This is a genomic window from Microbacterium sp. WHRI 7836, assembly GCF_040223885.2.
In the GTDB taxonomy this organism is placed as follows: domain Bacteria; phylum Actinomycetota; class Actinomycetes; order Actinomycetales; family Microbacteriaceae; genus Microbacterium; species Microbacterium oxydans.
This window is the reverse complement of the sequence record NZ_CP168171.1, coordinates 1,634,063-1,746,547: the sequence shown is the minus strand read 5'-3', so window position 1 is coordinate 1,746,547 and position 112,485 is coordinate 1,634,063. Positions and strand designations below refer to the sequence as shown.

At 67.8% G+C, this 112,485-nt stretch carries 107 protein-coding genes, 1 tRNA gene and 1 other RNA gene (2 of these 109 only partly in view); 51 read left to right on the top strand and 58 right to left on the bottom strand.

Annotated elements, in window-relative coordinates; genetic code table 11:
* Nucleotides 1-751: the 5' portion of a PQQ-dependent sugar dehydrogenase gene (locus tag ABRP18_RS08330; protein WP_349884480.1), read on the bottom strand. The gene continues 347 nt to the left of window position 1, outside the view; only the first 751 of its 1,098 coding nucleotides appear in the window; the start codon lies at nt 749-751; its stop codon lies beyond the left edge, outside the window.
* Nucleotides 752-843: 92 nt separating this feature from the next.
* On the opposite strand from ABRP18_RS08330, the gene ABRP18_RS08325 reads away from it, so the two are divergent.
* Nucleotides 844-1,287, top strand: a complete 444-nt coding sequence (locus tag ABRP18_RS08325; RefSeq protein WP_082738598.1) for a GIY-YIG nuclease family protein — start codon at nt 844-846, stop codon at nt 1,285-1,287.
* Nucleotides 1,288-1,357: 70 nt separating this feature from the next.
* On the opposite strand, the gene ABRP18_RS08320 is transcribed toward ABRP18_RS08325, so the two are convergent.
* Nucleotides 1,358-1,744: an SPW repeat protein gene (locus ABRP18_RS08320; RefSeq protein WP_058631749.1), complete on the bottom strand. Its 387-nt coding sequence runs from the start codon at nt 1,742-1,744 to the stop codon at nt 1,358-1,360.
* 281 nt (nt 1,745-2,025) lie between these two features.
* On the opposite strand from ABRP18_RS08320, the gene ABRP18_RS08315 reads away from it, so the two are divergent.
* The gene (locus ABRP18_RS08315; RefSeq protein ID WP_349884479.1) at nt 2,026-3,183 is read left to right on the top strand and encodes a DUF1611 domain-containing protein; all 1,158 of its coding nucleotides are present in this window, start codon (nt 2,026-2,028) and stop codon (nt 3,181-3,183) included.
* Here ABRP18_RS08315 and ABRP18_RS08310 read toward each other — a convergent pair.
* From ABRP18_RS08310 to zapE, 3 genes are all read right to left on the bottom strand, one after another.
* Nucleotides 3,149-3,733, bottom strand: a complete 585-nt coding sequence (locus ABRP18_RS08310; protein ID WP_179516037.1) for a type II toxin-antitoxin system PemK/MazF family toxin — start codon at nt 3,731-3,733, stop codon at nt 3,149-3,151. The genes ABRP18_RS08315 and ABRP18_RS08310 overlap by 35 nt on opposite strands.
* A gap of 20 nt (nt 3,734-3,753) precedes the next feature.
* Nucleotides 3,754-4,992, bottom strand: coding sequence for an ammonium transporter (locus tag ABRP18_RS08305; protein ID WP_113681272.1), 1,239 nt, complete (start codon nt 4,990-4,992; stop codon nt 3,754-3,756).
* Between the two features lie 134 nt (nt 4,993-5,126).
* Nucleotides 5,127-6,164 carry a cell division protein ZapE gene (zapE, locus tag ABRP18_RS08300; RefSeq protein WP_046747196.1) on the bottom strand — a complete coding sequence of 346 codons (1,038 nt, stop codon included), beginning with the start codon at nt 6,162-6,164 and terminating at the stop codon, nt 5,127-5,129.
* Nucleotides 6,165-6,309: 145 nt separating this feature from the next.
* On the opposite strand from zapE, the gene ABRP18_RS08295 reads away from it, so the two are divergent.
* Nucleotides 6,310-7,203: a sulfurtransferase gene (locus ABRP18_RS08295; RefSeq protein WP_046747197.1), complete on the top strand. Its 894-nt coding sequence runs from the start codon at nt 6,310-6,312 to the stop codon at nt 7,201-7,203.
* 10 nt (nt 7,204-7,213) lie between these two features.
* Nucleotides 7,214-7,654 carry a SufE family protein gene (locus ABRP18_RS08290; RefSeq protein WP_374168972.1) on the top strand — a complete coding sequence of 147 codons (441 nt, stop codon included), beginning with the start codon at nt 7,214-7,216 and terminating at the stop codon, nt 7,652-7,654.
* Here the strand turns inward: ABRP18_RS08290 and ABRP18_RS08285 are convergent.
* The gene (locus ABRP18_RS08285) at nt 7,638-8,792 is read right to left on the bottom strand and encodes a S9 family peptidase (protein ID WP_058631751.1); all 1,155 of its coding nucleotides are present in this window, start codon (nt 8,790-8,792) and stop codon (nt 7,638-7,640) included. The two genes, ABRP18_RS08290 and ABRP18_RS08285, sit on opposite strands and share 17 nt — an antisense overlap.
* A gap of 25 nt (nt 8,793-8,817) precedes the next feature.
* Between ABRP18_RS08285 and ABRP18_RS08280 the strand changes: the two genes are divergently transcribed.
* The 5 genes from ABRP18_RS08280 (at nt 8,818) to ABRP18_RS08260 (ending at nt 14,664) form a co-directional block, all read left to right on the top strand.
* Entirely contained in the window at nt 8,818-9,399 is a 582-nt protein-coding gene (locus tag ABRP18_RS08280; protein ID WP_058631752.1) for a DUF3000 domain-containing protein, read from the top strand.
* Entirely contained in the window at nt 9,392-10,585 is a 1,194-nt protein-coding gene (locus ABRP18_RS08275) for an HRDC domain-containing protein (protein ID WP_061018750.1), read from the top strand. Before ABRP18_RS08280 ends, ABRP18_RS08275 begins: the two co-directional genes overlap by 8 nt.
* A gap of 72 nt (nt 10,586-10,657) precedes the next feature.
* Nucleotides 10,658-11,863, top strand: coding sequence for a thiolase family protein (locus tag ABRP18_RS08270; protein ID WP_046747202.1), 1,206 nt, complete (start codon nt 10,658-10,660; stop codon nt 11,861-11,863).
* A gap of 8 nt (nt 11,864-11,871) precedes the next feature.
* Nucleotides 11,872-14,016, top strand: a complete 2,145-nt coding sequence (locus ABRP18_RS08265; protein ID WP_058631785.1) for a 3-hydroxyacyl-CoA dehydrogenase NAD-binding domain-containing protein — start codon at nt 11,872-11,874, stop codon at nt 14,014-14,016.
* 96 nt (nt 14,017-14,112) lie between these two features.
* Entirely contained in the window at nt 14,113-14,664 is a 552-nt protein-coding gene (locus tag ABRP18_RS08260; RefSeq protein ID WP_141369483.1) for a hypothetical protein, read from the top strand.
* On the opposite strand, the gene ABRP18_RS08255 is transcribed toward ABRP18_RS08260, so the two are convergent.
* The 3 genes from ABRP18_RS08255 to ABRP18_RS08245 are packed head-to-tail and all read right to left on the bottom strand — an operon-like array spanning nt 14,649 to nt 18,802.
* Complete coding sequence (locus tag ABRP18_RS08255; protein WP_349884478.1) at nt 14,649-16,280, bottom strand: GMC family oxidoreductase; 1,632 nt, start codon at nt 16,278-16,280, stop codon at nt 14,649-14,651. The two genes, ABRP18_RS08260 and ABRP18_RS08255, sit on opposite strands and share 16 nt — an antisense overlap.
* Complete coding sequence (locus ABRP18_RS08250; protein WP_193761863.1) at nt 16,273-17,178, bottom strand: YegS/Rv2252/BmrU family lipid kinase; 906 nt, start codon at nt 17,176-17,178, stop codon at nt 16,273-16,275. The genes ABRP18_RS08255 and ABRP18_RS08250 overlap by 8 nt, the downstream gene beginning before the upstream one ends.
* Before the next feature lies 1 nt (nt 17,179).
* Entirely contained in the window at nt 17,180-18,802 is a 1,623-nt protein-coding gene (locus ABRP18_RS08245; protein WP_349884477.1) for an FAD-binding oxidoreductase, read from the bottom strand.
* A 20-nt stretch (nt 18,803-18,822) separates the two neighbouring features.
* On the opposite strand from ABRP18_RS08245, the gene ABRP18_RS08240 reads away from it, so the two are divergent.
* From ABRP18_RS08240 to ABRP18_RS08230, 3 genes are all read left to right on the top strand, one after another.
* Entirely contained in the window at nt 18,823-19,401 is a 579-nt protein-coding gene (locus ABRP18_RS08240) for a TetR/AcrR family transcriptional regulator (protein WP_058631757.1), read from the top strand.
* Nucleotides 19,398-20,852, top strand: coding sequence for a glycerol-3-phosphate dehydrogenase/oxidase (locus tag ABRP18_RS08235; protein ID WP_349884476.1), 1,455 nt, complete (start codon nt 19,398-19,400; stop codon nt 20,850-20,852). The genes ABRP18_RS08240 and ABRP18_RS08235 overlap by 4 nt, the downstream gene beginning before the upstream one ends.
* Nucleotides 20,853-20,993: 141 nt before the next feature.
* Complete coding sequence (locus tag ABRP18_RS08230) at nt 20,994-21,689, top strand: SPFH domain-containing protein (RefSeq protein WP_349884475.1); 696 nt, start codon at nt 20,994-20,996, stop codon at nt 21,687-21,689.
* A 63-nt stretch (nt 21,690-21,752) separates the two neighbouring features.
* Here the strand turns inward: ABRP18_RS08230 and dxs are convergent, their stop codons facing one another.
* From dxs to dut, 5 genes are all read right to left on the bottom strand, one after another.
* A complete protein-coding gene (dxs, locus tag ABRP18_RS08225) occupies nt 21,753-23,693 on the bottom strand; it encodes a 1-deoxy-D-xylulose-5-phosphate synthase (RefSeq protein WP_349884474.1) in 1,941 nt (646 codons plus the stop codon).
* A gap of 171 nt (nt 23,694-23,864) precedes the next feature.
* Nucleotides 23,865-26,702 (bottom strand): aconitate hydratase, encoded by a 2,838-nt coding sequence (locus ABRP18_RS08220; protein WP_046747210.1) that lies wholly within the window; start codon nt 26,700-26,702, stop codon nt 23,865-23,867.
* Nucleotides 26,703-26,855: 153 nt separating this feature from the next.
* Nucleotides 26,856-27,590 (bottom strand): DUF3159 domain-containing protein, encoded by a 735-nt coding sequence (locus ABRP18_RS08215; RefSeq protein WP_058631761.1) that lies wholly within the window; start codon nt 27,588-27,590, stop codon nt 26,856-26,858.
* A complete protein-coding gene (locus ABRP18_RS08210) occupies nt 27,587-28,174 on the bottom strand; it encodes a DUF3710 domain-containing protein (RefSeq protein ID WP_045264797.1) in 588 nt (195 codons plus the stop codon). Before ABRP18_RS08210 ends, ABRP18_RS08215 begins: the two co-directional genes overlap by 4 nt.
* The gene (gene dut, locus ABRP18_RS08205) at nt 28,167-28,640 is read right to left on the bottom strand and encodes a dUTP diphosphatase (RefSeq protein WP_046747212.1); all 474 of its coding nucleotides are present in this window, start codon (nt 28,638-28,640) and stop codon (nt 28,167-28,169) included. Before dut ends, ABRP18_RS08210 begins: the two co-directional genes overlap by 8 nt.
* A 12-nt stretch (nt 28,641-28,652) precedes the next feature.
* Between dut and ABRP18_RS08200 the strand changes: the two genes are divergently transcribed.
* Entirely contained in the window at nt 28,653-29,117 is a 465-nt protein-coding gene (locus ABRP18_RS08200; protein WP_058631762.1) for a DUF3093 domain-containing protein, read from the top strand.
* Between the two features lie 73 nt (nt 29,118-29,190).
* Here ABRP18_RS08200 and ABRP18_RS08195 read toward each other — a convergent pair whose 3' ends face one another.
* Nucleotides 29,191-29,484, bottom strand: a complete 294-nt coding sequence (locus ABRP18_RS08195; protein WP_046747247.1) for a DUF4193 domain-containing protein — start codon at nt 29,482-29,484, stop codon at nt 29,191-29,193.
* A 198-nt stretch (nt 29,485-29,682) separates the two neighbouring features.
* Here ABRP18_RS08195 and sepH point away from each other — a divergent pair, with 198 nt between their 5' ends.
* Nucleotides 29,683-30,729: a septation protein SepH gene (gene sepH, locus ABRP18_RS08190; RefSeq protein WP_349884473.1), complete on the top strand. Its 1,047-nt coding sequence runs from the start codon at nt 29,683-29,685 to the stop codon at nt 30,727-30,729.
* A gap of 47 nt (nt 30,730-30,776) precedes the next feature.
* Here the strand turns inward: sepH and ABRP18_RS08185 are convergent, their stop codons facing one another.
* Nucleotides 30,777-31,898, bottom strand: a complete 1,122-nt coding sequence (locus ABRP18_RS08185) for a nucleotide pyrophosphatase/phosphodiesterase family protein (protein ID WP_349884472.1) — start codon at nt 31,896-31,898, stop codon at nt 30,777-30,779.
* Nucleotides 31,899-31,942: 44 nt separating this feature from the next.
* Here ABRP18_RS08185 and ABRP18_RS08180 point away from each other — a divergent pair, with 44 nt between their 5' ends.
* Nucleotides 31,943-34,384, top strand: coding sequence for a DNA topoisomerase IV subunit A (locus ABRP18_RS08180; protein WP_349884471.1), 2,442 nt, complete (start codon nt 31,943-31,945; stop codon nt 34,382-34,384).
* Nucleotides 34,385-34,467: 83 nt separating this feature from the next.
* Here the strand turns inward: ABRP18_RS08180 and ABRP18_RS08175 are convergent, their stop codons facing one another.
* Entirely contained in the window at nt 34,468-36,594 is a 2,127-nt protein-coding gene (locus ABRP18_RS08175; protein ID WP_082682603.1) for a type IIA DNA topoisomerase subunit B, read from the bottom strand.
* 181 nt (nt 36,595-36,775) lie between these two features.
* On the opposite strand from ABRP18_RS08175, the gene ABRP18_RS08170 reads away from it, so the two are divergent.
* Nucleotides 36,776-36,994, top strand: a complete 219-nt coding sequence (locus tag ABRP18_RS08170; RefSeq protein ID WP_045264803.1) for a hypothetical protein — start codon at nt 36,776-36,778, stop codon at nt 36,992-36,994.
* A 74-nt stretch (nt 36,995-37,068) separates the two neighbouring features.
* On the opposite strand, the gene ABRP18_RS08165 is transcribed toward ABRP18_RS08170, so the two are convergent.
* Both ABRP18_RS08165 and ABRP18_RS08160 read right to left on the bottom strand, forming a co-directional pair.
* Entirely contained in the window at nt 37,069-38,109 is a 1,041-nt protein-coding gene (locus ABRP18_RS08165) for an alanine racemase (protein WP_349884470.1), read from the bottom strand.
* Nucleotides 38,106-38,810 (bottom strand): alanine racemase, encoded by a 705-nt coding sequence (locus ABRP18_RS08160; RefSeq protein ID WP_231728735.1) that lies wholly within the window; start codon nt 38,808-38,810, stop codon nt 38,106-38,108. The genes ABRP18_RS08165 and ABRP18_RS08160 overlap by 4 nt, the downstream gene beginning before the upstream one ends.
* An 80-nt stretch (nt 38,811-38,890) precedes the next feature.
* On the opposite strand from ABRP18_RS08160, the gene ABRP18_RS08155 reads away from it, so the two are divergent.
* On the top strand, nt 38,891-39,907 hold the full coding sequence (locus ABRP18_RS08155; RefSeq protein ID WP_058631767.1) for a sugar-transfer associated ATP-grasp domain-containing protein: 1,017 nt from the start codon (nt 38,891-38,893) through the stop codon (nt 39,905-39,907).
* Nucleotides 39,908-39,964: 57 nt separating this feature from the next.
* Here ABRP18_RS08155 and ABRP18_RS08150 read toward each other — a convergent pair whose 3' ends face one another.
* From ABRP18_RS08150 to ABRP18_RS08140, 3 genes are all read right to left on the bottom strand, one after another.
* Nucleotides 39,965-40,660 (bottom strand): coenzyme F420-0:L-glutamate ligase, encoded by a 696-nt coding sequence (locus ABRP18_RS08150; RefSeq protein WP_349884469.1) that lies wholly within the window; start codon nt 40,658-40,660, stop codon nt 39,965-39,967.
* Nucleotides 40,657-41,895, bottom strand: coding sequence for an RNA polymerase sigma factor (locus ABRP18_RS08145; protein ID WP_046747222.1), 1,239 nt, complete (start codon nt 41,893-41,895; stop codon nt 40,657-40,659). Before ABRP18_RS08145 ends, ABRP18_RS08150 begins: the two co-directional genes overlap by 4 nt.
* Before the next feature lie 179 nt (nt 41,896-42,074).
* Nucleotides 42,075-43,016: a proteasome assembly chaperone family protein gene (locus tag ABRP18_RS08140; RefSeq protein ID WP_046747223.1), complete on the bottom strand. Its 942-nt coding sequence runs from the start codon at nt 43,014-43,016 to the stop codon at nt 42,075-42,077.
* A 113-nt stretch (nt 43,017-43,129) separates the two neighbouring features.
* Between ABRP18_RS08140 and ABRP18_RS08135 the strand changes: the two genes are divergently transcribed.
* From ABRP18_RS08135 to sucB, 3 genes are all read left to right on the top strand, one after another.
* Nucleotides 43,130-44,602: a leucyl aminopeptidase gene (locus ABRP18_RS08135; protein ID WP_141369465.1), complete on the top strand. Its 1,473-nt coding sequence runs from the start codon at nt 43,130-43,132 to the stop codon at nt 44,600-44,602.
* A 3-nt stretch (nt 44,603-44,605) separates the two neighbouring features.
* The gene (gene lpdA / locus ABRP18_RS08130) at nt 44,606-45,979 is read left to right on the top strand and encodes a dihydrolipoyl dehydrogenase (protein ID WP_046747225.1); all 1,374 of its coding nucleotides are present in this window, start codon (nt 44,606-44,608) and stop codon (nt 45,977-45,979) included.
* Nucleotides 45,980-46,046: 67 nt separating this feature from the next.
* On the top strand, nt 46,047-47,807 hold the full coding sequence (gene sucB / locus ABRP18_RS08125; RefSeq protein ID WP_349884468.1) for a 2-oxoglutarate dehydrogenase, E2 component, dihydrolipoamide succinyltransferase: 1,761 nt from the start codon (nt 46,047-46,049) through the stop codon (nt 47,805-47,807).
* A gap of 10 nt (nt 47,808-47,817) precedes the next feature.
* Here the strand turns inward: sucB and ABRP18_RS08120 are convergent, their stop codons facing one another.
* On the bottom strand, nt 47,818-49,278 hold the full coding sequence (locus ABRP18_RS08120) for a hypothetical protein (RefSeq protein ID WP_349884467.1): 1,461 nt from the start codon (nt 49,276-49,278) through the stop codon (nt 47,818-47,820).
* Between the two features lie 162 nt (nt 49,279-49,440).
* Here ABRP18_RS08120 and ABRP18_RS08115 point away from each other — a divergent pair, with 162 nt between their 5' ends.
* Nucleotides 49,441-50,151 carry a DUF4191 domain-containing protein gene (locus tag ABRP18_RS08115; protein ID WP_046749091.1) on the top strand — a complete coding sequence of 237 codons (711 nt, stop codon included), beginning with the start codon at nt 49,441-49,443 and terminating at the stop codon, nt 50,149-50,151.
* A 64-nt stretch (nt 50,152-50,215) separates the two neighbouring features.
* On the opposite strand, the gene ABRP18_RS08110 is transcribed toward ABRP18_RS08115, so the two are convergent.
* The gene (locus ABRP18_RS08110; protein WP_045264814.1) at nt 50,216-51,403 is read right to left on the bottom strand and encodes a RimK family alpha-L-glutamate ligase; all 1,188 of its coding nucleotides are present in this window, start codon (nt 51,401-51,403) and stop codon (nt 50,216-50,218) included.
* A 20-nt stretch (nt 51,404-51,423) separates the two neighbouring features.
* Here ABRP18_RS08110 and ABRP18_RS08105 point away from each other — a divergent pair, with 20 nt between their 5' ends.
* Nucleotides 51,424-51,915 carry an ATP-dependent zinc protease gene (locus ABRP18_RS08105; RefSeq protein ID WP_171010949.1) on the top strand — a complete coding sequence of 164 codons (492 nt, stop codon included), beginning with the start codon at nt 51,424-51,426 and terminating at the stop codon, nt 51,913-51,915.
* A 31-nt stretch (nt 51,916-51,946) separates the two neighbouring features.
* On the opposite strand, the gene ABRP18_RS08100 is transcribed toward ABRP18_RS08105, so the two are convergent.
* Nucleotides 51,947-52,375 (bottom strand): RDD family protein, encoded by a 429-nt coding sequence (locus ABRP18_RS08100; protein WP_046749103.1) that lies wholly within the window; start codon nt 52,373-52,375, stop codon nt 51,947-51,949.
* A 147-nt stretch (nt 52,376-52,522) separates the two neighbouring features.
* Between ABRP18_RS08100 and glnA (ABRP18_RS08095) the strand changes: the two genes are divergently transcribed.
* On the top strand, nt 52,523-53,947 hold the full coding sequence (gene glnA, locus ABRP18_RS08095) for a type I glutamate--ammonia ligase (protein WP_046749104.1): 1,425 nt from the start codon (nt 52,523-52,525) through the stop codon (nt 53,945-53,947).
* 73 nt (nt 53,948-54,020) lie between these two features.
* Here the strand turns inward: glnA (ABRP18_RS08095) and ABRP18_RS08090 are convergent, their stop codons facing one another.
* Entirely contained in the window at nt 54,021-55,352 is a 1,332-nt protein-coding gene (locus ABRP18_RS08090) for a DUF1254 domain-containing protein (RefSeq protein WP_349884466.1), read from the bottom strand.
* A gap of 129 nt (nt 55,353-55,481) precedes the next feature.
* Between ABRP18_RS08090 and ABRP18_RS08085 the strand changes: the two genes are divergently transcribed.
* Nucleotides 55,482-56,606: an AI-2E family transporter gene (locus tag ABRP18_RS08085; RefSeq protein ID WP_349884465.1), complete on the top strand. Its 1,125-nt coding sequence runs from the start codon at nt 55,482-55,484 to the stop codon at nt 56,604-56,606.
* Between the two features lie 23 nt (nt 56,607-56,629).
* Here the strand turns inward: ABRP18_RS08085 and ABRP18_RS08080 are convergent, their stop codons facing one another.
* The 4 genes from ABRP18_RS08080 to ABRP18_RS08065 are packed head-to-tail and all read right to left on the bottom strand — an operon-like array spanning nt 56,630 to nt 62,164.
* Nucleotides 56,630-57,550 (bottom strand): diacylglycerol kinase family protein, encoded by a 921-nt coding sequence (locus tag ABRP18_RS08080; RefSeq protein ID WP_046749107.1) that lies wholly within the window; start codon nt 57,548-57,550, stop codon nt 56,630-56,632.
* A gap of 50 nt (nt 57,551-57,600) precedes the next feature.
* Nucleotides 57,601-60,576, bottom strand: coding sequence for a bifunctional [glutamine synthetase] adenylyltransferase/[glutamine synthetase]-adenylyl-L-tyrosine phosphorylase (locus ABRP18_RS08075; RefSeq protein WP_349884464.1), 2,976 nt, complete (start codon nt 60,574-60,576; stop codon nt 57,601-57,603).
* A gap of 8 nt (nt 60,577-60,584) precedes the next feature.
* Nucleotides 60,585-61,922: a type I glutamate--ammonia ligase gene (glnA, locus tag ABRP18_RS08070; RefSeq protein ID WP_046749109.1), complete on the bottom strand. Its 1,338-nt coding sequence runs from the start codon at nt 61,920-61,922 to the stop codon at nt 60,585-60,587.
* Nucleotides 61,923-61,924: 2 nt separating this feature from the next.
* Nucleotides 61,925-62,164 carry a hypothetical protein gene (locus ABRP18_RS08065; protein ID WP_058631777.1) on the bottom strand — a complete coding sequence of 80 codons (240 nt, stop codon included), beginning with the start codon at nt 62,162-62,164 and terminating at the stop codon, nt 61,925-61,927.
* 68 nt (nt 62,165-62,232) lie between these two features.
* On the opposite strand from ABRP18_RS08065, the gene ppgK reads away from it, so the two are divergent.
* Nucleotides 62,233-62,979 carry a polyphosphate--glucose phosphotransferase gene (gene ppgK, locus ABRP18_RS08060; RefSeq protein WP_046749111.1) on the top strand — a complete coding sequence of 249 codons (747 nt, stop codon included), beginning with the start codon at nt 62,233-62,235 and terminating at the stop codon, nt 62,977-62,979.
* A gap of 80 nt (nt 62,980-63,059) precedes the next feature.
* Here the strand turns inward: ppgK and rnpB are convergent.
* The 4 genes from rnpB to ABRP18_RS08040 form a co-directional block, all read right to left on the bottom strand.
* Nucleotides 63,060-63,416: RNase P RNA component class A (rnpB, locus tag ABRP18_RS08055), an RNA gene on the bottom strand.
* A gap of 43 nt (nt 63,417-63,459) precedes the next feature.
* Nucleotides 63,460-65,160, bottom strand: a complete 1,701-nt coding sequence (locus ABRP18_RS08050) for a bifunctional 3'-5' exonuclease/DNA polymerase (protein ID WP_349884463.1) — start codon at nt 65,158-65,160, stop codon at nt 63,460-63,462.
* Nucleotides 65,161-65,182: 22 nt separating this feature from the next.
* A complete protein-coding gene (locus ABRP18_RS08045; RefSeq protein WP_193761869.1) occupies nt 65,183-65,917 on the bottom strand; it encodes a zinc ribbon domain-containing protein in 735 nt (244 codons plus the stop codon).
* A gap of 36 nt (nt 65,918-65,953) precedes the next feature.
* A complete protein-coding gene (locus tag ABRP18_RS08040) occupies nt 65,954-66,376 on the bottom strand; it encodes a YchJ family protein (RefSeq protein WP_193761870.1) in 423 nt (140 codons plus the stop codon).
* Nucleotides 66,377-66,417: 41 nt separating this feature from the next.
* On the opposite strand from ABRP18_RS08040, the gene ABRP18_RS08035 reads away from it, so the two are divergent.
* Nucleotides 66,418-67,266 carry an aldo/keto reductase gene (locus ABRP18_RS08035; protein WP_308431908.1) on the top strand — a complete coding sequence of 283 codons (849 nt, stop codon included), beginning with the start codon at nt 66,418-66,420 and terminating at the stop codon, nt 67,264-67,266.
* Nucleotides 67,267-67,276: 10 nt separating this feature from the next.
* Here ABRP18_RS08035 and ABRP18_RS08030 read toward each other — a convergent pair whose 3' ends face one another.
* Nucleotides 67,277-68,113: a helix-turn-helix transcriptional regulator gene (locus tag ABRP18_RS08030; RefSeq protein ID WP_046749115.1), complete on the bottom strand. Its 837-nt coding sequence runs from the start codon at nt 68,111-68,113 to the stop codon at nt 67,277-67,279.
* 100 nt (nt 68,114-68,213) lie between these two features.
* On the opposite strand from ABRP18_RS08030, the gene ABRP18_RS08025 reads away from it, so the two are divergent.
* A complete protein-coding gene (locus ABRP18_RS08025) occupies nt 68,214-68,978 on the top strand; it encodes an SDR family NAD(P)-dependent oxidoreductase (RefSeq protein WP_349884462.1) in 765 nt (254 codons plus the stop codon).
* Between the two features lie 37 nt (nt 68,979-69,015).
* On the opposite strand, the gene ABRP18_RS08020 is transcribed toward ABRP18_RS08025, so the two are convergent.
* The 3 genes from ABRP18_RS08020 to ABRP18_RS08010 all read right to left on the bottom strand — a co-directional run bounded on the left by ABRP18_RS08020 (nt 69,016) and on the right by ABRP18_RS08010 (nt 71,603).
* Nucleotides 69,016-69,969 (bottom strand): L-lactate dehydrogenase, encoded by a 954-nt coding sequence (locus tag ABRP18_RS08020; RefSeq protein WP_058631885.1) that lies wholly within the window; start codon nt 69,967-69,969, stop codon nt 69,016-69,018.
* Between the two features lie 67 nt (nt 69,970-70,036).
* Entirely contained in the window at nt 70,037-70,924 is an 888-nt protein-coding gene (locus tag ABRP18_RS08015; RefSeq protein ID WP_193761874.1) for a TIGR01777 family oxidoreductase, read from the bottom strand.
* A gap of 121 nt (nt 70,925-71,045) precedes the next feature.
* A complete protein-coding gene (locus tag ABRP18_RS08010) occupies nt 71,046-71,603 on the bottom strand; it encodes a dihydrofolate reductase family protein (protein WP_058631883.1) in 558 nt (185 codons plus the stop codon).
* Nucleotides 71,604-71,698: 95 nt separating this feature from the next.
* On the opposite strand from ABRP18_RS08010, the gene ABRP18_RS08005 reads away from it, so the two are divergent.
* Nucleotides 71,699-72,142 carry a hypothetical protein gene (locus tag ABRP18_RS08005; protein ID WP_058631882.1) on the top strand — a complete coding sequence of 148 codons (444 nt, stop codon included), beginning with the start codon at nt 71,699-71,701 and terminating at the stop codon, nt 72,140-72,142.
* 33 nt (nt 72,143-72,175) lie between these two features.
* Here ABRP18_RS08005 and ABRP18_RS08000 read toward each other — a convergent pair.
* A tRNA-Val gene (locus tag ABRP18_RS08000) sits at nt 72,176-72,248 on the bottom strand.
* 153 nt (nt 72,249-72,401) lie between these two features.
* Between ABRP18_RS08000 and aceE the strand changes: the two genes are divergently transcribed.
* From aceE to ABRP18_RS07970, 6 genes are all read left to right on the top strand, one after another.
* Nucleotides 72,402-75,128 carry a pyruvate dehydrogenase (acetyl-transferring), homodimeric type gene (gene aceE, locus ABRP18_RS07995; protein ID WP_046749121.1) on the top strand — a complete coding sequence of 909 codons (2,727 nt, stop codon included), beginning with the start codon at nt 72,402-72,404 and terminating at the stop codon, nt 75,126-75,128.
* A 31-nt stretch (nt 75,129-75,159) separates the two neighbouring features.
* Nucleotides 75,160-76,356, top strand: a complete 1,197-nt coding sequence (locus tag ABRP18_RS07990; protein WP_045264837.1) for a CdaR family transcriptional regulator — start codon at nt 75,160-75,162, stop codon at nt 76,354-76,356.
* A gap of 91 nt (nt 76,357-76,447) precedes the next feature.
* A complete protein-coding gene (locus ABRP18_RS07985; protein ID WP_058631872.1) occupies nt 76,448-77,368 on the top strand; it encodes an ACP S-malonyltransferase in 921 nt (306 codons plus the stop codon).
* On the top strand, nt 77,365-78,366 hold the full coding sequence (locus tag ABRP18_RS07980; protein WP_058631871.1) for a beta-ketoacyl-ACP synthase III: 1,002 nt from the start codon (nt 77,365-77,367) through the stop codon (nt 78,364-78,366). Before ABRP18_RS07985 ends, ABRP18_RS07980 begins: the two co-directional genes overlap by 4 nt.
* A 68-nt stretch (nt 78,367-78,434) precedes the next feature.
* Nucleotides 78,435-78,683, top strand: coding sequence for an acyl carrier protein (locus tag ABRP18_RS07975; RefSeq protein WP_017202249.1), 249 nt, complete (start codon nt 78,435-78,437; stop codon nt 78,681-78,683).
* Between the two features lie 97 nt (nt 78,684-78,780).
* Complete coding sequence (locus ABRP18_RS07970; RefSeq protein ID WP_046749123.1) at nt 78,781-80,019, top strand: beta-ketoacyl synthase; 1,239 nt, start codon at nt 78,781-78,783, stop codon at nt 80,017-80,019.
* A 141-nt stretch (nt 80,020-80,160) separates the two neighbouring features.
* Here ABRP18_RS07970 and ABRP18_RS07965 read toward each other — a convergent pair whose 3' ends face one another.
* Nucleotides 80,161-80,826: a hypothetical protein gene (locus ABRP18_RS07965; RefSeq protein ID WP_349884461.1), complete on the bottom strand. Its 666-nt coding sequence runs from the start codon at nt 80,824-80,826 to the stop codon at nt 80,161-80,163.
* Nucleotides 80,827-80,921: 95 nt separating this feature from the next.
* On the opposite strand from ABRP18_RS07965, the gene ABRP18_RS07960 reads away from it, so the two are divergent.
* Nucleotides 80,922-82,325, top strand: a complete 1,404-nt coding sequence (locus tag ABRP18_RS07960; RefSeq protein WP_349884460.1) for a PLP-dependent aminotransferase family protein — start codon at nt 80,922-80,924, stop codon at nt 82,323-82,325.
* 138 nt (nt 82,326-82,463) lie between these two features.
* Here ABRP18_RS07960 and ABRP18_RS07955 read toward each other — a convergent pair whose 3' ends face one another.
* Nucleotides 82,464-82,967, bottom strand: coding sequence for a DUF3145 domain-containing protein (locus ABRP18_RS07955; RefSeq protein WP_046749126.1), 504 nt, complete (start codon nt 82,965-82,967; stop codon nt 82,464-82,466).
* 192 nt (nt 82,968-83,159) lie between these two features.
* Nucleotides 83,160-83,933 (bottom strand): hypothetical protein, encoded by a 774-nt coding sequence (locus ABRP18_RS07950; RefSeq protein WP_021200730.1) that lies wholly within the window; start codon nt 83,931-83,933, stop codon nt 83,160-83,162.
* A 176-nt stretch (nt 83,934-84,109) separates the two neighbouring features.
* On the opposite strand from ABRP18_RS07950, the gene ABRP18_RS07945 reads away from it, so the two are divergent.
* Genes ABRP18_RS07945 through ABRP18_RS07935 form a run of 3 tightly spaced genes read left to right on the top strand, consistent with a single transcriptional unit; the run spans nt 84,110 to nt 87,703 of the window.
* Nucleotides 84,110-86,113: a DUF262 domain-containing protein gene (locus ABRP18_RS07945; protein WP_349884459.1), complete on the top strand. Its 2,004-nt coding sequence runs from the start codon at nt 84,110-84,112 to the stop codon at nt 86,111-86,113.
* A gap of 2 nt (nt 86,114-86,115) precedes the next feature.
* Entirely contained in the window at nt 86,116-87,363 is a 1,248-nt protein-coding gene (locus ABRP18_RS07940; protein WP_349884458.1) for an alpha/beta fold hydrolase, read from the top strand.
* Between the two features lie 55 nt (nt 87,364-87,418).
* Nucleotides 87,419-87,703, top strand: coding sequence for a hypothetical protein (locus ABRP18_RS07935; protein WP_231728728.1), 285 nt, complete (start codon nt 87,419-87,421; stop codon nt 87,701-87,703).
* Nucleotides 87,704-87,771: 68 nt separating this feature from the next.
* Here ABRP18_RS07935 and ABRP18_RS07930 read toward each other — a convergent pair whose 3' ends face one another.
* The 3 genes from ABRP18_RS07930 to glgA all read right to left on the bottom strand — a co-directional run bounded on the left by ABRP18_RS07930 (nt 87,772) and on the right by glgA (nt 90,108).
* A complete protein-coding gene (locus tag ABRP18_RS07930) occupies nt 87,772-88,029 on the bottom strand; it encodes a type B 50S ribosomal protein L31 (RefSeq protein WP_021200734.1) in 258 nt (85 codons plus the stop codon).
* 91 nt (nt 88,030-88,120) lie between these two features.
* The gene (locus tag ABRP18_RS07925; RefSeq protein ID WP_349884457.1) at nt 88,121-88,906 is read right to left on the bottom strand and encodes an ABC transporter ATP-binding protein; all 786 of its coding nucleotides are present in this window, start codon (nt 88,904-88,906) and stop codon (nt 88,121-88,123) included.
* A 17-nt stretch (nt 88,907-88,923) separates the two neighbouring features.
* Nucleotides 88,924-90,108, bottom strand: a complete 1,185-nt coding sequence (gene glgA / locus ABRP18_RS07920) for a glycogen synthase (RefSeq protein WP_349884456.1) — start codon at nt 90,106-90,108, stop codon at nt 88,924-88,926.
* Between the two features lie 46 nt (nt 90,109-90,154).
* Here glgA and ABRP18_RS07915 point away from each other — a divergent pair, with 46 nt between their 5' ends.
* From ABRP18_RS07915 to ABRP18_RS07905, 3 genes are read left to right on the top strand one after another with little or no spacing between them, the layout of a single operon-like run.
* Nucleotides 90,155-91,396 carry a glucose-1-phosphate adenylyltransferase gene (locus tag ABRP18_RS07915; protein WP_058631863.1) on the top strand — a complete coding sequence of 414 codons (1,242 nt, stop codon included), beginning with the start codon at nt 90,155-90,157 and terminating at the stop codon, nt 91,394-91,396.
* A gap of 48 nt (nt 91,397-91,444) precedes the next feature.
* Entirely contained in the window at nt 91,445-92,080 is a 636-nt protein-coding gene (gene serB, locus ABRP18_RS07910) for a phosphoserine phosphatase SerB (RefSeq protein WP_046749133.1), read from the top strand.
* Between the two features lie 46 nt (nt 92,081-92,126).
* Nucleotides 92,127-92,822 (top strand): alpha/beta fold hydrolase, encoded by a 696-nt coding sequence (locus tag ABRP18_RS07905; RefSeq protein ID WP_349884455.1) that lies wholly within the window; start codon nt 92,127-92,129, stop codon nt 92,820-92,822.
* 15 nt (nt 92,823-92,837) lie between these two features.
* Here the strand turns inward: ABRP18_RS07905 and ABRP18_RS07900 are convergent, their stop codons facing one another.
* Entirely contained in the window at nt 92,838-93,548 is a 711-nt protein-coding gene (locus ABRP18_RS07900) for a beta-ketoacyl-ACP reductase (RefSeq protein WP_046749399.1), read from the bottom strand.
* Between the two features lie 155 nt (nt 93,549-93,703).
* Between ABRP18_RS07900 and ABRP18_RS07895 the strand changes: the two genes are divergently transcribed.
* Genes ABRP18_RS07895 through ABRP18_RS07880 form a run of 4 tightly spaced genes read left to right on the top strand, consistent with a single transcriptional unit; the run spans nt 93,704 to nt 95,736 of the window.
* A complete protein-coding gene (locus ABRP18_RS07895) occupies nt 93,704-94,333 on the top strand; it encodes a DUF4190 domain-containing protein (protein WP_349884454.1) in 630 nt (209 codons plus the stop codon).
* 55 nt (nt 94,334-94,388) lie between these two features.
* Nucleotides 94,389-94,736 (top strand): DUF3099 domain-containing protein, encoded by a 348-nt coding sequence (locus ABRP18_RS07890; protein WP_058633205.1) that lies wholly within the window; start codon nt 94,389-94,391, stop codon nt 94,734-94,736.
* Complete coding sequence (locus tag ABRP18_RS07885; RefSeq protein WP_046749137.1) at nt 94,733-94,927, top strand: hypothetical protein; 195 nt, start codon at nt 94,733-94,735, stop codon at nt 94,925-94,927. Before ABRP18_RS07890 ends, ABRP18_RS07885 begins: the two co-directional genes overlap by 4 nt.
* Nucleotides 94,924-95,736 carry an SURF1 family protein gene (locus ABRP18_RS07880; protein WP_046749138.1) on the top strand — a complete coding sequence of 271 codons (813 nt, stop codon included), beginning with the start codon at nt 94,924-94,926 and terminating at the stop codon, nt 95,734-95,736. The genes ABRP18_RS07885 and ABRP18_RS07880 overlap by 4 nt, the downstream gene beginning before the upstream one ends.
* A 16-nt stretch (nt 95,737-95,752) precedes the next feature.
* Here ABRP18_RS07880 and ABRP18_RS07875 read toward each other — a convergent pair whose 3' ends face one another.
* The 3 genes from ABRP18_RS07875 to abc-f all read right to left on the bottom strand — a co-directional run bounded on the left by ABRP18_RS07875 (nt 95,753) and on the right by abc-f (nt 98,491).
* Complete coding sequence (locus tag ABRP18_RS07875; RefSeq protein ID WP_046749139.1) at nt 95,753-96,190, bottom strand: cupin domain-containing protein; 438 nt, start codon at nt 96,188-96,190, stop codon at nt 95,753-95,755.
* Nucleotides 96,187-96,804 carry a pyridoxamine 5'-phosphate oxidase family protein gene (locus ABRP18_RS07870; protein WP_349884453.1) on the bottom strand — a complete coding sequence of 206 codons (618 nt, stop codon included), beginning with the start codon at nt 96,802-96,804 and terminating at the stop codon, nt 96,187-96,189. Before ABRP18_RS07870 ends, ABRP18_RS07875 begins: the two co-directional genes overlap by 4 nt.
* 88 nt (nt 96,805-96,892) lie before the next feature.
* On the bottom strand, nt 96,893-98,491 hold the full coding sequence (gene abc-f, locus ABRP18_RS07865) for a ribosomal protection-like ABC-F family protein (protein ID WP_017202270.1): 1,599 nt from the start codon (nt 98,489-98,491) through the stop codon (nt 96,893-96,895).
* Between the two features lie 163 nt (nt 98,492-98,654).
* Here abc-f and ABRP18_RS07860 point away from each other — a divergent pair, with 163 nt between their 5' ends.
* The 4 genes from ABRP18_RS07860 to ABRP18_RS07845 all read left to right on the top strand — a co-directional run bounded on the left by ABRP18_RS07860 (nt 98,655) and on the right by ABRP18_RS07845 (nt 102,713).
* The gene (locus ABRP18_RS07860) at nt 98,655-99,272 is read left to right on the top strand and encodes a DedA family protein (RefSeq protein WP_113681596.1); all 618 of its coding nucleotides are present in this window, start codon (nt 98,655-98,657) and stop codon (nt 99,270-99,272) included.
* 5 nt (nt 99,273-99,277) lie between these two features.
* A complete protein-coding gene (locus ABRP18_RS07855; RefSeq protein WP_349884452.1) occupies nt 99,278-100,615 on the top strand; it encodes a sensor histidine kinase in 1,338 nt (445 codons plus the stop codon).
* Nucleotides 100,612-101,283, top strand: a complete 672-nt coding sequence (locus tag ABRP18_RS07850) for a response regulator transcription factor (RefSeq protein WP_046749141.1) — start codon at nt 100,612-100,614, stop codon at nt 101,281-101,283. Before ABRP18_RS07855 ends, ABRP18_RS07850 begins: the two co-directional genes overlap by 4 nt.
* 113 nt (nt 101,284-101,396) lie before the next feature.
* Nucleotides 101,397-102,713: an acyltransferase gene (locus ABRP18_RS07845; protein WP_193761885.1), complete on the top strand. Its 1,317-nt coding sequence runs from the start codon at nt 101,397-101,399 to the stop codon at nt 102,711-102,713.
* Between the two features lies 1 nt (nt 102,714).
* Here ABRP18_RS07845 and ABRP18_RS07840 read toward each other — a convergent pair whose 3' ends face one another.
* Together ABRP18_RS07840 and ABRP18_RS07835 are read right to left on the bottom strand one after the other, a co-directional pair.
* Entirely contained in the window at nt 102,715-103,308 is a 594-nt protein-coding gene (locus ABRP18_RS07840) for an energy-coupling factor transporter transmembrane component T (protein WP_113681602.1), read from the bottom strand.
* Complete coding sequence (locus tag ABRP18_RS07835; RefSeq protein ID WP_349884451.1) at nt 103,305-104,003, bottom strand: ABC transporter ATP-binding protein; 699 nt, start codon at nt 104,001-104,003, stop codon at nt 103,305-103,307. Before ABRP18_RS07835 ends, ABRP18_RS07840 begins: the two co-directional genes overlap by 4 nt.
* A 64-nt stretch (nt 104,004-104,067) precedes the next feature.
* On the opposite strand from ABRP18_RS07835, the gene ABRP18_RS07830 reads away from it, so the two are divergent.
* Nucleotides 104,068-104,652 carry a TetR family transcriptional regulator gene (locus tag ABRP18_RS07830; RefSeq protein WP_046749404.1) on the top strand — a complete coding sequence of 195 codons (585 nt, stop codon included), beginning with the start codon at nt 104,068-104,070 and terminating at the stop codon, nt 104,650-104,652.
* Here ABRP18_RS07830 and ABRP18_RS07825 read toward each other — a convergent pair.
* The 7 genes from ABRP18_RS07825 to sufB all read right to left on the bottom strand — a co-directional run bounded on the left by ABRP18_RS07825 (nt 104,615) and on the right by sufB (nt 111,289).
* Complete coding sequence (locus tag ABRP18_RS07825; RefSeq protein ID WP_349884450.1) at nt 104,615-105,985, bottom strand: MFS transporter; 1,371 nt, start codon at nt 105,983-105,985, stop codon at nt 104,615-104,617. The genes ABRP18_RS07830 and ABRP18_RS07825 overlap by 38 nt on opposite strands.
* A complete protein-coding gene (locus tag ABRP18_RS07820) occupies nt 105,982-107,136 on the bottom strand; it encodes an aminotransferase class I/II-fold pyridoxal phosphate-dependent enzyme (RefSeq protein WP_349884449.1) in 1,155 nt (384 codons plus the stop codon). Before ABRP18_RS07820 ends, ABRP18_RS07825 begins: the two co-directional genes overlap by 4 nt.
* A gap of 92 nt (nt 107,137-107,228) precedes the next feature.
* A complete protein-coding gene (locus tag ABRP18_RS07815) occupies nt 107,229-107,558 on the bottom strand; it encodes a metal-sulfur cluster assembly factor (RefSeq protein WP_021200756.1) in 330 nt (109 codons plus the stop codon).
* Nucleotides 107,559-107,567: 9 nt separating this feature from the next.
* Nucleotides 107,568-108,338 (bottom strand): Fe-S cluster assembly ATPase SufC, encoded by a 771-nt coding sequence (gene sufC, locus ABRP18_RS07810; protein ID WP_349884448.1) that lies wholly within the window; start codon nt 108,336-108,338, stop codon nt 107,568-107,570.
* 3 nt (nt 108,339-108,341) lie between these two features.
* A complete protein-coding gene (locus tag ABRP18_RS07805) occupies nt 108,342-108,668 on the bottom strand; it encodes a non-heme iron oxygenase ferredoxin subunit (RefSeq protein ID WP_046749146.1) in 327 nt (108 codons plus the stop codon).
* Complete coding sequence (gene sufD, locus ABRP18_RS07800) at nt 108,665-109,870, bottom strand: Fe-S cluster assembly protein SufD (protein WP_113681600.1); 1,206 nt, start codon at nt 109,868-109,870, stop codon at nt 108,665-108,667. Before sufD ends, ABRP18_RS07805 begins: the two co-directional genes overlap by 4 nt.
* A complete protein-coding gene (sufB, locus tag ABRP18_RS07795) occupies nt 109,871-111,289 on the bottom strand; it encodes a Fe-S cluster assembly protein SufB (protein ID WP_021200759.1) in 1,419 nt (472 codons plus the stop codon).
* Between the two features lie 233 nt (nt 111,290-111,522).
* Here sufB and ABRP18_RS07790 point away from each other — a divergent pair, with 233 nt between their 5' ends.
* On the top strand, nt 111,523-112,485 hold the 5' portion of the coding sequence (locus ABRP18_RS07790) for a COX15/CtaA family protein (protein WP_349884447.1). 144 nt of this gene lie beyond the right edge of the window; the window shows 963 of its 1,107 coding nt (coding positions 1-963); it begins with the start codon at nt 111,523-111,525; its stop codon lies off the right edge, out of view.

The window sequence follows — 112,485 nt, the reverse complement described above, 5'->3', positions numbered from 1 at the left end:
CGTTCAGTTCGTCCCAGGTGTCCTGACCGAACTCACTCGCATACAGGGTTCCATCCTCATCCCACGCGAGTCCCTGCGGGTTCCGGTGTCCGAAGCTGTAGACGGCTGATCCGGCAACAGGATTGTCCTCCGGGATCTCCCCGTCGGGCGTGATGCGGAGGATCTTCCCTGCCAGCGACTCCAGGCCCTGTGCGCCATCGCGATCTCCTGCGTCTCCGACCGTGACGTAGAGCATGCCGTCGGGGCCGAAGGCGATCCGTCCGCCGTTGTGGTTCCCGGCGGCCGGGAGATCGGAGAGGATCGTCTCCGATCGGCCGAGCTCCATCGCCCCCGGCAGCCCCGACAGGGCGAAACGCTGCACCCTGTTCTCGTCGGCGGCCGTCGAGTACGCGTACAGCCACGCATCCCGTACGGCGATGCCGAGGAGCCCGCCCTCGCCGCGCGGCTCGACGCCGGGAACCACGCCCACCTCACGCAGCGCCCCCTCGTCCGAGACCTCGAGGATGCGGGCGGTGTCACGTTCACTGATCAACGCGACGTCTCCGGAGAAGGCGATGGACCAGGGAGCCGCCAGACCCTCCGCGATCGTCGTGACCTCTCCCGCTGGCATGTCTCCGGACTCCGCAGGGCGCGTCGGACCCGGTGGCGTGGGAGTCGTCGGCGTGACGGCCGGCGGCGCGCACGCGACGAGTGCAATCGCGCCGAGCCACAGCGCGAGCGACGCCTTCATCATCCGCACCGCCGCCATCATCCTCGTTCCCTCCGCCGATGGACTCGACCCTACGCACGTCGCGCCCCAGGGTGAAGAGCGCGGGTGTCCGAGGGGGCGCGTAGCCTGCCACGGTGTCGTCCGAACTCACACTGCCGGGTCCGTGCGCCCTCTGCGGGAACGCGCGAGGTGTCCGCCGAGACGGCGCCTTGTGCTGCAGCTCCTGCGGTTGGCGGTACGGTGATGCCCCCGATACCGACCTGCCTCTCCCCCGGGTCGATGTCGTCTACTACATCCGCTTCCACCGCCGCGTGAAGATCGGCACGAGCCGCCGTCCGCGGCAGCGACTGGCGAACATCCGGCATGAAGAGCTCCTCGCCTTCGAGCGCGGAGGGCGAGCTGTCGAGCAGCAACGCCACAGGGACTTCGCCAGCATCCGTGAAGGAGGCGAATGGTTCACGTTCACGGATGAGCTCCGCACCCACGTCGCCGCGCTCCAGCGGGAGGGCGATCCCTGGCGGCTCTACGGCCGCTGGTTGAGCGAGACGCTCCGCGGCGTCGAAAGCACACGCGACTAGCCCCGACATGACGATGCCGGGCGACTGCTTCGGGAAGTCCAGTCGCCCGGCACCGCGTCCGGGGGTGGGGTCAGGCCGTTGCGGCGCGTCCCCGGGCGGTCGCGGGCTGCGGCTGGGAGAACAGCACCACGACGATCACGGCGACTCCGACGACGACGTGCGGGAGCCAGACGTTGAGCGCCTCACCGGCGAATCCGAAGATCCACGGCGAGAGCGCCAGGAAGAGGCTGGCGACGATGTCGAACACGAGGTGGACGGGCATCGGGATGAAGCCGAAGGGGCCCCACTCGTACTTCGTGAAGAGGCTGTAGACGATCAGCCCGACGCCGAGCACGATCGGGATGATGACCGCTGCTCCGCCGACACTCGCGAAGCCGAACAGCCAGGGGGCGGCGATGAGCGCGATGCCGACGATGTAGTCGAGGACTCCGTGGACCTTGGTGGGGATGAAACGCATGATTCCTCCTTGGGTGGCGCCGCTTTTCGCGACTCACCGATGGTTCGAAGCACACGTCCGATCGGATTGCCCTCCTTCATGCGTCGATCGGAAATCGAGGTGTTCCGGCCGGTCCGGCACCGGACCGGCCCTGCACTTCCTCGCGGCCCGGTCCCAGACAGCACTGCTACGGTGAAGATGTCGACATCTTGTCGGCATCAGGGAAGACTTCTCGTCGACCAACGGGCCTCATCGGTCATTTCGTTCTCCGTCGCCTCCTCTGTGTGAGCCCGACGAGCGTCATGCCCACCCCGTCAATCCCGTCCTTCATCGACCCCGCGCACGCGTGGGCTGCGCCCATCGCCCTCCCCGCGGGGACGACGGCGATCGTCTACTGCGAAGGCCAGTTCGGCGAGCAGGACGGCAAGACCGCCAACGGCCTGGTCCGCCACTCCGAGAAGTACGAGGTCCTCAGCGTCATCGACAGCACTCACGCCGGCGCGGATGCCGGAATGTTCCTGGATGGGCGCGCGAACGCCATCCCGATCCTCGAGGGTCTCCCCACGGCTATCGCGCACGCCGGCCAGGTCCCGGACTACCTGATCTGCGGCGTCGCCCCCGCCGACGGACTGCTCTCCGCCGACCAGCGGACAGTGCTCCTGGACGGCATCGCCCGCGGGATGCACATCATCAACGGCCTGCACGAGTTCCTCACAGACGATGCCGAGTTCGTCGCGGCCGCGCTGCTCGCCCAGGTCACGATCACCGACATCCGCCGCCCGAAGGACAAGAAGGATCTCCACCTGTTCTCCGGACGCATCTTCGACGTGACCTGCCCGCGTATCGCGATCCTCGGTACGGATGGAGCGATCGGCAAGCGCACGACAGCGACGATCCTCGTCCGTGCGCTCAACGAGCAGGGCATCCATGCCGTATTGGTCGGCACCGGTCAGACCACGATCATCCAGGGCGGGAGATACGGCGTCGCGCTCGACGCCCTCGTGCCGCAGTTCTGCTCGGGGGAGGTCGAGAACCAGGTGGTCGCGGCGTTCGAGGGCGAAGACCCCGACGTGATCATCGTGGAGGGTCAGGGTGCGCTCAGCCACCCCGCGTACATCACCTCCGCTCACATCCTGCGCGGAAGCCAACCCGCAGGCGTCATTGTGCAGCATGCCCCGGGTCGTGCGGTCCTGGGCGACTTCCCGATGGTCGCGATGCCGACGGTCACGAGTGAGATCACGCTGATCGAGGCTTTCGCAGACACGAAGGTCATCGGCGTCACCGTGAACCACGAGAACCTCACGGCACAGCAGCTCGCCACAGCCATCGACGAGATCGAACTCGACACCGGACTCCCCGCCACGGATCCGCTGACCCGGCCGCTGAGCGAGCTCGTCGAGATGGTGCTGCAGTCGTTCCCGACGCTCAGCCCGCGACGGACCAGCCGTAACGCCGCGTGAGAGCAGCCACGACCCGGTCGTAACGGCCTCGATCGAGGACGGCGGCCTCCCGCCGCAGTCCTCTCTCGTGCACGCTGTACAGCTGCTCGACGTCGACCCAGGACTCTCGACCCTGAGAGTCCCACGCACCCGTGCCGATCGAGAGGTAGTCCCGCTCGCCGTCGTGGGGTTTGCTGGTCATCCGGACCGCGTATACGCGATCGACGGATTCCCGGCCGATCACCAGAACGGGACGATCCTTCCCGCGTCCGTCGTTCTCCTCGTAGGGCACCCAGGTCCAGACGATCTCTCCGGCGTCCGGGGCGCCGTCCCGCTGCGGCGTGTACGCGACCTGCAGGTTCGTGATCCGCTCCGGGTCAACGCGGAAGGTCTGGGTACCGCGCGTGGCTCCGCGATCTGCTCCGGTGGTCGCGGTCCCAGGACGCTCGTGGGGTGTCCGTAGACGCGCGTCCGGGCGCCTCGGACCTGATGTCCGAGACGCCCGGCCGGAGCCCACTGCCTTGAGCAGGATCTCCGCGAGTGTTGCCAGGATGCCGTTGGTCTTGCTCACACGGTCACCCTAACCGCAGATCACGCGTCGGCGAGTGCGTAGCCCTCCTCGCCGTGCACGACCTGGTCGACACCGGCGATCTCGTCTTCGTTCGTGACGCGGAAGCCGATCGTCTTCTGGATGGCGAAGCCGATGATGAAGGCCACGACGAACGAGTAGATCAGCACGCCGAGGGCGGCGATCAGCTGCACCGCGAGCTGGCGCGCGTCCCCACCGACGAACAGTCCGGTCTCGGTGGCGAAGAACCCGAGGTAGAGCGTTCCGATGAGGCCGCCGACGAGGTGGATACCCACGACGTCGAGCGAGTCGTCGAAGCCCAGACGGAACTTCAGCTCGATGGCGAGTGCGCAGACGACACCGGCGAGTGCGCCGAGCAGCAGCGCCCATCCCGGAGTCAGGTTGGCGCATGCCGGGGTGATGGCGACGAGACCGGCGACGGCGCCCGAGGCGGCACCGACCGAGGTGGGCTTGCCGTCCTTGATCTTCTCGACCAGGATCCAGCCGAGGATGGCTGCGGCGGTCGCACCCAGAGTGTTCAGACCGATGAGTCCCACACCGCCCATGTCCTCCGCGAGCCACTCGGCGCCGGCGTTGAAGCCGAACCATCCGAACCACAGCAGAGCGGCGCCGAGAAGCGTCAGCGGCACGTTGTGGGGCTTCAGGATGCCCTTCTGGAAGCCGATGCGCTTGCCGAGGACCAGAGCCAGGGCCAGGGCCGCAGCACCCGCATTGATGTGCACCGCGGTTCCACCGGCGTAGTCGATCACGCCGATGCCGCTGTCCTCACCGAAGAGCGTGGTGCCGAGGTTCATGATCCAGCCGCCGCCCCAGACCCACGCGGCCACGGGGAAGTACCCGACCGTCGCGAAGATACCGGCGAAGATCAGCCAGCTGCCAAACTTCGCGCGGTCTGCGATCGCCCCGGAGATCAGGGCGACGGTGATGATCGCGAACGTGGCGCCGTAGGCGACGCCGAGGAGAGCGACGTTCGAGCCCTCGCCTGCGGCCAGGCTCGAGAGGCCGAAGTCGGCGAACGGGTTGCCTGCGAAGGCGGTCGGGCTGTCGACGGCGCTCATCGAGTAGCCGAAGAGAATCCACAGCACGGCGACGAGTCCGATGGAGCCGAAGCTCATCATCATCATGCTGACGACGCTCTTCGCCTTGACGAGACCGCCGTAGAAGAAGGCGACGCCGGGCGTCATGAGCAGCACCAGCGCTGTCGCGGTGATCGCCCACGAGATGTTGCCGGGAGCATCCATAGGAAAACCTCACATCCGAAGTAATTGAGAGCTTCAGTGTGACGACCTGCGGTTTCGTCAATGCGTGAGGTTTGTTTCCCCGCTGTTACAGCGCGGCTCCGCCCGTGAACATCGCGTTACGCGCACCTACGGGCTTACGCAGAATGCGTGAGGGCGTTGAGTCGGGAGATGGCGCGCAGGTACTTCTTGCGGTATCCACCGGCGAGCATCTCGTCGGAGAACACCGCATCGAGGCTGAGGCCAGTGGCGAGGATCGGGATCTGCGCGTCGTACACACGGTCGACGAAGGCGACGAAACGCAGTGCCTCCGACTGATCGGTCAGCTGACGGACGTCGCGCACACCCACGCCGCCGAGTCCGTCGATGAGTCGGATGTAGCGCGACGGATGCACCTGTGCCAGATGGCGGATCAGATCGTCGAACCGGTCGTCAGACGCGGTGCCCGTTGCGGCGGCCGCAGCGACGGCCGCAGCGTAGGCGTCGTCGTCGAGCACGACGGCATGACCGTCGAGGGCGCGCTGGCGGAAGTCGACGCCGTCGATGCGCAGTGTCTGGAAGCTGTCGGACATGGCATGGATCTCGCGCAGGAAGTCCTGTGCGGCGAAGCGTCCCTCACCGAGTGCGTTGGGAGGGGTGTTCGAGGTGGCTGCGAGTCTGGTGCCGGTCGGCACGAGCTCGCCCAGCAGGCGCGTCATGACCATCGTGTCGCCCGGGTCATCGAGCTCGAACTCATCGATGCAGAGCAGATCGGCGCCCTTGAGCAGATCGACGGTGTTCTTGTAGCCGAGCGCGCCGACGAGGGCCGTGTACTCGATGAACGAGCCGAAGTACTTCCGGCGGGCCGGCATCGCGTGGTAGATCGAGGCGAGCAGGTGTGTCTTGCCCACTCCGAATCCGCCGTCGAGGTAGACGCCCGGCTTGAGCTCCGGCTCCTTCTTCGCCCGGCTGAACAGACCTCCGCGCTTCACGGGAGCACCTCGTCCGGCGAAGCGCATCAGCGTCTCCTTCGCCTCTTCCTGCGAAGGGTAGGCGGGGTCGGCGCGGTAGCTGTCGAACGTCGCACTGTCGAACTGCGGCGGCGGCACCAGGCTCGCCAGCATCTCGGGTCCGCTGACGGTCGGCTGGCGCTCGGTGAGGTGCACGATTCCCGTGCGGCTGGTCGGGTCGGTCATCACGGTCCTGGATCAGGTGCTCACCTGTGTCGAAGTCTTACGAATCGGGCGCAGGGTGCTCGGCGGGGATCTATCGTCGAAGGGACGGAACAACACTACGCCGTCTGCAGCAGCACCCTCGTCCGCTCAACGCTTCGGAGATCCCATGGCCATCGAGTTCGATTCCTCCTCCCCCAAGTTCGCCGAGTACGCCGAGCCCGGCCGCCTGGTGACCACGCAGTGGCTCGCGGAACGGCTGGGGACCCCCGGCCTCGTGGTGGTCGAATCCGATGAAGACGTCCTGCTCTACGAGACCGGCCACATCCCCGGAGCGGTGAAGGTCGACTGGCACACCGAGCTCAACGACCCGGTGGTGCGTGACTACGTCGACGGCGAGGGCTTCGCCGAACTGCTCAGCCGCAAGGGCATCGCCCGCGACGACACGGTCGTCATCTACGGCGACAAGAACAACTGGTGGGCCGCCTACGCCCTCTGGGTGTTCTCGCTGTTCGGCCACGAAGACGTACGCCTGCTCGACGGCGGACGTGACCGCTGGATCGCCGAAGGACGGGAACTCACCCGGGAGGCGACCTCCCGGCCGGCTACGGAGTACCCCGTGGTCGAGCGCGACGACTCCGTGATCCGCGCGTACAAGGAAGACGTCCTGGCCCACATCGGCAGCCCTCTGATCGATGTGCGCTCCCCCGAGGAGTACTCCGGTGAGCGCACCACGGCACCCGCATACCCCGAGGAGGGGACGCTGCGGGCGGGACACATCCCCACCGCGCAGAGCGTTCCGTGGGCGAAGGCGGTCGCGGAAGACGGCGGATTCCGCCCCCGGGCCGAGCTCGACGTGATCTACCGTGACGGCGCCGGCCTGAATGACGGCGACGACGTCGTCGCCTACTGCCGTATCGGTGAGCGGTCGAGCCACACCTGGTTCGTGCTCAAGCACCTCCTCGGGTTCGAGAACGTCCGCAACTACGACGGTTCCTGGACGGAGTGGGGAAGCGCAGTGCGCGTGCCGATCGTCACGGGCTCAGAGCCGGGTACCGTCTGAGCGTGTGACAATGACAGGGTTGAGCACGAGCGACGTTCCTGACACCCTTGCCGAGATCCGCGAGGGATTCCTGGAGACCCCGGAGTCGGATCGGCTCCTCCTGCTGCTCGAGTTCTCGGACGAGCTCCCGGACGTCTCGGACGCGGTCGCGGCGCATCCCGAGATGTACGAGCGGGTCGCGGAGTGCCAGTCCCCTGTGTACATCCACGTCGAGGTGCAGGACGACATCGTGACCATGCATGCGACGGCACCTCCGGAGGCGCCGACCACCCGCGGGTTCGCCAGCATCCTGGTGCAGGGGCTCACCGGTCTCACCGCCGACGAGGTTCTCGCCATCCCGAACGACTACCCGCAGTCGATCGGCCTCACGAAAGCGGTGTCGCCGCTGCGGATCGGAGGCATGACCGGGATGCTGATGCGGGCGAAGAACCAGGTCATGCAGAAGCGCTGAAACCCGTGGCTTCGAGCCAGTCCGTGATGGCGGTGGTCCATCCGGTCTGGTCGTAGTTCCACAGCTTCGTGTGACGGGCGACCGTGAACTTCGGCATCGTCACGAGGTCGGGGCGCGCATTCTGAAGGGCATGGGACGAATCCGCGGGCACGAAGCCGTCGTCGTCGCTGTGCAGGATCAGGATCGGTGCGGTCAGTTCGTCCGCTCGGGCGACCATGTCCAGGCGATCGAAGTGGATCGGCTCGTCTGCGCCGCTGAGGCGCGCGGTGAGAGGCATCTGCAGCGCCCCCATGGCCAGCTCGGGCAAGGGCGGCCGCACCCCGGCAAGCTTCGCCTGGAACCGCAGCACCGTGCGCCAGTCGACGACAGGGGACTCGAGGATGATCCCCGCGATGCGGTCTCTGTGACCCGAACTCACCGCGGCCTGCAGCGAGACCGCTCCCCCCATCGACCAGCCCATCAGGATGACCCGCTCTGCTCCGTGTCGGAGTGCGTACGCGATGGCGGCATCGACGTCACGCCACTCCGATGCCCCGAGCGCATACGCACCGGCCCTGGTGCGGGGAGCCTCACCATCGTTGCGGTAGGACACCACCAGGGTCGGAAGGCCCGCCGCGTGCATGACCGGCACGGCGCGCAGGCACTCCGCCCGTGTCGCTCCTCGGCCGTGCACCTGGATCACCCAGGTCGACGACGACCCGGGGAAGTACCAGGCCGGACACGGGCCGGCGGGAGAGCCGATCAGAAGGTTCTCCCACTGCAGGTGCAGCTCGCTCGGAGTGGAGTAGTAGTAGCCGCTGAATGCCGCAGCACGATCCACGCGCGCACCGGGTTCGATCTGCGTGAGCAGCTTGCGTCGAACGGTCGTGGCGTCTGCGCTGAGCACCGCACCGAGCTTGACGTAGCCGTATGTCCCTGTCGTGAACAGGCCGTAGCGCCCGGGGAGCTCGGTGTCGGGAGTGCGCTGCAGTTCGATGGTCTGCGCACCGGTGTCGACCGCGAGGATCTGTGTATCGGTGGGTCGGCGCATCGGGGTGACGACCCGTCGGGCGACCGCGAACACGACGAGAGCGAACGCTGCCCCGAAGGCGAACAGCGCGGGGACAAGGAGCGTAACGGCGTGCCTGAGACTCTTCATCGCTTCCTGACTCTAGCCTGTTGCCGTGACCGCACACCCCGAGGCCGGGACGCCTTTCGAGAGCGCCGTGGCCGAACTGCGCGAGACCGAGTTCCGCGATGACATCACGGTACGCGAGATCGCCACGCCACAGGGTCTCGCACCCTTCGCCATCGCCCTCGCCGCCGACGTGCGCCCGGAGAGCGACGGCGAGTCGGTGTACGGCACGGGCCGCTTCGTCCTGCTGCACGATCCGGACGAGCCGGGCGCTTGGGGCGGCTCGTGGCGCATCGTGATCTTCGCGCAGGCTCCACTGGAGACCGAGATCGGCACCGATCCCCTGCTCGCCGACGTGACCTGGTCGTGGCTGGTCGACGCACTCGATTCGCGGGATGCGGTCTACCACTCGGAATCGGGGACGTCGACGAAGACGCTGTCGAAGGGATTCGGCGGGCTCGCCATCGAAGGCGACGGCGCGCAGATAGAATTGCGTGCGTCCTGGACTCCGGAGGGCCCGTTCCGACCGCACGTCGAAGCATGGGCCGAGCTGGTCGGAATGCTGGCGGGACTTCCGCCCGGCTCCGAGGGCATCGCCGTGATCGGCGCGCGAAAGGCTGTACGTGACTGAATACTCCGTGATCTCGGATGCTGAGGAGTTCCGCGCGGCTTGCGCCGTACTCGCTGCGGGCACCGGCCCCGTGGCCGTCGACGTGGAACGCGCGTCCGGCTTCCGTTACTCGCAACGCGCCTATCTGGTGCAGGTGTTCCGGCGCGAAGCCGGGGTCTTCCTCTTCGACCCGCCGGCCATCGGCGATTTCGCTCCTCTCCAGGAGGCGATCGGCGACGTCGAGTGGGTTCTGCATGCCGCGAGCCAGGACCTGCCCTCGCTGCGGGAGCTGCGCCTCGAGCCTCCGGTGATCTTCGACACCGAACTCGCGTCCCGTCTGCTCGGGCACGAACGGGTCGGACTCGGCGCCGTCGTCGAGGACACGCTGGGCATCACGCTGAAGAAGGAGCACTCGGCGGCCGACTGGTCGACGCGTCCGCTCCCCGACTCCTGGCTCGAGTACGCCGCGCTCGACGTGCTGCATCTGATCGATGTCCGCGACGTTCTCGTGCTCGAACTGGAGGAGCAGAACAAGACGGAGTACGCCGCCCAGGAGTTCGCCGCCACTCTGGCCCGTGCGCCCAAGCCGCCGAGGGAAGACCCCTGGCGCCGGCTCAGTGGCCTGCACCAGGTGCGCGGGGCTCGTAACCTCGCGGTCGCACGTTCGCTCTGGCAGGCCCGCGAAGCGTATGCACAGGACCAGGATGTCTCCCCCGGCCGGCTCGTTCCCGACCGGTCACTCGTCGCCGCAGTGATGGCCAACCCGCCGTCGAAGCAGGCCCTCGCCGGTATCAAGGAGTTCCAGGGCCGCGCGAGCCGCACGCAGCTCGACAGGTGGTGGCAGGCGATCGTCGATGGGCGGGCATCGGAAGAGCTCCCGCGCGAACGGGTCCCGAGCGATACGCTTCCTCCCCCGCGCGCATGGGCCGATCGCAACCCCGAAGCGGATGCGCGGCTCAAGGCCGCGCGCCCTGTCGTGGAAGCCATCGCCGAGGAGTTGGGGATGCCGACCGAGAACCTCCTCACCCCGGAATACCTCCGCCGCGTGGCGTGGGATCTCCCCGGTGAGACGGCGGAGGAGATCGGGGATGCGCTGGCAGCACTCGGAGCCCGCCCCTGGCAGATTGAACAGACCGCACAGAAGATCGCGGCCGCCTTTGTAGAGGCGGCGCAAACGCCCGACAGCACCTCCGCACCCGCTTCGTAGGTTCGAACCAACCGATTCCTCCCTGTTTCCCGGGCTTCATAGACTGAGGCCACGCACTAACTTGGAGGCAGAGTGGCCGAGATCTCGGACGTCTTCTTCGTCGATGGAGTACGCACCCCTTTCGGGCGCGCCGGCGAAAAGGGCATGTACTGGAACACCCGCGCGGATGACCTCGCCGTCAAGGCGACCATCGGCTTGATGGAGCGCAACGCCTCCGTCCCGGCCGACCGCATCGATGACGTCGCCATCGCGGCGACGAGCCAGACCGGCGACCAGGGGCTGACGCTCGGGCGCTCGGTGGCGATCCTCGCGGGCCTTCCGCAGACGGTGCCCGGCCTCGCGGTCGAGCGCATGTGCGCCGGCGCGATGACCAGCGTCACCACGATGGGCGCATCGATCGGTGTCGGCATGTACGACTTCGCCCTCGCCGGCGGCGTCGAGCACATGGGGCACCACCCGATCGGCGGGAACGCCGACCCGAACCCGCGGTTCGTGGCAGAGAAGATGGTCGACCCCGGCGCGCTCAACATGGGCGTCACGGCTGAGCGCATCTTCGACCGCTTCCCGCACCTCACCAAGGAGCGCTCCGACCGCTTCGGCATGTTGAGCCAGCACAAGGTGCAGGCGGCATACGACGCGGGCAAGATCCAGCCCGACCTCGTGTCCGTCGCGATCAAGGGTGCCGACGGCGCCTGGGGCCTCGCCACCGAGGACGAAGGTCGACGCCCGCAGACCACCATGGAAGACCTCGCCGCGCTGAAGACGCCGTTCCGCCCGCACGGACGCGTCACCGCAGGCACCTCCTCCCCTCTCACCGACGGCGCGACGATGTCGCTGCTCGCCGGTGGTGGTGCGGTCAAGGAGTTCGGACTGGCGCCGAAGATGCGGATGGTCTCGTTCGCGTTCGCCGGGGTCCAGCCCGAGATCATGGGCATCGGCCCGATCCCGTCGACCGAGAAAGCCCTCAAGAAAGCCGGTCTCACGATCGACGACATCGGTCTCTTCGAGCTCAACGAGGCCTTCGCCATCCAGGTGATCTCCCTGCTCGACCACTTCGGGATCGCCGACGACGATCCGCGTGTCAACCAGTGGGGCGGCGCCATCGCCCTCGGGCACCCGCTCGCCGCGTCCGGTGTGCGCCTCATGATCCAGCTCGCGGCGCAGTTCGCCGAGCGTCCCGATGTCCGCTACGGCCTCACCGCCATGTGCGTGGGTCTCGGCCAGGGCGGTTCGGTCATCTGGGAGAACCCGCACTACGACGGCAAGAAGAAGAAGTGAGCGCGAACGTGACCGACTACGACGACATCGACTTCTCCCCCATCCAGGCGCTCACCGAGGGCGAGGTCATCACACAGTCACCGGTGCGCGACATCCGCCTCGCCTCCGGCAAGGTGCTGGCACTGATCACGCTCGACAACGGTCGCGATCACACCCGCCCGAACACGCTCGGACCCGCGACGCTCACCCAGCTGGGCGAGACCCTCGACGGCCTCAAGGCCAGGGCAGCGGCCGGCGAGATCCAGGCGGTCGGCATCACCGGCAAGCAGTACATCATGGCGGCCGGCGCCGATCTCTCGGACATCAGCAAGGTCGGGTCCCGGGACAACGCACGCCTCATCGCGCAGCTGGGCCACAAGGTGCTCGGCAAGCTCGGCGACCTCGGCGTGCCGTCCTTCGCGTTCGTGAACGGACTCGCGCTCGGCGGCGGACTGGAGATCGCTCTGAACTCCACATACCGCACGGTCGACGCCTCGGCGGCGGCAGTGGCGCTTCCCGAGGTCTTCCTCGGCATCATCCCCGGCTGGGGTGGCGCCTACCTGCTGCCGAACCTCATCGGCATCGAGAACGCGCTCGAGGTGGTCATCTCGAACCCGCTCAAGCAGAACCGCATGCTGAAGCCGCAGCAGGCGTTCGACCTCGGGATCTTCGACGCGATCTTCCCCGCGGCGAACTACCTCGAGAACTCGCTCTCCTGGGCGGATGCGGTACTCGGCGGCACGAAGGTCGAGCGCAAGAACGAGCCCGGCAAGCTCGAGCGCCTCACCAAGTGGCCGATCGCGATCAAGATGGCGCGCGGCATGCTGGAGTCGAAGATCGGCACCGTGCCGAAGTCGCCGTACGCCGCCCTTGAGCTGCTCGACAAGGCGAAGAGCGGCACGAAGGCGGAGGGCTTCGCCCGCGAGGACGAGGCGCTGGCGGAACTCGTGACCGGGGACCAGTTCGCCGCGTCGATGTACGCGTTCGACCTGGTGCAGAAGCGTGCGAAGCGTCCGGTCGGTGCGCCCGACAAGCAGCTCGCGAAGAAGGTCACCAAGGTCGGCATCATCGGTGCCGGTCTCATGGCCAGCCAGTTCGCACTGCTGTTCGTGCGCAAGCTCCAGGTGCCTGTGCTCATCACCGACCTGGATCAGGCACGTGTCGACAAGGGCGTCGCCTACATCCACGAGGAGATCGGCAAGCTCGAGGCCAAGGGACGTCTCGACTCCGACAGCGCGAACAAGCTGCGTGCGCTGGTCACCGGCACGACCGACAAGAGCCTCTACGCGGACTGCGACTTCGTCATCGAGGCGGTGTTCGAGGAGGTCGGCGTCAAGCAGCAGGTGTTCGGCGAGATCGAGAAGATCATCGCCGAGGACGCGATCCTCGCGACCAACACCTCCTCCCTGTCGGTCGAGGAGATCGGGTCGAAGCTCGCGCACCCGGAGCGTCTGGTCGGCTTCCACTTCTTCAACCCGGTCGCGGTCATGCCGCTGATCGAGATCGTGAAGACCCCGGTGACCGCCGACGCCGCGCTGTCGACGGCCTTCGTGGTCGCGAAGAACCTGGGGAAGAACGCGGTGCTCACCGCCGACGCCCCGGGCTTCGTCGTGAACCGGCTGCTCGCGAAGGTCATGGGCGAAGCCGCACGTGCCGTCTACGAGGGCACGCCGATCGCCGAGGTCGAGAAGGCCTTCGGACCCCTCGGCCTCCCGATGGGCCCGTTCCAGCTGATCGACCTGGTCGGCTGGAAGGTCGCCGCCCACGTGCAGGACACGATGGTGCATGCGTTCCCCGACCGGTTCTACGCCAACGAGAACTTCCACGCGCTCGCCGAGCTCGACACGGTCGTGGAGAAGGACAAGGGCGGACGCGTCGTCGGCTGGAGCAAGCAGGCGGAGAAGGTCCTGAAGCCGGCGGTGGGCAAGACACCGGCCACGGCCGCGACCATCCTCCAGCGCGTGCAGGACGGTCTGGCGCAGGAGATCAAGCTCATGCTCGACGAGGGCGTCGTCCCTGAGGTCGAGGACATCGATCTGTGCCTGATCCTCGGCGCCGGTTGGCCTTTCATCGACGGCGGCGCCTCACCGTACCTCGACCGCGAAGGTGCATCCGAGCGGGCCTTCGGCGGCTCCTTCCACACCCCGCAGATCCGCGGCGTCGAAAGCCGCTGATCGCCGGACGCCATCACCGAAGCGCCTCACCGGATTCCCAGCGAATCCGGTGAGGCGCTTCGTCGTCCGGCGCTCGGCAAGCCCTACCCTGGATCGATGAGCTCTCGCCCGTCTCCGCGCACCACCGAGCAGCCGATGGCCTTCAGCCGACGCGAGTTCTGGCGCGGCGCCGTTGCGACCTGGATCACCTTCAACGCTCTGTTCCTCCTGGTGACGACCGTCGTCCTCGCCATCATGTCGCGCTCCCTGCAGACCGTCTTCTCGATCCTCATCCTGGTGGCATGGTTCCAGCTCCTCTTCGTCGTGGCCACCTCCGCTCTGGCGACCGTCATCGGCAGCGGGGCCGCCTTCGTGCTGGGCCGGCTTCTGCGGACAACGGCGGGCATGCGGCAACACCTCATCGCCTTTGCAGGACTCGGTCTCGTGGTCGGAGGCGTCGTCATCGCGGTCGTCGGGACCTGGCCCGCGAACATGACCGGAGAATTCGGGTCCTTGTTGACGAACATCACCGAGCCGTACATCGCACTTCCCCTGCTGGGGATGAGCGCCGTCAGCGTCGCCCACGGCTGGTACTGGACAGCGTCACGGGCGCTGTCCGAAGACCCTGCACCACAGAGCCCTGTCGCCGAGGCTCAGCTCGCCGGCTGAACCGGGCGCGCGTCGTCTTCGCCGCGACGAGGCCAGTACGACAGCGCCCGCTCCGCCAGTGCGGTGATCGTCAGCGAGGGATTCACCCCGGGATTCGCGGGCACGGCGGCGCCGTCGACGACGTGCAGGCCGGGGTGCCCCCAGACCCGGTGATACCCGTCGATGACACCGTCCGTACGTGACGCCGAGATGACGGCACCGCCGAGGAAGTGCGCGGTGAGGGGGATGCCGAACACCTCAGGCCAGGATCCACGTGCAGCGGCTGGGACCCCGCTGTCCACCTCGACCCGCGCGGCGATCGCCGCCGCCGCCGCATGGGCCTGGGGCAGATAGCTCGGGTTCGGCTCCCCGTGTCCCTGTGCGCTCGTCATGATGAGGCGGCCGAAGCGGCGGCGCAGGGAGAGCGTGAGCGAGTTGTCCGCTGTCTGCATGACCAGCGCGATGATACCCCGCTCGCTCCAGCGGCGGAGGCTCCCGAGACGGAACTGCCGCACCGGGGAACGGAGCATCTGGGCGACCAGACTGCGCAGTCGCACCCCTATCGGACGTCCGCCGGGGACGATCACGGTAGCGAGTGCACCCATCAGGTTCGACCCCGGCCCGTAGCGGACGTTCTCGACGTGGGTGCGGTCGTCGACGTGGAACGACGTGGTGATCGCGACGCCGCGGGCGAGCTGCAGCGAGTCCGGGACGCTCACGGCGACCGCGCCGTCGAGGGCCTCCGAGTTGGTGCGGGTGAGCCGACCTACGGCGTCCGAGACCCGCGGCAGAGCCCCGGACTCCTTCATCCGGTGCAGCAGCTGCTGCGTGCCCCAGGTGCCGGCGGCGAGCACGACCTCCCGGGCGGTCACGGTCTTCCGCACGCGGCGGACCCAGGCCCCGCTGCGCTGCGTTGTCACCGCGAATCCTCCTTCGGGGAGCTCACGCACCTCGCTCACCGTGCGGAGGGCCTCGATCGCGACTCCGTGGCGCTCCGCCAGAGCCAGGTAGTTCTTCATGAGCGTGTTCTTCGCGCCGACGCGGCAGCCCACCATGCAGTTGCCGCACAGCGTGCACCCGGTTCGATCGGGCCCCTCGCCGCCGAAGAAGGGGTCCGGCGTGCGCTCCCCCGGCTTCCCGAACCAGACCCCGACCGGTGCGTGCCGGAACGTCGAGCCGACGCCGAGATCGTCCGCGGCGCCGGCCATGATCCGCTCCACAGGGCCGGTGTGCGGGTACTGGTCGACGACGCCGAGCATCCTCTTGGCCGTCGCATAGTGCGGCGCGAGTTCGTGCTCCCACTCCGCGATGCCCTGCCACTGCGGGTCCGTGAAGAAGGCCGCGCCCGGCTGATACAGCGTGTTCGCGTAGTTGAGCGATCCGCCGCCTACCCCCGCACCGGCCAGGATCATCACATGCGGCAATCGGTGGATACGCTGCACACCGTAGCAGCCGAGCGACGGTGCCCAGAGATAGCGACGGACGTCCCAGCTGGTCTTCGCGAAGTCGTCGTCCTCGAAGCGGCGACCCGCCTCGTAGACGCGAACTCGGTAGCCCTTCTCCGCCAGCCGCAGAGCAGCGACCGAACCTCCGAAGCCGGAACCCACGACCACGACATCCTCGTCGAACTCAGTCATCGCTCTCCTTCGGCACCATCATCGTGAGCGCGCCGGGAAGCACCGAGATGGTGCACTCATCCTCGCCGATGCGCTCGCCGTCCGCGTAGACCACGAGGCCGGGGGCCGAGACGGTCACGGACCGTGCACGCCGGTGCGCGACCTCAGCGCGCGCGAGATGCGTCCCACGCAGCAGCAGCGGGAAGAGACCCAGCAGGCGCATGCGGCCCAATGGCGCGACATGGACGATGTCGAGGAGTCCGTCGTCGGGGACGGCTCCGGCGCAGATCGGCATACCCCCTCCGTAGCTGGACGTGCTGCCGGCTGCGATCAGCGTGCCCGGCGAGCTCCTCGCCGCTTCCTCGTCTACGGCGATGCGGAATTCCATCGGCCGCAGTCGCACGAGCTCGATGAGCAGCGCGAGGTAGTAGCGAGGTGCGCCGTGCGGCCAGCGGAGCCTGTTGGTGCGGTCGCTGACCTTCGCGTCGAAGCCCAGCGCCGCGATGGTCAGGAATCTCCGACTGCCCTTCGCGGTGCGGACGACGCCGACGTCGATCGCTCGTGGCACGCCGATGAGGGCGAGCTCGGCGGCGGCCCGTGCGTCACCACGTGGGAGGCCCAGGGCTCGGGCGAGATCGTTCCCCGTGCCCGCCGGCACCAGGACGACCGGGACGGAGGCGGCGCACACCGTGTCGAGCACGCCGGCCAGCGTGCCATCACCGCCCACGACCACGAGGAGACGAGGGCCGTCGGCCAGCGCGGCGACGGCGAGCCGGGCGGTGTCGGCGGCGGAGGCACCCGCGTACGTTCGCACCTCGGCACCACGCTCCCGGAGAAGTCGAACGGCTGCCTCCGCCGCTCGCCCGCCCCGCCCCTTACCGGCGAACGGATTCGCGAGCACGGCGATGTGCTCGGACACGTCAGTGCGTCCGTTCCGCGGGGATCACGGCGCCGGGGTTGAGTATGCCCGACGGATCGAGCTCCCTCTTGATGGCGGCGAGGATGCGGACCCCGGTCTCCCCGATCTCCTGACCGAGCCACGGCGCATGGTCCCGCCCGACCGCGTGGTGATGGCTGATCGTTCCCCCTGCGGTGATGATCGCATCGTTCACACGCGCTTTCACGGGCTCCCACGAACGGAGCATGTCGGTGCGCACTCCCGCGAGGACCGTGAAGTACAGCGACGCCCCGGTCGGGTAGATGTGCGAGACGTGGCACATGACGTACGACTTGGCGCCGATGTCTGCGAAGCCCTCCTTGAGCGCCGCCTCGACCGTCGAGCGCAGCGCCTGCAGGTTCGACCACGTCGTCGCGGTCTCCAATGTCTCGCAGAAGACACCGGCGTCGAGAAGTGAATCGCGCAGATAAGGTCCGTCGAACCGGGTCCTGAGCCAGTCCTCTGCCGGGCCTTCCCCCGAGGAGGTCCCGCCCGCCGCGGCGAGGTGAGCACCGGCATGAGCCCGTCGTTCCGCGATGTCCTCGCCTTCGTACACCGTGACCACGCTGGCGCCCTTGGCCAGTGCTTTGCCGATCCGCCCGACCTGGGCGAGGCTGACAGCCGTCTCCGCTTCGTCGGACAGCCGGATGACGGTCGGACCGCCGCTCAGCTGAGCGACACGACGAAGCCCCTCGGCTCCACTGGCGAAGTCCGGAAACGACCAGGCCTCGAACACCCTCGCGCGCGGGATCGGGTGGACGCGCACCCGCACCTCGGTGATCACGCCGAAGATGCCCTCGGAGCCGAGGAACACTCGAATCAGGTCGGGCCCTGCGGCAGAGCCCGGCGACCGCCCGAGCTCGATGTCGCCGGTCGGGGTGGCCACTCTGATCCCGGTCACCATCGTGTCGAAGCGCCCGTTCCCCGCAGAGTTCTGCCCCGAAGACCGAGCCGCCGCGAATCCGCCGATCGTGGCATAGCGGAAGCTCTGCGGAAAATGACCGAGCTCGAACCCGCGCGCGGAAAGCAGCGCCTCCGCCTCCGGCCCCGTCGTGCCGGCCGCGAGCACGGCCTCACCACTGGTCTCATCGAGCCGCACCATGCCGCTCAGCCGCCGCAGATCGAGGCTGACCACGGCGTGATGCGCGCCCCGTTCAGGATCGAGTGCGCCGACGACGCTCGTCCCGCCACCGAAGGGGATGACGGCGACACCTTGCGCCGCCGCGGCATCGAGACACGCACGGACCTCGTCGTGGTCGGCGGGGCGGACGACGGCGTCCGGTGCGTCCTGTCGTGCCTCGCGTCGGCGAAGCAGGTCGGGCGTCGAGCGCCCGCCCGCGTGACGGACACGGGCCTCCGGTGTGTCGTCGACGTTCTCGAGGCCGACGGCGAGGACGAACGCCGCGCGGTCTTCCGCTGTCAGACGCGACGGGCGCAGCTGCACCTCCGAGAGTTCGACGGCCGGAGCGGGCGTGCGGACGCGACCCAACAGCATCGGCAGCAGAGCACGCACCGGAAGAGGCAGCCCCTTCGCCTTGGCCGGGTCGCCCCAGCCGTTCCATCTCATCAGCGAGTCCGCATCGACCCTGCCGTTCTCTTGGCCCATGCGTTACAGTGTGACACATCATGGAAGAACGTCAACCTCTCTGGGATGCCACGCAGACGAAGATCCTCGATGCGGCCGATGCGCTGATCGAGAGGCGCGGCGTGCACGGCGTCACCGTCGCGGAGCTCGCCCGGCGCGCAGAGCTGAGTCGGCCGACGATCTACCGCAACTGGAACGACGCCGATGACGTCGTCCGTGCAGCACTGCTGCGCCGTGTGACCACCATCCTGAGCGCCTTCCCCGCGACTGCGGCCACCAGGCCCGCCCTCGTCGATGACGTGCTGCGCTTCATCGGCCTGTTCCGGAGCGACGCCCTGTATGCGAGGCTGCTGGCCGACGAGCCGGAAGCGTTCACGCGATACACGCTGCAGCGCGTGGGTTCGAGCCAGCGCATGATCCTCGGGTGGCTGTCCGCAGCGATCGGAACCGCACAGCGCGAAGGATCGGTGCGCGACGGTGCACCGCAGGAGATGGCCGTCATGCTGCTGCTCATCGCGCAGTCCGCGGTGCTCTCCCACGGGACCGTCTCCGATCTGATCTCGGAGGCGGCATGGGAGCGCGAACTGCGGGCCGCGCTGGACGGACTGCTGCGCCCATGATCAGGGAGCCATCCGCGCTCAATGTCGCGCGACGGAGGACGGAGCTCACGCTCGCAGCCGAGGAGCGGGTCGACGTGCTCGTGATCGGCGGCGGCATCACGGGCGTGGGAGTCGCACTCGATGCTGCCTCTCGCGGACTCACCGTGACGCTGATCGAAGCCGAGGATCTGGCTTTCGGCACCAGCAGATTCAGCTCGAAGCTCGTGCACGGCGGCCTGCGCTACCTCGCCACCGGAGACTTCGCGACCGCGCGGGAGAGCGCGCACGAACGCCATCTCCTGATGACCTCGATCGCCCCTCACCTCATCCACCCCCTCGGACAGCTCCTGCCGTTCTCGCAGACTGTCACACTCCGGCAGCGTGTCGCAGGCACCGTGGGCATGGGGCTGGGCGATGTGCTGCGGATGCGCGCACACACCCCGCGCCGGGTCCTCCCCGCCCCTGCCGTGGTCTCCGCGCGCACGGCCATGCGGTTGATGCCAGCCCTCGACCAGCGGGGCCTCCGCGGAGGGATGCTGGCCTATGACGGTCAGCTCGTCGATGATGCGCGCCTCGTCACGACGGTGGCCCGCACCGCAGCGGCCCTCGGCGCCCGCATCCTCACCAGGGTCCGTGCCCTCTCCCTGCGCGCAGATGGGGCCTCGGTCGAGGAGGCGACGACGGGCGAGCGTTTCGAGATCCGTGCACGTGCGGTCGTCAACGCGACGGGAGTGTGGGCGGGAGCACTCGATCCGTCGATCACGGTGCGACCGAGTCGAGGGACCCACATCGTGCTCGACGCCGCCGACATCGGCGCTCCGTCGACGGCACTGACGATCCCTCACGAAGGGTCGATCAGCCGATACGTCTTCGCTCTGCCACAGGCACACGGACGACTGATCGTCGGACTCACCGACGAAGACTCACCCGGCGCGGTCCCGCGGGTCGCTCAGCCGACGGAGACCGAGATCGAGTTCCTCCTCCACAGCCTCAACCGCGTTCTCGCCACCGCGGTCCGACGCGATCAGGTTCGTGGCGCCTTCGCCGGCCTGCGGCCGCTTGTCGACAGTGGAACCGACTCGACAGCCGACATCTCCCGTCGGCACCTGGTGGCGGCATCGGAGTCGGGCTTCATCTCGGTGCTCGGCGGGAAGCTGACGACCTATCGACGCATGGCCGAGGATGCCGTCGATCTCGCCGTCACGACGCGGAGTCTGCCGTCGTCGCGACAGAGTCGCACCGCGTCGTTGCGGCTCGCGGATCGTGACGTCCCCTCATCGGACGAGCTGCTGGACGAGGCGACGGCCCTGACCGCGGCAGAAGTCGAGTACGCCGTCCGCGTGGAGGGGGCGATGACGGTCGACGATGTCCTCGACCGGCGCACGCGCATCGGACTCGTCGACGCGGATAGAGCCCGCTGTCGCCCAGTGGTCGAGTCCGTCGTGGCCCGCGCGGTCTCCGCGCTTCTCTGAGACCGGATCACGGCGCGGCCGGAGCCATCGCGTATCCGCCGCACAGCCGGGCAGGGAACGTGCGGGGAACACCGCATGAAATCACGGCGAGCAGGCCGCCCGACGACACGTCGGCACTCGGCGAACCTGCACAGTGGTGACATGGACATGCTCTTCACGATGCTGGGCGGAAAGGGGATGTCGGGCCTGCTGAAGACCGGAACGGCCATCCTGACCACTCTCCTGGTGCTCCCCGCTCTCCTCAAGCTCTTCATCGTCACCGTCGACGAGGGCTGGGCGGCCATCCGAACCCGCAACGGCAAACCCATCATCCGCAACCGCCCTCAACGGCGTCCGTCCCAGCGCGGTGGCGCGGTGGGCGAAGTCGTCGTGCTGAGCCCGGGCTCACACGGGGCGTTCCCCCTGTTCTACTGGTACAAACTCGTCGACGTGCGGTGCCGCGCAACGGATCTGCCTGCGCGGGAGCTGAGCGGTGCGAGCGGTCATCAGCATCGCGTGCACGCCTCGTTCGAGTGGCGTCCCCTACCGACGGGGCACGATCTGCGCGTCTTCGAGTTGGATGTGGTGAACGTGAAGGAACGCGCCTCGAACATCGTCGGCGCGGCGCTGCGAGATGTGGTCCGCAGCCTCGAAGGAGCAGAGCTGCCGCACAACGACGAGATCAACACCCGGGTCATCGCGGCCAGTGCCGACGAGGTTCGCCGCGCCTGCGGCGTCGAGCTGGTGCGCGTGATGGTCACCGGCGACGCGCTCACCGACGGCTACCTGCTGTCGACCGCACTCCGAGAGGTGGATCGCGGAGCCCAGGCCGTCGCGGCACTGCATGCCCTGAACTGATCTCCCCCGGCACCACCGCCGGTGCGGGCACTCTGCTGGAGCGGGAAAACCCTGGGACGGGTCTCAGTGCCTCTCGTGCAGGGGAAGGTCGATCGTCCCGGTCTCGCCCGCGTGACGCGCCTTGGGGATGCGGGTCCCGAGCACCTGCGAAACGATGTCCTGCGCGATCTTGGGCGCGGTGAGCCCCGCATCGGCGAGAATCTGATCGCGGGAGGCGTGATCGATGAACTCGTCGGGAAGACCCAGCTCGTCCACCGCCGTGTCGATCCCCGCCTCTCGAAGAACCTGCCGGACACGGGTGCCGATTCCTCCCACGCGGATCCCGTCTTCGATGGTGATCACGAGGCGATGGTGAGCCGAGAGCTCCACGATCGACGGCTGCACAGGGATGGCCCATCGCGGATCGATGACGGTGGCGCCGATGCCCTGCGCGCGAAGCCGGTCGGCGACATCGAGCGCCAGTTCCGCGAAGGGGCCGATGGCGACGATGAGCACGTCCTCCGTCTCGCCGCGGGCGAGTACATCGACACCGTCGCTGAGCCGCTCGATGGCCTGGAGGTCGGCGGCGACCTCGCCCTTGGGGAAGCGGATGACCGTCGGTGCGTCCTCGACGTCGACCGCCTCTCGGAGGGCTTCGGTCAGTCGGGCGCCGTCGCGGGGCGCGGCGATGCGGATGTGCGGGACGATCTGCAGCATGGCGAGGTCCCACATGCCGTGATGGCTCGGCCCGTCGGGGCCGGTCACACCGGCGCGATCGAGGACGAAGGTGACTCCGGCGCGGTGCAGCGCCACGTCCATCAGCACCTGGTCGAAGGCACGCCCCATGAAGGTGGCGTACAGGGCGACGACGGGGTGCAGTCCCCCGTAGGCCAGTCCCGCGGCGGAAGCCACGGCATGCTGCTCAGCGATTCCCACGTCGTAGACGCGGTCGGGGAAGCGCTCGGCGAACGGCGCGAGGCCCGTCGGTCGCAGCATCGCAGCAGTCATGGCGATCACATCGTTGCGCTGCTCACCCACGGAGACCAGAGCGTCGGAGAAGACGTCGGTCCACCCACGACCGCCCGACGACAGGGTCTCCCCGGTCGTCGGATCGATCTTGCCGACGGCGTGGAACTGGTCGGCCTCGTCGTCGCGGGCCGGCTGATAGCCGCGGCCCTTCTCGGTGATCGTGTGCACGATGACGGGGGCACCGTACGACTTCGCCAGCTCCAGCGTCTCGAGCAGCGCGGGGAGGTCATGCCCGTCGACGGGGCCGAGGTACTTGATGTCGAGGTTCGAGTACAGCGCCTCGTTGTTCGTGAACCGCGAGAGGAACCCGTGGGTACCGCCGCGAACACCGCGGAACACGGCACGGCCGACGGGACCGAAAGCACGGAAGAGGCGGTCGGAGCGCTGATGCAGGTCTTTGTAGGCCGCTGCCGTACGCACCCGGTTGAGGTAGCGCGACATGCCGCCGATCGTCGGCGCGTAGGAACGTCCGTTGTCGTTGACGACGATGACCAGGTTGCGGTCATTGTCATCGGAGATGTTGTTCAACGCCTCCCAGGTCATTCCACCGGTCAGCGCGCCGTCGCCGACCACCGCGACCACATGCCTGTCGGCGCGGCCGGTCGCCGTGAGCGCCCGGGAGATACCGTCGGCCCAGCTGAGCGAGCTGGAGGCGTGCGACGACTCCACCACGTCATGGGCGCTCTCCCCGCGCTGCGGGTACCCCGCGAGTCCGCCGCGCAAGCGCAGGCCGGAGAAGTCCTGGCGGCCCGTGAGCAGCTTGTGCACGTAGGACTGATGCCCGGTGTCGAAGATGAAGGGGTCGTCCGGAGACGAGAACACGCGATGCAGGGCGATCGTCAGCTCGACGACGCCGAGGTTGGGGCCCAGATGGCCACCGGTACGGGACACGTTCTCGACCAGGAACTCGCGGATCTCCGCGGCGAGTTCCGCCAGCTGCTCGGTCGAGAGGGCATCCAGATCGCGGGGTCCAGAGATGCTCGGAAGAATGGGCATCTGCGCCTCCTCACAGGCTTCGTCAAAGACGCCCGACACGGGTGCGGGCGTCGTCCTGATCCTACCGCCCCGGGCCGGGAAAGCTCCGAGGATGGAGGCCCCCTTGACACGACGGAGGGGCCCGTGTCCGAAGACACGAGCCCCTCCGTTACGCGATCAACCAGCGTGCGATCAGACGAGCGAACGCAGCACGTACTGCAGGATGCCGCCGTTGCGGTAGTAGTCAGCCTCACCGGGGGTGTCGATGCGCACGACCGCGTCGAACTCGACCGGCTGCTTGCCCTCGGGCGAGTGCTCGCTCGGGGTGGCCGTGACCTTCACCGTCTTCGGCGTGACGCCGTTGTTGAGCTCTTCCAGGCCGGAGATCGAGACGATCTCGGTCCCGTCGAGGCCCAGCGACTCCCAGCTCTCGCCGGCGGGGAACTGCAGCGGCACGACTCCCATGCCGATCAGGTTCGACCGGTGGATGCGCTCGAAGCTCTCCGTGATGACGGCCTTGACGCCGAGCAGGCTCGTGCCCTTGGCCGCCCAGTCACGCGACGAACCGGAACCGTACTCCTTGCCGCCGAAGATGACGAGCGGCGTGCCCTGCGCCTGGTAGTTCATGCTCGCGTCGTAGATGTACGACTGCGGGCCGCCCGGCTGCGTGAAGTCGCGCGTGTAGCCACCCTCGACGACCTGCCCGTCGTTCACGGCGGAGACCATGAGGTTCTTGAGACGGATGTTCGCGAACGTTCCGCGGATCATCACCTCGTGGTTTCCGCGGCGCGAGCCGAAGGAGTTGAAATCCTTGCGGTCGACGCCGTGCTCCGTCAGGTACTGGGCCGCGGGCGTCCCCGGCTTGATGTTTCCGGCCGGCGAGATGTGGTCGGTGGTCACCGAGTCGCCGAGCGTCGCCATCACGCGAGCACCTTCGATGTCCTTCACCGGGGTGAGCTCCATCGTCATGCCGTCGAAGTACGGTGCCTTGCGGACGTAGGTCGAGTTCTCGTCCCACTGGAACGTGTCGTCATCCGGCGTCGGCAGGTTGCGCCAGCGCTCGTCGCCGTCGAACACCGTGGCGTACTGCTTGATGAACTGGTCGCGCGAGATCGACGAGTCGACGATCTCCTGCACCTCGTCTGGCGTCGGCCAGATGTCCTTCAGGAAGACGTCTTCGCCGTCGCTGCCCTTGCCGAGGGCGTCGTTGTCGAAGTCGAAGTGCATCGACCCCGCCAGCGCGTAGGCGATGACCAGCGGCGGGCTGGCGAGGTAGTTCATCTTCACGTCGGGGCTGATGCGACCCTCGAAGTTGCGGTTGCCCGAGAGGACGGCCGTGACGGCGAGGTCGTGCGAGTTGATGGCCTCGGAGACCTCTTCGATCAGCGGTCCGGAGTTTCCGATGCAGATGGTGCAGCCGTAGCCGACCGTGTAGAAGCCGAGACCCTCGAGGTCCTTGTCGAGACCGGACTTCTCGTAGTAGTCGGTGACGACCTTGGAGCCGGGGCCGAGCGTGGTCTTGACCCACGGCTTCTGCTTGAGCCCCTTCTCGAGCGCCTTGCGTGCGACGAGACCGGCGGCGATCATGACCGACGGGTTCGACGTGTTGGTGCACGACGTGATGGCAGCCAGGGTGACGGCGCCGTTGTCGAGGATGTACTTCTCCCCGTCGGGTGTGGTCACGGGGACGGGCTTCGAGGCGTTGGCCGGCGCGCCGCTGTTGATGTGCACCGGACGCGTGGTGGTGGGCTCCTCCTCGCCGGGAACCGAACCGGGGTCAGATGCCGGGAAGGAGTGCTTCGACTCGAGGTCGACGACCGAGTCCGAGGTCGATGCGGTCGCGTACGCCAGGATGTCCTGCTCGAACTGCGACTTCGCCTCCGAGAGGAGGATGCGGTCCTGCGGGCGCTTCGGGCCGGCGATCGACGGCACGACGGTGCCGAGGTCGAGCTCGAGGTACTCGCTGAAGGTGGGCTCGTGCGATGCGTCGTGCCAGAGCTTCTGCTCCTTGGCGTAGGCCTCGACGAGTGCGACGGCCTCGTCGCTGCGGCCGGTCAGGCGCAGGTAGTCGAGGGTGACGTCGTCGATCGGGAAGATCGCCGCCGTGGAACCGAACTCCGGTGACATGTTGCCGATGGTGGCGCGGTTGGCCAGCGGCACGGATGCCACGCCCTCGCCGTAGAACTCGACGAACTTGCCGACGACGCCGTGCTTGCGCAGCAGGTCGGTGATCGTGAGCACGACATCGGTCGCCGTGACACCGGCGGGGATCTCACCGGAGAGCTTGAAGCCGACCACGCGAGGGATGAGCATCGACACGGGCTGACCGAGCATGGCAGCCTCGGCCTCGATGCCACCGACGCCCCAGCCGAGCACGCCCAGACCGTTGACCATCGTGGTGTGCGAGTCGGTGCCGACGCAGGTGTCGGGGTAGGCGCGGAGCACGCCGTCGACGTCGCGGTCGTAGATGACCTTCGCGAGGTGCTCGATGTTCACCTGGTGCACGATGCCGGTCCCGGGCGGGACGACCTTGAAGTCGCTGAAGGCGGTCTGGCCCCAGCGCAGGAACTGGTAGCGCTCACCGTTGCGCTCGTACTCGATCTCGACGTTGCGCTCGAGTGCGTTCTCGGAGCCGAACAGGTCGGCGATGACCGAGTGGTCGATGACCATCTCGGCCGGCGAGAGCGGATTGATCTTGTTGGCGTCGCCGCCCAGAGCCGTCACGGCCTCGCGCATGGTGGCGAGGTCGACGATGCACGGGACACCGGTGAAGTCCTGCATGACCACGCGCGCCGGCGTGAACTGGATCTCGGTGTTGGGCTCAGCCGCTGCGTCCCAGGACCCCAGCGCCTCGATCTGCGCCTTCGTCACATTCGCGCCGTCCTCGGTGCGGAGCAGGTTCTCCAGGAGGACCTTGAGACTGAAGGGGAGTTTCTCGAAACCGGGCACCGTGTCGATGCGGAAGATCTCATAGTCGGTGCTGCCGACTGTCAGGGTGCTCTTGGCACCGAAGCTGTTCACCGTGGACACGAATCCGTCTCCTTCTATTCGGATGGGAGCGACAGGCGCCTCCATCTTGCTCGCCAGTGAGCCCCTGCGGCTAGCAAGGGGGACCTAACCAGTCTGCTCCGGGAAGCGCACCGGCGAAAGCCTGCGATTTATCTTGATGTCAAGATAAATCTATCACGCCTCGGGGGCATCCTCGCGCGCAGGCTCGCGGGGGTGGAGCGCCCGTACGACCAGCCAGGTCACGGCGATGAGCGGTGCGAACAACGGCAACCCCATGATGAGCTTGAGCGTCCCGAGTGCCGTGACGTCGCCGGCGAGATACAGGGGCAGCTGGACGGCGAGGCGCGCGAAGAACAGCGAGGCCCAGGCGATCCCGAGCCAGAAGTACGCACGTCGCTTGCGGCGGTCGGTGCGCCAGGTGGTGCCCTCCCCCATCAGGAATCCGACCGCGAGGCCGATCAGCGACCATCCGATCAGTGCGGAGATCAGGATGACCGATCCGTAGACCGCGTTCGTGATGAGTCCTGGCACGAAGTTGTCCGCGCCGCGTCCGGTCCACAGCGCGAGCGCCGCGGCGGCCACAGCCGCGATGAGACCGCCCAGCGCGGCGGAGGGCGGCGACTTCTGCACCAGTCGGACGAGGGTGAACACCGCTGCCAGGCCGACCGACACCCCCAACGACAGGATCAGCGGCTCCGGGCGGATGGTGAAGAGGATGACGAAAGCGAGGCTCGGCAGCACGGACTCGAGGATGCCGCGCCATCCCCCCATCGCCGTCCAGACCACCTTGTGGGTGCTGGAGCCCTCAGCGGGATCGAGACCGGCACGACGCGCGGCACCGCCGAGCGCCGCCCCGAGGATCTCGGAGGTGCTCTTCTCGCGTTCGGCGTCGGGCTCGGGAGCGCTCACGCGGAACCCGGAGTCGCCGGCATCTTGAGCGGGATCAGGTCGCGCGGGGGCATCGGCGAACCGCCGCGGACGACGACGATCGAGCGGAAGAGGTCCTCGACCTTCTCGGCGGCTTCGGGGTCAGACGCTCCTGCGCCACCGATCACACCGCGCAGGAACCAGCGCGGGCCGTCGATGCCGATGAAACGCGCGAGACGCAGCCCTGATCCCTCCGCCGCCGTGGCAGGAACCTCGGCGAGGAGCTCCTTGCCCAGTGGGCCTTCGCGCTCCTCGACGCGACCGCCCTGAGCTTTGACCTGGTCGCGGAGCTGCACTCGGGTCTCGTCCCACAGTCCGCCGGAGCGCGGCGCCGCGAACGGCTGCACCTGCAGCGAGGAGTCGGCGTAGTCCAGGCCGACCGCGACGATGCGCTTCGACTGCTCCTCAACTTCGAGGCGCAGATTCAGACCTTCGCGCGGCAGGATCTTGATGCCGCCGAGATCGATGTACGGACGGACCGGGTTTGCCTCGGAGTCATCGAAGGGCCCGTCGGTGGCACGGTTCAACGGTGCCGACTTCGAAGGGGTCTCGTTGTTGTCAGTCATTGGCTCGTCCTGCTTCGCTCTGGTGGGTCGCTGCCTGGTATCCGGTGGAGCCGAATCCACCGGCACCACGGACGCTGTCCGGCAGCACGTCGACCGGGATGAACGTGGCGCGCGTGACCGGCATGATGATCAGCTGCGCGATACGATCGCCGACCGCCACATCGTACGCGCTCTTGGTATCCGTGTTGATCAGACTCACCTTGATCTCGCCGCGATAGCCGGCGTCCACCGTTCCGGGAGAGTTCACGATCGAGATGCCGTGCTTCGCCGCCAGGCCGCTGCGCGGTACGACGAATGCCGCATACCCGTCGGGTAGGGCGATGCTCACCCCCGTCGGCACGAGAGCGCGCTCCCCCGGCTCCAGGTGCACCGCCTCGGCGGCGACGAGATCGGCTCCGGCGTCTCCCGGATGCGCATACCCGGGCAGCACTGCAGCGATAATGGGGACATCAACGGAATCGGTCACCCCATGAGGCTAATGCAGAACCCCGTCACAGACTCACGTCCCCGCTACCGCGAGAGGCTCTCGCCGAGCCTCTGGCTGCTCGTGACCGTCGCGGTCGCCGGCCCCATGGTCTCGCTCGTCTTCGTGCCGATCGGCTCGACCGTCGCGCTCGTCGTCGGTGCGGCAGTATCGGCCCTGCTCGTGCTCGGTGTCATCGCCGCCACACCGGTCGTCTCGGTCGTCGGCTCCACCCTGCATGCAGGTCGCGCGCACATCGACACGAAGCACCTCGGAGCACCCACTGCACTGACGGGCGAGGAAGCCCGTCATGCCCGCGGCCCCGGTCTCCCGGCGCGCGGGTGGCACCTGATCCGCGGCGGCATCGACGGCATCGTCGTCGTGCCGAACCTCGACCAGGACGACCCCGTGGACGCATGGACGATCTCGACGCGGACGCCCGACCGGCTCGTCGCCGCGATCCGCGCTTCCCAGACCTGACACGCTCACCCAACGACAGCGCGCCCCTGACCGAGACGGTCGGGGGCGCGTGATACGTCGCTCGAAGGACTGCTTACGCAGCGCACTCCTTGCAGATGGGCCCGGATGCGCCCTCGTGGTCGAGCTGCGAGCGGTGCTTCACGAGGAAGCAGCTCATGCATGTGAACTCGTCCTGCTGCGCGGGCAGCACGACGACATCGAGCTCGAGATCGGAGAGGTCGGCACCCGGGAGGTCGAAGCTCGACGGGTTGTCGGAGTCTTCGTCCCCGCTTGAGCCGGAGTTCTTGTCCGGCACACGCTCCTTGAGGGCTTCGATCGACTCGGAGTCGTCTTCGCTCTTTCGGGGGGCGTCGTAATCGGTTGCCATGCGGTAGATCTCCACTTTCATGGTGCGAGTGGGTGGTGCGCCGTCGGGTATTCGGCGGCCATAGTTTGCACGACCGGACGACATAACGCAAATGCTCGTCCGTGCGACAGAGGAAACTCACGGCACGCCCACGCTATTCCCGTCCGCGACCCCTCACGCGTGACACCATGAACGGACACCCATCAGAGGGGCATTCGCATGGAAAACGTCACCATCGTCGGCACAGAAGCAGGAGTCCTCGTACTCGCGACCGAGTCGGGCGAGCGGTTCGCGCTGCCCATCGACGACATGCTGCAGCGCGAGATCCGCCGCGCCACCCGTCAGAGCGAGCCGACGGCCCAGAAGCTCGCTGCGAGCCCGCGCGACATCCAGGCCCAGATCCGCGCCGGGCTCACCGCACCCGAGGTCGCGGAGCTGCTCGGCATCAGCGTCGACGACGTGGCCCGATTCGAAGGACCCGTCCTCGCCGAGCGCGAGCACGTGATCGGACAGGCCCTCGCCGTGCCCGTCCTGATCGGCAGCGAGGTCGAGCCCGACGCGCAGCCGACCTTCGGTGTGGCCGTCCGCGCCAAGCTCGCCGAGATCGAAGCCACCTCCGAACGCTGGGCGAGCTGGAAGGAGGACTCCGGTTGGACCATCAAGCTCGAGTTCACCGCCAACGAGGTCGATCACGACGCCCGCTGGAGCTTCGATCCTCGCCGCAGCGCGCTCTCACCGCTGAACGCCGACGCGACACAGCTCTCTCGGCAGGGCTCGCTCCCCGAGGGTCTCATCCCCCGCCTCCGAGCGGTCGACGCCGAGCGGACCTCGCCGTACAAGGACGAGAGTCGCTTCGACTCCGGCGCGTTCGGACCGCGGCTGGTACCCGCACCCGAAGCGGACGTGGAAGACCCCTCGCTCCCGGCCCGCTCCGACGCGGCAGCGCAGGACGCGGCGATCAAGCGCGCTCCCGCCGCGCAGACCACGAGTCCGGAGACGGCGGACCTCCTCGAGGCTCTACGCCGACGCCGCGGACAGCGGGAGACCGCGCCGCTGCTCGACGACGTGGAGGACACGGATCGATCGGACCAGAGTCCGATCGCACTGTTCGAGGCCCTGGAGCAGCCGGATGAAGAACCGGAGCCCCCGCAGCCCGCGCCGCAGAACAGCAGCACGGACACCGGCGACTCCACGGGACGCCGCCGTCGCCGGAACGCGATGCCGTCGTGGGACGAGATCGTCTTCGGCGCACGCACCGATGAGTGAGACGCGACTCGTCTGAGCCCCACCCGCGGCGGGGATGAGAGGCTGCGTCAGCGCTCGAACGCGCCGAGCCGGATCACCGGAACCTGTCTCTCCTCCGGTGTGAGCGCGCCGTGCTGGCCCACCATCCCGCGACTGCGCTGGTCGGCCGCCGTACCGTCGTAGAGAGCCCAGGCACCGCGAGCGATCGCGAGCAGGTCGCCGACGCGCGATGCGGCGGCATCTGTGACCTTCGGTCCGAAGAGGCCGTGACGTATCGCCTCCTCGCGGGTGAGCACGTCGGCCACCCCCTCCAGGTCGGCGCGCCATCTCGACGTCACCGCCGCGCGGTCCGCGTCGGGCTCCAGGTACGCGTGCAGCATGCGCGGTTCGCCGCCGATGTGGCGAATCCCCGCGACGTGCTCCTCGGCCAGGACGACCTGACGGTTCGGCGCCACATCGACCATCCCGTGATCCGAGGTGACCACGACGCCCACGCCCGCCGGGACACGTGCAGACAGCGCCGCGTCGACGTCCTCCAGCGCGGCGACCCACTCCGGGGAGGCGATGCCGTGCTTGTGACCTGCCTTGTCCACCTCCGGCAGGTAACAGTAGACGAGCGACCCCGGGTGCTCGCGAGCGAGCTCATATGCGGCTTCGACCCGCGAGGCCGCGGTCGTCGCGGGAACGAACTCGGCACCGCGCAGAGTGGCTCTGGTGAAGCCGCTGTGCGCGTACCCGGCGAACCCGACGGCGAAACTCTCGTGTCCGTCGCGGGCCGCTCGCTCGAAGATCGTCGGGGCCGACTGCCAGGTGAGCGGATCGATCCCGTCGGTCTCCCAGCCGCTGAGCTGGTTGACGAGCACATCGCGGTCGGGATCGAGCACGCGGTAACCGACGAGCCCGTGCTCCCCCGGCCATACACCCGTGACGATGCTCGTGAGCGCCGCCGCCGTGGTGGAGGGGAACAACGAGTGGGCGACGTCCTTCTTCGCCATCCCCGCGGTCAGGGAGCGCGCGTGTCCGGCATGGCCACGCAGGCTGATCGCCCCGAGCCCATCGATCACCACGAGCACGACCGAGTCCGCGCGCGGCAGAACCTCGGATTCGCCTCGGAGGGCGGCGAACAGGTCGCCCGCCACCCCGACGACACTCCGGGCGCTGGGCGCCGCGGACGGTAGCATGAAGGACATCCGAGCCAGTCTGACACAGGCTCCCGTATGCCCCCAGGAAGTCCATGCCGAAAACTCCGCCGCCCGAGCCCGTCGAGGAGCGCATCCAGGACATCGACCTCTCCAGCGAGATGCAGGGTTCGTTCCTCGAATACGCGTACTCGGTGATCTACTCGCGTGCCCTGCCCGATGCGCGCGACGGGCTGAAGCCCGTGCAGCGCCGCATCCTGTACCAGATGGCCGAGATGGGCCTGCGTCCGGACCGCGGCCACGTCAAGAGTGCGCGCGTCGTCGGCGAGGTCATGGGAAAGCTGCACCCCCACGGCGACTCGGCGATCTATGACGCGCTCGTGCGGCTCGCGCAGGAGTGGGCGCTGCGTGTGCCCCTGGTCGACGGGCACGGCAACTTCGGCTCCCTCGACGATGGGCCCGCTGCAGCCCGATACACCGAGGCACGACTCGCCGCCGCCGCGCTGGCCCTCACCGAGAACCTCGACGAGGACGTCGTCGACTTCATCCCGAACTACGACGGTCAGTTCCAGCAGCCTGCCGTACTGCCGGCCGCCTTCCCCAACCTGCTGGTCAACGGCGCGAGTGGGATCGCCGTCGGCATGGCGACCAACATGGCGCCGCACAACCTCATCGAAGTGGTCGCGGCGGCCACTCACCTCCTCGAGAATCCGGATGCGACCACCGAGGAGCTGATGGAGTTCGTCCCCGGACCTGACTTCCCCTCCGGCGGGATCCTGATGGGACTCGACGGTGTCAAGGACGCGTACACGAACGGACGCGGCGCCCTCAAGGTGCGAGGCAAGACCTCCATCGAGCCGCTCGGCCCGCGGCGTACCGGCATCATCGTGTCCGAGCTGCCGTACATGGTGGGACCCGAGCGCCTGCTGGAGAAGATCCGGGATGCGGTGCAGTCGAAGAAGCTTCAGGGCATCAGCGACGTCACCGACCTCACCGACCGCAACCACGGACTGCGCGTCGCGATCGGCATCAAGACCGGCTTCGACCCGAACGCCGTGCTCGAGCAGCTCTACCGGTTGACGCCGCTGGAGGACTCGTTCAGCATCAACAACGTCGCCCTGGTCGATGGCCAGCCGCGCACGCTGGGCCTCAAGGAGATGCTGAGCGTCTACGTCGGTCACCGTCTCGAGGTCATCACCCGCCGCAGCCGATACCGTCTGAAGCGGCGCGAGGAGCGTCTGCACCTGGTGGAGGGTCTGCTCATCGCGATCCTCGACATCGACGAGGTCATCCAGGTCATCCGCTCCTCCGATGACTCGGAGCAGGCCCGCACGCGGCTGCGCTCCGTCTTCGATCTGAGCGAGCTCCAGGCGGAGTACATCCTCGAGTTGCGCCTGCGCCGTCTGACCAAGTTCTCGCGTATCGAGCTGGAGTCCGAACGCGATGCGTTGCTGGCGGAGATCGCCGCACTGCGGGAACTGCTCGACAGCCCGAGCCTGCTCCGCGCCGCGGTCGCCAAGGAGCTCGACGCCGCAGCCGATGCCTACGGAACACCGCGGCGCACACTCCTGATGAACGCGGCTCCGCCCAAGCCCCGAGCGACCAAGGGTGCGGTCGATCTGCAGATCGCCGATGCGCCCACCGTGCTCGTGCTCTCGACCACGGGACGTACCGTCCGCGTCGACCTCGGCGAGGGCCAGGAGCTCACCGTCCCTGCACGTCGCAGCAAGCACGATGCGATCCTGACCACCGTCGAGACCACCGTCCGCGCCGAGATCGGGGCTCTGACCAACCTCGGTCGCGTCGTCCGCTTCTCCCCCGTCGACCTCCCGTCCGTGCCGGCGACGTCGGTGCAGCTCGCCGCCGGTACTCCCCTGCGCGACTACCTCGGCATCACGACCAAGGGCGAGCGCGTTCTGGGTTTCGTGCGTTTCGACAGCGAGACTCCGATCGCGCTCGGCACCGCGCAGGGCACGGTCAAGCGCATCGTCCCTTCCAGCCTCCCCGTGCGTCCTGACCTCGAGGTCATCGGCCTGAAACCGGGCGATTCGGTGGTCGGGGCGGCAGAGGCGCTGGAGGACGCGGAGCTGGTGTTCGTCACGACCGACGCGCAGCTGCTGCACTTCCCGGCTTCCGCTGTGCGCCCGCAAGGCGCCCCGGCGGGCGGAATGGCCGGGGTCAAGCTCGGCTCCGGCGCATCAGTGCTCTTCTTCGGCGTCGTCGATCCGGCCGCGGAATCCGTCGTCGCCACGGTATCCGGAGGCGACAGCGCTCTTCCCGGCACAGAGCCCGGGCGCGCCAAGGTGTCGTCCTTCGCGGAGTATCCAGCCAAGGGGCGTGCCACCGGAGGCGTCCGCGCCCATGCGTTCCTGAAGGGTGAGGACCGACTGACGGTCGCATGGGTCGGACCCAACCCGCCGCTCGCCGTCGATCCGACAGGCGCGGTCCGCAAGCTTCCGGAGAACGGAGCACGCCGCGACGCGTCCGGCCAGCCCGTCGAAGGTGTCATCGGCAGTATCGGCCGCACACTGGTCTGAGCACAGGCGAGCGGTCCGACCGCGTGAGAGCGAAAGGAAGCCGGCCCGGTCTGCACCGGGCCGGCTTTCTTTCGTCTGACGTCTCAGGCGTCGATCGACTCGCGCGACAATCGGTCGGAGGAGTCGATGATGAACTCGCGGCGCGGAGCCACCTCGTTCCCCATGAGGAGCTCGAACACGCGCCCGGCGGCTTCCGCGTCCTCCATCCGCACGCGACGCAGCAGACGACCCGACCTGTCCATGGTGGTGTTCGCCAGCTGCTCGGCGTCCATCTCTCCGAGGCCCTTGTAGCGCTGGATCGGCTCGTGCCAGCGCTTGCCCGCCTTGCGGAGCTTCGCCAACAACGCGTGCATCTCCTGCTCGCTGTACGTGTAGATCGTCTCGTTTGGTTTCGACCCCGGATTGATCACGATGATCCGGTGCAGAGGCGGCACGGCGGCGAACACGCGACCATGCTCGATCAACGGCCGCATGTAGCGGAAGAACAGGGTCAGCAGCAGGGTGCGGATGTGCGCGCCGTCGACATCGGCGTCGCTCATGAGGATGATCTTGCCGTAGCGGGCTGCGTCGATGTCGAACGTCCGACCGGAGCCTGCACCGATCACCTGGATGATCGACGCGCACTCGGTGTTCGAGAGCATGTCGCCCACGGATGCCTTCTGCACGTTGAGGATCTTGCCCCGGATGGGCAGCAGCGCCTGGAACTCGCTGTTGCGCGCGTTCTTCGCGGTGCCGAGGGCCGAGTCGCCCTCCACGATGAAGAGCTCGCTGCGTTCGACGTCGTTCGTGCGGCAGTCGACGAGCTTCGTCGGAAGAGTCGAGGACTCGAGCGCGTTCTTACGGCGCTGGGTCTCCTTGTGCGCGCGCGCCGAGACGCGGGCCTTCATCTCCGAGACGACCTTGTCGAGCAGCTGCGACGCCTGGATCTTGTCGTCGCGCTTGGTCGAGCCGAAGCGCTCAGCCAGGTCCTTACGGAGCACCTGAGCCACGATCTGCCGCACGGCGGGGGTTCCGAGGATCTCCTTCGTCTGACCCTCGAACTGCGGTTCGGGCACGTTCACCGTGAGGACGGCCGTCAGCCCGGCGAGCACATCGTCCTTCTCGAGCTTGTCGTTGCCGACCTTCAGACGTCGGGCGTTCTGCTCCACCTGCGCGCGGAGCACCTTGAGCAGCTCCTGCTCGAAGCCCTGCTGGTGCGTGCCGCCCTTCGGCGTGGAGATGATGTTGACGAACGAGCGGATCTTGGTGTCGTAACCGGTCCCCCACCGCAGCGCGATGTCGACGGCGCACACCCGCTCCACCTCGGTCGCGACCATGTGCCCGTCCGGCTGCAGGACGGGCACGGTCTCCTTGAACGTGCCCTCTCCCTGAATGCGCCAGTTGTCCGTGATCGGCGGGTCGATCGCGAGGTAGTCGACGAATTCGGAGATTCCGCCCTCGTACAGGTAGGAGGTCTCGGTGGGTCCGAGAGTGGTCGTCTCGCCATCGGAGTCGGGCACGGGGACGACCTGACCCGCCGCACGCTCGTCCTTGACGAGGATCTCCAGGCCAGGCACCAGGAAGGCTGTCTGTCGGGCCCGGGTCTCGAGCTCGGAGAGCTGGAACGCCGCGTCCTTGGTGAAGATCTGACGGTCGGCCCAGTAGCGGACACGGGTACCGGTCACGCCCCGGGGAGCTTTGCCGATCACGCGCAACTCGCTGTTCTCCTGGAAAGGAGTGAACGGCGCATCCGGCCGCTTCTCACCGGAATCGGCGAAGATGCCGGGCTCCCCGCGGTGGAAGGACATCGCATAAGTCTTGCCGCCACGGTCGACCTCGACGTCGAGGCGCTCGGAGAGAGCATTCACCACGGAGGCGCCGACGCCGTGCAGGCCGCCGGAGGCGGCGTACGACCCACCTCCGAACTTCCCGCCTGCGTGCAGCTTGGTGTAAACGACCTCGACGCCGGTCAGGCCGGTGCGCGGTTCCACGTCGACCGGGATACCACGTCCGCGGTCGTGGACCTCGACGCTGCCATCGGCGTGCAGGATGATGTCGATCTTGGTCCCGTTGCCCGCGACCGCCTCGTCGACCGAGTTGTCGATGATCTCCCACATGCAGTGCATGAGGCCGGGCGACCCGTTCGACCCGATGTACATCCCGGGCCGCTTGCGGACGGCTTCGAGGCCTTCAAGCACCTGGAGATGATGGGCGGAGTACTCGGCATTCACAATCTCCGAGTCTAATCTCGCGAGCTGCCTCTCCTCCGCAGACACTCCCCGCGCGAAGCCAGTCGGGAAACCACGCGTACGCGCTGAGCGAAACACGCCGCAAACCGGGCATGCGTACAGGTGGCGCGTGGTTGTATTGACCAAATCGCTCAGCGAAGCCGACACCCGAGGAGGCACCGAGATGAATGCAACGACCGAACGTGACACCTCCATTGTCGAGTTCCGTCTGACCGCCATGGATCGCTGTGATTCGTGCGGCGCTCAGGCGTACATCGCCGCTGAGGTCAACGGATCCGAGCTCCTGTTCTGCGCCCACCACGGCCGCAAGTACGAAGAGAAGCTCCGCAGCATCGCCACCAGCTGGCATGACGAGACCGCGCGTCTCATCGAGACGGTCTGAGCGCTCCGCTGATCCCGGTCTGTTGACCGCGGTCCGCTGATCCGGTCGGCGGGCACGAGATCAGCCGATGACGGTCAGTCGGCGACGACTCTTCGCACACGCGGTGTGAGCCGGGTGAGGATCTCTTCTCCCACGGTGTCTATCCGCTCGGCGAGGGTCGTCGCCGACGCTTCTCCCTGCGCGCCTGCGCCGAAGACGACGACCTCCGCACCCACCTCAGCGCCGCGCCATCCGTCGACTATCGATGAGGTGTCGCCGATGGAGACGAGAGTCCTGGCTCCTTCCGGTGTCCCGACCAGGCTCCCCGAGAGCGTGGAGGGAAGCCCGTCGAAGCTGCCGAGGCTGATCGTCACACGATCCCCGTCGACCGCGGACACCTTTGCGACGAGGCTCGCCGCTGGGCGGACTCCCTCGAGCTCCGGCCCCTCTGCCGACCGGATGCCGTAGCAGAACGCGCCGATGCGCGAGACCGTTCCGCGCAGTTCGGGACGCCACCACGATGCCGCGGATGCGGTCAAGTGCAGTGCCGCGGGGACCGATCCGGTCTCGCCCACGATACGCACCGCATCGAGGAAAGCGGCTTGCGCGATGTCATCTTCCTCGTCGCTCGCTTCCGCGATGTGGCTCCACACGCCTTCGAGTTCGAGCGCACCGGCCCGCTCGGCCCGTCTCGCTTCGTCGACGGCCGATGCCCAGTCCTCCGGCAGGATGCCGTTGCGGTGCAGACCCGTGTCGATCTTCAGGTGCACGCGCGCCGTCGTTCCGAGCGCCTCGGCCCGCGCGATGATCCGTCTGAGGTAGTCGGTGGTCCCGACACCGAGATCGAGGCGCTGCATCAGCGCATCGTCTATCTCCGAGTCCGTCGACGTCGCCCAGGCGAAGATCCTGGCGTCGCCGCCTGCGAGTCTGCGGACGGAGAGTCCGGTGCGGATGTCATAGCTGCCGAACCAGTCGATCCCGGCATCCACCGCAGCCCTCACCGCCCAGGAGAGGCCGTGCGCGTACGCGTCGTCCTTGACCACGAGCATCAGCGCGGACGGGGCCACACGGTCACGCACTGCCTCGATGTTCGCGCGAAAGATACTGCTGCTCAGGCGGAGCTCGGGGCGGCTCACGCTTCCCACCCCCTCACGGCGTGGGCGCCGGCGACGGCGACCAGCTCAGCTGCAGTCATCCCGGTGATGTCCGCCCAACGTGTGACTCCGGATGCGGCCGGACCGGTGCCTCCGAAGTAGGTGACCTCGCTGTCGACATCGATGTCTGCGCCCTGGAGGTCTACGACGCACACGTCCATGGCGACGCGCCCCACGATGGGCATCGACGTCTCCCGGATCTCCACGGTCGCGTGATTGCCGAGTGCGCGCACGATGCCCTGAGCGTAGCCGCCCGTCACGAGTGCGACAGTGGTCTCCTTCTCCGCTCGATACGTGTAGCCGTAAGAGACGGCATCCCCTGGCCGGAGCCGCTTGGTGGACAGCACCCGCCCTGCCAGCCGCATCACCGGCCGAGCCGCGAGCTGACCCTTCTCATCGGGGAGACCGTAGAGGAGGTTGGGGTCGATGTCGGGGTCACCGGTGGTGACGCCACGGATGCCCTCGAGCTGCAGTGCCTCGACCTCGCCCTGCGCGTCGACGAGGACGCGTTCCGCACCGGCGGCGGTCACGACCTGGGCGACGGCGAGGACGCCGTGTCCCCAGGCATCGCGCCTGAGGTCGGCGACCGTTCCACCGGCAGACACCGCTGCCGAGGCTCCCGCGGCCAGTGCCGCGCGGGAGATCATGGCTCGTGGCAGGGAGCTGGAAGTCGTCTCACACACGCCCTCCAGCCTAGCTTCCGGCTCCCAGGTCGACCTCGCCTGCCCCCGTAGACTGGAGGGGACCCCGACCCTGGAGCCTCATGTCTCGACTTTCCCTCGCGCCCCGCATCCGCTATCTGATGGGACGTGCCCGCCGCATCGACGTCGGATCGGTGGTGGAACGCGCCAAGGAGGCCTCCGCTCAGCACCACAGAGCCGTGCCGGCGATCGTCGTCGACATGCTCTGGTCGGCTGCCCGTCACAACGTCGGTTTCCAGGACTACATCGACTACGACTTCGCCATGCTCACGAAGGCCGAGCGCGACACGTACATGACCCATCCGGTCTCGAACCAGCTCTCGCAGCGCTACGATCACCCCGACTACCGCTGGATCTTCCAGGACAAGGTCGAGTTCGACAAGCAGTTCTCTCCGTTCCTGAAGCGCGAGTGGATGGTGGTCGAGGAGGGGAACGCCGAGGCCGTGCGCGAACTCACCCAGCGTCTCGGCACGATCGTCACGAAGGAGCCGGTGGGACAGGCCGGCACCGGAGTGCATCGCTATCACGCCGCCGAGATCGAGGACTGGGACGAGTTCCACCGCGGGTTGCTGGCTCGAGGCGAGCTCCTCATCGAGGAGGTCATCCGTCAGCACGATGCACTGGCGGCCGTCTGCCCCGGCACGGTGAACACCACCCGCATCACCGCGTTCTTCGACGGCGAGAAGGCTCACATCCTCGCCATGGCTCAGAAGTTCGGCCGCGGCGCCGTGAGCGACCAGATGACGTTCGGCGGGTTCTACACCATGCTCGACGAGAACGGCCACGCGGTCGGCGCCGGTTACGACTCCCACGGCCACGTCCATGAGACGCACCCAGACTCGGGCTTCCGCATCGCCGACTTCCAGCTGCCCTACATGGACGAGGTACGCGCCTTCATCGACCAGGTCGCCCGGGTCGTGCCTCAGGTGCAGTACGTCGGCTGGGACATCGTCGTCTCCCCCGACGGGCCGGTCCTCGTCGAGGGCAACTGGGGCGCGGGAGTCTACGAGAACAAGCCCAGCGTGACCGGCATCCGCACCGGCCACAAGCCCCGCTACCGCGAGGTCATCGGCTTCTGAGACGCGTAGAGACGAGAATGCCCCCGGAGAGATCCGGGGGCATTCTTCGTGGAGGGCTCAGACTTCGCGGACGATGCCGAGCGGCGTCGACTCCAGCCCCTGACCGAGCGGGTTGTCGCCGAGGATCCTGACGAGACGCTGCTCGCCCGCCTTGTCGAGAGTCGAGCCGAGGATGTTCCCGCCGAGGTCGTTGATGTCCACGACGGCGACCTCTGTCTGACCGCCGATGAGCGCCTTCAGACGAGCCGCCACGCCATCGGGATCCTTGGGGCCGAGCACCACGGCCTCGTTGTATGGAGGAATGGTGTGCTTGGTCGGACCGTCGATCGCCCGTGCCTTGTCGCCGGCGATGCGGTAGAAGTCGCCGCGACGGCCGAAAGCCTTGGTCACGGCTGCGACCGCGGAGGCGAACAGGATGCGCGGAGTACCGCACTCCCGCAAGGCCATCTCCATCGTCTCCGGCATGCCGAGACCGATGCCGTAGGGCGTGCGAGTGACGTACTTCGAGAGGAAGAGCGCGAGCTTCCGGGGCTTGATCTCGTCGAGGCGGTAGGACCGCCCCTGCGTGATGGCCACGATCTTCTCGGTCACGAAGAGGAGGTCGCCCGGCTGGACGGCATCCTTCGCGTACTCGCTGATGATCGCGTCCAGGTCATCCTGGGGCATGACCACGCGGGTGCGCAGCGGGATGCGCGCATAGCTCTTGCCGTCGACACTCGCCTCGAGGGCCTTGCCGTCGTTCGCCTGGCTCATTCGAGGTAGTCCCGCAGGGACTGCGAGCGGCTCGGGTGACGCAGCTTGGCCATCGTCTTCGACTCGATCTGGCGGATGCGCTCACGCGTCACGCCGAACGTGTCACCGATCTGGTCGAGCGTCTTCGGCTGACCGTCGCCCAGTCCGAAGCGCATCCGGATCACTCCGGCTTCGCGCTCGGAGAGCGAGTCGAGGAGCTGCTCGAGCTGACGCTGCAGCATCGTGAAGCCCACGGCGTCGGCGGGGACCACGGCCTCGGTGTCCTCGATGAGGTCACCGAACTCGCTGTCGCCGTCTTCGCCGAGCGGGGTGTGCAGTGAGATCGGCTCCCGGCCGTACTTCTGCACCTCCACGACCTTCTCCGGGGTCATGTCGAGCTCGCGGCTCAGCTCTTCCGGAGTGGGCTCGCGACCGAGATCCTGCAGCATCTGCCGCTGCACGCGGGCGAGCTTGTTGATGACCTCGACCATGTGCACCGGGATGCGGATCGTGCGGGCCTGGTCGGCCATGGCACGGGTGATCGCCTGACGGATCCACCAGGTGGCGTAGGTCGAGAACTTGAAGCCCTTGGTGTAGTCGAACTTCTCGACGGCGCGGATGAGACCGAGGTTGCCCTCCTGGATCAGATCCAGGAACTGCATACCGCGACCGGTGTAGCGCTTGGCGAGGGAGACGACGAGACGGAGGTTCGCGCCGAGCAGGTGGCTCTTCGCGCGCTGGCCGTCGCGGGCGACCCACTGCAGGTCAAGACCGAGCTGGCTCGTCTTCTCGGCCGGGGTCATCGCCGACAGCTTCTCCTCGGCGAAGAGACCTGCCTCGATGCGCATCGCGAGCTCGACCTCTTCGGCCGCGTTCAGCAGTGCGACCTTTCCGATCTGCTTCAGGTAGTCCTTGACCGGGTCGGCCGTCGCTCCCGTGATCTGCGTCGAGTAGACCGGGACCTCTTCGTCGTCCTTGGACGAGATGACGATCGCGCCGGTCGGCAGCGGCTCGGTGAAGGCCGGCTTCGCATCCTCGTCTTCGTCCTCCTCGACAGCAGCAGCTGCGGGAGACTCGTCTTCTTCGACGACGTCCTCGGACTTCTTCTTCTTGACGGGGGCGCGCTTCGCGGCAGCACGCTTCGCCGCGCTCAGGGGCGCGGGCTTCTCGGGCGCATCGGTCTCGACCGGAGCGTCGGCGGTCGTCTCTTCGGCAGCCTTCTTCGTCCGGGTGTTCTTCGTCGTGGCAGGAGTCACGTTTCGCCTTTCACGGAGCTGCTGTGTAGCCCCGGGACATTTCGGACACTAGTAAGACCCTTGTCAAGTCCAGTGCTCGAAAACACTGATTGACAACGGGTCAGAGTCCTAGTATCGCACACGTGTGGCGATGCGGACGCATTCCGGCGAACTTCGCGCGAATCCCGCTGCGCGCCACCTCAGCCGCGGCCCGGCTTGTCTTCGTCGCCGGACGGCCGAGAGGCCAGGTAACGCTCCAACTCGGCCGCGAGCTCATCGGCGCTCGGGAGGTCCCTTTCGCTGAAACCTCCCTCGTCGTAGGAGTCGTCGTCGGGGTTGCGCCCCGCCATGTAGGCGTCGTACCGGCGCTCGAGGTTGTGGACCATCTGCTGCAGCTCGTCGTTCCCGGAGACCTGCTCATCGACGCGTGCCAGATAGTCCTCGCGGCGCTCCAGGACGGAATCCAGGATGAGGACGAGTCCCGTCGACGCCATCAGACGCTCCGCTGCCGCGATGACGGCATCGGGGTTCTCCGTCTCCGCGAGGTAATGCGGCACGAGCAGGACGAAGCCCACCGAGGCATCCCCACGCTCGACGAATCGGAACTCGAGGAGGTGACCGGCAGTCGCAGGCACCTGCGTGCGCGGACGCCATACGGAGTGCGCCACGGTCAGGTCACGCCGATTCCCGCTGACCGTCGTGCCGATCGGACGCGTGTGCGGAACGGGCATCGCGATCGAGTGCACCCAGTGCAGTCCCGAGACCTCGAACTCCGCCGCGAGGGCGAGCACCGTGCTCGCGAAACGATTCCATGCGAAATCCGGCTCGTATCCGGCGAGCAGCAGGAACGGACGACCGAGTGCGTCCGTCGCGAGCGACAGTTCGAGCCTCGGCGGCTTGAACTCGGTCAGGTGGTCCTGGTCGAAGGAGATCACAGGGCGGCGCGCCCGATAGTCGAGCAGTGCGTCGTTGTCGAACACGACGACGGGCTCAGGGGATGCCGTCTCCCGAAGGTGATCGATCAAGCCGGAGACGGCGCTTCCCGCGTCCGTGAAACCGGTCAGAAGCAGCACCAACGGCAGGCCGTGCGGCACTGTCGGCGCATTCGCGACGCGTTCGTGGATCTCACCGGAGAAGGGCATGTGTCCATGCTACGAGCAGCCGCCTACCCCGGGGCGCGGCGCATCATGCTGAGAGCGAACACGCGCAGAGTGGGCGGACGACCATGGTGTGGCGGAGATCCTAGGATGGAGGCATGACGCTTCCCGTGCTCTCGCACACCACCGATCAGTTCCCCGGAAGCGCTGCAGATGCCGCAGTGCTCATCGTCGCCGCTCTCCCCGATTCGGCGGAGTCGCTGGCCGGCTACCCCGGACTCGCCGATGCGCTGGCCGGCGTCGGATTCACCGGTTCGGTCGGATCGTTCACCCGCGTGTTCGTCCCCGAGGTGACGTCTTCGCCGTTCGCGGTGGTCGGCGTCGGCAGCTCGCCGGACGCTGCTGCCGTGCGCAACGCGGCAGGTACGGCGCTGCGCACGCTCACCGGCTTCGAGCACGTCGCCGTGGCTCTCGCCGACGGCCTCGAGTCGTTCGCCGCTGCGGCGGCCGAAGGTGCGGTGCTCGGCGGGCACAAGTTCGACGGCTACCGCACGGAGAAGGGCAAGGGGCGCGCCACGTCGATCACGCTCCATGCCGCGGTCGACGACGATGACGTCGAATACGCACAGGTCCTGGGAGACGCGGTAGCGCTCATCAAGGATCTCGTGAACGTGCCCGCAGAGTGGCAGAGTCCGGCACAGCTCGCGCAGAGCGCCGCCGACAGCGTGGCCGACCTCGACGTCACGGTCGAGATCCTCGACGAGAAGGCTCTTGCCGAGCAGGGCTTCGGCGGCATCCTCGGCGTCGGTCAGGGGTCGGATCGCCCTCCGCGTCTCGTCCGTCTCGACTACTCCCCCGCCGACGCCTCACGGCACATCGCCCTGGTCGGTAAGGGCATCACGTTCGACACCGGTGGCCTTTCCCTGAAGCCGGCTGCCTCGATGGTCGGCATGAAGTTCGACATGGCCGGCGCGGCGACCTCTCTCGCCGCGATCCGCGCCATCGCCACACTGGGCCTCCCGGTCCGCGTGACCGCGTGGCTGTGCATCACCGACAACATGCCGTCGGGGCGCGCGCTGCGCCCTGGCGATGTCATCCGCATCCTCGACGGGACCACCGTCGAGGTCCAGAACACCGACGCCGAGGGGCGACTCGTGCTCGCCGACGGTCTCGTCGCCGCGAGCCGTGAGAACCCGGACGTCATCATCGATGTGGCGACTCTCACCGGCGCCATCGTCGCCGCGCTGGGCCACCGGCACACCGGCGTCTTCGGCGACGTCGACACTGTTTCCTCGTTCATGTCGGCGACCGCTCAGGTCGACGAGCCGGCGTGGCACATGCCGCTGCCGGACTACATGGAGGAGTCGCTCGAGTCCCCCATCGCCGACCTGCAGAACGCGAACATGGGCGACAGGATGGGCGGTGCGTCCTACGCAGGCCTGTTCCTGCGCCGCTTCGTCGGTCGCACCTCTGACGCCGAGGACGCCCCGCGCATCCCGTGGGTGCACCTCGACATCGCGGGATCCGGCGAACACGCCGGCGCCCCGTACGGCTTCACCGAGAAGGGCCCAACGGGGGCGATGGTCCGATCGATCGTCGCCTTCGCCGCAGCATCCCACACGGAGGCATGACCTATGACAACCCACACCTTCGACATCGTCGTCCTGGGCGGCGGCAGCGGCGGTTATGCCGCGGCGTTGCGCGCGAGTGAGCTCGGCAAGTCCGTCGCGCTGATCGAGAAGGACAAGGTCGGCGGAACCTGCCTGCACCGGGGATGCATACCGACCAAAGCGCTGCTGCATGCCGCAGAGGTGGCCGAGCACGTGCGCGACGCCGCGTCCGTCGGCGTCACCGCGAGCCTGGAGGGCATCGATCCGGCGGGGGTGCGCACGTACCGCGAAGGCATCGTCGCCAAGAAGTTCAAGGGACTGGAGGGGCTGGTCAAGGCGCGTGGGATCACCACCGTCAGCGGACTCGGCCGCCTGAACCCCGACCACAGCGTCAGCGTCGGAGACGACGTGTACGTGGGCACGGACGTCGTGCTCGCGACCGGCTCGTACAGCCGCTCGCTTCCCGGCTTGGAGATCGGCGGGCGGATCCTCACGAGCGAGCAGGCACTCGCCCTCGACGTGATCCCCGAGCGCGTACTGATCCTCGGCGGCGGCGTGATCGGGGTCGAGTTCGCGAGCGTGTGGCGGTCGTTCGGCTCCGAGGTCACGATCATCGAGGCTCTGCCGCACCTCGTCCCGAACGAGGACATCGCTCTCAGCAAGGGTCTGGAGCGTGCGTTCCGGCGCCGCGGCATCCAGTACTCCCTCGGAACCCGATTCCAGGGTGCGGTCCAGGATGAGACATCCGTCACCGTGACCCTCGAAGACGGCAAGGAGTTCACGGCCGACTACCTCCTCGTGGCCGTAGGGCGCGGTCCGGTCACCTCCGACCTCGGATTCGAGGAGGCTGGCGTGACGCTCGACCGCGGTTTCGTGACCGTCGATGACAACCTGCGCACCGGAGTCCCTGGCGTGTGGGCGGTCGGAGACATCGTGCCCGGTCTGCAGCTCGCACATCGCGGATTCCAACAGGGCATCGCCGTCGCCGAGCGCATCGCGGGGCTGTCCCCCGTGAACATCCCCGACTCGCAGATCCCCAAGGTCACGTACTCGAGCCCGGAGGTCGCTTCGGTCGGGGTGACCGAAGAGGCAGCGGTCGCCGCACACGGTGCCGACGCGGTCATCGCCTACGAGTACAACCTCGCCGGCAACGGCAAGAGCGAGATCATCGGGACGGGCGGGCTCGTGAAAGTAGTCCGCCTCAAGGACGGCCCCGTCGTCGGCGTCCACCTGCTCGGCGACCGCGTCGGCGAGCTCATCACGGAAGGACAGCTCGCCGTCGCCTGGGAGGCGCACCCGGAGGACATCGCGCCCCTGATCCACGCCCACCCGACCCAGAGCGAGGCCCTCGGGGAAGCCTTCCTCGCCCTGGCCGGCAAGCCCCTGCACGCCCTCTGAGCACCAACCGGTGCCCGAGTCACTAAGCTAGACAAGCGTCATACAACTTCTTGAAGGAGACTCAGTCATGAGCACATCCGTCGTCCTCCCCGCTCTCGGCGAGAGCGTCACAGAGGGTACGGTCACCCGCTGGCTCAAGCAGGTGGGAGACACCGTGCAGGCGGACGAGGGCCTGCTCGAGATCTCGACCGACAAGGTCGACACCGAGATCCCCTCCCCCGTCAGCGGCGTGATCGAGGAGATCCTCGTGGCCGAAGACGAGACCGTCGAGGTCGGCGCGCTCCTCGCGCGCATCGGCGACGGCAGCGGAGCGGCTCCCGCCGCAGACGCGCCCGCAGCCGCGGCACCTGAAGCCGAGGCCGCACCCGCCGAGGCTGCCCCCGCGCAGGCCGCACCTGCGGAGAACGCCGCTCCGGCTGCTCCCGCACCGTCGGCAGAAGCACCGGCGCCCGCCGCAGAGGCCGCTCCTGCCGCACCCGCGGGCGACGCCACCGACATCGTGCTCCCCGAGCTGGGCGAGAGCGTCACCGAGGGCACCGTCACCCGGTGGCTCAAGCAGGTCGGCGACAGCGTCGCCGTAGACGAGGCTCTTCTGGAGATCTCCACCGACAAGGTCGACACCGAGATCCCGTCGCCGGTTGCCGGTGTGGTTCAGGAGATCGTGGCCGGCGAGGACGAGACGGTCGCAGTCGGCGCCGTGCTCGCACGCGTCGGCTCCGGCGCTGCCCCCGCCGCTGAGACCCCGGCTCCCGCGCCCGCAGCCGAGGCACCCGCTGCGCCTGCGGCTCCCGCGCCCGCCCCCGCAGCCGAAGCGCCCGCTGCTCCGGCTCCTGCCGCCGCTCCGGCTCCTGCCGCCGCTGCGGCTGCTCCGGCTCCCGCCGCTGCGACGCCAGCCGAGGCGAAGCTCGCGCTCCCGACCGAGAGCGACAACCTCTACGTCACACCGCTCGTGCGTCGTCTGGCCTCCCAGCAGGGAGTGGACCTGGCTTCCGTCACCGGAACCGGTGTCGGCGGTCGCATCCGCAAGGAAGATGTCCTGAAGGCTGCGGAGACGGCGGCGGCAGCGCCCGCCGCCGCGGCTCCTGCTGCTCCCGCGCCGCTCGAGGTCTCGCCGTTGCGCGGCACGACACAGCCGATGTCGCGGCTTCGCAAGGTCCTCGCGAAGCGTGCCGTCGAGTCGATGCAGCAGACGGCCCAGCTGACCACGGTCGTCGAGGTCGATGTCACCGCACTCGCCGACTACCGCGACAGCGTGAAGGCTTCTTTCCTCGAGAAGACGGGTGACAAGCTCTCCTTCCTGCCGTTCTTCGCGCTCGCAACCGCAGAAGCGCTGCAGGCGTTCCCGATCGTGAACGCGACGGTCGACGGCGAGAACATCGTCTACCCGGCCAGCGAGAACGTCTCGATCGCCGTCGACACCGAGCGTGGACTGCTCACGCCGGTGCTGCGCGACGCCGCCTCGAAGAACATCGCGCAGATCGCGCACGAGATCGCCGATCTGGCTGCTCGCACCCGCGACAACAAGCTGAAGCCCGACGAGCTGGCCGGCGGAACTTTCACGCTGACCAACACGGGCTCCCGCGGCGCACTGTTCGACACGCCTGTGGTCTTCCTCCCGCAGTCGGCGATCCTGGGCACCGGTACCGTCGTCAAGCGCCCCGGACTCGTCAAGGTGGGCGGCGCGGATGCGATCGCCGTCCGGTCCTACGTGTACCTCGCGCTGTCCTACGACCACCGGATCATCGACGGCGCAGACGCGGCACGCTTCCTCGGCGCCGTGAAGGCCCGCCTCGAGGCTGCGCAGTTCGCCGCTCAGCTCGGAGCCTGACCGACACGAGTCACCCTGGCTGATCCGCGACGTCATAGACGTCGCGGATCAGCCATTTCTCGTCTGTGCGGAAAAGGACGACGATGGTCTCGTCCGAGGACGCGGCGTCGGCCATCCCCGCATCGCTCTCGGGGATCGCACGCAATCGCATGACCGCCACGTCGCCGTACGCATCGACCAGCTCGGGTGCCGTCGGAACGCGGGTCTTCGCGCTGAGCGCATCGACGATCCCCTCCGCATTCCCGGCCACGGCGCTCTGACACGCGCCGTCTCCATCGGCGCTGCACTGCGCGATGATCCGCAGGAGCGCTGACAGCGCCGCGACGGGATCGTCGGCCGCAGCAGACCTCGGCTGCGTGGCCTCGCTCTCCGCAACATCCGTCGCACGGGGCGTCGGGACGTCGGACGCCTCCCCGGAGGATGCCGGCGCCGGTGTGTCCGTGTTGCCGGGCGCGCCACGGGCGCTTGTCTCCGACTCACCACCGGGAAGGAGCAGTCCTCCCACCAGCACAGCCGCTGCGGCGCCTCCCGCGATGGCAAGGGAACGCAGACGGACCTTCGAACGAGCCGTCGATCGCTCGCGTCCCCTCCTCGGCCGTGTGGATCGTCGGTGAGGATGTTGCGCCCCTCTCTCCGAGCGCGCGCGCAGCTCGATGATCGCCTTCTGCACCACGTCGACGATCGCGCTGATGGCGCGGGTGCGACCCGCGTCCCGATGGCGGACCCGGTCCGCGCGCAGGAGCGGCGCTCTCTCCCGAGCCACGGCGACGCGGGGACCGACCGCCCGAGCGACATCCCGAGCCCGCTCCGGGGTGTGGAACTCGCGCCGGAGAGGCTGCGGCGCAGCGACGTCGAGCACCATGGTCTCCCATGCCTCCGTGAGCTTGCGAGGCAGACGCGGCTGAGCGAGAGTCTTGTGCAGCCCCTCTCCGATGCCCGACAGGGCGCGACGGACCACCTTGTCCGCGGTCTGATCGCCGAGAAGCTCGACGAGCTCCACCACACCGGCCCTGACATCGGCGCCCTCCCCGATGACGAAGACAGGCCGCCCACCGTCGGTGAGCCACCACGTGCCCGTGTGCACCCCATCGATCCCTTCCCCCAACTCGTCGAGTCCACGAAGGAGGCTGACGACGAGAGTGCTGATCTCCCCCGCAGTGATGCCCGATCCCGCTGCCTCTCGACGGCCCAGGTATCCGCGCACCCGATCCGTGCACCACGGGAGCAACGCGTCGTGACCATCCCGGCGCCGGCTGACGTCGATGGGAGCGGCGATGTGTTCCGTCCCCGAGTAGCGCCATCCCGCCCATCCGACGAGGCGCGCGACATCCACTCTGACGACCACCTCATCGCCGTGGGTCACGAGCGTGCCCGAGAAGGGCCCCTCCGCGGGATCGAGCGTGCGCACCACACGGTGCGCCCGCGGAACGAGCGGCGTTCCTCGACCGTCGTCGATCGCGATGTCTTCCATTCCTCCATCTCACCGCGGAGATCCTCCCGGAAGCCGCCAGGGCGGAGCGTCGGGACGGATCCCCTCTGATGCCTCTGCAGTGCAGGAGGAGTGGAATCCGGCCGCTCCGCTCCACGCGAACGCCGACATCACGAGGTCGTCAGACTCGGTAGGCTGGTGCTCATGGCAAAGCGTGCTCCTGAACCCGAAAAGCGTCCTGGGTTCTTCTCCCAGATCAAGTCCCTCTTCCGGTTCACACGTGAGGCCTACTCCTGGCTGCCGTGGGCACAGGCTGCGATCCTCATCGGCGGCGTCCTGCTCGGGCTCGTCGCGGGTTATCTGATCCCTCCCTTCCAGGTATGGACGCTCGTCCTGTGGGGCATCACGGGTCTGATGCTCGGCATCCTCGGCGCCCTGTTCCTGATGACGCGGCTCTCGACCTCTGCCATGTACAGCAAGATCGACGGCATGCCCGGTGCGACCGGCCACGTGCTGAGCACCAGCCTTGGTCGCAGTTGGCAGGCCTCGGAGACTCCCGTCGGCATCAACCCGAAGACGCAGGAAGCTGTCTACCGCACCATCGGCCGCGGCGGCATCGTCATCGTCGGCGAAGGCGCACGCGGACGACTGACCCGTCTCGTGAACGAGGAGCGCAGCAAGGCCCAGCGCGTCGCGCACGGCGTCCCGGTCACCGTTCTGTACGTCGGACACGGTGACGACGAAGTCGCGATCGCCGACCTCTCGAAGACGATCAAGAAGCTCCCCAAGGCGATCGACAAGGCGACGATGGCCGCGGTCATCCGTCGCGTCGACTCGGTGTCGCAGTCGCTTTCCTCGCTGCCGATCCCGAAGGGCATCGACCCGACGAAGGTGCGCTCTCAGCGTCCGCGCTGATCGCACGCACCGCACGACTCAAGAGCGCGGCCGTCCTCCTTCGAGGACGGCCGCGCTCTCTCCTTCACTCGGAGAGCGGCTGCCGAGGCAGACGACGGACTTTCGCCCGACGACGCCGACGTTCCGGGACCATCGATCGCATCTCGTCGAGCTTGCCGAAGCAGAACAGCCGGTCGTCGGCTTCGAGCACGACGTGCTTGCGGGGATTCGGGATCACGCTGACGCCGCGGTGCAGCGTGAGGACCGTGATGTCCCGCTCCCACAGTCCCGCCTCGCCCAACGTCTTCCCGACCAGGTCGACCGCACCGTGCACCATGAGCTCGGCGACACCGTAGCCCGTCGAGACCGTGAGACGCTGGCGCACGTCGATCTCCGGAAAAGCGACCTGCCCCGCGATGTAGTCGATGATGGCACCAGCGACATCGAGCTTCGTCGCGGTCTCGATGCCCTGGAGTCCCGGCGAGGAGTTGACCTCCATGACCAGCGGACCGTCTTCGCCCTCGAGCATGTCGACACCCGCGACCCGCAGGCCCATGATCTGCGCCGAGCGCACCGCCGCGCGCTCGTAGACGGGATCGAGTTCGACCGCCTCGACGGACCCTCCTCGGTGCACGTTCGATCGGAACTCGTCACCGGCAGCGGAACGTCGCATCGCGGCGACGACGCGGTCGCCGACGACCAGCGCTCTGATGTCGCGTCCGCGGCTCTCCGCGATGAACTTCTGGATCAGCACGTTCTGCTTGGTCGAGTGCAGGGTCTCGATGATCGCCTCGGCGACCTTCACCTGCGGAGCGAGGATCACCCCGATTCCCTGGGTGCCCTCGAGCAGCTTGATGACGACCGGGGCTCCGCCGACCCGTTCGATCGCCGGTCGCACATCCGCACGGTTGCGCACGAAGGCCGTCGGCGGCATCGCGATGTTGTGGCGCGAGAGGATCTGATTCGCGCGGAGCTTGTCACGGGCGCTCGAGATGCCGTTGGCGGTGTTCGGCGTGTAGACGTCCATCTGCTCGAACTGACGCACGACGGCCGTGCCGAAGTAGGTGATCGAGTTCCCGATGCGAGGGAGGATCGCGTCGTAGTCGCTGAGCTGTCGTCCTCGGTAATGCAGGTCCGGTTCATCGGCCGTGAGGTCGATGGCGAAGCGCAGCGTGTTGAGCACCTTGACGTTGTGCCCTCGCTGGAGCGCGGCTGCACGCAGACGCTGGGTGGAGTACGCCTGCGGCGCGCGGGAGAGCACTGCGATCTTCACGGGGGGTTTTTCCTGCCAGGATGTATCAGGTGAGTAGGACTACCCCCCATTCAAACACCCTTACGGGGTGGCGAGAATGGGTGAGCCTGCCCGATCTCGGGGTGGATTGGCTGAAGGCCAAGATCGACACGGGTGCGCGCACCTCATCGCTGCACGCTTTCGACATCGTGGAGTTCGAGCAGGACGACGAGCCCTGGGTCCGTTTCAAGGTCAAACCCTGGCAGGACAGCCAGGAGGACGCGGTCGTGGTCGAGTGCCCGATCCACGACCGTCGTGCAGTGCGGAGTTCGTCAGGGCATGCCCAGGAGCGGCTCGTGGTCGAGCTTCTGATCCGGCTCGTGGATCGCGAAGTGCTCGCGGAGGTCACGCTGAGCAACCGTGACGAGATGGGCTTCCGCATGCTCATCGGGCGTGAAGCCCTGCGCCGCGGCTACATCGTCGACCCCGCCCGTTCCTTCCTCGGCGGACGAGCACCGCGCGAGGCGCGTCGGCGCAACCGCGGCCGCGACTGACTCCGTCGGGCGGAGCCGTCGGGCGGAGCCGTCAGGTGCGGATGAGAACCGTGCCGACCGCCTTGTCGTGCAGACCGCGCTGGTCGGCGTCCCAGATCACGGCGGGTACGACGACCACGAGCAGGAGCGTGCGGACGATCGGGCGCCACAGCCCGACCCAGCTCCCGTCGAGACGGGCGAGACGCATGCCGAGGATGCGGTGCCCCGGGCTGCCGCCTGCGGTCGGGATGAAGACGATCTGCAGCACGGCGAACACCAGCATCGGGGCGAACTGGGTCAGACCCGCTTCCGTCGGCAGGGCGAACTGATTGAACCCGAGGAATCCGGTGGCGATGATCGTCGCCGCCGTGTAATCGATCAGAAGGGCGCCGATCCGGCGGCCGGGACGGGCGATGCTCCCCGAACCGGATTCGGGGAGTCCGAGTCGTTCACCGGGGTACGCGTTCACTGCATCCGTCACTCCCCCAGCCTACCGAGCGTGAAATGACGTGCTGACGCCCTCACGCTCGTAACACGCCCGAAACAAAGCGGATACCGTAGAGAAATCCCCCGTCCGTACTCTGCAGAGTGGCCGTGAAGCCATCGATCCGCATTACAGGAGTCGTACATGTTCAAAGATTCGTCCGAGGTACTGACCTACATCAAGGAGAACGACGTCAAGTTCCTTGACATCCGTTTCACCGACCTCCCGGGTGTACAGCAGCACTTCAACATTCCTGCATCGACGGTCGACGAGGCTTTCTTCACCGACGGTCAGCTGTTCGACGGCTCCTCGATCCGCGGCTTCGCGAGCATCCATGAGTCCGACATGCAGCTCATCCCCGACGTCACGACGGCGTACGTCGACCCGTTCCGCGAGGCGAGCACGCTCGTCATGCTCTTCGACATCTACAACCCGCGCACCGGCGAGATCTACTCCAAGGACCCGCGTCAGGTCGCCAAGAAGGCCGAGAAGTACCTGGCCTCGACCGGCATCGCCGACACCGCGTTCTTCGCCCCCGAGGCCGAGTTCTACATCTTCGACGACGTCCGCTACAACGTCACCTCGAACTCCAGCTTCTACAGCGTCGACTCCGAAGAGGGCGCCTGGAACACCGGTCGCGAGGAGGAGGGCGGCAACCTCGGGAACAAGACCCCCTACAAGGGCGGGTACTTCCCGGTCAGCCCGGTCGACAAGACGGCCGACCTCCGTGACGACATCACCCTCAAGCTGATCGACGCCGGTTTCATCCTCGAGCGCTCGCACCACGAGGTCGGCACGGGCGGCCAGCAGGAGATCAACTACCGCTTCGACACCATGGTGCACGCGGCTGACGACATCCTGAAGTTCAAGTACATCGTCAAGAACACGGCCGAGGAGTGGGGCAAGGTCGCGACCTTCATGCCCAAGCCCCTCTACGGTGACAACGGCTCGGGAATGCACACGCACCAGTCGCTGTGGAACGACGGCAAGCCGCTGTTCTACGACGAGGCCGGCTACGGCCAGCTCAGCGACATCGCGCGCTGGTACATCGGCGGCATCCTGGCGCACGCGCCCGCCCTGCTCGCCTTCACCAACCCGACGCTGAACAGCTACCACCGTCTGGTCAAGGGCTTCGAGGCTCCCGTCAACCTGGTCTACTCGGCCGGCAACCGCTCCGCCGCGATCCGTATCCCGATCACGGGCTCGAACCCGAAGGCGAAGCGCATCGAGTTCCGCGCACCGGATGCTTCGGGCAACCCCTACCTCGCCTTCGCCGCGCAGCTCATGGCAGGCCTCGACGGAATCAAGAACCGCATCGAGCCGCACGAGCCGGTCGACAAGGACCTCTACGAGCTTCCCCCCGAGGAGGCCAAGGACATCCCGCAGGTCCCGAACTCGCTGCTCGACTCGCTGGACGCCCTGGCTGCCGACCACCAGTTCCTCCTCGAGGGCGGCGTGTTCACCAAGGAGCTCATCGAGACCTGGATCTCCTACAAGTACGAGAACGAGATCCTGCCGATGGCGCAGCGTCCGCACCCGTTCGAGTACGAGCTGTACTTCGGCGTCTGATCGCCCTTTCGAAGCGACGACGAACGCCCGCCAGGGTCCTCCTGGCGGGCGTTCGTCGTGATCCCGGACGACATCACGCGGTGCGGACGATCGCCGGGGGCTCGTAGGTCCCGTTCAGCACCGCCTCCCCCGGGATGTACATGCGGATGATCGGCCGGAACTCTCCGGACGGCGTCGGCAGCCAGTTGGCCCGCGCCAGGGGGTCCTCGGGTGCGGAATGGCTCATGGTGATGGTCAGCGAGCCGTCGTCTCCATAGACGATTCCCGGCGTCCGGTCCCCGAGGGAATATCGGTCGATCGGGTTGTCCACCAGGAAGAACTCCGGCAACGAGTACATCGTCACGGACCAGAACGCGCCGACCGGGGGCGGCGGCGCGAGGTGGAGGGTGTAGTTCCTCTCCCCGGTGAGCTGCTCCCCGCGATCGTCGACGTACGTCATGATGTACGCCGCCTCGTAGCCGTGATTGCCCCAGAGCCCCGCCTTGGCCGATCCTGCTCGCAGAGCCAGGCGCTGAAGCCCCTCGGGTGCTTTCCACTGAGGGTCATCCAGTGCACCGATCTGGAAGAAGTCGAGGTTGTAGTCGAACACATGCAGAGTCATCTGCCAGCCGTTGATCACGGGAGCGGATCCGGACTGAAGGATCGCATCGAGCGCAGCGCTTCCCTCCGCGAACGCATCCTCGAGACGGGCCACGGCGGTCTCGCCGAGTCCGCCGACCGGAGCCTCGCCGGTGATCCCGAGTTCGACGAACGTGGCCTCGAGCGCACGGTCTCGCGCCGCGCCGGGGAAGGCCCGCGACCACACGCGGAACTGCTCCCAGAAGTCCAGAGCCTCGGATCCCTGCGGCGCGGCGTCGGGAAGCCCCTGTCCGGCAACTCCGGTCAGCGACATCGCGTCCTGCAGCGCGTGAACGGCCGGAAGATCAGCATCGCCGTCGACGGCCCAGCGACCGACGAGCGAGACGACATCCGTCGGCGCATCGATCTCGATGACGTCGGGGACGGCCTGCGTCTCGGACCGAGTCGACGGTCCCCGCAAGACCACGTCCTTCGCCCCTCCGCCTGTCGCACGGGTGCCCACGTACGCGAAGTTGTTCGTCCACGCATCGACGAACTGCATCACGTGATACCGGTCCCCCGCGTCCGGCAGATGCAGCCGTACGGGACCAGCGCTCAGATCGATCTGCGCGAAGGAGTACACCGTGTCGTTGTTGATCGAGACGAAGTCGTCGTCTGCGCTCGCGAGCGTGCGGGCGTGGGCGATGGCGTTGAGAGGGGTGGCCGCCATGGTGCCGATGCCGTTCTGCACCGAACGTCGAACCTGTCCGAGATTGAACACCAGCGGGAAGGCATACAGGTAGGCGGTGACGGCGAGGGCGTCGCGGTGGGGAGCGTGTTCGGTCATGGCTCATCTTCTCGTCGAACGAGGGGGCGCGCCAGTGCCCGTTCCCGGCTTGACCCGGTGGACTCGCGAGTGATCAACTGGTGAGTCTGAGCATCGACCGGGGGAACCATGCGCCGCAGAAGAGTCATCGTGAACACCGACGCACACACGCCGGTCGCCGCCGCACCGTCTCAGCCGTCGAACGCGGTCGTCGCATATGCGAGGACCAACCCGTTCATGTTCGGCCTGCTGGGCGCCCTCGGGGTGCTGGTCGCCCTGGCCATCGGCGGAGTGATCGGCCAGCTCGCGACCGTCTTCGTCTACATCGGAGTGGCGGTCTTCCTGGCCCTCGGCCTCGACCCGATCGTCTCGTTCATCGAGAAGAAGCTCCCGCGCGCCGCCGCCGTAGCCATCGTCGTCGCTGCTGTGCTCCTCGCGTTCGCCGGCATCATCCTCGCCATCGTCCCGCTCCTCGTGGAACAGGTCGGCAACCTGATCAAGGACGGGCCGAAGATGGTCGAGGACTTCATGGCCAGCGCCTGGTATAAGGACGTCAGCAGCCAGTTCGGCACCATCGACGACGCCGTTCAGGGCGTCCTCGGGTTCTTCAAGGATCCCAACAACTTCTTCGACATCGGCGGCGGCGTCTTCGCGGTCGGCGCCGGTATCGCCGGCGGGTTCACCGGTGTCACCATCGTCCTGATCCTGACGCTGTACTTCATGGCATCGCTGCACAGCATGAAGCACCTCGCGGCACGCTTCGTCCCGGCGTACCAGCGGGACACCTTCAGCGGCCTCCTCGAGGACGTCTCCGGGGCCGTGGGCCGCTATGTGATGGGCCAGGCCAGCCTTGCGCTGATCAACGGCATCCTGAGCCTGATCTTCCTCACCATCATCGGCGCGCCCGTTCCGGCGCTGCTCGCACTCATCGCCTTCATCGGGTCGATGATCCCGTTGGTGGGAACGCTGACGGCGTCGATCATCAACTCTCTGATCTGCCTCTTCGTCTCCCCCGTGACGGCGCTCATCGCGATCATCTACTACCTGATCTACATGCAGATCGAGGCCTACATCCTCTCACCGCGGATCATGAGCAAGGCCGTCGCGGTGCCGGGAGCGCTCGTCGTCATCGCCGCCGTCGCCGGCGGTGCACTCGGCGGTATCCTGGGAGCCCTCGTGGCGATCCCCGTCGCCGCGAGCATCATCATCATCGTGCAGAAGGTGACGTTCCCGGCCCAGGACAGGAAGATCGTCCCGCCGGCATCGGCGCGCTGATCACGGCTCCTGCCGGGGCGCCCTCAGCGGACGAGGAGAGCGCCGGCCTCGACGCGGACGTCGAATGCCGAGACCTCGCCCATCTCCTCGCCGTCGATCTCGAACACGAGAGGTGTCTTGAGCTCGACGGAGATGGTCTCCACCGGGAGGTGGCGTGCCGAGTCGGTGCTGACGGCCTCATCCGTCGCGCCGAACAGGCGACGGATGCCGTTGTCCCACACGAATGATCGCAGCGTATCGAGCCACTGCAGCGCGCCGTCGGCGCTGATCATCAGCACGTCGAGCTTGCCGTCGTCCAGCACGGCGTCCGGCAGCAGTCTGATGCCGCCCTGCACCATCCCGCAGTTGCCGATCAACATGGTGTGGCCCCGCACCGCGACGGCCTTCTCCCCGTCGATCGTGAGGGTGATGTCGGTCATCTCGGTACCGGCGAGAGCGCGTCCCATGGCCTCGACATAGGCGAGCCAGCCCGCCTTGGACTTGAGGTCGTCGTCGGTCTCCACCAGCATCTGGGCGTCGACCCCGAATCCGACCATCACGGCGAACGCGTGCTCGGTTCCGTCGTACGACACCCAGCCGAGGTCGATGCGACGGGGCTCGGCGTCGCGCACCCGCTCCAGTGCGGCCTTCACGTTGTTCAGCGGTACCTCGAGGTTCCGCGCGAGGAGGTTGCCGGTCCCCTGCGGGACGATCCCGAGCGCCGTCTCGGAACCCGCCAACGACTCGGCGACCGCGCGTACCGTGCCGTCTCCCCCGACGGCGACCACGATGTCGCGGCCGTCTTCACGCGCCTCGCGAGCCATGCCGCGACCCGGGTCCTCGGGGGTCGTCTCCCACCAGCGGATGTCGTACCCGTCGTCGAACACTTCGCTCACCGCGGCTTGCAGGACCTCCTGCTCGACCTTCGAAGGGTTCCAGACGATGCCGATTCGCGCGTTGGTCATATCGTCAGCTTGGGACACGACACGCGATACCGCAAACCGACGCTCTCGACTCACCCGTAGAAGAGCTGCTCGAAGGTCTTCCTGGCGCGCCGGGTCACCCCGAGGTAGTCCTCCTCGAGTTCTGTGGCGGAGCGATCGGGATAGCCGAGCAGACGACCGATCGCATCGAGCTGACGGCGATCGGCGGGGAGCACGTCGCTGGTCTGCCCGGTCAGCAGAGTGATCGCTGACCTGAGACGACTGGACAGCAGCCACGCCGCGCGAAGACGCGCGGCGTCCTCCTCTGCGACCAGATCGGCCGCGACGGCGGCTTCGAGCGCACCGAGCGTCGAGGTCGTGCGCAGCCCGGGAACACCGTGCGCATGCTGCAGCTGGAGGAGTTGGACCAGCCACTCCACATCGCTCAGCGAGCCGGGGCCGAGCTTCAGGTGGCGACGGGGATCAGCACCCTGCGGCAGCCGTTCCCCCTCGACCCGCGCTTTGATGCGCTTGATCTCGCGGGTGCCCTGGAGGTCGATGGACTCCGGGTAGCGGATCGTGTCGGCAAGCGCCGTGAACCGGGCGATCAGCTTCGCGCTTCCCGCCACTCCGCGCGCCCGGAGCAGCGCCTGGGCCTCCCACGACAGCGACCAGCGGCGGTAGTACTCCGCGTATGCCTCGATGGAGCGGACGATCGGACCGTTCCGCCCCTCCGGCCTCAGATCGGCATCGAGGTCGAGCGGCAGCCGGTGATCGGTCAGGTGCTCGCGGAGGCCGGCCACGATCTGCGTCGCGAGCTTCTGCGCGCGCTGGGGATCGACACCGTTCGCGTCGTAGACGTACAGGATGTCGGCGTCGGATCCGAACCCCAGCTCGGCACCGCCGAAGCGCCCCATCGCGATGACGGCGAAGTCGAGCGCCTCGTCATCGACCGGGACGACTTCGCGCATCACCGCGCGGAGAGCGGCCTGGATCGTCGCCTCGGTGATCTCCGTGAGTGCGGTGGCGACCTCTTCGATCGTGAGGACATCGAGCACCGCCCCCATGGCCGTGCGCAGGAGCTCTCTCCTCCGCAGCGCCCTGACGGCCCGCAGCGCATCGCCGATCGTCTCATGGCGCGTCTGGATCGCTCTGGCCTCTTCGTCGAGGGCTGCGGCCCCGCGCGGGCGCAGCCGCCCAGCGTTGTCCAGCCAGGCCACGGATTCCGGGATCCACTCCAGGAGCTCGCCGATGTACCGGGAAGAGGACAGCAGGCGGGTGAGGCTCTCCGCCGCCCCCGACGAATCGCGCAGCATCCTGAGGAACCACGGGGTGTCTCCGAGACGCTCGCTGATGCGGCGGAAGGCGAGGAGCGCGTAGTCAGGATCGCTTCCGTCGGCGAACCACCGCACCATGATGGGCATCAGGTGTCGCTGGATGGTCGCCTTGCGGCTGAGCCCGCTCGTGAGCGCACCGATGTGGCGGAGTGCGCCCGCCGGATCCCGGAAGCCGATGGCTGCCAGGCGGTCGTGCGCCTGAGCGGCGGAGAGGGTCCGCTCCTCTTCCGGCAGACCGGCGACAGCGCTCAGCAGTGGACGGTAGAACAGGCGCGTATGGATCTCGCGCACCTCCCGCCGGACGCTCTCCCAGCGGGCCCACACACTGTCACCGCTCTCCGCGAGGCGTGTGCCCCTCGCCAGGATCCGCAGGCCTGCCGGAGTCCGAGGCATCAGATGCGTGCGGCTGAGCTCTCTCAGCTGGAGGCGATGCTCCATGAGCCGGAGCAGGCGGTAGTCCTCGGCGAACGCCGCCGCATCGACCCGCCCGATGTAACCGCCCTCGACGAGCGCATCGAGGCTCTCGAGGGTCCCGCGCGTGCGCAGCGACTCGTCGGTGAGTCCGTGGACGAGCTGCAGCAGCTGCACGGTGAACTCGATGTCGCGAAGCCCACCCGCCCCGAGCTTCAGCTGATACGGAGCGTCGTCCGGGTCGATGTGCTCCATCACGCGCTCCCGCATGCGCTGCACGCTCTCGACGAAGTCCTGCCGCGCGGCACTGGACCAGATCTTCGGCTGCACCGCGGCGATGTACTCCGCCCCGAGTTCCGCATCTCCGGCGAGGGGACGCGCCTTGAGCAGAGCCTGGAACTCCCAGCTCTTGGCCCAGCGGTCGTAGTACGCGAGATGGGATGCGAGCGAGCGGACCAGAGCACCTTGCTTGCCCTCTGGACGCAGCGCGGCATCGACCTCCCAGAGCGGCGGTTCCACCTCGATCGCGTCGAGGTTCCGCATGGTCTCGCGCGCGAGCCTGGTCGCGATGTCGATGGCACGCGCCTCCGTGACGGCCTCTTCGTCGCTGCTGCCGCCCACGAAGATCACGTCGACGTCGCTGACGTAGTTCAACTCCCGAGCACCGGCTTTTCCCATTCCGATGATGGCGAGACGGGTCGCCGCCACCTCGTCCCGCCCCATCGACTCCTGCACCCGGGTCCGCGCCACCGCGAGCGACGCCTCCAGGGCAGCACCCGCGAGGTCGGCCAGCGCTGCCGACACGGGGCCTACTGCCATCTCCGGTGCCGTGCGCGAGAGGTCGAACGCGGCGATGGCAGCGAGATTTCGTCGGTAGGCGACTCTGAGCGCGACGACCGCGTCGTCCCCACCCGACTGCGCGAACCCGTCGCACGCACCGACTGAGGCCAGCAGCCGCTCCTGGAGCTCCTCGGCCGATGGCAGTGCATCGCGGGGTGCTTCCAGGACGCTCAGCTGGTCCGGGTGACGGAGGAAGAACTCGGCGAGTCCCTCCGAGGCGCCGAAGACCCGCCAGACACCGCGGCGGGTCTCCTCGTCGACGAGGAGACCGCGCAATGACGACTCATCCCGACGCGCCACGCGGAGCAGCCCGCGGACGGCGGCATCGGGATCCGCGGCATCGGCAGCCTCGAGCAGCACCGTCCGCGGCTGATCGAGAATCTCCGCCAGCTCAGCGAGGCCTGCCGCGGCCTCGCTCAGCTCGGAGAAGCCGAGCCTGGCGAGGGCGGAGAGGGAGACCGAATCGTCAGGACGCGCCATCGGGCGGGTCAGAGCAGCTCGAGGTTGCTCTTCAGCTCGAACGGGGTGACCTGACCGCGGTAGGCCTCCCATTCCTTGCGCTTGTTGAGCAGCACGTAGTTGAAGACCTGTTCGCCCAGAGTCTCCGCGACGAGCTCGGACGCCTCCATGTACTCCAGGGCGTGGTCGAGACTCGCCGGCAGTGCCTCGTAACCGAGAGCTCGCCGCTCGGCGTCGCTCAGCGACCACACGTTGTTCTCGGCCTCCGGCGGCAGATCGTATCCCTCCTCGATGCCCTTGAGCCCGGCTGCGAGCAGGAGCGCGTAGGCGAGGTAGGGGTTCGACGCGGAATCGATGCCGCGGTACTCCACGCGGGACGACTGGCTCTTGTTCGGCTTGTACATCGGCACGCGGACGAGTGCGGATCGGTTCGCGTGACCCCAGGTGACGAAGCTCGGTGCCTCGTCGCCGCCCCAGAGCCGCTTGTATGAGTTGACGAACTGGTTGGTGACCGCGGAGATCTCGTTCGCGTGACGCAGGAGGCCCGCGATGAAGTGCCGGCCCGTCTTCGACAGCTGGTACTTCGCGCCCTCTTCGTAGAAGGCGTTCTGGTCACCCTCGAACAGTGACATGTGCGTGTGCATACCGCTTCCGGGCTGGTCGCTGAGCGGCTTCGGCATGAACGTCGCATAGACGCCCTGCTCGATCGCCACCTCCTTGATCACCGTCCGGAAGGTCATGATGTTGTCGGCCGTGGTGAGGGCGTCCGCGTAGCGGAGGTCGATCTCGTTCTGACCGGGCCCGCCCTCGTGGTGACTGAATTCGACCGAGATGCCGAGGTCTTCCAGCATCCGGACCGAACGGCGACGGAAATCGTGCGCGGTGCCGCCAGGCACGTTGTCGAAGTAGCCCGCCGAGTCGACGGGCACGGGCCCCTCCGGCCCGAACGACGAGGACTTGAGCAGGTAGAACTCGATCTCGGGGTGCGTGTAGAACGTGAACCCGGCGTCAGCGGCCTTCGCGAGCGTGCGCTTGAGCACGTGACGGGGATCGGCGACGGCGGGCTGGCCGTCGGGAGTCGTCAGGTCGCAGAACATGCGCGCGGTCGGGTCGATCTCGCCGCGCCAGGGCAGCGTCTGGAACGTCGTCGGATCGGGCTGGGCGAGCAGGTCGGACTCGTAGGTGCGTGTCAGCCCCTCGATCGCCGAACCGTCGAACCCGATTCCCTCCGCGAAAGCACCCTCGACCTCGGCCGGCGCGATGGCCACCGACTTGAGAGTGCCGATCACGTCGGTGAACCACAGTCGCACGAACTTGACGCCGCGCTCCTCGATGGTCCGGAGGACGAAGTCCCTCTGCTTGTCCATGGCTACTCTGCGCCCTGGCCCTTTGCGTCGCCCGTGTTCTGGGGGCCCTTGACGTCCCAGCCCTGCTCGACGGCCTCTTCCTCGGCCCAGGCGCGCGAACGCTCTTTAACGACCTCCGGAGCACGACGGGCCTCGGCCTCGGTGTCGAACGGACCGATGCGGTCGATGGAGGGCGAGATCATCCCGAACTCGATCTCGCCGGTCGTGGAGTTGTACCAGTACTTGTGGTCACCGTCAGACATGTCTGCCCCTTCTTCACGTGATGTCATCGATCCTACTGGCGTGCACCGCGGTCGCTAAGCTATCGCCCATGGCAAAAGCGATCGGCGTCGACATCGGCGGCACGGGTATCAAAGCAGGAATCGTCGACCTCGAGCACGGAATCATGGCGTCCGACCGGGTACGGGTACCGACCCCCGAGGGCGCATCGCCCCAGGACGTGCTCAATGCCGTGCAGACCGTGCTGAAGACCCTCGACGTGCACGACTCGACCCTGCCGCTCGGCGTCGCATTCCCGGCGATCGTCAAGCGCGGCAAGACCCTCTCCGCCGCCAATGTCTCCAAGGAGTGGATCGACTTCGACGCCGAGCGGTTCTTCCGGGACGGTCTCGGTCGCAACATCGTGTTCGTGAACGACGCCGACGCCGCCGGTGTCGCCGAAGCCCGCCACGGAGCGGCCAGGGACGTGCGCGGTTTCACGCTCCTCACGACGCTCGGCACCGGCATCGGATCGGCCTTCCTCTACGACGGCGTGCTCCTTCCGAACACCGAGCTCGGTCACCTCAACTTCGGCGAATACGAGTCGGTCGAGACCTACGCGGCGACGTCGGCACGGGAGCGCGAGAACCTCTCGTGGGCCGAGTGGGCCGAGCGTCTGCAGGCGTTCTACTCGCACATCGAGTTCCTGTTCAGCCCCGACCTGTTCGTCGTCGGCGGCGGCGTGTCGAAGAACGCCGGAGACTTCCTCCCGCTGCTCGACCTGAAGACCCCGATCGTCCCGGCGATCCACCGCAACAACTCCGGCATCATCGGCGCGGCGTCGCTCGCCGGGGACTGACCTTCGACAGGCTCAGCCACCCGGATCCGCACGAAGGCCCCGACGACTCTCCAGTCATCGGGGCCTTCGTGCGTGTGAGGCGAATGGGCCGACCTGTACGCCGGGTTCTGTTCCGGGGTTCTTCGCCCCTTCGACGGCCATCTCTCTCGGCGACACGTTGCCGTGGCACTCTAGCGGTCTACCCGAGGACTCGGCGAGCCGCGTCAACATCCTCTGTCTGACCTTGCTCCGGACGAGGTTTACCTGGCAGGCCATGTCACCATGACCCCCGGTGGTCTCTTACACCACCCTTTCACCCTTACCCCTTGCGGGGCGGTCTGCTCTCTGTGGCACTTTCTCGCGGATTGCTCCGGGTGGGCGTTACCCACCGTCCTGCCCTGAGGAGCCCGGACGTTCCTCGGTACGGTTGCCCGTAACGCGGCCGTCCAGTCGACCCATTCGCCTCTCCAGTCTACGTTCTCCTGCGCACACGACCGGCGGCTACTTCTCCGCGGACTCCGCGATGCGCAGGTCGAGGGGCACGTCGATGGGAAACGAGCCGAAGAGCCTCGTCGTGGCCGTGGCCGCGGCCTCGCGCACCGCCTCGGCAGCCTCCTCCGCGTGTTCCAGGGGAACGTGGAGGATCACCTCGTCGTGTAGGAAGAACGCCAGGTGCGCAGAGCGCGCGAACGGACCGGACGCCGCCGCCTCGGCGAACACCTCAGGGATCTGCTGCAGGCGATGCCGGATCTCCGCCAGCCAGATCAACGACCACTCGGCAGCAGTGCCCTGCACCACGAAGTTCCTGGTGAACCGGCCCCAATCGCGTCCACGCCGCCGTGCGAGCGCGACGACCGCGGGGTCGGCATCCGCACCGGTCGCGTCCGCCTGTAGCCGCATCCACTCCGTCGACGGACGAGGCGATGACCGCCCTAGCCAGGTCGAGACGATTCCCCCGTCCTCCCCCGTGCGCGCCGCGGCATCCACGAGCGCCATCGCCTTCGGGTAGACCTTGCGCAGCCGCGGGACCAGCCGGCCGCTGTCTCCGGTCGTGGCGCCGTACATCGCTCCGAGAACCGCGTACTTCGCCTCCTCGCGGGTGGAGACGGCCCCGGACGCCACGACGCCTGCATAGAGGTCGCTCCCCCGCGCCGCGCGGGCCATCGCTTCGTCGGAGGCCATCGCGGCGAGCATCCGCGGCTCGAGCTGCGCGACGTCTGCCACGACCAGGGTCCACCCCGGGTCGGCTCGGACAGCGGGGCGCAGGCTCCGCGGAAGCTGAAGAGCCCCTCCACCGGCCGACGCCCAGCGACCGGTGACGACACCACCCGGGATGTAGACCGGACGGAACCGACCCTCATGCACCCACTCCGCCAACCATGCCCATCCGTTGGCGCTGAGCAAGCGGGAGAGCTTCTTGTAGGCGAGGAGGGGCTCCACGACCGGATGCTCGTGCTGGGCGAGCTCCCATCGACTCGTCGACTCCACCTGGACCCCGACGCGATGCAGCGCCCTGAGCAGCTTCTGCTGGCTGTCGAGGTGGAGCGACGGATCGCCGAGGAGCGCGCGCACCCGATCGCCCAGCTCGACCATGCGACTCGGTGCTCCCCCGGCGGCAGGACGGGTGCCGAGGGTGTCGGTCAGGATGGCATCGTGCACGCCTTCATCCCAGGGCAACCCCGCGACCCGCATCTCCTCTGCGATGAGTCCGCCTGCCGACTCCGCAGCGCACAGGAGGGTGAGGCGTCCGTCCTGTGCAGCGGCCATCACCCTCCGCTGTGCGCGGTACTGATCGAGTGCGGTCGTGATCGCATCGTCACCGCTCACGTCGTCGAACACGTCGAACAGCGAGGGCACCGCTGCCGTCGGCTCTCGCCGCTCCCACTCCGGCGAGGCCGGGAGCGGGCTCTGCACCGACGACGTGTCGCGCAGGATGGCGTGGCACAGCACCAGATCGTGACTGCGGGTGATCCGAACGCCGTGCTCGAGCAGGAACGCGTAGGTCTCGGCGGCGCTGCGCATGACCCACCGCGGGGCATCGGAGTCCTCGACGGAGCGCACCCATTCCGGGAGCTCAGCAACACGCAAGGACGTGCGATCCAGCTCCTCGTCGTTCCGATCGAGCTTGATCGCGACGTACTCCTGCGCTCCGACGGAGACGAGTGCGATGCGGCGTTCGACCCCCGCCGCCGGCGCCGTCATCGCCGACGCGCGCAGGCGCGACTCATGCGAGCCCGGACTCCTCGGTGCGCACCAGGATGCACCCACATTCGGGGCAGGACACCACGAGGTCATCCGCCGCTCGCCTGATGTCGTTCAGATCCGTGCTGGGGAGCAGGATGCGGCACCCCTCGCAGGTACCGCGGGTCAACAGGGCGGCACCTGCGCTGTTCTTCGCGCGGCGGTCGTACTCCGCCAGCAAGGCAGGCGACACGGTCTCCGCGACAGCCGCACGATCGCGGGCGAGCTGTGCGCCGAGGTCGGTGGCTGCTGCGACGTCCGCCTTCGCCTGCGCGGTGAGCGCAGACCCCTCGGCGGTCGTCGTGTCGAGGAGCGCCTGCTGCGCGGCGACGGCGGCCTCTGCCTCTTCGAGACGGCCCATCACGTCGAGCTCGGCATCTTCGAGGTCACTCTGTCGGCGGGCGAGGCTGCCGAGCTCGTGCTCGAGCGCCTGCGCGTCCTTCGGATTCGTCGATGCGGCCAGGCGTTCGGCGTCGCGGTTCCGGCGTGCCTCGACGACGGCGACATCCGACTCCAGCCGCTTCAGCTCGGTGCGCACGTCGTCTCTGGTACCCGCGAGTGCGGTCAGCTCGCGGAGCTGGTCCTGACGGATCGCCACGAGCTCGGTGATCCGCTCCGCCTGGCTCGGCTTGGTCTTGGCACGCTCGACCTGCGCGATGCGCCGGTCGAGGTCGGCGATGTCGAGCAGGGTGCGCTGGTTCTCGGGGCTGGCGTTCACGCTCTCAAATCTAGCCGCTGTCGCGACATCCGCCCATCAGTGCACGTCGCCGTCGACGTAGTACCAGTGCCGGTCCTCGCGCACGAAGCGGCTGCGCTCATGGAGCGAGCCTCTCGTGGCGCGCTGCTGCCAGAACGCCTCGAACTCCACGATGCCCTCGCGGTCGAACGGGCCCCCGGCCTCGCGATCGATCACGAGCAGCCGCCGCCACCGCAGATCCGGTTCGAACTCGATCGTCCCCGGTCTCGTCGTCGGATGCCACGTGCGCAGGAGATGCGCCTCGTCTCGCAGAGAGAACGCGGAGTAACGCGAACGCATCAGGCGTTCGGCCGTCGGCGCCGTCGCTCCGTCGAGGAGCGGTCGGCAGCATCGGCCGTACACATCGCCGGATGAGCAGGGGCACCGATCGTGCTCGTCGATCGTGACGTCATCCGACGCCATCTCCGCCTCCGATGTCATCCCTCCAGCGTACGCTCGGGGAAAAGGCCAGAAGGAGCACCGTGACCACTCAGCCCGTCGTCCCCTCGTTCACCGCCCACAACGGGTTCGCCCTCCCCGCGATCGGCCTGGGCACGTACGCCCTGAACGGCGATGCCGGGGCCGAATCGGTCAGCGCCGGCATCGGTGCCGGCTACCGGCTCGTCGACACCGCATTCAACTACGAGAACGAGGGCTCGGTGGGCCGTGGGGTCGCAGCTTCCGGGGTGGCACGTTCGGACGTGATCGTCACCACGAAGCTCCCCGGACGACACCACCCGTCGCCGAAGGCGCGCACCAGCATCGAGGAGAGCCGCTCCCGCCTCGGACTCGACGTGACCGACCTGCATCTCATCCACTGGCCCAACCCCAGCCAGGACGAGTACGTCCAGGCATGGGCCGCGCTCGTCGACGCCCAGGCCAGAGGCGTCGTGCGCCAGATCGGCGTCTCCAACTTCCTCCCGGAGCATCTGGAGCGCATCGAGCACGAGACCGGGGTGAGGCCCGTGGTCAACCAGATCGAGGTGCATCCGTACTTCCCGCAGGACGAGCAGCTGGCCTACCACCGCGAACGCGGCATCCTCACCGAAGCGTGGAGCCCGTTGGGACGCGCGAAGGAGCTCTTCGACGAACCGGTGATCACCGAGATCGCGTCGTCCCGCGGCATCACCACCGCGCAGACGGTGCTCGCATGGCATGTGGCCCGCGGCACGGTCTCCATCCCGAAGGCCTCGTCGCTCGAACACCAGGTGACGAACCTCGCCGCCGCGGAGATCGTGTTGGACGACGCGGAGGTTGCCGCGATCACCGCGCTCGGTCGCCCGGACGGGCGCCTGTTCGACGCCGATCCGCGGACCCACGAAGAGTCCTGACGACCGCTGGTCAGACGTTCTGCGTGCCGAGGACCCGCAGGAACTCGAGCTTGCTCGCGGATTCGCTCCCCGGCGCCGCCGTGAGCACGATGAGCGCCTGCGACTCGTCCTCGGTGAACAGCGCCTGACAGTCGACCTCGATCTCACCCAGCTCGGGATGCACCATCACCTTGTGCTGCTCGAATCGTCGACTCACCTCGTGCGCGTCCCACAACTCCACGAACTCCGAGCTGCGCACCGTCAGCTCCGCGACGATGTCACCCGCCCTCGATCGAGCACCCATCACCCCGTATGCGGCACGCAGCGAGCCCACGAGCGCACGGGCCTGTCGCGGATGGTCGGTTTCCCGGTAGCGCAGCCGTTCGGTATCGGGGTAGGCGAACCAGCGGTAGATGCCGCTCCGGTCGAGTCCGGTGAGAGTGGTCGCGTCGCCGATCAGCGGACGGGATGCGTCGTTCTGCACGAGCACTTCGTCGAGCACCGAGACGACGAACGCGGGGGTGTCGTGCAGCCGGTCGAGCACGCGGAGGATGCCCGGGCGCACGTACTCCGCGAGCCGGGCACGATCGGGGGCGCTGTGTCCGCAGAGCCGGAAGAGATAATCCCGCTCGTCTTCGGTCAGCCGCAGGGCCCGGGCCAGGGCGGTGAGGATCTGGACACTCGGCTGAGGCCCTCGTCGTTGTTCCAGTCGCGTGTAGTAGTCCGTCGACATCGTCGCCAGCTGCGCGACCTCTTCTCGGCGCAGACCCGCGGTGCGACGCCGCGGTCCTGCCGCGAGTCCGACGTCGGCCGGGCTCAGCGCCCCGCGTCGACGGAGGAGGAATTCGGCCAGTGCATCGCGGTCCACCCCAGAAGTATCCCGCGCTGCCGGCTCGCGTTCCAGGGATCGCCCGTCCCTGGATGACCGCTCTCTGGAGCGGCTGCCACAGGAGGACGACGGTGGGGATATGAACATCAGCGGAAACACCATCTTCATCCCCGGCGCCACGAGCGGCATCGGTCTCGCTCTCGCGTTGCGGCTGCGGGAACGGGGGAACACCGTGATCGTCGGAGGGCGCCGCGAGGACCGTCTCGCGACGATCGCCGGCGAGCACCCCGACATCCACACCGTGCGGGTCGACACGAGGGATGCGAGCAGCATCGAAGCAGCGGCGGCCGAGGTGCTCGCCGCGCACCCCGGTCTCAATGTGCTCATCACGATGGCGGGCGTCATGCGGGCCGAGGACTGGAGCACGCCCTCGGGATTCCTCTCCGCCGCGGAGGAGACGGTCGTCACCAACATCCTCGGCCCCATCCGACTCATCGCCGCTTTCGTCGAGCACCTCCGCGCCCAGGCCGACGCGACGATCATGACCGTCTCGTCCGGACTCGCGTTCGCCCCGCTCCGGGTGACACCCACCTACAACGCCAGCAAGGCCGCGATCCACATGCTCAGCGAGTCCCTGCGCCTGCAGTTCGAAGGGAGCAGCGTGTCGGTGATCGAGCTCGAGCCTCCCGCTGTGCGCACGGCGCTCATGCCGGGCCACGAGGACAACGAGTCGGCGATGCCGCTCGACGAGTTCATCGACGAGGTCATGGCCTTGATCGAGGCCCAGCCCGACGCCGCCGAGATCCAGGTCGAGCGGGTGAAGTTCCTCCGCTACGGCGAGGCCCGCGGTGATTACGATCAGGTCGTCGCCACGCTCAACCGCACGGACCCGCACGGTCGGTGATGCGGAGCGGGGTGTCGGCTTCGCACCGACCCCCCGCTCAGGGACGCAGGGATGCCGCCGCAGTCGTGAGGGCGTCGGCGGACTGGCGCAACAGGGCCAGCTCCCCGTCGGAGAACGATGTGTTCCGGATCGGCACCGCCCCCGTCGCGCTCACGATCGACGGCACCGAGAGTGCGACACCGTCGATACCGTGGAAATCACGCAGCACGGTACTCACCGGCATCACGGCGTGCTCGTCACTCAGGATCGCCTCGACGATGCGCGCACTCGACAGGCCGATCGCGTAGTTGGTCGCGCCCTTGCCCAGGATCACCTTGTACGCGGCGTCACGCACGTCCACGGCGATCTCCTGCAGCTCATCGAGGGTGAATCGCGGGTGCCCCGGAGTCTCCCACTCCAGGATCGGCACCGTGCCGATCGTGGCACGGGACCAGAGCGGGAACTCGGTGTCGCCGTGCTCGCCGATGATGTGCGCATGGACGCTCGCCGTCGAGACACCGGCGCGCTGTCCGAGCTTCCAGCGCAGCCTCGAGGTGTCGAGCACGGTTCCCGAGGCGAAGATGCGCTCGGGCGGAAGCCCGGTCTCCTCCTGCGCGATGACCGTCAGCACGTCGCAGGGATTCGTGACGATCACGTAGATCGCGTTCGGGGCGACCTCCAGCAGATCCGGCATCATGCCACGGATGATGCCTGCGTTGACCTCGGCGAGCTCGATGCGGGTCTGGCCTGGCTTCTGCTTCGCGCCGGCCGTGATCACGACGACGTGCGAACCCGCGGCGACGGAGATGTCACTGCCGCCGATGATGTCGCTCGAGCCGGTGAACTGCGTGCCGTGAGCGAGGTCGAGCACCTCGGCCTCGACCTTCTCGGTCGCGATGTCGTAGAGCGCGACATGCCGCGCGGAACCCCTGATCAGTGCCGCATAGGCGACACTCGACCCCACACTTCCCGCGCCGACGACCGTGAGCTTCGAGTTCTCGATGATCTCCATGCGCTCAGTCTCGCAGTGGAACGTGTCGATGCGGGAGGGCTGTCGCCGGAAGAATGCCCCAGAACGGTCAGAGCGCGGCGGCCACAGCGTCGGCGGCGGTCGGATGTGTGAATCGGAAGCCGGACAGCTCCAGCACCTGCGGACGCACATCCGCATCCGGGAGCAGGAGCGAGTCGGCGGCATCGCCGAGTGCGATCCGGAGCGCCCAGGCGGGGGCGGGGAGCCAGAACGGCCGGTGCATCCGCTCGGCGAGAGCGCGCCCGATGTCGTTCGCAGACGCGGGAGTGGGCCCCGTGAGGTTGACCGGCCCCGAGATCTTCGCGTCGAGGATGTGACGGATCGCACGCACCTCGTCGTCGAGTGAGATCCAGGGCCAGATCTGCGTGCCCTGACCGAGCGGGCCCGAGACGCCGAACCGGGTCAGCTGGATGAGCGGTTTGAGCACTCCTCGCCGATGGATGACGGGAGCGGTACGCAGCAGCGCGACCCTGGTGTGGTCCTCCGCGCGTCGGGCTTCGGCCTCCCACCGCACCGTCAGATCCGCCAGGAACGTCTGCCCTGCAGCGGAGTCCTCCGTGAGGATCTCGCCGGGAGCGGAACCGTAGTAGCCGACCGCGGACGCCGAGACGAGAGCCGGAGCATCGGACCGCAGCGCACGGAGGGCGGTCGTCAGGGTGCGGGTGGCCTGCAGACGCGAGTCGACCAGCTGACGACGATAGCCGCGCGTCCACGGAAGTCGTCCGACGCTGGCACCCCCGAGCGCGACCACGGCGTCGGCGCCTGCCACGACATCAGGGTCGAGCGCGCTCTCGCCCGGCGCCCACTGCGCCTCATCCTCGGATCGCGGCGCACGACGCACCAGGGTGGTGACCTCGATACCGTCGGTGCGCAGCGAAGCGGCCAACGCGGAACCGATCAGGCCAGAGGCCCCGCTGATGACGATGCGTCCCGCCATGTGTGAAAGCTCCCCGCTGTCGATTCTGGAGTCCTGCCGTGCGGTACAGCGTACGCGCCGCGCTGCGCCCGCCCCTCGGGCCTTGCCTCGGCGACCGCGACGCGGTATGCACCGGGCCGGATCACTCGGCGCGCCTGTAGTGCGTCACGATCGCTCCGTTGCGCAGCGGCTCCGCCGAGACCAGTTCGAGCTTCCGCGTGTCGGACGATCGATCCCGGAACAGGGTCGGACCGTGCCCCGCGATCCGGGGGTGGATGAGGAACCGGTACTCGTCGATCAGATCGAGCCTGTCGAGTTCGGCGGCGAGGGCGCCGCTTCCGAGGAGAACACCCTCCGGCGTGTCGTCTTTGAGACGCTGCACGCCCTCTCGCAGGTTCCCGGCTATCCGATGGGTGTTCGTCCAGGGGAACTCATCGCGCGTGGAGGACACCACGTACTTGGGTTTGACCTCGAGAGCGAGCGCCCACTCGCGCAGCGCCGGCGGGGCCTCCACCTCGCCGCGAGCGACCGCGGGCCAGGCGTCCTCCATCATCTCGTAGGTCGTGCGACCCCAGAGCACGGCGCCGGAATCCTCCAGCAACCGCGTGAAGTAGGCGTGGGTCTCGTCATCGGCGATCCCCTCCTCATGGTCGACGCAGCCGTCCAGGGTGATGTTGAGGCTGAAGGTCAGAAGTCCCATGTCGGGAGCCTAGATCCGCAGCGAGGCGACCGCCAGGGAGTCGACGGGAAGCCGAAGGGCAACGGACCCCGCATCTGCCCGATAAGGTCGCGATCATGGGTTTCTCGGTGCTCGGGCTCGCGCTGAGTCTCGCCGTGTTCGCCCCCAACCTGCTGCTGGTGTGGTTCCCTCCTCGACCGGCGATGGAGCGCGTCGCCGTGCCGAAGGTCGTCGAGGTCCTCGAACGTTCAGGGCAGGCACTCTGCGTGACGGTGCCGGTGATCACGGTGGGCGATCGCCCGCTCTGGTGGTGGGCGATCCCCGCGGCGATCCTCGTCGTGGCGTACTGGGCCCTCTGGGGGCGTTACCTCGTGTCGGGCAGACGACTGTCGTCGCTGTTCGCCCCGGTCGTCGGAGTTCCCGTTCCGATGGCGCTGCTACCGGTCGGCGTGTTCCTCGCCGGTGCCGCGTGGCTCCAGAACCCTTGGATCGCGATTGCGGCGGCGGTGCTCGCCGCCGGGCACATCCCGAACTCGGTGATCGCTGCGAAGCCTCGTTAGTGGTCGCGGCGGGGTGAGCCGTCTCGGTGGAGGTGGGCCCTGCCGGGATCGAACCGACGACATCCACGGTGTAAACGTGGCGCTCTACCAGCTGAGCTAAAGGCCCTGGTGTGCCCAGTCTATCGGGCGGACGATGCGCACCCGTGTCGTGGAAGAGGGATAGGCTGAACCCGGCGCGCGTTGTGCACAGCTGACAAGGCTGCCCGTGTCGCTTCCCGTTTCCTTGGCATGACCTGCCAGCTTGACGAAAGGTTCCCCCGTGACCGTGCACGACCAGGATCCGTACTCCCAGGGTCCCCAGGACAGCGACCCGGAAGAGACGGGCGAATGGCAGCAGTCGCTCGATGAGCTGGTTGACGCCAAGGGCCACGGACGTGGCCGCGAGATCATGCTCAGCCTCCTCAAGCGCTCCAAGGAGCTGCACCTGGGCGTGCCGATGGTCCCGACCACCGACTACATCAACACCATCGCGCCGGAGAACGAGCCCGAGTTCCCTGGCGACGAGGAGGTCGAGCGCCGGTACCGCGCCTGGATCCGCTGGAACGCGGCCATCACGGTGCACCGCGCCCAGCGCCCCGGCATCGGCGTCGGTGGTCACATCTCGACGTACGCGTCCTCCGCGGCGCTGTATGAAGTGGGCTTCAACCACTTCTTCAAGGGCGCCGACCACCCCGGTGGCGCCGACCAGATCTTCATCCAGGGCCACGCCTCACCCGGCACCTACGCCCGCTCCTTCCTCGAGGGGCGCCTCACCGAGGACCAGCTCGACGGCTTCCGCCAGGAGAAGTCGCACGCGCCGAACGGCATCCCGTCCTACCCGCACCCGCGCCTGATGCCGGAGTACTGGCAGTTCCCGACGGTGTCGATGGGCCTCGGTCCGATCAACGCCATCTACCAGGCGATGTCGAACAAGTACCTCGAGAACCGCGGCATCAAGGACACGTCCCAGTCGCACGTCTGGGCATTCCTGGGCGACGGCGAGATGGACGAGGTCGAGAGCCGCGGACAGCTGCAGGTCGCAGCCAACGAGGGACTGGACAACCTCACCTTCATCGTCAACTGCAACCTGCAGCGCCTCGACGGCCCCGTGCGCGGCAACGGCAAGATCGTGCAGGAGCTCGAGTCGTTCTTCCGCGGCGCGGGCTGGAACGTCATCAAGGTGGTCTGGGGCCGCGAGTGGGACGACCTGCTCGCCCGCGACACCGAGGGTGCGCTGCTCAACCTCATGAACGTCACCCCCGACGGCGACTACCAGACGTACAAGGCCGAGTCCGGCGCATACATCCGTGAGCACTTCTTCGGCCGCGACGAGCGGGCCGCGGCCCTCGTCAAGGACTACTCCGACGACGACATCTGGAACCTCAAGCGCGGTGGCCACGACTACCGCAAGGTCTACGCCGCGTTCAAGGCCGCGACCGAGCACAAGGGCAAGCCCACCGTCATCCTCGCGAAGACCGTCAAGGGCTACGGCCTCGGACCGCACTTCGAGGGCCGCAACGCGACCCACCAGATGAAGAAGATGACGCTGGACAACCTCAAGACGTTCCGCGACGCCATGCACATCCCGATCACGGATGCGCAGCTGGAAGAGAACCCGTACCTGCCCCCGTACTACAACCCGGGGCCTCAGGACGAGACGATCCAGTACATGCTCGAGCGCCGCAACGCGCTCGGCGGGTTCCTCCCGGAGCGCCGCTCGACCCACGTCGGGCTCTCCCTCCCGGACGATTCGGCATATGCCTTGCCCAAGAAGGGCTCCGGCACGCAGGAGATCGCCACGACCATGGCGTTCGTCCGCCTGCTGAAGGACCTGCTGCGCTCCAAGGAGTTCGGTCACCGCATCGTGCCGATCATCCCCGACGAAGCGCGCACGTTCGGCATGGACGCCTACTTCCCGTCGGCGAAGATCTACAACCCGAACGGCCAGCACTACACCTCGGTCGACCGTGAGCTCCTCCTCGCCTACAAGGAGAGCCCGCAGGGCCAGATCGTGCACGTCGGCATCAACGAGGCCGGCGCCCTCGCCGCCTTCACCGCGGCGGGCACGTCCTATGCCACGCACGGCGAGCCGCTGATCCCGGTCTACATCTTCTACTCGATGTTCGGATTCCAGCGCACGGGCGACGCCCAGTGGGCAGCCGGCGACCAGATGGCCCGCGGGTTCATCATGGGCGCCACGGCCGGTCGCACCACCCTCACGGGTGAGGGACTCCAGCACGCCGACGGCCACTCGCACCTGCTCGCCGCCACCAACCCGGCGACGATCTCGTACGACCCGGCCTACGGCTACGAGATCGCGCACATCGTGCGCTCCGGTCTCGAGCGGATGTACGGCGGCCAGCACGAGGACCCGAACGTGATGTACTACATCACGCTCTACAACGAGCCTCTCGTGATGCCGGCCGAGCCGGAGGATGTGGACGTCGACGGCATCGTCCGCGGTATCCACCGCGTCTCCGTCGGCGAGGGCGAGGGACACCGCGCACAGCTGTTCGCATCCGGTGTCGGACTCCCCTGGGCCCTCGAAGCGCAGGAGCTGCTGAAGAAGGACTGGGGCGTGATCGCCGATGTCTGGTCGGTCACCTCGTGGACAGAGCTGCGCCGCGACGGCCTCGCCGCCGACGAGCACAACTTCCTGCACCCCGAGGCCGAGCCGCGCACCGCGTACCTCACTCAGAAGCTCCAGGGTGCCGAGGGACCGGTCGTCGCGGTCAGCGACTTCATGCACGCCGTGCAGGACCAGATCCGTCCGTGGGTCCCGAACCGCTTCGCCACTCTCGGTGCCGACGGCTTCGGCTTCTCCGACACCCGTGCCGCCGCACGGCGCTTCTTCAAGATCGACGGCCCGTCCATCGTGGTCCGCACGCTGCAGTCGCTCGCCGAGGACGGCAAGGTCGACCGTTCGCTCGCGGCCCAGGCGATCGAGAAGTACCGCCTGCACGATGTGAACGCCGGGACCAGCGGCAACGCGGGCGGCGAAAGCTGAGCCCTCGGTGACAGGTTCTTCTCCCTCCGGCATGGACAAGGCCGCGACACTCACCTGGCTGCGCCGGATCTCCGGTGACATCGCTTCGGTGACGATCAAACGCCTGGAGGACACCCTCCCGTGGTACGCCGACATGCCACCAGCCCGCCGCTCCGCGGTCGGGCTGGTGGCCCAGGCAGGCATCACCTCGTTCATCCAGTGGTATGAAGACCCCACCTCCACGCCGTGGATCGCCGCCGACATCTTCGCGGCAGCCCCGCGCGAGCTGCTGCGCAGCGTGAGCCTCCAGCAGACTCTGCAGCTCATCCGCGTGACGGTCGAGGTCACGGAGGAACGCGTCGCCGGACGAGGCGACGATCTGCGGGAGGCGATCCTCCTCTACTCCCGCGATGTGGCTTTCGCCGCCGCTGATGTGTATGCCAGAGCCGCCGAAGCCCGCGGACTCTGGGATGCCCGGCTGGAGGCCCTCGTCGTCGATTCGATCCTCACCGGCGAAGCCGACGAGGAGCTGCCGAGCCGGATCGCCGCACTCGGATGGCATGGTCATGGCGAGGTGGCCGTGCTCGTGGGCACCACGCCCGCGCAGTTCGACGTCGACCTGGTTCGTCGCACCGCACGCAAGCTCGCGGTCGACGTGCTCATCGGCGTGCAGGGTTCCCGGCTCGTGCTGGTCCTGGGGCGCGCCCGCGTCGAGGGGCAGGACGGCGAAGAGGAAGAGCTCGGGTTCCGGGAGATCGCCTCCCGCCTCGAGCCCTCGTTCGGTCCTGGCTATGTCGTGCTCGGACCGGAGGTCGCCGCACTCGTCGATGCGAGCCAGAGCGCCCGTGCCGCTCTCGCCGGTTTCGCGGTCGCCCGTGCATGGCGCGGTGCTCCCCGCCCGGTCGAAGCCGACGACCTGCTGCCCGAGCGCGCCCTCGCCGGCGACCCGCTCGCCAAGCAGACCCTCATCGAACGCATCTTCCGCCCGTTGCAGGCCCACTCGACCGACCTGGTCACCACGCTGTGGAGCTACCTCGACAACGGGCGCTCCCTCGAGGCCACGGCACGCGAGCTCTTCGTGCATCCCAACACCGTGCGATACCGCCTGAAGCGCGTCAGCGAGGTGATCGGCTGGGATGCCACCGGTCCCCGCGAGGCCCTCATCCTGCAGACCGCGCTGATCCTCGGCTCGATCGGCGCCGCAGACCAGGTCCGTCGACGCGCACCGCTTCGCCGCCCTCCGCGCTGAGTCGGCTTTCTGTACGCCACACACAAGGGTTTTTCGGAATCTTGTGATGGATCATCCACCGCTTCGCCCCGATCGTTGGCAGACTGGGTGGGTGATTGTCGTCGTATGCCCTGGACAGGGCTCGCAGACCCCCGGTTTCCTCGCCCCCTGGCTCGAGCTCGACGGAGTGGCAGACCGCCTCGCCGTGTACTCGGACGCCGCGGGGGTCGACCTGATCGAGCACGGGACGGTGTCGGATGCCGACACGATCCGGGACACGCGCGTCGCGCAGCCCCTGATCGTCGCCGCGTCGCTGATCGCCGGTGACGCACTGACGCAGCGAGCCGGACGCCGCGCCGACGGGATCGCCGGTCACTCGGTCGGTGAGATCGCCGCGCTCGTCGGCAGCAACGTGATCGATGCCGACACCGGTATGCGCCTCGTGGGCATCCGCGGGCGGGCGATGGCTGATGCCGCGGCGCAGGAGCAGACGGGTATGAGCGCCGTGCTCGGAGGCGACGAAGACGCTCTCCTCGCGCGCCTCACCGAACTCGACCTCTCGCCCGCCAACTACAACGGCGGCGGCCAGATCGTCGTCGCCGGTGCCCTCCCCGCACTCGCCGCACTCGCGGAGGAGCCGCTCAAGGGCACCCGCGTGGTCCCGCTGCAGGTCGCCGGAGCGTTCCACACGCAGTACATGGCTTCCGCCGTCACAGCCCTCCGTGACGCCGTCGCCGACGTCACGCCGGCAGATCCCGACATCACCCTGTGGACCAACCGCGACGGCTCTGCCGTCACGGACGGCCCGCAGGCGCTGAGCTTCCTCGTCGACCAGGTGTCGTCGCCGGTGCGATGGGACCTCTGCATGCAGTCGTTCGCCGAAGCCGGCGTCACCGGTGTGATCGAACTGGCCCCGGCCGGCGCTCTGGTGGGTCTCGCCAAGCGCGGCCTCCGTGGTGTCCCCACCGTCGCCGTGAAGACCCCTGAAGACCTCGATGCAGCAGTCGCGCTGCTGAACGGAGAAGCCGCATGAGCGTCACCCTCGCCCAGCTCACGGGTCCCGCGTACACGCGCATCTACTCGTACGGCGCCGCCCGCGGTGAGAACGCCGTGCCCAACGAGGACCTGATCGGCCCGATCGACTCCAGCGACGAGTGGATCCGTCAGCGCACCGGCATCGTGACGCGCGCTCGCGCCGACAAGGGCACGGACGCGATCGACCTGGCCACCGCCGCGGCTGCCGAGGCGATCGAGAAGTCGGGTGTTCCGGCAGATCAGGTCGACCTGGTGATCGTGGCGACGATCAGCAACCCCAAGCAGACCCCCTCGGTCTCGGCGATCGTCGCCGATCGCGTCGGAGCGAATCCCGCTGCCGCGTACGACATCAACGCCGCCTGCGCCGGATACGCCTACGCGATCGCCCAGGCCGATGCGCTGATCAAGGCCGGGGCCGCCCGCTACGCGCTGGTCATCGGTACAGAGAAGCTCTCCGACGTCGTCGACCCGACCGACCGCAGCATCTCGTTCCTCCTCGGCGACGGGGCGGGCGCCGCACTGATCGGTCCGAGCGACACGCCCGGCATCGCCCCCGCCGTCTGGGGATCCGACGGTTCCAAGGCCGACGCCGTGGGAATGAACGGCACCCTCACCGACTTCCGCGACGGCGTGGTTCCGTGGCCGACCCTGCGCCAGGAAGGTCCCACCGTCTTCCGCTGGGCGGTCTGGGAGATGGCGAAGGTCGCGCGCGAGGCACTGGACAAGGCGGGTGTGGAGCCGGCCGACATCGCCGCCTTCATCCCCCACCAGGCCAACATGCGGATCATCGACGAGTTCGCCAAGCAGCTGAAGCTGCCGGAGACCACGGTCATCGCGCGCGACATCGAGACCACGGGCAACACCTCGGCCGCGTCCATCCCCCTGGCCAGCCACCGTCTGATGGCCGAGCACCCCGAGCTTTCCGGTGGACTCGCGCTGCAGATCGGATTCGGTGCGGGACTCGTGTTCGCCGCACAGGTCGTCGTCCTTCCCTGAGAATGCGCTGACTTTCCCTAGACTGTTCCACGGTTCCGAAAACAACCCGCAAGAAAGAGGAAGACCACATGGCTTTCACCAACGACGAGGTCCTCGCTGGCCTCGCAGAGCTCATCACCGACGAGACCGGCATCAACGCTTCCGAGGTCGCCCTCGAGAAGTCGTTCACGGACGACCTCGACATCGACTCCATCTCGATGATGACGATCGTCGTCAACGCCGAGGAGAAGTTCGGCGTCACCATCCCCGACGACGAGGTCAAGAACCTCAAGACCGTCGGCGACGCCGTCAACTTCATCGTGGCGGGCCAGGAGTAATCCCGGCAGGATGCCACCCCCGCACCTCGCGGGGAGTGGCATCCGCCGACCTGCCCTCTCACCCGTTCGGCTTCGTTTCGACAAGGAACCACACCCCATGACCAAGCGCATCGTCGTCACCGGCATCGGCGCCACCTCCGCCATCGGCGGCACGGCCCCGGAGAACTGGACGAACCTGCTTGCCGGCATGTCCGGCACCCGCACGCTCGAACACGACTGGGTGCAGCAGTACGAGCTGCCCGTCACGTTCGCCGCCGAGGCGATCGTCCGCCCGGAAGAGGTTCTCCCCCGGCATGAGGCCAAGCGCCTCGACCCCTCGTCGCAGTTCGCGTTGATCGCGGCGCGCGAAGCCTGGGAGGATGCAGGTTCCCCCGAGGTGGCTCCCGAACGGCTCGGCGTCGACTTCGCCACCGGGATCGGCGGCCTCTGGACGCTTCTCGACGCATGGGACACCCTGCGCGAGAAGGGTCCCCGTCGGGTGATGCCGCTCACGGTCCCGATGCTCATGCCGAACGCCGCTGCGGGCAACCTGTCGCTGCAGTTCCATGCACGTGCCTACGCGCAGACCGTGGTCAGCGCCTGCGCCTCCAGCACCGAGTCGATCATCCACGCTCTCCACCACCTGCAGGATGGCCTCGCGGACGTCGTGATCGCCGGTGGCACCGAGTCGGCGATCCACCCCATCACGATGGCCTCCTTCGCCTCCGCGCAGGCGCTGTCCCGCCGGAACGACGACCCGGCCCATGCCTCCCGCCCCGGTGCGATCGACCGCGACGGGTTCGTCATGGGTGAGGGCGCCGCCGCACTCATCCTCGAGACCGAGGAGCACGCGAAGGCACGCGGGGCCAAGATCTACGGGTATGTGCTCGGCGGCGGAGTCACAGCCGACGCCTACCACATCACCGGGAACGACCCCGAGGGGAACGGTGCGGCACGAGCCGTGACCCAGGCCCTCGACGAGGCCGGCGTCACCGCCGACCAGGTCACGCACATCAACGCGCACGCGACGTCGACGCCGGTGGGCGACCCGAACGAGTACGTCGCGCTCAAGAAGGTCTTCGGTGAGCGGATCGACGAGATCCCGGTCTCCGCGACGAAGGCTTCGACCGGACATCTGCTGGGCGGCACCGGCGCGCTCGAGGCGATCTTCTCGCTCCTCGCCCTGCGCGACCGCGTCGCACCTCCGACGATCAACATGACGGAGCCGGACCCCGCGGTCCCGTTCCGTCTCTCGGGCGAAGCCACGCCTCTCGGCGACGGCCCGCAGATCGCGATCAGCAACTCCTTCGGCTTCGGCGGACACAACGCGGTCCTCGTTCTCGCCAGCGCCGACTGATACGCCACGCACACGAAGAGCGGCCCTCGGGATTCCGAGGGCCGCTCTTCGCGTATGCATGAGGATCGCACGGATGCATGAGTATCCACCGGTACTCGGTCATGCCCGTATGCACAGGTCATGCAGATGCGCACGGATCCGTCAGGCGGAGCGGAGGCTCCCGAGCTTTCGCGAACGGGTCTCGCGCATCCGGGTGATGCGCGGGAGGAACCAACCGATCAACGGACCGACGCCGAAGGCGAAGAGGACGGTTCCTACTCCGACGGGGCCTCCGAGGAGGAAGCCGACGAGCAGCACGCTCCCCTCGATCAACGTGCGCACCAGCCATACCGCCCAGCCTGTTCGCCGAACGAGTCCCGTCATCAGGCCGTCACGAGGGCCCGGGCCGAAGTCGGCAGCGATGTAGAGGCCGGTCGCGAAGGCCAGCAGCAGCAGCCCGAAGACGAACATCGGAGCGCCGATCCATACCGAGGACGGCTGCGGGATCAGGGCGAGCGCGAGGTCCGCACTCGGACCGACGAGCAGGGCATTCAACAAGGTGCCCAGCCCCACGCGTTGGCGCAACGGGATCCAGAGCAGGAGGACGACGATCGAGACCAGCACGGTCATGACGCCGTATCCGAGCCCGGTCTGCTCCGCGAGACCGAGTGCCAGCACGTCCCACGGTGCCACTCCGATGCCACCGCGCACCATGAACCCGAGCGCGACGCCGTAGAGGAACAGACCGACGAGCAGCTGCACGAACCGCTCGACGAGGTCACGCCGACTGGTGGCGGTCACGGGGAGGAGCACGGAACGGAGGATCATCCCTCCACTCTGGCCCCTGTCCCCCCATCCGAAGCGATACCACTCCCCGCAAAGTGGCCTGCGTAGATCAGTCCACTTTGCGTCATGCTGGACATATGGGATCACGTCTCGTCGAACAGCTCGGGGTGCACAACGTCGCCGGCGCCACGGCATCGGCGCTCGCAGACCAGATCAGGGCGCTGATCCTCGACGGCCGCCTCACCGTCGGCGAGCGTCTCCCGAGTGAGCGCGCCCTTGCGCTCGAGCTGCGCCGTTCTCGCTCCACGATCACTCGCGCGTACGGCATCTTGGAATCGGACGACTACGTCTCGCGCCTGCACGGGGGAAGCACGCGCGTCACCCTCCCGAATGGACATACTGCTCCTGGAGCCGAGGCCGACGACGAGTCGATCGACCTCTCCATCGCGTCGATGGACTCGACGCCGGGGTTGTACGACGCGACCGTGCGGTCGCTGCCCCGTCTCGCGGCGCTGCGCGGCACCAGCGGGTACTCGCTCCGCGGACTCCCCGAGCTGCGCGAGGCGGTCGCTCAGCGCTTCCGCGATCGGGGCGCACCGACGTCGGCCGACGAGATCATCATCACCTCCGGAGCGCTCAATGCGATCAATCTGATCCTCGCGGCGATCGGGCGTCGCGGAGAGAAGGCGCTGGTGGAGCAGCCGACTTTCCCTCACGCGCTGGAGGCCCTGCACCGCCACGGGTACCGGCTTGTTCCGACGCCCGTGGATGCCGACGGGTGGGATGCCAGGCACCTGAACGAGACGCTGCTCAGCGCCCGGCCGCATGTCGCATACCTCATCCCCGACTTCCACAACCCGACCGGAGCGACCCTTCCCGATGACGAGCGGTCGCGGATCACGACCACAGCCCGCAACGTGGGTACCCACCTCATCGTCGACGAGACGACCACCGAACTCGACATCGACCGGGGATGGTCACCGACTCCGATGGCCGCGGGCGGGCCCAATGTGATCACCGTCGGATCGATGTCGAAGATCGCCTGGGGCGGGATGCGCATCGGCTGGATCCGTGCGGAGTGCTCCGTCATCGCGCGGCTGCTCGCCGTGCGCCCCTCCTTCGAACTCGGCACGGCCCTGCTCGAGCAGTGCATCGCCGTCGAACTCCTCGCCGACATGTCGGCGCTCACAGCGCATGTCCGTCGACGTCTGCACGCCGGACGCAGCGCCGTCGAGGAAGGGGTGGCCGCCATCCCCGGGTTCCGGATGCCACATACGCCTGGCGGACTCTCCGCCTGGGTCGACATCGGCGCACCGCTGTCGACCGCGCTCTCTCTCGCCGCCCGCGAAAGGCAGCTCGTCCTTCCTCCCGGCCCCCGCTTCACGACGGGCGGAGTGCTCGAACGCCGACTGCGCATCCCCATCACGCTGCCCCCCGAGCGCATGTCGGAAGCGATGCGGCGGTTGTCCCTGGCCTGGGACGACGTGCGCGGCGGGAGCCCGTCCGCGTCCGGTGCGTTGCAGCACGCGGCCGTCATCTGACACGGACGACGAGGACCCCGCCTCGTTTCCGGGGCGGGGTCCTCGTCGTGCGGAGCGGGGATACGTCTTCTCAGCGTCCGGGATCACTCACCGGCATCCGATACTCACGCCTCCCCCGTTCCGGTCTGTGGCGCCGGGCTAGCCGACCTTATGGAGCCAGACGACTCTGGCGTCGTCGCTGGCATGACGGAAGGGCTCCAGTTCCTCATCCCACGCCGACCCCAGGGCGATGTCGAGTTCGCGCTGCAACTCGACGGCACTCCCTGCCGCGATCTCCATCGCGTAGCGGATGCGGTCCTCGCCGACCACGATGTTGCCGGCTGCGTCGGTCTGGGCATAGTGGATACCGAGGTCGGGCGTATGCAGCCACCGGCCGCCGTCGCTGCGCGGCGTGGGGTCCTCGGTCACCTCGAAGCGGAGGTGCTCCCACCCACGGATGGAGGTCGCGAGAGCCGCGCCGGTACCGACGGGGCCGTCCCAGTAGAACTCCGCCCGTCGGGCACCCTCGAGCACGGGCTGCTCGGTCCAGTCGAAGTTCACCGCACGCCCGATAGCGCGACCCACCGCCCATTCGAGGTGCGGGCAGAGCGCGCGAGGCGCAGAGTGGATGAACACCACTCCGCGTGCGTAAGCCGTCGCCATGATCTCTCCGTTTCATCAGGTGCGTCTTCCCCAACGACCTGAACCACGAAGTGGCGAGAATATGCGGTTGTGCGCCCATTCTCGCCGAGATCCCCGCAAATCACAAGCATGTGGTTCCACGACGAGGGCCCCGGTCCGTAGACCGGGGCCCTCGGGCGCTTCGACGGGCTCAGCGACCCACCGTGGAGATGCTCACGCCTCGCTCATGGCCTGCTTGACCTGCTGGCCCTTCGCGGCGTAATAGGCCGCGCGAGCAGCATCCTTGCGGGCCTGCTCGGCATACCCGAACTCGAGCGTCTCCTGGTCGACCTCGTAGTTGGGCACGTCGTCGGTGCCGTGGTACTTCTCGATGTAGGCGTCGAGCTCGGGGCCCGAGGTCCACGACGTGATGAGGCAGTAGCGGGGCTCGGTGCCGTTGTGGGTGGCCGCGTGCCACAGGCGCTGCGTGTCCACGATGAGCTGAGCGCCGGCCGGGAGGGCGATACGGTACTCGATGCTCGGGTCGGTGCGGTTCTCACGCAGGACGAAGTAGCTGTCCTTGTCGTCCGTGAGGTTGAAGAAGCCACGGACGACCCAGCCGGTGCCATCCGGGTTGAGGCGGTTGTTGTCGTCCTGGTGGAGGTTGTAGAGGCAGTCACCGTAGGGCGTCGGCTGCAGCTCGATGACGCGGCACCGACCAACGTTCGCACCCGGCTCCTGAGCGCGCCGCGTCAGGTTCGGGGCCTTCTCGGTCTGTGAGTCGATCCAGACGCCGTCCTTGTCGGTGCGCGGCGGCTTGTGGTTCCAGAACCCGTTGCACTCGATGTCGCCGAAGGCACTGGCGAGAGGTGCGAAGCGGGTGTCGCCCGACGACTTCCAGTCGTTGTACTCGATGTCGAGCCACTCCTTGGGGTCGAGCTCCTGGTTGTAGCTGTCGAGGACGACGAATCCCTTTTCCTCGAGCGCAGCGGACTTGATGTATCCCATGATCGAGTCATGTTCCTTTCATCGGGGGCCAGCACGTTTTAACAGGCCCTGATAAGGCAAGCCTAACAGCGTCCCCCGCGAGCCCCTCGGAGGTCGACCGTGCATAACCGAATAGACTGATCGGGGCGCCCGGCCAGGCCTCGGCACCCGTCGCAACGGGAGGACGAGACACCAGCATGAGCACCGCGACCAACGTCGAGGCGACAGCAGTCAACACGATCGAGTGGCTCGCGGCGGGCGGCACCACCATCGTGGTCCCCGTGTATCAGCGGCAGTACCGATGGGACATCGGCGGCTGCGAGCGGCTGCTCTCCGACATCCGCGCCGTGGCAGGCGAAGACGACGCCCACCGTCACTTCATCGGTTCGATCCTCTCCGCGCAGGACAACGTCTCCTCCGATGCCGACCTCATCCTCATCGACGGCCAGCAGCGCATCACCACGCTGATGCTGCTCGTCGCTGCGCTGCATCACTCCATCCGCGACACCGACCCCTCACTGGCGGCCGATCTCGAACGCGTGCTCGTCCGCTCCGACTCCCCCGGTCGCACGAAGCTGCGCCCGCACGACGCCTGGGCTGACCTGTACGAATCGGTCGTGTTGGATCGACGCGGCGATGCCGATCGCGAGTCCCGCTTCGACGACAACTACGCCTTCTTCCGCAGTCAGATCCATGTCGACGAGGTACCCACCATCTGGCGAGGGCTGCAGAAGCTCGAGCATGTGTCGATCACCCTCGGCGCTCGCGCCAACGCCCAGCAGATCTTCGAGAGCCTGAACTCGACAGGCGAACCGCTGCGTGACCACGAGCTCATCCACAACTACATCCTCATGGGACTCAGTCACGCCGAGCAGATCGACGTCGAGACACGTTTCTGGCTGCCGATCGAACGGCACACCGGTGAGGCGATCGGCGCCTTCTGGCGGCACTACCTCGTGTTCGTCACCGGCCGCGAGGTCGCCGCGAACGGGGAGCACGGGGTCTACAGCGCCTTCCGGCAGTCGTTCCCCCGCGTCGACGTCGCCCACCTGCAGGCCCACGCGGCGCAGTGGCGACACTACGCGGAGATCTACGGCATCCTGCTCGACCCGTCGCAGGAGCAGGACCCCGAGATCGCGCAGCAGCTGCGTCACGTCAACACCTTCGGTCGTTCCTCGTACCCTCTCGTGATGAGCGCGTACAGCGACCACGTCCGCGGGGTCATCGACCGCGACGAGTTCATCGAGACCCTGGAGTGGCTGCAAGCCCTGTACCTGCGCCGTGCGCTGGTGAGCCTGCCGGCCGAACGACTCGTCGCGAGACTGTGCCGGGCCCGCCGTGACGGCAGGGATGCGCTCGCGCGGGCGTTCGCTCGCATCACCCCGTCGGACGAGCGGGTGAGCGCGGTGCTGAAGTACAGCGAACTCCCCCACCCTGCCTACGTGCTCGGACGGTTGGAAGGCGTGGAAGACCTCGACGCCTACGACATCGAGCACATCGTCCCGACCGTGCCGGGCGACGCGTGGTCCGGCGACGGTACGCGCCACTGGAGCGAGTACTCCGAGGACGAGCAGAACAGCCATCGCGCGCTCGCCCCGACCCTCGGCAACCTCACCCTGCTCGAGGAGCACCTCGCTGAGCGCGTGTTCGGCGCCTCGTTCCCTGTCAAGCGCTCGGACGCGTACGCACGCAGCGCGGTGCCTGCGACGCGAGAGCTGGCCGACGTCGACTCGTGGAACACCGCAGCGATCACACGCCGCACCGTCGCACTCACCTCCGACCTGATCCGCATCTGGGCGCGCCCCGCCCTCCCTGAGATCGACGACGACGGACTGACCCCGATCCTGGATGCCGTGCGCCGCCGCGGCTGGCCGACCGGATGGGAGCGGGAATTCGACTACGTCGAGTATCGAGGCGAGCGCTGGGAGGTGCCGGACGTGAAGTACCTCTTCAACCGGGTCTTCCGCCGCGCCTGGACCGACACGAGAGACGCAGCCCTCGCCTACTGTGCCGCACACGGAGGGCCCATCTATCAGGACATGGCCTGGAAGGGTCAGTGGGATGAGCTCGGCGAGGGGCACTTCCTCTACATGGGCTGGGATTCCAACTACATGATGACCGCTGTGCAGGGTGTGCTCGAGGAGTCGGGCATCGCCTCGGAGGTCTTCGTCAAGTACTCCTACATCGGGAATGTGATGTGAACATGAGCACCATCGTGCGCAAGCTGCAGGACCTCACCGTCGAAGAGCACACTCTCACCGTCCCGCTGGTATGGGGCGACCCCATGGACCATCGAACCATCGACGTCTTCGCGCGCGTGGTCGCTCGCGAGGGCGGTGAGGCTCTTCCCTACCTGGTGTTCCTGCAGGGCGGACCCGGCCACGAAGCGCCGCGCCCCTTCCACTCCTCGACGTCGCCTGCCTGGCTCAACGAAGCGCTCGCCCACTACCGCCTGGTGCTTCTCGACCAGAGAGGCACCGGACGTTCGACCCCGGTCGGCGATCTCGACCTCGAACACGGTGCGGCAGCGGTCGCCGAGCATCTGATCCATCTGCGGGCCGACGCGATCGTGCGCGACTGCGAGGCTCTGCGCGAGCACCTGGGAGCCACCACCTGGAGCGTGCTCGGACAGTCCTTCGGTGGCTTCACGACCCTCGCGTATCTCTCCACCGATGCCGGATCCCTCGACGACGTCTTCATCACCGGCGGGCTCAGCGCGGTGGGGCGTCACCCCGACGATGTCTACGCTCTCTGCTACGACAAGATGCGGGATGCCTCCGAACGCTACTACCGCCGTTTCCCCGAGCACCGCGACGCGATGCGAAGGCTCGTCGATCTCGCGGACGCGGGCGACATCGTCCTCCCCGACGGAGAGGTCGTCTCACGCTCGCGCCTGCGGTCGATGGGATCCGCACTCGGCACCGATGACGGATGGCAGACCGTCTGGTCGCTCCTGGAGCGCGATCCCGCCTCCAACGCCTTCCGATACGACCTGATGCACGCGATGCCCTATGACGGCCGCAACCCGCTGTACTTCACCTTCCACGAGTCGAGCTACGCCGACGGTCACGCCACTCGGTGGTCGGCCGAGCGCACCGAGCCCACGGACTTCCGCGACGACCCGACGCTGTTCACGGGCGAGCACATCCGCCGTGAGTGGACCGAGTCGGTGCCGGCCTTCCAGCCGTGGCGTGATGTCGCCCTCGAGCTCGCAGAATTCGAGTGGCCGCAGATCTATGACGCCTCAGCGATCGTCGCATCGGGGGCCACCGGCGCGGCCGCGGTCTACGTCAACGATGTCTACGTGCCGTACGAGTTCTCGATCGAGACGGCGAAGCTCCTGCCCGGGGTACAGCTCTGGCAGACGAGCGAGCATGAGCACAACGGCCTGCGTTCCGGCCCCGTGCTCTCCCGCCTGATCGACCTCGCCCACGGCCGACGCATCCGCTGACGGCATCCGCCGAGAGGAGGATGTCCTTTCTCGCCGACCTGCCTATCCTGTAGTCGTGAAGGATGCGATGGCGTGGACGACGGTGGTCTTCATCCTCGCCGTGGGTCCTGCCCTGCTGATCTTCGGAATGATGCACACGTTCTCGCGCAAGCCGGTGGAGAAGAAGTACGAGCGTGTCGCGAACGGCGGCCTCGTCGGCGTGTTCGACAGCGTTTGGTCTCCCACCGCGCACGAGGCGGCACAGGAGCGCGATCGCCAGACACAGCGCACAGCCCCCGCGCCCTCTCCGGGCGATCCTCCGAGCTCTATCGACGACGGCCTTATCGTCATCGACATCTGAGCACGAGCATCTGAGTACGAAGAAGGCCCCACGCTCCGAGGAGCATGGGGCCTTCCGTGCGGCAGTCGTTACTTGGACGAGCCGCCGAAGCCCTTGAAGCGCTGGTTGAACTTCTCGACGCGGCCGGCCGAGTCCATGATGCGCTGCTTTCCCGTGTAGAACGGGTGCGAAGCCGAGGAGATCTCGACGTCGATGACGGGGTACTCCACGCCGTCGAGCTCGATGGTCTTGTCGCTCGAGACGGTCGAACGGGTGAGGAACGTCTCGCCCGAACCCAGGTCGCGGAACACGACAGCCTTGTACTCGGGGTGAATGTCAGTCTTCATGGGATTCCTTAGTTGCTGCCCTGGATTGTGCCAGGGACGAGGGAAGTCTGCGGTGCAGAGAGCACCAAGGATCGATTCTATCAGACCCTGATCAGGACGTTGCGCGCGCGGCGTAGCGTCCGTCTTCGCTGCTGAGCACGATCGGCATCCCGAACGTGTCGGTGAGCGCCTCGGCAGTGAGGGTGTCCGCGATGGGACCGGCCGCGACGACAGCGCCGTCGCGGATCAGCATCACGTGGGTGAACCCGACCGGGATCTCCTCGACGTGGTGCGTCACCATCAGCATGGCCGGCGTGGTCGGAGACGACGCGTACCCGCTGAGGAGCGCGAGGAGCTCCTCACGGGAGCCGAGGTCGAGGGAAGCCGTCGGCTCGTCGAGCAGCAGGAGCTCGGGGTCGGTCATCACGGCACGCGCGATCTGGACCCGCTTCTGCTCGCCGTCGCTGAGCGTACCGAACGTCCGGTCGGCGAGGTGGTCGAGACGCCAGTCACCGAGGACGCGGAGCGCGCGACGCTCGTCGATGTCCTCGTAGTTCTCGTTCCAGCGACCGAGCACGGAGTATGCGGCGGTGAGCACGGTGTTGAGCACGGTCTCGTCTCGCGGCACGCGCTTGGCCATCGCCGACGACGCGAAGCCGATGCGCGGCCGCACCTCGAACACGTCGGTCCTGCCGAGGGTCTCCCCCAGCACGGTCACCGTTCCGGCCGTCGGATGCATGAGCGTGTCGGCCAGCTGGAGCAGGGTCGTCTTGCCCGCACCGTTCGGGCCCAGGATCACCCATCGCTGGTCGTCGTCGACCCGCCAGTCCACGTGATCGATGATGTTGCGCCCCTCACGGCGCACGACGACGTCGGTGAATTCCAGAGCGCTCGGCATGCCCCCAGCCTATCGGCTCAGGCGGTCAGCTCCGCGTAGAGCGCGCGCGTCGTCTCGGCGATCGCCGCCCAGCTGAACTCGTTGCGCGCCCTCTCGCGCCCGGCCTCGCCGTACGTACGTGCGCGGTCCGGGTCCATCGCGACCTCGGTGAGCACGGCTGCGAGGTCGGCCACATAGCGCTCCGGGTCGACCGGCGTGCCCGTTCCGTCCTGCGCCTGCTCGATCGGCACGAGGCGACCGGTCACGCCGTCGGCAACGACCTCGGGGATACCGCCGGTCGCCGTCCCGACGACCGCCGCACCACAGGCCATCGCCTCGAGGTTCACGATCCCCAGCGGCTCGTAGATGGAAGGGCAGACGAACGTCGTCGCGGCCGTGAGGATCGCCGAGAGCTCGTCGCGGGGAAGCATGCGCTCGACCCAGATGACGCCGTCCCGCTCCTGCTGGAGCAGACGCACACCCTCCTGGACCTCGGCCATGATCTCCGGAGTGTCCGGAGCACCCGCGCAGAGGACGAGCTGCACCTCGGGAGGGAGGAGCCGCGCCGCCTGCAGCAGATACGGCAGCCCCTTCTGCCTCGTGATGCGGCCGACGAAGACGACGGACGGACGAGCGGCGTCCATCCCGATCGATCGCAGGAAGGCTTCGTCGCGCACCGGACGCCACCGGTCGACGTCGATCCCGTTGTGGATCACCCGCACCCTCGCCGGGTCCACCTGCGGGTAGCTGCGCAGGATGTCGGCGCGCATCCCGGCGCTCACCGCGATCACGGCGGCCGCGTTCTCGTACGCCAGTCGCTCGATCCCGCTCGACACCGCATAGCCACCGCCCAGCTGCTCGGCCTTCCACGGCCGAAGGGGCTCGAGGCTGTGCGCCGTCAGGACGTGAGGGATGCCGTGCAGCTGTGAGGCGAGGTGACCGGCGAAGTTCGCGTACCAGGTGTGACTGTGCACGATGTCGGCGTCGGCGATGGCCGACACGATCTCCAGATCCGTGCCGAGCGTCTGCAACGCGGCGTTGGCTCCGGCGAGTTCCGTCGGCGTGCGATAGGCGAACGTACCCGCCTCATCGCGCGGTGACCCGAACGCGCGGACCTGGACGTCGAGGTGCCGTCGGAGCGCTGCCACGAGCTCGGCGACGTGCACGCCGGCACCGCCGTAGACCTCCGGCGGGTACTCCTTCGTGATCATTTCAACTCGCATGTCTGAACGCTAGTACAGCGAGGAGGATGGCATCTATGGTGGAGCCATGTCCGCTCCAAAGAAGGTCTTCGGGATCATCCTCGCCGGCGGCGAGGGCAAGCGCCTCATGCCCCTCACGGCCGATAGAGCGAAACCCGCAGTGCCGTTCGGCGGACAGTACCGGCTCATCGACTTCGCCATCTCCAACCTCATCAACTCGGGCCTCCGACAGATCGTCGTGCTGACGCAGTACAAGTCGCACAGCCTCGACAGGCACATCTCCCAGACCTGGCGCATGTCGGCTCTCCTCGACTCGTACGTCGCCTCGGTGCCCGCCCAGCAGCGCCTCGGCAAGCGATGGTTCTCCGGCTCCGCCGACGCGATCCTGCAGAGCATGAACCTCATCAACGACGAGAAGCCCGACATCGTCGTCGTGATCGGTGCGGATCACGTCTACCGGATGGACTTCCGGCAGATGCTCGAGGCGCACATCGAGTCGGGCGCCAAGGCCACGGTCGCGGGGATCCGCCAGCCGCTCGCGCTCGCGTCGCAGTTCGGCGTGATCGATGCCGACGCGGAGTCGGGCCGGATCAAGCAGTTCCTGGAGAAGCCGACCGACATCGCAGGGCTCGAGGATTCGCCGAACGAGGTGCTCGCCTCGATGGGCAACTACATCTTCGACGCTGATGCACTGATCGCCGCCGTCGAAGCCGACGGGGAGTCGCCCGTGTCAGGTCACGACATGGGCGGCGACATCGTCCCGTACTTCGTCGAGCGCGGCGAAGCGGGCTACTACGACATGAAGCAGAACGAGGTTCCGGGGTCCTCGCCGCGCGACCGCTCGTACTGGCGAGACGTGGGAACCATCGACTCCTTCTTCGATGCGCACAGGGACCTCATCTCGACACTGCCGATCTTCAACCTGTACAACATGGAATGGCCGATCCACTCGCAGGCGGTGAACTCTCCGCCGGCGAAGTTCGTCAGGGACTCCGTCGGTCGCATCGGCAACGCGATCGACTCGATCGTCTCCCTCGGATCGGTGCTGTCGGGCACGCACCTGGAACGCAGCGTGGTCGGTCCATGGACTCTGGCGGGGGGCGGATCGACCATCACGGACTCGGTCGTGTTCGATCACGTGCAGGTCGGGCAGGGTGCGCGCATCCACCGCGCCATCCTCGACAAGAACGTCGTCCTGGCCGATGGCGCGACGGTCGGGGTCGACCGTGAGCGCGACCTGGCCCGTGGCTTCACCGTCACCGAGTCCGGCATCACCGTCGTGGGCAAGGGCGTCTTCATCGAACGCTGACGCGTCATGCGGCGCTCAGGCGGTCCGGGCGGTCGCTAGGCTCGACGGGTGACCGCTGCGCGATTCCTCGTCGTCCTCGATGCTGATTCCACCCTCATCCGCAACGAGGTGATCGAACTCCTCGCCGACGAAGCAGGCCGTCGCGCCGAGGTTCAGGCGGCGACCGAGGCGGCGATGCGCGGCGAAGTGGACTTCGCGACGAGCCTGCGCTCCCGGGTCGCGGCACTGCAGGGAGTGCCCGTATCGGCGTTCGAGCGCGTCCGCGCACGGATAGAGCCCACCCCCGGAGTCCGCGAGCTCACGGCAGCAGTCCACGATCGCGGCGGTGTCGTCGGGGTCGTCTCCGGCGGCTTCCACGAAATCCTCGACGCCGTGGCGCCGGAACTCGGCGTCGATCGCTGGCGAGCGAACCGCCTGGATGTCGTGGACGGCGTCCTCTCCGGCCTTGTCGAGGGCGACATCGTCGACGGAGCCGCGAAGGCGGCGTCCCTTCAGGAGTGGGCTGCAGAACTCGGCGTAGGTCCGCGCGCCACGATCGCCATCGGGGACGGCGCCAACGACCTGCCCATGATGGCGGTGGCGGGGCTCGGCATCGCCTTCAATGCGAAGCCCACCGTACGGCAGACCGCCGCGCTCGTGATCGGCCCGCAGGACCTCTCCGAAGTCATCGCTCTGCTTCCGTAGACGGATCCCTCTGGAGGTTGTCCGACGCCGCCGCTAGCGTCGACGCATGGACATCATCCTCATCCCCGGGCTCTGGCTCGATGCGTCCAGTTGGGAAGACGTCATCCCCTCTTTGGAAGCGGCGGGGCACCGCGCTCATCCCCTCACCATGCCCGGCCTCGGCGAACCGGCGTCGGCGTCGTCCGAGGTCGGCATCTCGGACTGGATCGATGCCGCGGTCGCGGCGGTCGATGCGCTTCCCGGTGACGTCGTCGTCGTCGGTCACAGCGGCGGAGGAAACGTCGCATGGGGTGTCGTCGATGCGCGCCCCGAGCGCGTCGGCCGCGTCATCTTCGTCGATACGGCACCCCCGCCGACGGGAAGCGGCATCAGCGAGTTCGAGCTCGTCGACGGCGTGGTCCCCTTCCCGGGGTGGAACTTCTTCCCCGAGGAGGATGTGCACGATCTCGACGAGGCGACCCGTGTGCGCACGACACCGCTCACCCGGAGCGTGCCCGCGAGGGTGCCGACCGACGGCATCGTCCTGCGTGACCCGGCGCGGTATCGTGTGCCGGCGACCCTGCTCATGGGTGGCGTGGATCAGTCCGCGTTCGAGAAGATGATCGCCCAGTGGGCCGAGTATGCCGACGAGTTCCGTGCGATCGACGATGCCGAGGTCGTTCGCATAGGTTCCGGGCACTGGCCGCAGTTCTCCGTGCCGGAACGACTCGGAGAACTGCTCACCGCCTCGATCGCGAGGTGAACACCCCGGTCCGGATCAGTGGCCCATCCCGAGTCCACCGTCGACCGGGATGACCGCGCCCGAGATGTAACCGGCATCGTCACCGGCGAGCCATGTCACCACGCCCGCCACCTCGTCGGGGGTCGCGAACCGCGCGGCGGGGATGCTCGCCTTGTACTGCTTCTGCGTCTCCTCGGGGAGCTCCGCGGTCATGTCGGTCTCGATGAACCCCGGAGCGACGACGTTGGCGGTGATACCGCGCGCACCGAGTTCACGCGTGATCGAGCGGGCGAAGCCGACGAGCGCGCTCTTCGACGCCGAGTAGTTCGCCTGGCCGGCAGAACCGTACAGACCGACGACGCTCGAGATCAGGATGATACGACCGAATCGTGCGCGCAGCATGCCCTTCGAGGCGCGCTTCACCACGCGGAACGTGCCGCCGAGGTTCGTCGCCACCACGCTGTCGAAGTCGTCTTCGCTCATGCGCATGAGGAGGGTGTCCTTGGTGATCCCGGCGTTCGCGACGACGATCTCCACCGGGCCGAGCTGCTGCTCCACCTCCGTGAACGCGGCGTCGAGCGCGGTGGCATCCGTGACATCCGCCCGCACGGTGAGGGTTCCCTCTGGTCCTTCGCCGCTGCGCGCGGTGACCGCGACACGGTATCCGTCCCGCACGAAGCGCTCCGCGATGGCACGGCCGATACCGCGGTTTCCGCCGGTGACGAGGACGACGCGCTCAGCGCTCATGAGGACACTCCTGCTCTGGACCTGCGGTCCGAGGTCTCGGACCGTCATCGATCCTACCGACGATGCTCCGAGCGACGACGCCGCGCGCACCCTCATCGCGACGTTGACACAGGCGGGCGCTGCTGGAACCCTGATCGAGACGAAAGGGCAACATCGTGAGCGACAATCCTCCTCCTCCGGCAGGCGACGCGCCGTTCGCGCCGGTACCACCGGCCCCGCCGAGCGCCCCGCAGGCCGCCCCCGCTCTGCCTGCGTATCCGACCGCGCCGTACCCGCCCCAGCCCCCGCAGACCGCCCAGTCTCCGCAGACCGCCCAGTCTCCGCAGACCGTCCAGTCTCCGCAGACCGTCCAGCCCCCTCAGCCCGGCCAGGCGTACCCCGGGTCCACTGCTGCGTATGCCGCCCCGGCCCCGCAGGTATGGCCGGTGCAGCCGAATCACGGGACCGCGACCCCTTACGGAGCCTATGGGACACCGACGTACCCGGTTGCTCCACCGCGTCCCACGAGCGGACTCGCCGTCACCTCCCTGGTGTGCGGCATCGCCGGTGTCGTCCTCATCTGGGCGATCCTCCCGATCCTCGCCTCCATCGCCGCGGTCATCACCGGTCACATGGCGCTCAAGCAGACCAAGAGCGATCCGAGCGTCGGAGGACGAGGAATGGCCATCGCGGGCCTGATCCTCGGCTATGCGATGATCGCCATCGGCGCCTTCACGCTCATCAGCATCATCATCAGCTTCCTGTTCGTCGGAGCCTTCAGCCTGCCGTTCATCTTCTCGCGCTGATCCGCGGCAGAAGCGGCACGCCGGGAGGTCCGCAGCGGCGTAGGCTTGAGGCATCGTGAAGAACGCGCGTCAAATCCCGGCCGTCACCTCCCTGCCGCAGTCTCCGCAGGATGAGGGTGACCACCGTGTGCGTCGTTACGTGCTCACGATGTCCATCCGCATAGCCTGCTTCGCCCTGATGGTGCTGGTGCAGCCGTACGGATGGTACACCTGGGTCTTCGGGATCAGCGCGGCCGTGCTCCCGTACATCGCCGTGGTGTTCGCCAACGCGGGCAGCGACAGCACCGAGATGACAGCCGAGTCGCCGCGACAGGAGCTGGAGGCTCCCGGGCCCGCTCCGATCGCGAATGAGACGACCGGCCCGCAGGTGTTCACGATCCACGAAGGCCCGAAGGACCGATGACAGAGCTCGAATGCTCGCGCGCCGGCTGCCGGAGCGCGGCGACCAGACAGGTCGTATGGCGCAACCCCCGCATCCACGCCGCCGACCGGGAGAAGATCTGGCTCGCCTGCGACGAGCACGTGGACTACCTCCGCGACTACCTCGCGGCGCGGGACTTCCCGGTGACCGTTCGTGACGGGGCTCCCGCATGAGTCAGCGACTGCTCCGGTGGGGCGTCTACGTGCTGATCGCCATCGGATTCGCGATCGCGTGCGTCTTCCTGTCGAACTGGCAGTTCGAGCGGAACGAGACGAGAGCCGCCCAGATCGAGCTCGTCGAGCAGAACTACGACGCCGAGCCTGTCCCCCTGGCAGACCTCGTCGGGGAGGACGGCGCGCTCGACCCCTCGGATGAGTGGCGCCCGGTGACCCTGCAGGGCGAGTATCTGGCCGACGAACAGCTGCTGGTGAGAAACCGCCCGCACGGAGGAACCAGCGCCTTCGAGGTGCTGGTTCCGTTCCGCGACGCCGACGGCCGCGTTTTCATCGTCGATCGGGGCTGGGTACCTCCGGGCGACGGCGACGCTCCGGATTCCGTGCCGGCACCGCCCGAGGGCGAAGCCGAAGTCACCGTGCGTCTGCGCCCGGGCGAGCAGCTTCCTGCTTCGGGCCGTGGCGCCCCCGAAGGGCAGGTGCCGACCATCAATCTCCCGGCCATCGCGAAGCTCGTCGACGGCGATGTGATCACGGGCGCCTACGGCCGCGTCATCAGCGAAAGCCCCGCGGGCGAAGGCACCCTCGGGGGATTCGACTCCCCCACCGACGACCCCGGCCCGCACCTGTCTTACGCGATCCAGTGGATCCTGTTCGCGCTGATGGGCTTCATCTTCATCGGCTACATCATCCGGACGGAGATCGTGAAACACCGCGAAGAGGTCGAAGGCGTGCCGTCTCCGGTCAAGGTCAGCCGCCGCAAGGACCATGACGCCGACGTGGAGGACGAGCTGCTCGACGTGCGCTGAGCGCGGTCCGCCGCAGTCACTCCACGGACCACGGCATGGGACGCTCCGGCAGCCGCGAGCTGTCGTCGGGAAGGTGTGGAAGCGCCTCCCCACCCGCGCGAAGACAGAGCCACCGCAGTTCACCGGGACTGTCCGGACGAGCCCGCCACGTGCGGGCGACCCCTTGCCCCACACGGACCACGGTCCCCGGCCCGACTTCCACCACATCGTCGTCGAGACCCATCTGCCCTCGCCCGTGAAGGAACACGTACACCTCTTCGATCTTCCGGTGTACGTGCCAGTAGCCGGCTTCCTCCCCCGGCTGCAGGGCATTCGCGGTCATCCCGATGTACTGCATCGTCAGCTCGTGATCCACGACACGACGCCCGTCCCGCGAACGCGCGGCGTCGAAGCCGCCGTGATGCGCTCGCCATTCCTCGAGCGCTCCGATCTCCACCACCTGATAGCCGCTCATGCGTGCTCTTCCTCTCCGGCCGTTGTCCCTGTCATGGCCGCGGCCCCTGTCACCGAGAGATCCCACGCCGCATCCGTTCGGCGATACACGATCCGCGTGTGATCACGGTCGGCCGCCCCTTGCCAGAACTCGACGCGGGTCGGCACGAGCCTCCATAGGGCCCAGTCCCCCGGCGCGATGCCCGCCCTGGCCGCCGCAGACCGCGCCGCGAGATCGGCTGCGCTCTCGGCCTCGCCGGCCTCCTGGACCCGTCCACGTACACGGACGGCTCGCACCAGCGGCTGCCACCAGAAGTTCAGCGCTCCGGAAGGGGTGCTCGCGAGCTGCGCCCCTTTGCGAGACGAACGCGCACCGGCGAAGGCCCACCCTCGCTCATCGACGTTCTTGAGGATCAACGTCCGAGCATCCGGTATGCCGTCTCCGTCGACCGTCGCCAGGGTCGCCGCATGGGGTTCGGCGACTCCGACGGAAGCCGCATGTCGGATCCAGTCCAGGAAGAGCGGAACCGGGTCGACGGGAAGTCCTGTGACATCGAGTGCTGGCGCGACGCCGGTGAGCGCCGCTTGTGCACGCAGCCAGCTCCCGGTGTCGGGCGATCGGGAGTCCGTCGGCATGTTCTCGACTATGCCACGTCCTCAGCCGCCTGAGAATCGGAGCGCGCGCTCGGGCAGCACCCGCTTCGGTCGGGAGGCGACTCCGACGTCAGGCGAGCTCGATGAGGTCCTGGTACTCCTGGCTCCAGATGTCCTCGACGCCGTCGGGCAGGATCAGCACACGCTCGGGGTTGAGCGACTGCACCGCCCCCGGATCGTGGGACACGAGCACGACCGCACCTTCGTAGTGTGCGAGCGCACCGAGGATCTCTTCACGAGAGGCCGGATCGAGGTTGTTGGTCGGCTCATCGAGCAGCAGCAGGTTCGCCGACGACACGACGAGCGTCGCGAGCGACAGACGCGTCTTCTCCCCACCCGACAGGACTCCTGCAGGCTTGAGCACATCGTCGCCTGTGAACAGGAACGACCCGAGCACCTTGCGCGCCTCGGTCTCGGTGATGTGCGGAGCGGCCGAGACCATGTTCTCGAGCACCGAGCGGTTCACGTCGAGGTTCTCGTGCTCCTGGGCGTAGTAGCCGACCTTGAGGCCGTGTCCCGGCTCGAGCTGCCCGGTGTCGGGCTGATCGACGCCGGCGAGCATCCTCAGCAACGTGGTCTTGCCCGCACCGTTGAGCCCGAGGACGACGACCTTGGAGCCGCGATCGATCGCCAGGTCGACATCGGTGAAGATCTCGAGCGACCCGTACGACTTCGAGAGGCCGGACGCCATCATCGGGGTCTTGCCGCAGGGTGCCGGCTTCGGGAAGCGCAGCTTCGCGACCCGGTCTTCCTGACGCACCTCATCGAGCCCCGCCAGCAGCTTCTCCGCACGCGCGATCATCTGATGCGCCGCAGCGGCCTTCGAGGCCTTCGCACCGAAGCGGGCCGCCTGCAGCTGCAGGGTCGTGGCCTTCTTCTCGGCGTTCGCGCGCTCCTTCTTGCGGCGCTCCTCATCGGCCACCCGCTGACGCAGGTAGTTCTTCCAGTTCATGTTGTACGTGTCGATGACCTGACGGTTCGCGTCGAGGTAGAACACGCGGTTGACCGTCTCGCCGACGAGCTCGACATCGTGGCTGATCACGATCAGCCCGCCCTTGTAGCCCTTGAGGAACTCGCGCAGCCACACCACGCTGTCGGCATCGAGGTGGTTGGTCGGCTCGTCGAGGATCATCGTCTGCGCGTCGGAGAAGAGGATGCGCGCGAGCTCGATGCGGCGACGCTGTCCACCGGAGAGGGTCGACAGCGGCTGGTCGAGGATGCGGTCGGGGAGCGAGAGGTTGTTGGCGATCGACGCCGCCTCCGCCTCCGCCGCATAGCCGCCCTGGGCCTCGAATTGCTCGGTGAGGCGGGCGTAGCGCTTCATGGCCTTGTCGGCCACTGCGGGGTCGTCCGACCCCATCGCGAGGGCCGCCTCCGTCATCCCGAGGTTGAGCTGACCGAGCCCACGGGCGTCGAGGATGCGCGTGCGCGCGAGGTCTTCGGGGTTGCCCGAACGCGGGTCCTGCGGAAGGTAGCCCAGTTCGCCGGAGCGGGTCACGCTTCCGCCGGACGGCAGCACATCGCCGGCGAGCACCTTGGTGAGCGTGGTCTTCCCGGCCCCGTTGCGGCCGACGAGTCCGATCTTGTCTCCGTCGGCGACGCGGAACGAGACGTTCTCCATCAGCAGGCGCGCGCCAACGCGGATCTCGAGGTCGTGCACGGCAAGCACAGCGGACGTCCGTTCTTTCGGGGAGGGTGTTCGGCCGATCGGCCAGCCTCCCAGTATAAGCCGCGTCGCCGAGAGTCGCGGTCAGCAAGATCAACCTGGAGAGTGAGCACGCCGATACTCCGGTGGGATGCCGCCCCTCCCACTCCCCGAATACCGTGCCGGAGTGGACATCCTCAACGACCTGATCATGCAGGCGATCGCCTCACCCTGGCTGTACCTGGTGCTGTTCGCCGTCACCATCGTCGACGGCTTCTTCCCCCCGGTGCCCAGCGAGACCGTGCTCGTGGCCGCAGCCGCCGTGGCCGCCTCGACAGGAGAGGGGAATCTCCTTCTTCTCGGGGCAGTGGCTGCCATCGGGGCGGCGATCGGTGACAACGTCGCGTTCCTGATCGGACGAGGGCTGGGCACCACCCGCTTCGCGTGGATGCGCCGACCGCGCGTCGCCGCAGCGTTCGCGCATGCCCAACGCGCACTCGACCGCCGCAGCGCCACGCTGATCCTCGGTGCCAGATACATCCCCGTCGGAAGGGTGGCGGTCAACATGTCGGCCGGGGCTCTCGATTTCCCGTGGCGCCGGTTCCTCCCGTTGAGCCTGATCGCCGGAATCAGTTGGAGCGTGTTCAGCCTCGTCATCGGTCTGCTCGCGGGCGCCTGGATCAAGGACCAGCCTCTGCTCAGCGCGGGGCTCGGCATCGTCGTCGCGCTGCTCATCGGTCTGGTGATCGATCGGATCGCCGCCGCTCGCCGCCGCCGTGCCGCGGCGCCGCAACTGGCAGGATGAGAGCCATGGCACGCCGCCGCGAGCGTTCACCTCGCCGAACACGCATCAGCCGTCGCACCGCCGCCTTCGTGGCACTGTGCACGGCAGTGGTGGCGCTGTTCACGGTGCTCGTCTCGCTGCAGAGCGTCCTGTACGGCACACCCGTCCCGTTGTCGTTCATCCTCGGAGCGGCTCTGTGCGTCTCCCCGCTGCTGGCGATCTCTCATCCTTGCTGGGCCGTCGGCCTCTTCACGGCCGGGGCGCTCGCTCTCCCACTCACCGTCGTTCCCGAGCTCGCGATCGCGTCCCCATGGCCCTGGTCGGTCCCTGCGCTGCTGACATTCATCCTGTTCGTCGGAGTCGTCACATTCCTCCACGGTGCACGGCTCGGCGCGTTCGCTCTCATCCTCGGGGCCATCGCCTCGCTCCTCTCGCCGATGCTCCGCCCCGACATGGTGGCCGTGCCGGAATCGTCCGCCAGCGCCACGGCCGACCTCATCGTGACGACCTCCCTCGCCTCGGCCATGTTCCTGATCGCTTCGCTGATCGCCGGACGCGTCAGGGTGGCGGCCGAGCTTTCACGGGAGAGGGAGCACAGCGCGCTCGAGGAGGCCAGACGCGCACTCGTGGAAGAGCGCACGAGGATCGCTCGCGAGCTGCACGACGTCGTGGCACACAGCATGTCGGTGATCCAGGTGCAGGCCTCCACCGCGAAGTACCGCATCCCCGACCTGGATGACGTGGCCGTCGCGGAGTTCGAGGACATCGCCGCGACCGCACGGAGTTCGCTCGCCGAGATGCGGCGCATGCTCGGCGTGCTGCGCACCGAGGATCAGAGTGCCGAGCTCGCTCCGCAGCAGGGCATCGACGATATCCCCTCCCTGGTCGACAGCATCCGCCGCGCCGGCGTCGAGGTCGGACTCGTCCTGGAGGGTGGGGACGCCGCTACGGCGGCGACGCCCGCCGTCCAGATCGCCGCCTTCCGCATCGTCCAAGAGGCTCTGAGCAACGCCGTCCGTCACGCCCCTGGGGCACAGATCGCCGTGCGCGTGCGCGCCGAGTCCCAATCGATCCGGATCGTGGTGCACAACACCGCCCCGCCCCGCCTTCCGGACGGTCACGTGGGCGGATACGGTCTGCGCGGCATGCGGGAACGCGCGGAACTCCTCGGTGGGAGCCTCTCCGCCGGCCCCTCGAGCGACGGGGGCTGGGAGGTCGAGGCCGTCCTCCCGGTCAGTCCGAATGATCCCTCACCGGCCGACCTCCCTTCATCTGCCACTCCTCTCGGTGCCACCCCTCGCGACACCGCCCTTCGCGACACCGCCCCTCACAACACCGCCCCTCACAACAAGGAACGCTCGTGACGATCAACGTGCTCATCGCCGATGACCAGGCCATGGTCCGTGCCGGCTTCGGGGCGCTCCTCGACGCCCACGACGGCATCAGGGTGGCCGGCCAAGCGGCCGACGGTGCGGAGGCGGTCACGCTCGCGGCGCGCCTCGACCCCGACGTGATCCTCATGGACGTGCGGATGCCGGAACTGGACGGCATCGAAGCCACTCGTCGCATCCTCGGGCCTTCGTACCCCGCGGCGCATGTCCCCCGGATCATCATGCTCACGACGTTCGACATCGATGACTACGTGTACGACGCGCTCGAGGCCGGTGCGAGTGGTTTCCTGCTGAAGGATGCGCTGCCGGAGGAGCTCGTGCACGCCGTGCGCGTCGTCGCCGGCGGTGATGCTCTCCTCGCTCCCAGCGTGACACGACGCATGATCGAACAGTTCGCCGGACGCCGACCCCGGACTCCACGCGCAGCGACGGCGCTCGCCGACCTCACCGACCGCGAACGGGAAGTCCTCGTGCTCATCGGTCGAGGCCGCTCCAACACCGAGATCGCCGCCGAGCTGTTCATCGCCGAGCAGACCGTCAAGACACATGTGGGCAAGGTGCTCGCCAAGCTGAACCTCCGTGACCGCGTGCACGCCGTGATCCTGGCGTACGACACCGGGCTCGTCGAGCCTTCGTCCTGACGACGCATCGCCGCGGCTCATCCCGTCGTAGGGGGTACGACGGGACCCGAGGGTGATGTCTCCGCCCGCACCACGTCCATAGTCTCCTGGAACATCGCTTCCGAGGAGGACTCATGGCCATCGTCCAGACACCGCCCGTCGCCGCCGGGCTGCGCACATCCCGCGATACGGGCATCGACTTCCTGCGGGCTCTCTGCGTGCTCGGGGTCGTGTTGCTGCACGCGATCATGGTGGGCGTCACGGTCGGCGATTCCGGTCCGATCTTCGAGAACGCCAGCGACGGCACCGCGTGGATCGCTCCGCTGAGCTGGCTCCTGCAGGTGATGCCGCTGTTCTTCGTGATCGGTGGATTCTCCGGATTCCTCGCGCATCAGCGCATGCGGCAGCGCGGCGGCACGGCGGTCGGATTCGTCGCCGGCCGCGTTCACCGACTGTTGCGCCCCGCGATCCTGACGATCGCGGTCGTCGGGCTCGCGCTCGCTCTGCTCACGATCTTCGGCGTTCCCGCCGACCTCATCGCGACGGCCGGGTTCCGTTATGGCCAGCCGCTCTGGTTCCTCGGGGTCTTCCTCCTCTGCCAGGCGCTTCTCCCCCTCTTCGCCGCCGCTCACCGCCGTGCGCCGCTGTGGACGATCGGCGCCCTTGCCGCTGCTGCGATCGCGATCGACGTCCTCCGCGGAGTCTCCGGCGTCGAGGGCCTGGGCTTCCTGAATCTCGCCTTCGTGTGGATGGCCCTCCAACAGCTCGGCTTCTTCCTCGCCGATGGACGCATCGAGCGCCTCAGCCGACGGATCCGCATCGTTGCGGGCCTCGCGGCCGTCCTCGCGCTCATCATGACCTTCGCCGTCGGCGTCTACTCCGCCGACCTCATCGCGAACATCAATCCGCCGACGGCTGCCCTCCTCCTCGTGGGGGTCGCGCACACGAGCCTGCTCTCCCTGCACCGCGAGCGTCTCGAGCGATTCAGCCGACAGCCGCACGTGGCCGCGTTCACCGCCTTCGTGACGGTGCGGACCATGACGATCTACCTCTGGCACATGCCCGTGCTGCTGCTCATGGCGGGCTCGACGGCCGCGTTCGCACTCTTGACCGGCGCCGCGCTTCCGGCCCTGGACAGCGCGGCGTGGTGGTCGGGACGGCCGCTGTGGCTCGCGACCGCGCTCGCTCTCACGGCCGTCGTCGCCATCGCGTTCACGCGGTTCGAATCGCAGGCCGCACCCGCCGCCGCGTCTTCGCCCGGTCGCATCGTCGCCAGCGCTCTCAGCGCCCTGGTCGGGATCGTCCTGCTGCTGGTCCTCGGCACGTCCGTCGCAACCGCCCTGATCGCACTCGCGCTGATCGCTGGTTCTCTGCGGCTGGCTTCGCTCCCGACGCCACGGACCGCAAGGCAGCGACCGTCGACGGTCCCCGTCGCGCCGGCCCTCGTGTGAGTCAGCCGATGCCTCTGGCCGCCAGGGCGTCTCCGACATCATCCGCATGCTTCAGAGCGAGCACGAGCAACGGCACCACCGTGCGGATACCCAGCCGTGCACCACGAGCCTGCTCCGCCTCCCGCACGCGCACGGCGAACCCCGCGATCACCGGGACGGTCGTGAGGGTCAGGGAGATCGTCAGGGCCACCGCCTCGGGATCGACTCCGAGCCGACGCAACGGTCGCAGCAGCTGCTGCAGGACATCGAGCAGCGCCGACATCCTCGTGGTCAGAGTGAGCAGACCGGCGAGGAGCAGCACCGCGACCACACGTCCTGTGCTGATCCATGCCGCCTCGGGCGACACGAAGATCAGGAGCGCAGCTGCGAGCACGAGCACGATCCAGCGCAGGCGCCACGCCTCGGCGGCGAGCACGCGGAACGGGAGTCCACTCACGCGGTAGAGCCCCACCACCACGAAGAGCACGACCGCGATGCTCACCGGATCGTGCGGATACAGCGACAGGACGAGGGCTCCGATCGCCAGCATCCCCAGCTTGAGCGCGGCCGGCGCCCGATGCACGATCCCCGTCCCCGGGTGATACAGCGCGATCACGCGCACGCCTCCCGATACGCAGCGATCACACGCGAGGGCACGCCGGAGGTCACGATGCGTCCCTCGTCGAAGAGCAACGCGCTGTCGCAGCGAGAGGCCAGTTCGAGGTCGTGTGTGACGATGACGATCTGAGCCTGGACCCCGAGCAGCAGATCGGCGATGCGACGGGAATTGCGCAGATCGAGCAGGGTCGTCGGCTCGTCGGCGACGATCACATATGGATCGGCGATCAGCACCGAAGCCAGGGCGAGCAGCTGCTTCTGCCCGCCGGACAGGGCGGCCGCCGGAACGTCCGCGTGCTCCGCCAGACCGTGCGTCTCGAGCGTCTCCCTCACGAGTTCGGACACCTCGGACTTCGGACGCCCTCGGAGCGAGAGCGCGAGGTCTTCGGCCGGAGTCGGCATCAGGATCTGCGCATCGGGGTTGGTGAAGACGAAACCGACGAGCTTGCGCACGGCGGCGCGGTCTCGGACGGTGTCGAGTCCGTGTACCGAGACGGTTCCGTCTCGCGGCGCGACGAGGCCGTTGAGGAGGCGCGCGAAGGTCGACTTGCCTGAGCCGTTGGCTCCGATCACCGCCGTCGTCCGTGCGGTCAACCCGACGCTGACGTCGTGCAGCACCATGCGCCCGTCGATCTCGACCGACACCCGGTCGAGGGTGATCGGAGCGGGTCCGATCGATGAGGAACTCTCCACCGCTGCTTCCTCCGCGTCGCACCTGAACACTGTTCACCTGAACGTCGTTCACTATAATCGGAGCATGAGCCCAGAGCCCAATCCGGCCCGACACGACCGCGACAGCGTGGCACGGAGCGCACTCGCCCTGCTCGATGAGGTAGGACTCGCCGACCTCTCCATGCGACGTATCGCCGCGGGCCTCGACCTGCAGCCGAGCGCCCTCTACTGGCACTTCGCGAACAAGCAGGAGCTGCTCGCCGAGCTCGCCGACCGGATCACCGCGTCGATACCGCACGGTGGAACGGACATCATCGTCACAGCGCGCGGCATCCGCGATGCCCTCTTCGCCTATCGTGACGGAGCCGAGCTGGTCCTCAGCACCTACGCACTCCAGCTCGGTTCCTCCACTGCGCAGAAGGCTCTGGTCGACACCCTGCGTGCACAGGGAGCCTCGGATGCCGAGGATCGAGGAATCGCCATCCTCCACTTCGTGCTGGGCCACGCCACGCTCGTGCAGCAGCGCATGCACGCCGACAGCCACGGCGCGCTCCCGGCCGCGGAGGATGCGGATGTCACCGCCGGACTCGACCGCGTCTTCGACCTCGGGGTCGCCGCCCTCGCGGGAGCGCTCAGGTCGCCGGAGACTCGGCCGCGTGCCCGAGCCTGAGACCGGGCACCACAGCCAGCGCCACGAGGGCGATGCAGAACCCGAAGACGGCGCTGAACGCCCCGGCCCCGCCGCCGAGCGTCGCCACACCGAGACCCGCCAGCGCGATCGCGACAGCCGATCCTGAGGCGTCCGAGATCGACAACGCGGACGAGTTGAACCCCTGATTGGTCTCGTTCGAGTACGCGAGCGTCAACACGGTCAGGCGCGGGTAGAGCAGGCCCATCCCGCCGCCGGCGAAGGCCCAGCCGACGACCACCAGAGCGGGCGAGACATCGAAGACCGCAGCGAAGAGCACGCACAGCATCGCGATCAGCAGCGAGCCCAGGCTGATCGCCGTGATGCGGCGGTTGCCCAGACGCTCTCCGAACCGCCCCTGCAGGGCTGAGGCGCCTGCCCACGCCAGTGCCGCCAGCATCAGGGCGATGCCCGCCCAGGTCGCACTGAAGTCGAACTTCCTCATGAGCAGATACGGGATGTAGGCCTCCGTGGCGAAGAACGCACCGGCGACGATGCCGCGCATCAGCACGACGCTGGGCAACCCGGGTCCGGCTCGAAGCGTACCCCGTGGCAACAGCGGCAGCACCGCGAACCCGATCGCCAGCACGGCTCCGATCGCGACGGGCCACCCGATCGACGGCTCCATCTCGGCCGAGAAGCCGATGACGACCGCGAGTACCGCCACCACCACTGCGAGCAGCAGCCGGACGACGAGCGCCCTCCGATCCTGCGGCTCCCCCTGCCCCAGGTCGACCCCACGGAGCCGCACCGCGATCATGAGGAAAGCCGAAGCGGTGAGCACGGCCACGCCGAGGAAGGCCCAGCGCCAGTCGAGATACTCGGCGACGGCTCCCGCGAGGAACGGACCGACCATCGACGGAACGACCCAAGCCGCGGCGAAGGCGGCGAAGATGCGCCCGTGCAGGTGAGGCGGGTACAGCCGCGCCACCACGACATAGAGCGCGACCGTCTGTCCACCCGTCCCCAGCCCCTGCACCAGTCGCCCGATCAGGAACTGATGCATGGTGACGGCGAAGCCCGAGATCAGCAGGCCGACGATGAAGAGCGACACGGCGACGTACAGCGCGCCGCGGGGACCCCGGGCGTCCGACCATGCTCCGGTCGCGACCATGCCGATCACGCTCGTGGCCAGCGTCCCCGCGAAGGCGACGGCGTAGAGCGCCTCTCCGTCCAGGGCCATGCTCACGATGGGCATGACGGTCGTGACGGCGAGAGCCTCGATCGCCGCGAGGAAGATCAGTGCGACCGCGCCGAGGGTCACCCAGATGCGGTGACGATCCCAGATCGTCGCGGCCTCGGACGGGGCGGTCATCGGCCGACGAGCGACGCGATGCGCTCGATGGCCTCGGTGATGATCTCCGGACTGGTGCCGAAGTTCAACCGCACGTGGCCTGCGCCCTCCGCGCCGAAGGCGGGCCCGAAGTGCAGGGCGACCTTCGCGTCCTTCAGGATCCGTCTGGCCGGGTTGTCGCCCCACTCCAACGCGGTGAGGTCGATCCACGCCAGGTAGCCGGCATCGGGAATGCGGTACCGCGCTCCGGGGAGGTGCGCGGCGAGCAGATCCCCGAGCAGCAGGCGGTTCTCGTCCAGAGTGCGCAGCAGCCCGTCGAGCCACTCGTCGCTCTCCTCCGAGAACGCAGCGACGGCGGCGAGCAGACCGAACTGCCCGGTGCGCCATTCGACCTCGACCGGGAGTCCGCGCACCACGGCGCTCGTCTCGTCGTCGGCCGTGACCATGAGGGCGCATTTGAGCCCGGCGAGGTTGAAGGCCTTGCTCGCGCTCACGAGCGCGTACCCCACCCGCTGCGCGACATCACTCACCGCGAGGAAAGGTGTGAACCCCGAACCCGGCTGGGCGAGCGGCGCGTGGATCTCGTCCGACACCACGGCGACACCGAACTCGTCGGCGAGCTCCGCGAGAGCAGTGAGGCTGTCGCGTCCGTGCACCGTACCGGTGGGGTTGTGGGGGTTGCAGAGCAGGATGGCCGTCGCTCCGTCTTCGAAGGCGGCGCGGATCCCGTCCAGATCCAGCTCCCACCGGGTCCCGGTGTCGCGGAAGGGAACCCGCTCCACCTCCGCACCGGCTTCGGCGACCAGGTCGTAGAAGGGCGGATAGACCGGCGGCGTCACGACCACGCGCTCCCCCGGCTGCGTGACACGGCGCAGGATCTCGACGATCCCCATGCTCACATCCGCCGTGCTGCGGATTCGCGCGGGGTCGGGCTCCCACCCGTAACGGCGGGATGCGAAGTCCGAGAAGGCCTGCGCAAGAGGGGTCCTCGACGCCATATAGCCGGTGTCGCCGATCTCGACCGCACGCTGCAGGGCCGCCGTGATGGCAGGCGCGAGAGGGAAGTCGGTCTCGGCGACGAACAGGGGAAGCACGTCGGCCGGATACTCCCGCCACTTCTCGCTCGTCCGCTCGCGAAGCTCGGCCAAGGGCAGGGCTTTCACCTGAAGCATTCGTTCTCCCGAGTCTCGCCCCGCACCGGTGCGGAGTCAGCGAAGCGGGCGCGTAGTCGCGCCCGCTTCGTCCTGCTTGACGTTCTGTGCGGTCAGATCGCGAATCCGAGAGCGCGCATCATGTCGCGCCCGTCGTCCGTGATCCGCTCCGGACCCCACGGGGGCATCCAGACCCAGTTGATCCGGAAGCGATCGACGACGCTGTCCAGAGCCTGAGCGGTCTGATCCTCGAGGACGTCGGTGAGCGGGCAGCCGGCGCTGGTCAGCGTCATGTGGATGACGAGAGCGTCGTTCTCGTCATCCCAGGCGAGGTCGTAGATGAGGCCGAGGTCGACGACGTTGATCCCGAGCTCGGGGTCCATGACGTCTTTGAGAGCCTCGGTGACCGCGTCGTACTTCTCGTCCGTGAGGGTCGCTGTCATGCGATCAGCCTACGCCTCGATGGGGGCTGCGGGGTCGAGGAAACGGTCGTATCCCTCGTTCTCCAGCCGGTCTGCGAGCTCGGGGCCGCCCTCTTCGACGATCTTTCCCGCGACCACCACGTGGACGAAGTCGGGGCGGATGTAGCGGAGGATGCGGGTGTAGTGCGTGATCAGCAGCACGCCGAGTCCGGTGGACTCCTTCGCGCGGTTGACGCCCTCGGAGACGATCTTGAGCGCGTCGACGTCGAGGCCGGAGTCGGTCTCGTCGAGCACGGCGAACTTCGGCTTCAGCACCTCGAGCTGGAGGATCTCGTGGCGCTTCTTCTCGCCACCGGAGAAACCCTCGTTGACGTTGCGCTGCGCGAACTTCGGGTCCATGCGCAGGTTCGACATGGCCTCCTTGACGTCCTTGGTCCAGCCGCGGATCGCCGGCGCTTCGCCGTCGAGGGCGGTCTTGGCCGTGCGGAGGAAGTTCGTCACCGTCACGCCGGGGATCTCCACCGGGTACTGCATCGCGAGGAACAGGCCGGCACGGGCCCGCTCGTCGACGCTCATCTCCAGCACGTCCTGACCGTCGAACGTGATCGAACCGGACGTCACCGTGTACTTCGGGTGACCGGCGATCGTGTACGCCAGCGTGGACTTGCCGGAGCCGTTGGGGCCCATGATCGCGTGGGTCTCCCCCGTGTTCATGGTGAGGTTGATTCCGTTGAGGATCGGGGTGGCCCCCGCCTCGGTCTCGACCGTCACATGCAGGTCGCGGATCTCGAGAACAGACATTCTTCAGACTTCCTTAATCACAGTCGGATCGATGAGCACGTCGTCGCCGTCGATCTGGACGACGTAAACCGGGACCGGCTCATACGCGGGGAGATTCTGGGGCTTGCCGGTGAGGAGGGAGAACGCGGAGCCGTGTGCCCAGCACTCCACCGTGTCGCCCTCAACGAAGCCCTCGGACAGCGAGATGTCGCCGTGCGTGCAGGTGTCGCCGATGGCGTGGATCACTCCTTCGCCGTCCTTGATCACCGTGATGGGCACGCCGCTCGGGTCCACGCGCAGCGGTGTGTCCTGTTCGAGGTCGGAGACTCCGCAGACGCGTTCGGCGGTCATGCGCTCACCTCGGCGAGCTCCGCCTCGATGGCCGCCAGCAACTCGGTCTCGAGGGTGGGGATGCCGAGGCGCTGCACGATATCGGTGAGGAATCCGAGCACGACCAGACGACGGGCCTCCTCCTCGGTGATGCCGCGGGCCTGAAGGTAGAAGAGCTGCTCGTCGTCGAAACGACCGGTCGCACTCGCGTGCCCGGCTCCCAGGATGTCGCCGGTCTCGATCTCGAGGTTCGGGATCGAGTCGGCACGAGCACCCTCGGTCAGCACCAGGTTGCGGTTCGCCTCGTAGGAGTCGGTGCCTGTTGCGTCGGCACCGATCAGCACGTCGCCGATCCAGACGCTGTGTGCGTCCTCGCCCTGCAGCGCGCCCTTGTAGAGCACGTCGCCCTTGGTGTGCGCACCCTTGTGGTGCAGGTAGACCTGGCTCTCGAGGTGCTGACCGCCGTCGGCATAGGACAGCCCGTAGAGGTATCCCTCGGATCCGGCGCCCGTGAGCTCGACGCTCGGGTTCACGCGCACGACACCGCCGCCGAAGCTGATGACGAAGTGCTTCAGCGTGGCATCGGCACCGACGGTGGCCTGGTGAGCCGCGGCGTGCACCGCGTCATCGTCCCAGCGCTGCAGGCTGATGACGGTCAGGCTCGCGCCGTCGCGCACGATGATCTCGACGTTCTGCGCGTACTGCGCGGAACCGGAGTGGTCGAGCACGACGGTGCCGCGCGAGTGCGGCTTCGCCTCGATGAGGATCTGACCGAACGCACGCTTATCGGCGCCCGTGCCCGTGATCGGGACCACGACCGGCTCGTCGAGCTCTGCCTCAGCCGGGAGCTGGATGTGCAGTCCACGCGGGCCATGCTTCCAGGCGAGGGCGCTGGAGAGATCTTCAGGACGGAAGAACTCCCCGTAGGGCCCTTCCTCATCCGAGGAGGGCTCCAGGAACGCCTCGACAGCGTCGAGACCGTAGGTCACGGCGTTCTCCTCGCCCGGCTCATCGGAGAAGAGTCCGGCGAGCTTCGCCACCGGCGTGTGCTTCCAGTTGACCTCGCGTCCGGTCGGTGCTCCGAAGTCGGACGGTTCGAACGAGTGCGGCCGCTCGGAGCGGGTCTGCACCGGGACGAAGCCCGCCGCCGCGACCTGAGCCGCAGGGTCGATGTGCGCGTTCGTGTGCTGCGCCTCACTGGGCGCTGTCGTCGAGGCCGCCATTTAGCCGACCGATCCTTCCATGCCCATCTCGATGAGCTTGTTCAGTTCCATGGCGTACTCCATCGGCAGTTCTCGGGCGATCGGCTCGATGAAACCGCGCACGATCATCGCCATGGCCTCGTCCTCGGGCATACCGCGGGACTGCAGGTAGAAGAGCTGCTCCTCGCTGACCTTGGAGACCGTGGCCTCGTGGCCCAGCTGCACGTCATCGACGCGGATGTCGATGGCCGGGTAGGTGTCGGAGCGCGACTTCGTGTCCACGAGCAGGGCATCGCAGCGCACGGTGTTCGCGGAGTGGTGCGCAGCGGCATCGACACGGACCTCGCCGCGGTAACCGGCACGGCCGCCTCCGCGTGCGATCGACTTCGAGACGATCGACGACTGCGTGTACGGCGCCATGTGGATCATCTTCGCGCCAGCGTCCTGGTGCTGACCGGGTCCGGCGAAGGCGACGGACAGGGTCTCGCCCTTCGCGTGCTCGCCCATCAGGTAGATCGACGGGTACTTCATCGTCACCTTGGAGCCGATGTTGCCGTCGACCCACTCCATGGTCGCGCCTTCGTAAGCCACGGCACGCTTGGTGACGAGGTTGTACACGTTGTTCGACCAGTTCTGGATCGTCGTGTAGCGCACACGGGCGTTCTTCTTCACGATGATCTCGACGACGGCCGAGTGCAGGGAGTCCGACTTGTAGATCGGGGCCGTGCAGCCCTCGATGTAGTGGACGTAGCTGTCCTCGTCGGCGATGATCAGGGTCCGCTCGAACTGGCCCATGTTCTCGGTGTTGATGCGGAAGTAGGCCTGCAGCGGGATCTCGACGTGCACGCCCTTGGGGACGTAGACGAACGATCCGCCCGACCAGACAGCGGTGTTCAGCGCGGCGAACTTGTTGTCACCGGCGGGGATGACCGTGCCGAAGTACTCCTCGAAGAACTCGGGGTGCTCGCGCAGAGCGGTGTCGGTGTCCATGAAGATGACGCCCTGGGCCTCGAGGTCCTCGCGGATCTGGTGGTACACGACCTCGGACTCGTACTGCGCGGCGACTCCGGCGACCAGGCGCTGACGCTCGGCCTCGGGGATCCCGAGACGCTCGTAGGTCTCGCGGATCTCGGCGGGGAGGTCTTCCCACGTCTGCGCCTGCTTCTCGGTGGAGCGGACGAAGTACTTGATGTTGTCGAAGTCGATCTCGCTGAGGTCTGCACCCCACGTCGGCATCGGCTTGCGCCCGAAGAGCTGGTATCCCTTGAGCCGGGTCTTCAGCATCCATTCGGGTTCGTTCTTGAGGCTCGAGATCCCCCGGACGACATCTTCGGAGATGCCGCGTTTCGCGATGGCACCCGCAGCATCCTCATCGTGCCAGCCGAATTCGTACACCCCCAGACCGTCAAGCTCCGGGCGGTCGATCAGCACATCCGACATCCAACACTCTCCTCACAGGTCCCAAACGGTGTCATCCGCCCCGACACACCTGATCCCCGTCGAGTCTGCGGGAGCGGGTGCCGTTGGTGGGCCCTCATCACCGGCGCTTCCATCGCGCCTAAACTGTTGACGATGCTTCAGCGCTGTCAGCGCCCATCGCAACAATCCGATTCTACAGGTTCCGCCTGGCGGACGGGCCATGCCCGCCACGTCTCGCGCGGTCCGGAGGACTTATGCCCGAGACGTTGATCCCCACCACCTCGACGACGCGAGGGGTCGCTCCTCGTTCCGCGTCCTGGGGGCGTGCGTTGACGGTCTTCGCGTGGTTGTCGTTCCTCAGCGAGACCATCATCATCGGCACCGGCGGAGCCGTCCGCCTCACCGGTTCGGGCCTCGGATGCTCGGACTGGCCGCTGTGCACCCCGGACTCCCTCGTTCCCATCCTCGAGGTGCAGGGCATCCACGGGATCATCGAGTTCGGCAACCGCCTGATGACCGGTGTCGTCGGGATCATCGCCCTCGTCGTCGTGCTGCTGGTGCTGCACCTGTTCACCGGAAAGCGCGGCCTCGTCAACGCGCTCTGGTTCGCCTTGGGCGGGATCGTCGCGGCTGCCGCCGCGTTCGCCATCGCCGCTCCTCTGCACTTCCCCGCCTCGCCGATCGCCCTGGGGGTGCTGCTGGTCGCCGTGATCGCTGCGGCAGTCCGCTCCGTGCGCTCGACTCCCACCAGGCGCGACCTCGTCCTGCTCGCCTGGCTCGTGCTGATCGGCGTCGTCGCGCAGGCCCTCGTCGGCGGCATCACCGTCCTGACCGGGCTGAACCCGTTCATCGTCGGTTTCCACTACACGTCGTCGCTGCTGCTCGTCTGCATCACCGCGGCGTTCCTGGTGCGGCTCCGGACGCCCGCCGGCCCGCGAGAGCGCGCAGTGCCCGCCTGGTTCGCAGCCGTGACCCACGTGACGGGCCTCGCACTCGCCGTCACGATCGTGTTCGGCGTCCTCACGACGGGGTCGGGACCGCATTCCGGTGACGCCGACGTCCTGCGCCACGGCTTCGACGCGACGGTGCTTGCGCACGTGCACTCCTGGCCCGGCTACATCCTCGCCGCGCTGGTCGTCTTCCTGACGGTGACCGCCTGGGTACAGCGTCTGGAGCCCCGCCGCTGGCTCCTCGTCCTCGTGCTCGCGATCCTCGTC

Coding starts and splice junctions, on each gene's coding strand:
- ABRP18_RS08320 (WP_058631749.1), bottom strand. CDS start 1,744: ATGCGTTTCATCCCCACCAAGGTCCACGGAGTCCTCGACTACATCGTC.
- ABRP18_RS08315 (WP_349884479.1), top strand. CDS start 2,026: ATGCCCACCCCGTCAATCCCGTCCTTCATCGACCCCGCGCACGCGTGG.
- ABRP18_RS08305 (WP_113681272.1), bottom strand. CDS start 4,992: ATGGATGCTCCCGGCAACATCTCGTGGGCGATCACCGCGACAGCGCTG.
- zapE (WP_046747196.1), bottom strand. CDS start 6,164: ATGACCGACCCGACCAGCCGCACGGGAATCGTGCACCTCACCGAGCGC.
- ABRP18_RS08295 (WP_046747197.1), top strand. CDS start 6,310: ATGGCCATCGAGTTCGATTCCTCCTCCCCCAAGTTCGCCGAGTACGCC.
- ABRP18_RS08290 (WP_374168972.1), top strand. CDS start 7,214: ATGACAGGGTTGAGCACGAGCGACGTTCCTGACACCCTTGCCGAGATC.
- ABRP18_RS08285 (WP_058631751.1), bottom strand. CDS start 8,792: ATGAAGAGTCTCAGGCACGCCGTTACGCTCCTTGTCCCCGCGCTGTTC.
- ABRP18_RS08260 (WP_141369483.1), top strand. CDS start 14,113: ATGAGCTCTCGCCCGTCTCCGCGCACCACCGAGCAGCCGATGGCCTTC.
- ABRP18_RS08255 (WP_349884478.1), bottom strand. CDS start 16,280: ATGACTGAGTTCGACGAGGATGTCGTGGTCGTGGGTTCCGGCTTCGGA.
- ABRP18_RS08245 (WP_349884477.1), bottom strand. CDS start 18,802: ATGGGCCAAGAGAACGGCAGGGTCGATGCGGACTCGCTGATGAGATGG.
- ABRP18_RS08240 (WP_058631757.1), top strand. CDS start 18,823: ATGGAAGAACGTCAACCTCTCTGGGATGCCACGCAGACGAAGATCCTC.
- ABRP18_RS08235 (WP_349884476.1), top strand. CDS start 19,398: ATGATCAGGGAGCCATCCGCGCTCAATGTCGCGCGACGGAGGACGGAG.
- ABRP18_RS08230 (WP_349884475.1), top strand. CDS start 20,994: ATGGACATGCTCTTCACGATGCTGGGCGGAAAGGGGATGTCGGGCCTG.
- dxs (WP_349884474.1), bottom strand. CDS start 23,693: ATGCCCATTCTTCCGAGCATCTCTGGACCCCGCGATCTGGATGCCCTC.
- ABRP18_RS08210 (WP_045264797.1), bottom strand. CDS start 28,174: ATGACTGACAACAACGAGACCCCTTCGAAGTCGGCACCGTTGAACCGT.
- ABRP18_RS08200 (WP_058631762.1), top strand. CDS start 28,653: ATGCAGAACCCCGTCACAGACTCACGTCCCCGCTACCGCGAGAGGCTC.
- ABRP18_RS08195 (WP_046747247.1), bottom strand. CDS start 29,484: ATGGCAACCGATTACGACGCCCCCCGAAAGAGCGAAGACGACTCCGAG.
- sepH (WP_349884473.1), top strand. CDS start 29,683: ATGGAAAACGTCACCATCGTCGGCACAGAAGCAGGAGTCCTCGTACTC.
- ABRP18_RS08185 (WP_349884472.1), bottom strand. CDS start 31,898: ATGTCCTTCATGCTACCGTCCGCGGCGCCCAGCGCCCGGAGTGTCGTC.
- ABRP18_RS08180 (WP_349884471.1), top strand. CDS start 31,943: ATGCCGAAAACTCCGCCGCCCGAGCCCGTCGAGGAGCGCATCCAGGAC.
- ABRP18_RS08170 (WP_045264803.1), top strand. CDS start 36,776: ATGAATGCAACGACCGAACGTGACACCTCCATTGTCGAGTTCCGTCTG.
- ABRP18_RS08155 (WP_058631767.1), top strand. CDS start 38,891: ATGTCTCGACTTTCCCTCGCGCCCCGCATCCGCTATCTGATGGGACGT.
- ABRP18_RS08150 (WP_349884469.1), bottom strand. CDS start 40,660: ATGAGCCAGGCGAACGACGGCAAGGCCCTCGAGGCGAGTGTCGACGGC.
- ABRP18_RS08140 (WP_046747223.1), bottom strand. CDS start 43,016: ATGCCCTTCTCCGGTGAGATCCACGAACGCGTCGCGAATGCGCCGACA.
- ABRP18_RS08135 (WP_141369465.1), top strand. CDS start 43,130: ATGACGCTTCCCGTGCTCTCGCACACCACCGATCAGTTCCCCGGAAGC.
- lpdA (WP_046747225.1), top strand. CDS start 44,606: ATGACAACCCACACCTTCGACATCGTCGTCCTGGGCGGCGGCAGCGGC.
- sucB (WP_349884468.1), top strand. CDS start 46,047: ATGAGCACATCCGTCGTCCTCCCCGCTCTCGGCGAGAGCGTCACAGAG.
- ABRP18_RS08120 (WP_349884467.1), bottom strand. CDS start 49,278: ATGGAAGACATCGCGATCGACGACGGTCGAGGAACGCCGCTCGTTCCG.
- ABRP18_RS08115 (WP_046749091.1), top strand. CDS start 49,441: ATGGCAAAGCGTGCTCCTGAACCCGAAAAGCGTCCTGGGTTCTTCTCC.
- ABRP18_RS08105 (WP_171010949.1), top strand. CDS start 51,424: ATGTATCAGGTGAGTAGGACTACCCCCCATTCAAACACCCTTACGGGG.
- glnA (WP_046749104.1), top strand. CDS start 52,523: ATGTTCAAAGATTCGTCCGAGGTACTGACCTACATCAAGGAGAACGAC.
- ABRP18_RS08090 (WP_349884466.1), bottom strand. CDS start 55,352: ATGACCGAACACGCTCCCCACCGCGACGCCCTCGCCGTCACCGCCTAC.
- ABRP18_RS08080 (WP_046749107.1), bottom strand. CDS start 57,550: ATGACCAACGCGCGAATCGGCATCGTCTGGAACCCTTCGAAGGTCGAG.
- ABRP18_RS08075 (WP_349884464.1), bottom strand. CDS start 60,576: ATGGCGCGTCCTGACGATTCGGTCTCCCTCTCCGCCCTCGCCAGGCTC.
- glnA (WP_046749109.1), bottom strand. CDS start 61,922: ATGGACAAGCAGAGGGACTTCGTCCTCCGGACCATCGAGGAGCGCGGC.
- ABRP18_RS08065 (WP_058631777.1), bottom strand. CDS start 62,164: ATGTCTGACGGTGACCACAAGTACTGGTACAACTCCACGACCGGCGAG.
- ppgK (WP_046749111.1), top strand. CDS start 62,233: ATGGCAAAAGCGATCGGCGTCGACATCGGCGGCACGGGTATCAAAGCA.
- ABRP18_RS08050 (WP_349884463.1), bottom strand. CDS start 65,160: ATGACGGCGCCGGCGGCGGGGGTCGAACGCCGCATCGCACTCGTCTCC.
- ABRP18_RS08040 (WP_193761870.1), bottom strand. CDS start 66,376: ATGACATCGGAGGCGGAGATGGCGTCGGATGACGTCACGATCGACGAG.
- ABRP18_RS08025 (WP_349884462.1), top strand. CDS start 68,214: ATGAACATCAGCGGAAACACCATCTTCATCCCCGGCGCCACGAGCGGC.
- ABRP18_RS08020 (WP_058631885.1), bottom strand. CDS start 69,969: ATGGAGATCATCGAGAACTCGAAGCTCACGGTCGTCGGCGCGGGAAGT.
- ABRP18_RS08015 (WP_193761874.1), bottom strand. CDS start 70,924: ATGGCGGGACGCATCGTCATCAGCGGGGCCTCTGGCCTGATCGGTTCC.
- ABRP18_RS08010 (WP_058631883.1), bottom strand. CDS start 71,603: ATGGGACTTCTGACCTTCAGCCTCAACATCACCCTGGACGGCTGCGTC.
- ABRP18_RS08005 (WP_058631882.1), top strand. CDS start 71,699: ATGGGTTTCTCGGTGCTCGGGCTCGCGCTGAGTCTCGCCGTGTTCGCC.
- ABRP18_RS07990 (WP_045264837.1), top strand. CDS start 75,160: ATGGACAAGGCCGCGACACTCACCTGGCTGCGCCGGATCTCCGGTGAC.
- ABRP18_RS07980 (WP_058631871.1), top strand. CDS start 77,365: ATGAGCGTCACCCTCGCCCAGCTCACGGGTCCCGCGTACACGCGCATC.
- ABRP18_RS07975 (WP_017202249.1), top strand. CDS start 78,435: ATGGCTTTCACCAACGACGAGGTCCTCGCTGGCCTCGCAGAGCTCATC.
- ABRP18_RS07970 (WP_046749123.1), top strand. CDS start 78,781: ATGACCAAGCGCATCGTCGTCACCGGCATCGGCGCCACCTCCGCCATC.
- ABRP18_RS07965 (WP_349884461.1), bottom strand. CDS start 80,826: ATGATCCTCCGTTCCGTGCTCCTCCCCGTGACCGCCACCAGTCGGCGT.
- ABRP18_RS07960 (WP_349884460.1), top strand. CDS start 80,922: ATGGGATCACGTCTCGTCGAACAGCTCGGGGTGCACAACGTCGCCGGC.
- ABRP18_RS07955 (WP_046749126.1), bottom strand. CDS start 82,967: ATGGCGACGGCTTACGCACGCGGAGTGGTGTTCATCCACTCTGCGCCT.
- ABRP18_RS07950 (WP_021200730.1), bottom strand. CDS start 83,933: ATGGGATACATCAAGTCCGCTGCGCTCGAGGAAAAGGGATTCGTCGTC.
- ABRP18_RS07945 (WP_349884459.1), top strand. CDS start 84,110: ATGAGCACCGCGACCAACGTCGAGGCGACAGCAGTCAACACGATCGAG.
- ABRP18_RS07940 (WP_349884458.1), top strand. CDS start 86,116: ATGAGCACCATCGTGCGCAAGCTGCAGGACCTCACCGTCGAAGAGCAC.
- ABRP18_RS07930 (WP_021200734.1), bottom strand. CDS start 88,029: ATGAAGACTGACATTCACCCCGAGTACAAGGCTGTCGTGTTCCGCGAC.
- ABRP18_RS07925 (WP_349884457.1), bottom strand. CDS start 88,906: ATGCCGAGCGCTCTGGAATTCACCGACGTCGTCGTGCGCCGTGAGGGG.
- glgA (WP_349884456.1), bottom strand. CDS start 90,108: ATGCGAGTTGAAATGATCACGAAGGAGTACCCGCCGGAGGTCTACGGC.
- ABRP18_RS07915 (WP_058631863.1), top strand. CDS start 90,155: ATGTCCGCTCCAAAGAAGGTCTTCGGGATCATCCTCGCCGGCGGCGAG.
- ABRP18_RS07905 (WP_349884455.1), top strand. CDS start 92,127: ATGGACATCATCCTCATCCCCGGGCTCTGGCTCGATGCGTCCAGTTGG.
- ABRP18_RS07900 (WP_046749399.1), bottom strand. CDS start 93,548: ATGAGCGCTGAGCGCGTCGTCCTCGTCACCGGCGGAAACCGCGGTATC.
- ABRP18_RS07885 (WP_046749137.1), top strand. CDS start 94,733: ATGACAGAGCTCGAATGCTCGCGCGCCGGCTGCCGGAGCGCGGCGACC.
- ABRP18_RS07880 (WP_046749138.1), top strand. CDS start 94,924: ATGAGTCAGCGACTGCTCCGGTGGGGCGTCTACGTGCTGATCGCCATC.
- ABRP18_RS07875 (WP_046749139.1), bottom strand. CDS start 96,190: ATGAGCGGCTATCAGGTGGTGGAGATCGGAGCGCTCGAGGAATGGCGA.
- ABRP18_RS07870 (WP_349884453.1), bottom strand. CDS start 96,804: ATGCCGACGGACTCCCGATCGCCCGACACCGGGAGCTGGCTGCGTGCA.
- ABRP18_RS07855 (WP_349884452.1), top strand. CDS start 99,278: ATGGCACGCCGCCGCGAGCGTTCACCTCGCCGAACACGCATCAGCCGT.
- ABRP18_RS07845 (WP_193761885.1), top strand. CDS start 101,397: ATGGCCATCGTCCAGACACCGCCCGTCGCCGCCGGGCTGCGCACATCC.
- ABRP18_RS07830 (WP_046749404.1), top strand. CDS start 104,068: ATGAGCCCAGAGCCCAATCCGGCCCGACACGACCGCGACAGCGTGGCA.
- ABRP18_RS07825 (WP_349884450.1), bottom strand. CDS start 105,985: ATGACCGCCCCGTCCGAGGCCGCGACGATCTGGGATCGTCACCGCATC.
- ABRP18_RS07820 (WP_349884449.1), bottom strand. CDS start 107,136: ATGCTTCAGGTGAAAGCCCTGCCCTTGGCCGAGCTTCGCGAGCGGACG.
- ABRP18_RS07815 (WP_021200756.1), bottom strand. CDS start 107,558: ATGACAGCGACCCTCACGGACGAGAAGTACGACGCGGTCACCGAGGCT.
- sufC (WP_349884448.1), bottom strand. CDS start 108,338: ATGTCTGTTCTCGAGATCCGCGACCTGCATGTGACGGTCGAGACCGAG.
- ABRP18_RS07805 (WP_046749146.1), bottom strand. CDS start 108,668: ATGACCGCCGAACGCGTCTGCGGAGTCTCCGACCTCGAACAGGACACA.
- sufD (WP_113681600.1), bottom strand. CDS start 109,870: ATGGCGGCCTCGACGACAGCGCCCAGTGAGGCGCAGCACACGAACGCG.
- sufB (WP_021200759.1), bottom strand. CDS start 111,289: ATGTCGGATGTGCTGATCGACCGCCCGGAGCTTGACGGTCTGGGGGTG.